This is a genomic window from Streptomyces sp. NPDC002577, from assembly GCF_053594815.1.
Genome location: NZ_JBSFWK010000010.1, coordinates 1 through 115,343 on the forward strand (window position 1 = coordinate 1; position 115,343 = coordinate 115,343).

General features: G+C 70.5%; 90 protein-coding genes and 2 pseudogenes (1 of these 92 running past the window's edge). 50 read left to right on the forward strand and 42 right to left on the reverse strand.

Translation table 11 applies throughout. The features are described 5' to 3' along the window. The first annotated feature begins 651 nt into the window (after positions 1-651). The 6 genes from ACWD4J_RS16105 (at position 652) to ACWD4J_RS16130 (ending at position 5,231) form a co-directional block, all read left to right on the forward strand. Positions 652-1,170, forward strand: coding sequence for a hypothetical protein (locus tag ACWD4J_RS16105; RefSeq protein WP_451395996.1), 519 nt, complete (start codon positions 652-654; stop codon positions 1,168-1,170). A 95-nt stretch (positions 1,171-1,265) separates the two neighbouring features. Beyond that, positions 1,266-2,108 (forward strand): DUF4097 family beta strand repeat-containing protein, encoded by an 843-nt coding sequence (locus ACWD4J_RS16110; protein ID WP_451395997.1) that lies wholly within the window; start codon positions 1,266-1,268, stop codon positions 2,106-2,108. A 73-nt stretch (positions 2,109-2,181) separates the two neighbouring features. Next, positions 2,182-3,207, forward strand: a complete 1,026-nt coding sequence (locus ACWD4J_RS16115; protein ID WP_451395998.1) for an ATP-binding cassette domain-containing protein — start codon at positions 2,182-2,184, stop codon at positions 3,205-3,207. Further along, complete coding sequence (locus ACWD4J_RS16120) at positions 3,204-3,995, forward strand: ABC transporter permease (RefSeq protein ID WP_451395999.1); 792 nt, start codon at positions 3,204-3,206, stop codon at positions 3,993-3,995. Before ACWD4J_RS16115 ends, ACWD4J_RS16120 begins: the two co-directional genes overlap by 4 nt. A gap of 182 nt (positions 3,996-4,177) precedes the next feature. After that, positions 4,178-4,570, forward strand: a complete 393-nt coding sequence (locus tag ACWD4J_RS16125; RefSeq protein ID WP_451396000.1) for an ABC transporter permease — start codon at positions 4,178-4,180, stop codon at positions 4,568-4,570. Positions 4,571-4,604: 34 nt separating this feature from the next. Then, positions 4,605-5,231, forward strand: coding sequence for a GyrI-like domain-containing protein (locus ACWD4J_RS16130; RefSeq protein ID WP_451396001.1), 627 nt, complete (start codon positions 4,605-4,607; stop codon positions 5,229-5,231). A gap of 232 nt (positions 5,232-5,463) precedes the next feature. On the opposite strand, the gene ACWD4J_RS16135 is transcribed toward ACWD4J_RS16130, so the two are convergent. Beyond that, complete coding sequence (locus tag ACWD4J_RS16135) at positions 5,464-6,465, reverse strand: glycoside hydrolase family 43 protein (RefSeq protein WP_451396183.1); 1,002 nt, start codon at positions 6,463-6,465, stop codon at positions 5,464-5,466. A 268-nt stretch (positions 6,466-6,733) separates the two neighbouring features. Between ACWD4J_RS16135 and ACWD4J_RS16140 the strand changes: the two are divergent. Then, positions 6,734-7,177: pseudogene (locus ACWD4J_RS16140) on the forward strand (TetR/AcrR family transcriptional regulator); the annotation flags it as partial. Between the two features lie 241 nt (positions 7,178-7,418). Here the strand turns inward: ACWD4J_RS16140 and ACWD4J_RS16145 are convergent. Next, positions 7,419-9,314, reverse strand: coding sequence for a CocE/NonD family hydrolase (locus tag ACWD4J_RS16145; protein ID WP_451396002.1), 1,896 nt, complete (start codon positions 9,312-9,314; stop codon positions 7,419-7,421). Between the two features lie 857 nt (positions 9,315-10,171). On the opposite strand from ACWD4J_RS16145, the gene ACWD4J_RS16150 reads away from it, so the two are divergent. Continuing rightward, positions 10,172-13,111, forward strand: a complete 2,940-nt coding sequence (locus ACWD4J_RS16150) for a SpoIIE family protein phosphatase (protein ID WP_451396003.1) — start codon at positions 10,172-10,174, stop codon at positions 13,109-13,111. Between the two features lie 82 nt (positions 13,112-13,193). Here ACWD4J_RS16150 and ACWD4J_RS16155 read toward each other — a convergent pair whose 3' ends face one another. From ACWD4J_RS16155 to ACWD4J_RS16170, 4 genes are all read right to left on the reverse strand, one after another. Continuing rightward, positions 13,194-15,599 (reverse strand): xanthine dehydrogenase family protein molybdopterin-binding subunit, encoded by a 2,406-nt coding sequence (locus tag ACWD4J_RS16155; protein WP_451396004.1) that lies wholly within the window; start codon positions 15,597-15,599, stop codon positions 13,194-13,196. Then, positions 15,596-16,135, reverse strand: a complete 540-nt coding sequence (locus tag ACWD4J_RS16160; protein ID WP_451396005.1) for a (2Fe-2S)-binding protein — start codon at positions 16,133-16,135, stop codon at positions 15,596-15,598. The genes ACWD4J_RS16155 and ACWD4J_RS16160 overlap by 4 nt, the downstream gene beginning before the upstream one ends. Beyond that, positions 16,132-17,016, reverse strand: coding sequence for an FAD binding domain-containing protein (locus tag ACWD4J_RS16165; RefSeq protein WP_451396006.1), 885 nt, complete (start codon positions 17,014-17,016; stop codon positions 16,132-16,134). Before ACWD4J_RS16165 ends, ACWD4J_RS16160 begins: the two co-directional genes overlap by 4 nt. A 548-nt stretch (positions 17,017-17,564) precedes the next feature. After that, positions 17,565-19,118, reverse strand: coding sequence for a pectate lyase family protein (locus tag ACWD4J_RS16170; protein WP_451396007.1), 1,554 nt, complete (start codon positions 19,116-19,118; stop codon positions 17,565-17,567). Positions 19,119-19,367: 249 nt separating this feature from the next. Between ACWD4J_RS16170 and ACWD4J_RS16175 the strand changes: the two are divergent. The 3 genes and pseudogenes from ACWD4J_RS16175 to ACWD4J_RS16185 all read left to right on the forward strand — a co-directional run. Further along, positions 19,368-19,562: pseudogene (locus ACWD4J_RS16175) on the forward strand (TetR/AcrR family transcriptional regulator); the annotation flags it as partial. Between the two features lie 22 nt (positions 19,563-19,584). After that, positions 19,585-20,028 (forward strand): hypothetical protein, encoded by a 444-nt coding sequence (locus tag ACWD4J_RS16180; protein ID WP_451396197.1) that lies wholly within the window; start codon positions 19,585-19,587, stop codon positions 20,026-20,028. Between the two features lie 380 nt (positions 20,029-20,408). Further along, the gene (locus ACWD4J_RS16185) at positions 20,409-21,479 is read left to right on the forward strand and encodes a sugar ABC transporter substrate-binding protein (protein WP_451396008.1); all 1,071 of its coding nucleotides are present in this window, start codon (positions 20,409-20,411) and stop codon (positions 21,477-21,479) included. Between the two features lie 50 nt (positions 21,480-21,529). Here the strand turns inward: ACWD4J_RS16185 and ACWD4J_RS16190 are convergent, their stop codons facing one another. Further along, on the reverse strand, positions 21,530-22,441 hold the full coding sequence (locus ACWD4J_RS16190) for a TIGR01777 family oxidoreductase (protein ID WP_451396009.1): 912 nt from the start codon (positions 22,439-22,441) through the stop codon (positions 21,530-21,532). Positions 22,442-22,635: 194 nt separating this feature from the next. Here ACWD4J_RS16190 and ACWD4J_RS16195 point away from each other — a divergent pair, with 194 nt between their 5' ends. After that, positions 22,636-23,049 (forward strand): DUF6069 family protein, encoded by a 414-nt coding sequence (locus ACWD4J_RS16195; protein WP_451396010.1) that lies wholly within the window; start codon positions 22,636-22,638, stop codon positions 23,047-23,049. Positions 23,050-23,116: 67 nt separating this feature from the next. On the opposite strand, the gene ACWD4J_RS16200 is transcribed toward ACWD4J_RS16195, so the two are convergent. From ACWD4J_RS16200 to ACWD4J_RS16240, 9 genes are all read right to left on the reverse strand, one after another. Then, a complete protein-coding gene (locus tag ACWD4J_RS16200; RefSeq protein ID WP_451396011.1) occupies positions 23,117-23,746 on the reverse strand; it encodes a CoA transferase subunit B in 630 nt (209 codons plus the stop codon). Further along, on the reverse strand, positions 23,743-24,525 hold the full coding sequence (locus ACWD4J_RS16205) for a CoA transferase subunit A (protein WP_451396184.1): 783 nt from the start codon (positions 24,523-24,525) through the stop codon (positions 23,743-23,745). The genes ACWD4J_RS16200 and ACWD4J_RS16205 overlap by 4 nt, the downstream gene beginning before the upstream one ends. A 51-nt stretch (positions 24,526-24,576) precedes the next feature. Further along, a complete protein-coding gene (locus tag ACWD4J_RS16210; protein WP_451396012.1) occupies positions 24,577-25,326 on the reverse strand; it encodes an SDR family NAD(P)-dependent oxidoreductase in 750 nt (249 codons plus the stop codon). Then, the gene (locus ACWD4J_RS16215; protein WP_451396013.1) at positions 25,323-26,294 is read right to left on the reverse strand and encodes a fumarylacetoacetate hydrolase family protein; all 972 of its coding nucleotides are present in this window, start codon (positions 26,292-26,294) and stop codon (positions 25,323-25,325) included. The genes ACWD4J_RS16210 and ACWD4J_RS16215 overlap by 4 nt, the downstream gene beginning before the upstream one ends. A gap of 116 nt (positions 26,295-26,410) precedes the next feature. Continuing rightward, positions 26,411-27,349: a VOC family protein gene (locus ACWD4J_RS16220; protein WP_451396014.1), complete on the reverse strand. Its 939-nt coding sequence runs from the start codon at positions 27,347-27,349 to the stop codon at positions 26,411-26,413. A 14-nt stretch (positions 27,350-27,363) separates the two neighbouring features. Further along, positions 27,364-28,389, reverse strand: coding sequence for an amidohydrolase family protein (locus ACWD4J_RS16225; protein WP_451396015.1), 1,026 nt, complete (start codon positions 28,387-28,389; stop codon positions 27,364-27,366). Further along, positions 28,386-29,549, reverse strand: a complete 1,164-nt coding sequence (locus tag ACWD4J_RS16230) for an FAD-dependent oxidoreductase (RefSeq protein WP_451396016.1) — start codon at positions 29,547-29,549, stop codon at positions 28,386-28,388. Before ACWD4J_RS16230 ends, ACWD4J_RS16225 begins: the two co-directional genes overlap by 4 nt. A gap of 146 nt (positions 29,550-29,695) precedes the next feature. Further along, positions 29,696-30,667: a cyclase family protein gene (locus ACWD4J_RS16235; RefSeq protein WP_451396017.1), complete on the reverse strand. Its 972-nt coding sequence runs from the start codon at positions 30,665-30,667 to the stop codon at positions 29,696-29,698. After that, a complete protein-coding gene (locus tag ACWD4J_RS16240) occupies positions 30,664-31,647 on the reverse strand; it encodes a fumarylacetoacetate hydrolase family protein (protein ID WP_451396018.1) in 984 nt (327 codons plus the stop codon). Before ACWD4J_RS16240 ends, ACWD4J_RS16235 begins: the two co-directional genes overlap by 4 nt. Before the next feature lie 120 nt (positions 31,648-31,767). Between ACWD4J_RS16240 and ACWD4J_RS16245 the strand changes: the two genes are divergently transcribed. Further along, positions 31,768-32,745: a LysR family transcriptional regulator gene (locus ACWD4J_RS16245; RefSeq protein ID WP_451396019.1), complete on the forward strand. Its 978-nt coding sequence runs from the start codon at positions 31,768-31,770 to the stop codon at positions 32,743-32,745. A gap of 99 nt (positions 32,746-32,844) precedes the next feature. On the opposite strand, the gene ACWD4J_RS16250 is transcribed toward ACWD4J_RS16245, so the two are convergent. Next, positions 32,845-34,116: an MFS transporter gene (locus tag ACWD4J_RS16250; RefSeq protein ID WP_451396020.1), complete on the reverse strand. Its 1,272-nt coding sequence runs from the start codon at positions 34,114-34,116 to the stop codon at positions 32,845-32,847. A gap of 312 nt (positions 34,117-34,428) precedes the next feature. On the opposite strand from ACWD4J_RS16250, the gene ACWD4J_RS16255 reads away from it, so the two are divergent. The 3 genes from ACWD4J_RS16255 (at position 34,429) to ACWD4J_RS16265 (ending at position 37,520) form a co-directional block, all read left to right on the forward strand. Continuing rightward, positions 34,429-34,935: a MarR family winged helix-turn-helix transcriptional regulator gene (locus tag ACWD4J_RS16255; RefSeq protein ID WP_451396021.1), complete on the forward strand. Its 507-nt coding sequence runs from the start codon at positions 34,429-34,431 to the stop codon at positions 34,933-34,935. A gap of 266 nt (positions 34,936-35,201) precedes the next feature. Then, entirely contained in the window at positions 35,202-37,094 is a 1,893-nt protein-coding gene (locus tag ACWD4J_RS16260; RefSeq protein ID WP_451396022.1) for a sensor histidine kinase, read from the forward strand. 9 nt (positions 37,095-37,103) lie between these two features. Beyond that, entirely contained in the window at positions 37,104-37,520 is a 417-nt protein-coding gene (locus ACWD4J_RS16265; protein WP_451396023.1) for a roadblock/LC7 domain-containing protein, read from the forward strand. Here the strand turns inward: ACWD4J_RS16265 and ACWD4J_RS16270 are convergent. Next, the gene (locus tag ACWD4J_RS16270) at positions 37,510-38,568 is read right to left on the reverse strand and encodes an Lrp/AsnC family transcriptional regulator (protein WP_451396024.1); all 1,059 of its coding nucleotides are present in this window, start codon (positions 38,566-38,568) and stop codon (positions 37,510-37,512) included. The two genes, ACWD4J_RS16265 and ACWD4J_RS16270, sit on opposite strands and share 11 nt — an antisense overlap. A gap of 135 nt (positions 38,569-38,703) precedes the next feature. Here ACWD4J_RS16270 and ACWD4J_RS16275 point away from each other — a divergent pair, with 135 nt between their 5' ends. The 4 genes from ACWD4J_RS16275 to ACWD4J_RS16290 all read left to right on the forward strand — a co-directional run bounded on the left by ACWD4J_RS16275 (position 38,704) and on the right by ACWD4J_RS16290 (position 44,000). Then, positions 38,704-40,140 carry a Na+/H+ antiporter NhaC family protein gene (locus tag ACWD4J_RS16275; protein WP_451396025.1) on the forward strand — a complete coding sequence of 479 codons (1,437 nt, stop codon included), beginning with the start codon at positions 38,704-38,706 and terminating at the stop codon, positions 40,138-40,140. 79 nt (positions 40,141-40,219) lie between these two features. Then, entirely contained in the window at positions 40,220-41,800 is a 1,581-nt protein-coding gene (locus ACWD4J_RS16280) for an N-acyl-D-amino-acid deacylase family protein (protein WP_451396026.1), read from the forward strand. Positions 41,801-41,897: 97 nt separating this feature from the next. Beyond that, on the forward strand, positions 41,898-42,482 hold the full coding sequence (locus ACWD4J_RS16285) for a GrpB family protein (protein ID WP_451396027.1): 585 nt from the start codon (positions 41,898-41,900) through the stop codon (positions 42,480-42,482). Between the two features lie 39 nt (positions 42,483-42,521). Continuing rightward, positions 42,522-44,000 (forward strand): glycoside hydrolase family 3 N-terminal domain-containing protein, encoded by a 1,479-nt coding sequence (locus ACWD4J_RS16290; RefSeq protein ID WP_451396028.1) that lies wholly within the window; start codon positions 42,522-42,524, stop codon positions 43,998-44,000. Between the two features lie 25 nt (positions 44,001-44,025). Here ACWD4J_RS16290 and ACWD4J_RS16295 read toward each other — a convergent pair whose 3' ends face one another. After that, entirely contained in the window at positions 44,026-45,279 is a 1,254-nt protein-coding gene (locus ACWD4J_RS16295) for a glycoside hydrolase 5 family protein (RefSeq protein WP_451396185.1), read from the reverse strand. Positions 45,280-45,402: 123 nt separating this feature from the next. Between ACWD4J_RS16295 and ACWD4J_RS16300 the strand changes: the two genes are divergently transcribed. Both ACWD4J_RS16300 and ACWD4J_RS16305 read left to right on the forward strand, forming a co-directional pair. Further along, on the forward strand, positions 45,403-46,404 hold the full coding sequence (locus tag ACWD4J_RS16300; protein WP_451396029.1) for an N-acetylglucosamine kinase: 1,002 nt from the start codon (positions 45,403-45,405) through the stop codon (positions 46,402-46,404). A 208-nt stretch (positions 46,405-46,612) separates the two neighbouring features. Beyond that, a complete protein-coding gene (locus ACWD4J_RS16305) occupies positions 46,613-48,835 on the forward strand; it encodes a glycoside hydrolase family 3 N-terminal domain-containing protein (RefSeq protein WP_451396186.1) in 2,223 nt (740 codons plus the stop codon). Positions 48,836-48,843: 8 nt separating this feature from the next. Here ACWD4J_RS16305 and ACWD4J_RS16310 read toward each other — a convergent pair whose 3' ends face one another. The 6 genes from ACWD4J_RS16310 to ACWD4J_RS16335 form a co-directional block, all read right to left on the reverse strand. Further along, entirely contained in the window at positions 48,844-49,722 is an 879-nt protein-coding gene (locus ACWD4J_RS16310) for a carbohydrate ABC transporter permease (RefSeq protein ID WP_451396030.1), read from the reverse strand. Then, positions 49,719-50,738: a carbohydrate ABC transporter permease gene (locus ACWD4J_RS16315; protein WP_451396031.1), complete on the reverse strand. Its 1,020-nt coding sequence runs from the start codon at positions 50,736-50,738 to the stop codon at positions 49,719-49,721. Before ACWD4J_RS16315 ends, ACWD4J_RS16310 begins: the two co-directional genes overlap by 4 nt. Positions 50,739-50,740: 2 nt before the next feature. Continuing rightward, positions 50,741-52,120, reverse strand: coding sequence for an extracellular solute-binding protein (locus ACWD4J_RS16320; RefSeq protein ID WP_451396032.1), 1,380 nt, complete (start codon positions 52,118-52,120; stop codon positions 50,741-50,743). A gap of 198 nt (positions 52,121-52,318) precedes the next feature. After that, positions 52,319-52,948 carry a peptidyl-prolyl cis-trans isomerase gene (locus tag ACWD4J_RS16325; RefSeq protein ID WP_451396187.1) on the reverse strand — a complete coding sequence of 210 codons (630 nt, stop codon included), beginning with the start codon at positions 52,946-52,948 and terminating at the stop codon, positions 52,319-52,321. A gap of 29 nt (positions 52,949-52,977) precedes the next feature. Continuing rightward, positions 52,978-57,282: a glycoside hydrolase family 38 N-terminal domain-containing protein gene (locus tag ACWD4J_RS16330; RefSeq protein WP_451396033.1), complete on the reverse strand. Its 4,305-nt coding sequence runs from the start codon at positions 57,280-57,282 to the stop codon at positions 52,978-52,980. Positions 57,283-57,526: 244 nt separating this feature from the next. Then, positions 57,527-58,411, reverse strand: a complete 885-nt coding sequence (locus tag ACWD4J_RS16335) for a MurR/RpiR family transcriptional regulator (RefSeq protein WP_451396034.1) — start codon at positions 58,409-58,411, stop codon at positions 57,527-57,529. A gap of 167 nt (positions 58,412-58,578) precedes the next feature. Between ACWD4J_RS16335 and ACWD4J_RS16340 the strand changes: the two genes are divergently transcribed. The 6 genes from ACWD4J_RS16340 (at position 58,579) to ACWD4J_RS16365 (ending at position 67,658) form a co-directional block, all read left to right on the forward strand. Next, on the forward strand, positions 58,579-59,343 hold the full coding sequence (locus ACWD4J_RS16340) for a sugar isomerase domain-containing protein (RefSeq protein WP_451396035.1): 765 nt from the start codon (positions 58,579-58,581) through the stop codon (positions 59,341-59,343). A 173-nt stretch (positions 59,344-59,516) separates the two neighbouring features. After that, on the forward strand, positions 59,517-61,478 hold the full coding sequence (locus tag ACWD4J_RS16345) for an ABC transporter ATP-binding protein (RefSeq protein WP_451396036.1): 1,962 nt from the start codon (positions 59,517-59,519) through the stop codon (positions 61,476-61,478). Further along, positions 61,475-63,298 carry an ATP-binding cassette domain-containing protein gene (locus ACWD4J_RS16350; protein WP_451396037.1) on the forward strand — a complete coding sequence of 608 codons (1,824 nt, stop codon included), beginning with the start codon at positions 61,475-61,477 and terminating at the stop codon, positions 63,296-63,298. Before ACWD4J_RS16345 ends, ACWD4J_RS16350 begins: the two co-directional genes overlap by 4 nt. 303 nt (positions 63,299-63,601) lie before the next feature. After that, positions 63,602-64,684 carry a type III polyketide synthase gene (locus ACWD4J_RS16355; protein ID WP_451396038.1) on the forward strand — a complete coding sequence of 361 codons (1,083 nt, stop codon included), beginning with the start codon at positions 63,602-63,604 and terminating at the stop codon, positions 64,682-64,684. A 24-nt stretch (positions 64,685-64,708) separates the two neighbouring features. Continuing rightward, positions 64,709-65,167: a nuclear transport factor 2 family protein gene (locus ACWD4J_RS16360; RefSeq protein WP_451396039.1), complete on the forward strand. Its 459-nt coding sequence runs from the start codon at positions 64,709-64,711 to the stop codon at positions 65,165-65,167. A 133-nt stretch (positions 65,168-65,300) separates the two neighbouring features. Then, the gene (locus tag ACWD4J_RS16365; RefSeq protein WP_451396040.1) at positions 65,301-67,658 is read left to right on the forward strand and encodes an MMPL family transporter; all 2,358 of its coding nucleotides are present in this window, start codon (positions 65,301-65,303) and stop codon (positions 67,656-67,658) included. Positions 67,659-67,736: 78 nt separating this feature from the next. On the opposite strand, the gene ACWD4J_RS16370 is transcribed toward ACWD4J_RS16365, so the two are convergent. The 8 genes from ACWD4J_RS16370 to ACWD4J_RS16405 all read right to left on the reverse strand — a co-directional run bounded on the left by ACWD4J_RS16370 (position 67,737) and on the right by ACWD4J_RS16405 (position 74,645). Then, entirely contained in the window at positions 67,737-68,255 is a 519-nt protein-coding gene (locus tag ACWD4J_RS16370; protein ID WP_451396041.1) for a VOC family protein, read from the reverse strand. Between the two features lie 239 nt (positions 68,256-68,494). Beyond that, positions 68,495-69,187 (reverse strand): ABC transporter ATP-binding protein, encoded by a 693-nt coding sequence (locus ACWD4J_RS16375; RefSeq protein ID WP_451396042.1) that lies wholly within the window; start codon positions 69,185-69,187, stop codon positions 68,495-68,497. Next, on the reverse strand, positions 69,187-70,077 hold the full coding sequence (locus tag ACWD4J_RS16380; protein ID WP_451396043.1) for an ABC transporter permease: 891 nt from the start codon (positions 70,075-70,077) through the stop codon (positions 69,187-69,189). Before ACWD4J_RS16380 ends, ACWD4J_RS16375 begins: the two co-directional genes overlap by 1 nt. Next, positions 70,070-71,056, reverse strand: a complete 987-nt coding sequence (locus tag ACWD4J_RS16385; RefSeq protein ID WP_451396044.1) for a TauD/TfdA dioxygenase family protein — start codon at positions 71,054-71,056, stop codon at positions 70,070-70,072. The genes ACWD4J_RS16380 and ACWD4J_RS16385 overlap by 8 nt, the downstream gene beginning before the upstream one ends. A gap of 5 nt (positions 71,057-71,061) precedes the next feature. Then, the gene (locus tag ACWD4J_RS16390) at positions 71,062-72,093 is read right to left on the reverse strand and encodes an ABC transporter substrate-binding protein (protein WP_451396045.1); all 1,032 of its coding nucleotides are present in this window, start codon (positions 72,091-72,093) and stop codon (positions 71,062-71,064) included. Further along, on the reverse strand, positions 72,090-73,031 hold the full coding sequence (locus ACWD4J_RS16395; RefSeq protein WP_451396046.1) for a TauD/TfdA dioxygenase family protein: 942 nt from the start codon (positions 73,029-73,031) through the stop codon (positions 72,090-72,092). Before ACWD4J_RS16395 ends, ACWD4J_RS16390 begins: the two co-directional genes overlap by 4 nt. A 171-nt stretch (positions 73,032-73,202) precedes the next feature. Beyond that, complete coding sequence (locus tag ACWD4J_RS16400) at positions 73,203-73,325, reverse strand: hypothetical protein (RefSeq protein WP_451396047.1); 123 nt, start codon at positions 73,323-73,325, stop codon at positions 73,203-73,205. Between the two features lie 87 nt (positions 73,326-73,412). Then, positions 73,413-74,645 (reverse strand): ROK family protein, encoded by a 1,233-nt coding sequence (locus ACWD4J_RS16405; protein WP_451396048.1) that lies wholly within the window; start codon positions 74,643-74,645, stop codon positions 73,413-73,415. A 349-nt stretch (positions 74,646-74,994) separates the two neighbouring features. Here ACWD4J_RS16405 and ACWD4J_RS16410 point away from each other — a divergent pair, with 349 nt between their 5' ends. From ACWD4J_RS16410 to ACWD4J_RS16450, 9 genes are all read left to right on the forward strand, one after another. Then, entirely contained in the window at positions 74,995-76,260 is a 1,266-nt protein-coding gene (locus tag ACWD4J_RS16410; RefSeq protein ID WP_451396049.1) for a CynX/NimT family MFS transporter, read from the forward strand. Between the two features lie 381 nt (positions 76,261-76,641). Beyond that, the gene (locus tag ACWD4J_RS16415; RefSeq protein WP_451396050.1) at positions 76,642-77,904 is read left to right on the forward strand and encodes an ROK family protein; all 1,263 of its coding nucleotides are present in this window, start codon (positions 76,642-76,644) and stop codon (positions 77,902-77,904) included. Positions 77,905-78,278: 374 nt separating this feature from the next. Further along, entirely contained in the window at positions 78,279-78,782 is a 504-nt protein-coding gene (locus ACWD4J_RS16420) for a flavin reductase family protein (protein ID WP_451396051.1), read from the forward strand. 40 nt (positions 78,783-78,822) lie between these two features. Beyond that, positions 78,823-79,890 (forward strand): ABC transporter substrate-binding protein, encoded by a 1,068-nt coding sequence (locus ACWD4J_RS16425; RefSeq protein ID WP_451396052.1) that lies wholly within the window; start codon positions 78,823-78,825, stop codon positions 79,888-79,890. After that, entirely contained in the window at positions 79,887-80,777 is an 891-nt protein-coding gene (locus ACWD4J_RS16430) for an ABC transporter permease (protein ID WP_451396053.1), read from the forward strand. The genes ACWD4J_RS16425 and ACWD4J_RS16430 overlap by 4 nt, the downstream gene beginning before the upstream one ends. Next, positions 80,753-81,574, forward strand: coding sequence for an ABC transporter ATP-binding protein (locus ACWD4J_RS16435; RefSeq protein ID WP_451396054.1), 822 nt, complete (start codon positions 80,753-80,755; stop codon positions 81,572-81,574). Before ACWD4J_RS16430 ends, ACWD4J_RS16435 begins: the two co-directional genes overlap by 25 nt. A gap of 13 nt (positions 81,575-81,587) precedes the next feature. Further along, positions 81,588-83,015 carry an LLM class flavin-dependent oxidoreductase gene (locus tag ACWD4J_RS16440; RefSeq protein WP_451396055.1) on the forward strand — a complete coding sequence of 476 codons (1,428 nt, stop codon included), beginning with the start codon at positions 81,588-81,590 and terminating at the stop codon, positions 83,013-83,015. Next, entirely contained in the window at positions 83,012-86,851 is a 3,840-nt protein-coding gene (locus ACWD4J_RS16445; RefSeq protein ID WP_451396056.1) for an ABC transporter ATP-binding protein, read from the forward strand. Before ACWD4J_RS16440 ends, ACWD4J_RS16445 begins: the two co-directional genes overlap by 4 nt. After that, on the forward strand, positions 86,848-87,885 hold the full coding sequence (locus ACWD4J_RS16450) for an aldo/keto reductase (RefSeq protein ID WP_451396057.1): 1,038 nt from the start codon (positions 86,848-86,850) through the stop codon (positions 87,883-87,885). Before ACWD4J_RS16445 ends, ACWD4J_RS16450 begins: the two co-directional genes overlap by 4 nt. A 74-nt stretch (positions 87,886-87,959) precedes the next feature. Here the strand turns inward: ACWD4J_RS16450 and ACWD4J_RS16455 are convergent, their stop codons facing one another. Further along, entirely contained in the window at positions 87,960-88,643 is a 684-nt protein-coding gene (locus ACWD4J_RS16455; RefSeq protein ID WP_451396058.1) for a DUF899 family protein, read from the reverse strand. A gap of 327 nt (positions 88,644-88,970) precedes the next feature. Here ACWD4J_RS16455 and ACWD4J_RS16460 point away from each other — a divergent pair, with 327 nt between their 5' ends. The 4 genes from ACWD4J_RS16460 to ACWD4J_RS16475 all read left to right on the forward strand — a co-directional run bounded on the left by ACWD4J_RS16460 (position 88,971) and on the right by ACWD4J_RS16475 (position 95,383). Beyond that, the gene (locus ACWD4J_RS16460) at positions 88,971-90,488 is read left to right on the forward strand and encodes an alpha-N-arabinofuranosidase (protein WP_451396059.1); all 1,518 of its coding nucleotides are present in this window, start codon (positions 88,971-88,973) and stop codon (positions 90,486-90,488) included. A gap of 18 nt (positions 90,489-90,506) precedes the next feature. Beyond that, positions 90,507-92,945: an alpha-L-arabinofuranosidase C-terminal domain-containing protein gene (locus tag ACWD4J_RS16465; protein WP_451396060.1), complete on the forward strand. Its 2,439-nt coding sequence runs from the start codon at positions 90,507-90,509 to the stop codon at positions 92,943-92,945. Continuing rightward, the gene (locus ACWD4J_RS16470) at positions 92,942-94,267 is read left to right on the forward strand and encodes a glycoside hydrolase family 27 protein (protein WP_451396061.1); all 1,326 of its coding nucleotides are present in this window, start codon (positions 92,942-92,944) and stop codon (positions 94,265-94,267) included. The genes ACWD4J_RS16465 and ACWD4J_RS16470 overlap by 4 nt, the downstream gene beginning before the upstream one ends. Before the next feature lie 108 nt (positions 94,268-94,375). After that, entirely contained in the window at positions 94,376-95,383 is a 1,008-nt protein-coding gene (locus ACWD4J_RS16475) for a LacI family DNA-binding transcriptional regulator (RefSeq protein WP_451396062.1), read from the forward strand. Positions 95,384-95,434: 51 nt separating this feature from the next. Here the strand turns inward: ACWD4J_RS16475 and ACWD4J_RS16480 are convergent, their stop codons facing one another. Next, positions 95,435-95,821 (reverse strand): hypothetical protein, encoded by a 387-nt coding sequence (locus ACWD4J_RS16480; RefSeq protein WP_451396063.1) that lies wholly within the window; start codon positions 95,819-95,821, stop codon positions 95,435-95,437. A 372-nt stretch (positions 95,822-96,193) separates the two neighbouring features. On the opposite strand from ACWD4J_RS16480, the gene ACWD4J_RS16485 reads away from it, so the two are divergent. Continuing rightward, positions 96,194-97,462 (forward strand): hypothetical protein, encoded by a 1,269-nt coding sequence (locus ACWD4J_RS16485; protein WP_451396064.1) that lies wholly within the window; start codon positions 96,194-96,196, stop codon positions 97,460-97,462. Between the two features lie 14 nt (positions 97,463-97,476). Here ACWD4J_RS16485 and ACWD4J_RS16490 read toward each other — a convergent pair whose 3' ends face one another. Continuing rightward, positions 97,477-97,764 (reverse strand): hypothetical protein, encoded by a 288-nt coding sequence (locus tag ACWD4J_RS16490; protein WP_451396065.1) that lies wholly within the window; start codon positions 97,762-97,764, stop codon positions 97,477-97,479. 146 nt (positions 97,765-97,910) lie between these two features. Here ACWD4J_RS16490 and ACWD4J_RS16495 point away from each other — a divergent pair, with 146 nt between their 5' ends. Next, a complete protein-coding gene (locus tag ACWD4J_RS16495; RefSeq protein WP_451396066.1) occupies positions 97,911-98,384 on the forward strand; it encodes a hypothetical protein in 474 nt (157 codons plus the stop codon). Between the two features lie 16 nt (positions 98,385-98,400). Here the strand turns inward: ACWD4J_RS16495 and ACWD4J_RS16500 are convergent, their stop codons facing one another. Then, positions 98,401-99,327: a DUF4231 domain-containing protein gene (locus tag ACWD4J_RS16500; RefSeq protein WP_451396067.1), complete on the reverse strand. Its 927-nt coding sequence runs from the start codon at positions 99,325-99,327 to the stop codon at positions 98,401-98,403. A gap of 135 nt (positions 99,328-99,462) precedes the next feature. Here ACWD4J_RS16500 and ACWD4J_RS16505 point away from each other — a divergent pair, with 135 nt between their 5' ends. The 5 genes from ACWD4J_RS16505 to fxsT all read left to right on the forward strand — a co-directional run bounded on the left by ACWD4J_RS16505 (position 99,463) and on the right by fxsT (position 108,084). Next, positions 99,463-99,630, forward strand: coding sequence for a hypothetical protein (locus tag ACWD4J_RS16505; RefSeq protein WP_451396068.1), 168 nt, complete (start codon positions 99,463-99,465; stop codon positions 99,628-99,630). Positions 99,631-99,770: 140 nt separating this feature from the next. After that, positions 99,771-101,972: an FxsB family cyclophane-forming radical SAM/SPASM peptide maturase gene (locus ACWD4J_RS16510; protein ID WP_451396069.1), complete on the forward strand. Its 2,202-nt coding sequence runs from the start codon at positions 99,771-99,773 to the stop codon at positions 101,970-101,972. After that, a complete protein-coding gene (locus ACWD4J_RS16515; protein WP_451396070.1) occupies positions 101,965-102,759 on the forward strand; it encodes an aminoglycoside N(3)-acetyltransferase in 795 nt (264 codons plus the stop codon). The genes ACWD4J_RS16510 and ACWD4J_RS16515 overlap by 8 nt, the downstream gene beginning before the upstream one ends. Before the next feature lie 94 nt (positions 102,760-102,853). Beyond that, positions 102,854-104,152 carry a TIR-like protein FxsC gene (locus ACWD4J_RS16520; RefSeq protein WP_451396071.1) on the forward strand — a complete coding sequence of 433 codons (1,299 nt, stop codon included), beginning with the start codon at positions 102,854-102,856 and terminating at the stop codon, positions 104,150-104,152. Further along, entirely contained in the window at positions 104,149-108,084 is a 3,936-nt protein-coding gene (gene fxsT / locus ACWD4J_RS16525) for an FxSxx-COOH system tetratricopeptide repeat protein (RefSeq protein ID WP_451396072.1), read from the forward strand. Before ACWD4J_RS16520 ends, fxsT begins: the two co-directional genes overlap by 4 nt. Positions 108,085-108,157: 73 nt before the next feature. Here fxsT and ACWD4J_RS16530 read toward each other — a convergent pair whose 3' ends face one another. Next, positions 108,158-109,027 carry an alpha/beta fold hydrolase gene (locus ACWD4J_RS16530; RefSeq protein ID WP_451396188.1) on the reverse strand — a complete coding sequence of 290 codons (870 nt, stop codon included), beginning with the start codon at positions 109,025-109,027 and terminating at the stop codon, positions 108,158-108,160. Positions 109,028-109,303: 276 nt separating this feature from the next. Between ACWD4J_RS16530 and ACWD4J_RS16535 the strand changes: the two genes are divergently transcribed. Continuing rightward, positions 109,304-111,229, forward strand: coding sequence for a protein kinase domain-containing protein (locus ACWD4J_RS16535; protein ID WP_451396073.1), 1,926 nt, complete (start codon positions 109,304-109,306; stop codon positions 111,227-111,229). Positions 111,230-111,281: 52 nt separating this feature from the next. Here the strand turns inward: ACWD4J_RS16535 and ACWD4J_RS16540 are convergent, their stop codons facing one another. Next, positions 111,282-112,049, reverse strand: a complete 768-nt coding sequence (locus ACWD4J_RS16540) for a sulfite exporter TauE/SafE family protein (protein WP_451396074.1) — start codon at positions 112,047-112,049, stop codon at positions 111,282-111,284. Positions 112,050-112,220: 171 nt separating this feature from the next. Between ACWD4J_RS16540 and ACWD4J_RS16545 the strand changes: the two genes are divergently transcribed. Beyond that, positions 112,221-112,763, forward strand: a complete 543-nt coding sequence (locus ACWD4J_RS16545; RefSeq protein WP_451396075.1) for a DUF488 domain-containing protein — start codon at positions 112,221-112,223, stop codon at positions 112,761-112,763. A 47-nt stretch (positions 112,764-112,810) separates the two neighbouring features. Here the strand turns inward: ACWD4J_RS16545 and ACWD4J_RS16550 are convergent, their stop codons facing one another. The 3 genes from ACWD4J_RS16550 to ACWD4J_RS16560 form a co-directional block, all read right to left on the reverse strand. Beyond that, positions 112,811-113,368: a TetR family transcriptional regulator gene (locus ACWD4J_RS16550; protein WP_451396076.1), complete on the reverse strand. Its 558-nt coding sequence runs from the start codon at positions 113,366-113,368 to the stop codon at positions 112,811-112,813. Continuing rightward, positions 113,365-114,795: an MFS transporter gene (locus ACWD4J_RS16555; protein ID WP_451396077.1), complete on the reverse strand. Its 1,431-nt coding sequence runs from the start codon at positions 114,793-114,795 to the stop codon at positions 113,365-113,367. Before ACWD4J_RS16555 ends, ACWD4J_RS16550 begins: the two co-directional genes overlap by 4 nt. Positions 114,796-114,984: 189 nt before the next feature. Next, positions 114,985-115,343, reverse strand: the final stretch of a protein-coding gene (locus tag ACWD4J_RS16560) for a DNA polymerase IV (protein WP_451396078.1). The gene runs 685 nt beyond the window's last position; the window shows 359 of its 1,044 coding nt (coding positions 686-1,044); the start codon falls outside the window, past its right edge; the stop codon is at positions 114,985-114,987.

Below are 115,343 nucleotides of genomic sequence, written 5' to 3' on the forward strand. Positions count from 1 at the left end.
GCAGGGCGCCTGCGGCGGCCAGGCCGGTCGAGGCGGTAAGCAGGGCGAGACGCTGAATCCGGGAGGTGCGAGGCATGGAAGATCTCCTTTGGTGGTGGGGGAAGGGGGCCGTCGAGCGGCCTTGCCCGTTCGAGGGCGCCTTTCGACGGCGGGACGCATGTCCCGTGAAAACCCGCCGCGGGGCTATCCCAGCGCTGCGGGTGGGCCACCCTGCTCTGCGTGACCCGGTGTGTCTCCAGTAAGCCCCGGACGAGCGCTGCGGGTCACGCCCCTGCAATTCGGGGCTTGACGGACGGTTGCGACCCGGATATCGGCGCCGGTGAGAATCGGCGCCTGCCAGGCCGAGCGCGCCGCTGCGGGGGCAACCGGAGGCAGCCGCGCAACGTCCGGGCCGACGATCAGGCAGGCACACATGGCGTCACATGACGTCGGGTGGCACCGCTTGGTGTCATCCGGTGCCAGGCGGTGCCAGGCGGTGCCAAGCGGTGCCGTTCCGCACCGCCAAAAGCGCATGAGCCTGCATGGCGCCACCATGACTCAGACCTCCTCCCTTCATGTTTCCCCAGCTCGGTGCGGCCGCTTTCGATCCCGCCCTCGATAAGGTGCCATCCGGGCTTGCCCATGGCGCCATAGTGGTGCCATCATGACGTCATGGACCTCACCCCGTATGTCGACACCCTCCGCCGCGAACTCGCGGTGGCCGCCGAAGCCGGTGGCGACGCAGCCCGCGAGCTGGCCGAGAGGCTCACCGCTCCCCTGGAGTCGGCGACCCGGCTGATCATGCTCAATGTGCTCTCCGCCGCGATGGACGAGATCACCCGCGAACTCGCCCCCGGCTCGGTCGACGTACGGCTGCGCGGGCTCGACCCCGACTTCGTGGTGACGCTGCCGCCCATCGACGGCGGCGCCCCCGCGGAGCCGGCCGCGCTCGCCGAACCGTTCAAGACCTCGGCCCCGGCCGACGGCGACGAGGGTGGCACCGCCCGCGTCAATCTGCGTCTGCCGGCCCACCTCAAGGCGCGCGCCGAGGAGGCCGCGAGCCGCGAGGGCCTGTCGGTCAACGCGTGGCTGGTGCGGGCTGTGTCGGCCGCGGTCGAGGGCGGTGGCACGCCACGTACGACGGGGAGGAGCCGCACCGTCGGACAGAGCTTCACAGGCTGGGTGCGCTAGCCGAGCCCGCACTCGCCCCCAAAAAAGAAAGCACAGCACCCACACCACGTCCCACCAGCGGGGACGACCCAAGGACTCATGAGGACGGTACAGCCATGCCTTCTTTCGACACTCCCGAACCGATTTCGGTTACCGCCTACCTGTACGCCGGTTCCATCCGGTTCATCGCAGGTGACCGCCTCGACACCGTCGTCGAGGTGCGGCCCCGCGCCCCGAAGAAGGACCTGGACGTGCGGTCGGCCGACCAGACCGATGTCGCCTACGCGAGCGGCGTCCTGACCGTCACCACGCCCAAGGCCAATCTGCTCGGGCGCGGCGGCACTGTCGACGTGACGGTGGAACTGCCCACGGGCTCGCGCATCGAAATGACCGGCGCCGGGGCCAATGTGCTCGGCGAGGGCCGGCTCGGCGAGGTCCGCGTGAAGACCTCGGCCGGCGACGTCCGCCTCGACACCACCGGCCCGCTGAACCTGACCGCGTCGCACGGCTCGATCACCGTGGACCGGGTCGAGGGCATGGCCGAGATCACCAGCAGCACCGGCAACGTGCGCGTCGGCACCGTCGACGGCCCCGCCGTGCTGAAGAACTCGCACGGCACCACGACCGTCGGCGCCGTCAGCGGCGAGCTGCGGGTGAGCGGCGCCAACGGCGGCATCGACATCGCGCGCGCCGAGGCGTCGGTCACCGGCACTACGACCAACGGCTACCTTCGCGTCGCCGAAGTCGCCTGCGGCAACGTCCAGTTGGAGACCTCCAACGGTCCCATCGAGGTCGGCATCCGCGAGGGCACCGCCGCCTGGCTCGACGTCAGCTCCAACAACGGACAGGTACGCAACACGCTCGCCGCATCCGAGGCCCCGGAGCAGACCGAGGACACCGTCAAGGTCCGCGCACGGACCAACTGGGGCAACATCGACGTCCTCCGCGCCAAAGCCTGAGCGCTCTCATCCCCCGCACCAGCCTCATCTCTTCCGACCCCGGTCACTTCACCCTTCGAACGGGAGGGGCTCCATGCCCTCATCTGTCATGCCCACACCCAGGCGAAGCGACGGTCACCCGTCGCCGGCTGCCGTCTCCACCGTCGGTCTGCGCAAGTCGTACGGCGACAAGACCGTGCTCGACGGTATCGATCTGCGTATCCCGGCCGGGTCCGTGTTCGCGCTGCTCGGGCCCAACGGCGCCGGCAAGACCACCGTCGTGAAGATCCTGTCCACGCTCATCACCGCTGACGGAGGGCAGGCCCAGGTCGCGGGCCACGACGTCGCCACGTCACCGGACGGGGTGCGTGCCGCGATCGGCGTCACCGGGCAGTTCTCCGCCGTCGACGGGTTAATCACCGGCGAGGAGAACATGCTCCTCATGGCGGACCTGCACCACCTGTCCAAGCGTGAGGGGCGACGGGTCGCCGCCGAGCTGCTGGAGCGGTTCGATCTGACCGAGGCCGCGAAGAAGCCCGCTTCCACCTACTCCGGCGGCATGAAGCGCCGCCTGGACATCGCCATGACCCTGGTCGGCAAACCGCGGATCATCTTCCTCGACGAGCCGACCACCGGCCTCGACCCGCGCTCCCGCCACAACATGTGGCGGATCATCCGGGAGCTGGTCACGGGCGGCGTCACCGTCTTCCTCACCACCCAGTACCTGGAGGAGGCCGACGAACTCGCCGACCGCATAGCGGTGCTGAACGACGGCAAGATCGTGGCCGAGGGGACCGCCGACGAGCTGAAGCGGCTGATTCCCGGCGGGCACGTCCGGCTCCGGTTCTCCGATCCGACGGCGTACCAGTCGGCAGTCTCCGCCCTGAGCGAGGCCTCCCGGGACGACGAGGCGCTGGCGCTGCAGATCCCCAGTGACGGCAGCCAGCGCGAACTGCGCTCCATCCTCGACCGGCTGGACTCGGCCGGCATCGAGGCGGACGAGCTCACCGTGCACACGCCCGACCTCGACGACGTCTTCTTCGCCCTGACCGGCTCCACCGTGCCGAGCCAGCCGAACCAGCCGAACCAGCCGAACCAGCCCAAGGAGGCTGTCCGATGAGCTCCGTCTCCCTCGCCGTACGCGACTCCTCCACGATGCTGCGCCGAAACCTCCTGCACGCGCGCCGCTACCCGTCCCTGACTCTGAACCTGCTGCTGACGCCGATCGTCCTGCTGCTGCTGTTCGTCTACATCTTCGGCGACGTGATGAGCGCGGGCATCGGCGGCGGCGGCGCCGATCGCTCCGAGTACATCGCGTATCTCGTCCCGGGCATCCTGCTGATGACCATCGGCGGCACCACGGTCGGCACCGCGGTGTCCGTCTCCAACGACATGACCGAGGGCATCATCGCCCGCTTCCGCACGATGGCGATCCACCGCGGCTCCGTGCTCATCGGACACGTCATCGGCAGCGTGCTGCAGGCGGTCGTCAGCGTGGTTCTCGTCGGTGCCGTCGGTGTGGCCATCGGCTTCCGCTCCACGGATGCCACCGTCCTGGAGTGGCTCGCGGCGTTCGGGCTGCTCGCGCTGTTCGCCCTGGCGCTCACCTGGATCGCGGTCGGGATGGGCATGGTCAGCCCGAACGCCGAGGCGGCCAGCAACAACGCGCTGCCGCTGATCTTCCTGCCGCTCATCTCCAGCGCCTTCGTCCCGGTCGACGCGATGCCGGGCTGGTTCCAGCCGATCGCCGAGTACCAGCCGTTCACGCCGGCCATCGAGACCCTGCGCGGCCTGCTGCTCGGCACCGAGATCGGCAACAACTGGTGGATCACCATCGTCTGGTGCCTGGGCCTGGCGGCGCTCGGCTACCGCTGGTCGAAGGCGGTGTTCAACCGCGACCCGAAATGACCGCGCGGGCCGTCTCCCGCAGCTCGTTTCGCCCGAGGGCGCCGTACCCCGACACCGCGTCGGCGTACGCCGCCCCGTCGGCGTAGGCCGGCAGGCCGACGAGCAACGCCTCGCCGAGAGCTCGCGCCTTCCACGCCGAACTCGACGCGACCCCCGCCTTCAAGCGGTTCGGCCCCATCGAAGTGCGGACCGACCAGACCGGCCAGGTGCTGCTCGCCGTCACGCTCGCGCTGGTGGCGCTGTCCACGCTCAACACCGTGCTCGTCGGCTGGAGCACCGCCGTGCAGGCCCGGCGCACCCTGACCATCACCCGTACTCTCGGCGCCACCCCCGGCCAGGTCGTCACGGCGCTCTGCACCGCGCAACTCCTGCCCGCCGTGGCCGGAGTGGCGGCAGGTATTCCGGCCGGGCTCGGCCTGTACTGGTTCTTCGGCACGCAGATCACGCCCCCTGGATCGTGGCTGTTCACCGCCGCCCTCGTCATCCTGCTGGCAGTCGGAGCGCTGACCGCCCTGCCCGCATGGGCCCACACTCGCAGCCCCGCCGGACGCGCCCTCAACGCCGAACCCGCCTGACGGACCCTTTACCAGGGCCGCCGATTATTCAGTCATGACTACCAAGTACGACGTGAAGCGCGAGTTCAAGAAGTGCTACTCGCCCAAGAACACCGACTGGGAGCTCGTCGACATCCCCGAACTCCATTTCCTCGCCATCGACGGGCACGGCGACCCGAACACCACCGCCGCGTACCGCCACGCGGCCGAGGCGCTCTACGCGGTCGCCTACACCGCTAAGTTCACGAGCAAAGGCGACCTCGGCAAGGACTTCGTCGTGGGCCCGCTTGAGGGACTGTGGTGGGCGGACGACATGGACGACTTCCTGGCCAGGCTCAAGGACAACTGGCGATGGAGACTGCTCATCAACGTCCCCGACTGGATCACTGGCGGCATGATCGAAGACGCCAAGCACACCGCCCTGACCAAGAAGAACCTTCCCGCTATTCCGGACGTTCGGTCAGAGACGCTGCACGAAGGCACCAGCGCCCAGGTCCTCCACATCGGCCCTTACGACGACGAGACACCGATCCTGACCAGGCTGCACCACGATTACCTCCCCGCTAACAACTTGCGGGAGGCGGGGTTGCACCACGAGATCTACCTCAGCGACCCACGCAGGACTGACCCCGCCAAGCTCAGGACCATTCTTCGGCAACCCGTCGAAGCGCAATCCGGTTGAGGACGTCGGCGTGTCAGCGGAGGGCGATGCCCGCGAGCGAGGTTGGAGAACAGTGCTCGTCAGCGGTCGGCGACGGGGAGCGTGCCGCCGGGATGCCGCGAACCGGCATTCTGGGGCACTGTGGCCCCCCGGCGGTCGGCCGGCAAGATGGGCGCGCTCCACATGATGGAGACTGCGGTGCGTGAGTAGCCCGACGTTCAGCCGGCGGTCGCCGGCGGTCACGTAGGGCTGCTTATTCGCCGCCGTCGAGGTCGGTGCGCCCGCGGAGTACCCGTAGCTCGTGACCGTGGAGCTGCATCTCGTACAGCTTTCCCCGCGCGTTTTCGAAGGGGTGGTGCAGGACCATCATCAATTGGCCGTCGAAGGTGTGGAACAGCATGCCGTGACCGCTGTCGTTCCGGACCAGCGGCCGGTGCTGGTGCCACGGCCCTGCGATGTCGCCGGATGTCGAGACGGCGTAGGTCTGCACATAGCCGCCGCCGATGGTGCCGTCCTGGCCGACCACGTTCTTTTCGTACGTCGACCACAGCATGAGCAACGACCCGTCAGGGGTGCGGTACAACTGGGGGCCGTCGGTGACGTAGGGCGGGAGTTGATGCGGTACGCCGCCGGGGATCTGGGCGCTGATCCAGGGCGCGTCCGAGGCCTTGAACAGGAAGACCGGAGCTCCGATCGTCCCGGTCAGGTCCGGAGTCAGCCGGATCGCTTCCATGGTTCCGTCGATGGTCTGCAGCCACTCGTGCGCGTACACCATCCAGGGCTGCCCGGACGGGTCGACGTAGAGCGTGCCGTCGAGGGTCATGAGGTTCTCGGGCGGGGTGGGGCGTGATGGATCGAGGACGGTGAAGGGGCCCAGCAGCGAGTCGGACACGGCCGTGATCGTGCCGCGCATGTAGTTCGGGATCTGGAACGGTGTGCCCCATTGGTCGGCGGGTGGTACCGGAAGCGGTTTGCCCTGGTTGTGCAGCGTGGTGAACAGGTAGTACTTGCCGCCCCATTCGTGCACCTCCGGCGCCCATCCGCCGTCGGTCGCCCAGATTCCCTGTTGCTCGACGGCCAGGAAAACAACGACGGGGCGCGTCCAGTCGCGCAGGTTGTGGCTGAGATAGACCATCGTGCCGATGCCGTCCACGCCTGATACGGACGGGTCGTTGGACGTGTAGAGGCAGTAGGTGCGGGTCTTGTCGTCGGCGACGATGAACGGATCGTGCAGCGGCATGTCGGGAAGCCGCATCAGTTCGGTCTCAGCCACGGTCGAAGAATACGTTGAGACAGTGTCGGCGGAAGCCGACGCGGATGACGGAGACCCTGCGCCGAGGAAGGCGGCGGCGATTTCTCGGTCTCCCTCAGCACCCCCCAGTGCGGGCGCACCCCGGATACGGCGTGCGCCGTCGACGCCGTCGCGGGCGGCAGCCCCGTTCGCGCGAAGAGTGCCGGCGGGCACCCGATCGCGGGGCCGCAACCGAGCATGCGTGCACGGTGGCATGTAGGCCACTACGGTCGACGACATCGCGACCGCGGCCGGCACCACACGAGTGACCTTCTACGCGCACTTCCCGTCCCGCAGCGAACTGATGAAGGCGCTCAACGACGAGCAGCTCAACGAGGCGCTGCCGCGCGTCCGCTTCCCCGAGCACGGCTCCACAGCGCAGGACCTCGTCGCCACCGTCGCCCAGGGGACGCCGGAGGCGATCATGGCGTGGCTGCGGCGAACCGCCGACAGTTGGCCGGCCATCCGGCCGATCATCCGCATCGGCCGCGATGCCGCGGTGGTCGATCCAGAACTCACCGACCTGGTCGAGCGATGGAACGAGGAGGCCATCAGCGACATCGAGGACGGACTGGCGAAGGCCGGGCGCTTCGAGCCCCATCAACGCCACTTCCGGGGCGTTCTTGCGATGGCCCAGCTCGACTACATCGCCCAGTACTGGGATCGTGCCGACTAGAAGCTCACACGTGACCAGATGCTTGACGAGCTCAGCACCAGTTGGGTTCGGCTACTGACCTGATCACGTCCGAGGGAGCGGTCGCGAGATCGAGGGCAAGGTCGCGTTGTTCGAGCTGTTCGGGAACATCGACGCGTGGCCGACTGCCCAGCGGATTGTTGATCGGCACCTGCATGGCCGGCGTCGGCCCGGCGTTCCGGGCCGTGCCCGGAACCCTTGGCGGCCGACGCCGGCCCGGGGGTCAGAGGTGGCCGCCCGGGGTCACCGTGAACGTCGCGGGACCGGCCGGCAGATCCACCGTGTACTGGCGCAGGTAGGTGTCCAGGAACGGTGAGCGGGCGCCGGGGGTGGCGGTGTCGTCGGCCGGGTCGTCCAGGGCCAGCTTGAGTTGCGCGCCCTTGACCTCGATCGTCTCGCCGGAGGGTGTGTCGCGCCACGAGCCGGTCTGGATGGAGCCGATCTCCACGGCCAGGACGTGCCCGGCTGCCAGGGTCCAGTCGGTCGCCTTGAGATCGACGGTCAGCCGGCCCGAGTCCAGCAGGGAGACCTGCTCGTCGAACATGGCGGCCGTGCCGTCCGGGGCGACGTCGTACAGCTTGAGCATGACGTTGCCCTCTCCCTTGGCGGTCAGGGAGACCTGCGGGGTGCCGGTGACGCGCACGGCCTGCTCGACCGGTTTCGACCACACGAAGAAGCTCGACGTGACCTCACCGGCTTCCTGCTGCTTCGCCAGTCCCTTGGCCAGGCCCTTCGGGGCGGCCTGCTCGGTCGCGGGCGCGTTCTCCATGTCCCACTCGCCGGACGGCTGTGCGGATGCCTGCGGCGTCGGCTCGCCGGACGCGGCCAGGGCCGCGCGGGCGGAGGCGCCGCCGTCGTCCACGTAACTGCCGCCGCCGAGCGGGAGGGTGACGGACCGCTCAACGACCGGCCACGTGTCCTGGGCGCGCCAGGCGCCGGTGGAGTCCTCGACGGCGTAGGCCGGGTAGTCGACCGTCGGCTCGATGCCCTTGAGGTACTCGTCGTAGAAGGAGAGGGTCTCGTCGTACCAGCCCTCGCGGCCCATGGACAGACGCCCGTCGCTGGTGCGGTCGCCGCCGCGCACGTGCTCCCACTGGCCGAGCCACCCGCGCTCGGGGCCCTCGTGGTTGTCGAGGTACTCCTGCATCTCCTCGGGCTTGGTGTTGTTCTCGATGAAGCCCTGGGTGACGAACAGCGGGGTGTCGGTGCCCTCGGCCATCTTCGCCAGGTCGCGGGAGGTCCAGTGCTCGTCCCCCTGGTCGGCGATCCGGTATCCGGCCGAATTCTCCGTGAGGCACTCCGGGTGGGTCTCCTCCCACCGGGCGTTGGCCTGGTAGTGCGCGTCGTCGTCTGCCAACGGGTCCATCGTGGCTATGGAGTTGTAGGCGTTGGCGGTGCCGGTGACGTTCGGGCGGGGCACGCCGTTGGAGTAGATGTACTGGTACATGTCCCACACGGGCTCCTGGGCGACGACGGCCTTGAGCGCGTCCTGGTCCAGGTCGTTGCCGATGAGGCCCGTGACGGCGTCGTACGACTTGCCGTACATGCCCACCGCGCCGGTGGACCACGGCTGGCTCGCGGCCCAGTCGATCGAGGCCTTGACGTCGGCCTGCTCGCCGGGGCCGGCCCAGTCGAGGCAGCCGGTGGAGCCGCCGAAGCCGCGCAGGTCCACCATGACGAAGGCGTAGCCGTGGGCGAACAGGTCGGTGCCCTCGATGAAGTCCTGGAAGCGGGACGAGGGGCCGGTGTGCGTCCAGCCCTCGGGTCCGGTCTGCCCGGAGTGCGCGAAGTACGGGCCGATCGACACGATGACGGGTACCTGCTGACCCTCGGTCAGTCCCTCGGGCAGCAGGACGTCGGCGTGCAGTTCGGTGCCGGAGTCGTCCGAGGACGGGAAGTACTGCTGCGTCCAGACCGAGCCCTCCGGGACACGGTCGTTCTCTTCGTGGGTGACGGGGTCGGTTGCGGTCGCGATCGCGCCTGTCCGGGCCTGCGCTGTGGCGGCGGGCTCGGACGCCGTGCCGGGCGCCGCGGTGGCGGGGCCGGCGAGCGCGCCGGTGAACGCGAGGGTGGTGACGAGCGCTGAGGCGGCCCAGGCAGCCGCGCGACGTCTTTTCACATGCGCCTCCCAGAGTGATGGGTACGGGATGGTGCAGGTGGTGCCGGTCGAGCAGCGGCGCCTGGCCCGCCGTCGACGGAGCGACGACGGGCTGCCGCACGCACGCGGGGAGCTGGACCGCGGGCGCGGAACGGAGCCGACGGCGAGGGAGCTTATGATCACCGTTGAAACGCGTCAACGCTGCGGTGTGTCAGGCGTGTTACCGGTGTGACCCGACCGGTGCCGTCAGCGACTTGCGTCCTTCAGCGCAGCGGCGTGGCAGCCCTGATGGGCCTGTATCCGTCCAACACGGGCGTGTCTGGGGCAGAGATGATCCGAGCGTCCATGTCCTGACAGGACTCGTCGCGCCGTCAGTCGGTGTGCACGGCGGCGGCCGACTCGGAGAATTCCCGTTCGCTGCCGTGCCCTTGATGAAGGTTCGCACGTCGTGAACGAGATTGTCGGGGAAGCGCTGACGCGGCGAAGACCCGGCACAGGAATTTCGGCCCTCAACGCGCGCGGCCGGCGAACCAGAACAGTGGCCACCCGGCTCGCTGACGGGCGGGTCACCGATCTGCCCCACCTGCAAGCCCGCACCCGCGGGCTCGACCAGGACCGCGACGCCGTGACCGCGTCTCTGACCTGTGCCTGTCACAACAGCGGCACGAAGCGAGCCGACATCAGACCAAGGTGAGCCGGATCTTGCTCGGCTGAAGTTGCGCTCCGCCACCAGCGAAAGAAAGTGAGTCAGAGCCGGCGATACAGTGTCAATACGGACTATAAGAGAATCTTCGATCTCTGACGGCAGTGTCACACGTGCATCCGATGGTGGGTCATCGCACGACCGGGGCTTGACACGCGATCTTTCAGGAGACGATGTGGCGGCTGGGAACGCGACGCCCGGGAGCCGCAGTGAGCAGCCGGAGGCGATGCGGCTACGGTGGCTGGCGGCCATCGACCACGGGCTGTCCATGGCCGAGACACTGAACGTGGCACTTCAGCGGGCGACCGCCGACCTGGGTGGCATAGGCGGTCTGGTGCACTGGTGCGACCCCGGTTCTGACCGGCTGCGCCTGGTGGCGGTCAGCGGGCTTGCGCCGGAGATCGCCGGGGCATGGGTGAACCTTCGCGAGGACGAGGACGTGGCCCCTGCGCGCGCCATGCGCAGTGGTGCCTTCGTCTGGGTGGCCGAGGACAGCATGGGGATCGGGGCGTCCGGCACTGCGGCGGTGCCTCTGCTCGGTGACGGCGGGCAGATCGGCGCGCTTTCCGTGCTCACGGCAGGGCCCGACGAGCCGGGTCCCGCCCAGCGGTCCTCTCTCTGCTCCGTGGCGGCGTGGGCGGCCCGGCACCTGGAACAACGTCATCCCGGCGCGCCGTCGGGCGGCGTCACGGCGCCAAGGGAGCCGCCCACGATCGACGCGGCCGGCGGGGAGGTGCCCCGCGTGGTCGCGATCAGGCACTGGGAGTACGACGCCGCGGCCGGTTCCGTGACGCTCACCCCACCGGTCATCGACATGTCCGGCGCGTCGCTGCAGGCCTTCGACGAGAGCGCGGACCTCGGCTGGTATCTCGCAGGCATCGAGGATCCGGCGACATTCACGGCCGACATCCGTAAGGCGTTCGACAGCGGCACGGAGTACGACACCGAATACCGGGTGCACCACAGCGACGGCACATTCGGGTGGGTGCGAGCGCGCGGCCACATCGTGCCGGGTGAGGACGGCACCTCCGCCCATATGGTCGGTACGCTGTGGGGCCCGGCTCACACACCAGCCGTGTGCGATCCGGTCGTCGCGACCATCCGCACCATGGGCGACGGATTCCTCGTGGTCGCCGACGACTGGCGGATCACCTTCGTCAACCAGGAGGCCGAGCGTCTCCTCGGCACTGGCCGGACGCTGCTGGGCAGCACTCTCTGGGATATTCCGGCAGGTCGCGCCCCCGGTCTCGAGGCCCAGTGCCGGCGCGCGTCCGCCGAGCGGAAGCCGATCAGTTTCGATCTCCACTGGCCGTCGGATCAGCGCGTCCACCGTGTCCGGCTGGTCCCCTTGCCGGGCGGCGGGCTGACGATCTACTTCGTCGACGTCACCGACGAGCGGCCGGGGGAAGCCGAGCGATCGGCCGGCGAGCGAAGCGAGGTGGGGGTCCCCCCGGCCGAAGGCTGGGGGAGGAGCGCGGTCGAGCGAACCGCCCGGATGAGCGAGCTGACCGCGGCGCTGGCCGAGGCCGTCACATCGAGCGACGTCGTGAAGGCCGTCGCGGAGCGTGTCCTGCCGCCCTTCGGCGCCGACGGGCTGCTGGTCCACGCGCTTGTGGGCGGCTGGCTGCATGTGGTCGGATCCGTCGGTTACTCCGAGGAATTCCTGCGCCAGATCGACGGGGTCGCGCTCACGACACATATGGCGGTCACCGAAACGCTCCGCAGCCGCACTCCCGGATTCCTCGAGTCCAAGGCCGATTACCTCCGGCTCTATCCGGGGTTCGAGAGCTTTGTGGCCAAGTCGGCCAAGCACGCCTGGGCGTTCCTTCCGCTCATCGCCTCCGGGTACTCGATCGGTTGCTGTGTCGTCTCCTTCTCCCGGCCGCGCTCCTTCAGCGAGGAGGAACGCACCCTGCTGATCGCTCTGAGCGGGCTGATCGCGCAGGCGCTGGAGCGGGCCCGGCTGTACGACATGGAGCACACCCGCGCCCAGGAACTCCAGCGCGGCCTGCTCCCCAGGACACTGCCCTCCCTGCCGGCGGTCTCCGCCGCCGCTCGCTACATGCCCGCGGGCAAGGGCGAAGAGGTGGGCGGTGACTGGTACGACCTGATCCCGCTGTCCGGTGATCGGGTCGCCATCGTCATCGGCGACGTCATGGGGCACGGCATCGCCGAAGCCGCCATCATGGGCCGGCTGCGCACGGCGGTCCGCACCCTCGCCGACCTCGACCTGGAACCGGACGAGCTGCTCCACCACCTCAGCGAACTCGTCGCCGACCTCGGCCACGACCAGTACGCCACCTGCTCGTATGCCGTGTTCGACCCCGTCACCCGGGTCTGCTCGTTCTCCTTGGCCGGTCATCTGCCGCCCGTCATCGTCCATCCGGATGGGACGGTGCACTGCCCGGATCTGGCCAGCGACCCGCCGCTGGGCGCCGCCGAACCTCCCTTCGAGACACACGAGCTGTGCCTGCCGGAGGAGAGCCTTCTCGTGTTCTGCACGGACGGCCTCATCGAATCCGCCACCCGGGACATCGACCAGGGACTGGCGCAGCTCAGGCAGACGCTGGCCTGGGCCGTGGCGCGGAACTCGTACTTCCCGGCCGGTACCCAGGATGCTGACACCAGGCGGCTCGACGACCTGTGCGATGTCGTCGTCTCGGCTTTGCTGCCCGATCGTGAGCACACCAACGACGACGCGGTCCTCCTCGTGGCCCACACCCGGGGCACACCCGTCGACAACGTCGCCTCATGCAGCCTTCCGGACGACCCGCGGGCAGCCGGCCAGGCCCGGGAGTACGTCCGCCATCAGCTGGCCGTCTGGGGCCTGGACGATCTCGCCATGACCACCGAACTCCTGGTGAGCGAGTTGGTGGGCAACGTGATCCGGCATGCCAAGGGCCCCATACACCTGCGCATGCTGCGCAGCCGGTCGCTGATCTGTGAGGTCTACGACGGCAGCCTCAGCAGCCCGCGCATCCGGCGCGCCGCGTTCACCGACGAAGGCGGCCGGGGCCTGCACCTGGTGGCCGCTCTCTCTCAGCGCTGGGGCACTCGCCACCTCGACGAGGGCAAATGCATCTGGACCGAGCAGGACATCCTCCTCGCGCAGTGATCTGGGCGCGCACAAGCGGCCGGGCCCCGGGCCGGCGACAGGACGAGGACCGCGCGGAGTTCGGCGGCGGCGGTGGCGGGCATCAGCCGGCCTCCGCCCGGACGGCACCGGCCTGTACCGCTGCCACGATGTCCGAGGGCTTGACCGGAAGCTCCCGGACCCGCATCCCGTACTCCCGCAGGGCGTCCTCGACGGCCGCCGACACGGCCGCCGGAGCCACCATGCGGCCGCCCTCGCCGCCGCCCTTGATGCCGTACTCGGTGAACGGGGAGGGCGTCTCGACATGCCCGATGCGGAACGCCGGGGCCTCGCCCGCGGTGGGGATCAGGTACTCCCTGAAGGACGAGGACCTGAACTGCCCCTGCTCGTCGTAGGCCAGTTCCTCGTAGAGCGTGGTCCCGATGCCCTGCGTGGCGCCGCCGGTGACGTGGCCGCCCAGGCTCCTGGGGTTCACGATCGTCCCGGCGTCGTGCACGGCCACGTAGTCGAGGAAGGAGGGGATCCCGGTGTCGGGGTCGACTTCCAGGACCGCGATGTGGCAGGCGTGGCCCATGATCGGGTAGAAGACGCCGAGGTCCGAGCCGTCCGGTGCCGGAAGCGTCGTGTACGGGTGGTCGTAGGTGTAGGACTCCTCCAGACCGCTCGTCATGCCCTCGGGCAGGCTGAGGGCGAAGAAGTAGGCGGTGCCCGCCAGTTCGGCCAGGGTGAGCCCCGTTTCCGGAGCGTCTCTGACCTGCACGCGCGCGTCGACGAGTTCGAGGTCCTCCGGGGACACTTCGAGGGTGTGTGCGGCGATGTCGATGAGCTTCTTCCGCAGCTTGCGCGACGCGCCCCGGATCGCACCGGCCACCATGACCGTGTAGCGGCTGCCGCCCGGGCCGGTGCCGGGGAGCGCGTGAGAGGAGTCGGCGTACCGGACGTTGACGCTCTCCGGCGGGATCCCGAACTCCTCGGCCAGCACGGTGGCGCCCACCGTCTCGGGGCTGTTGCCCCACATCGACTGGCAGTGCAGCAGGAGCTGGAACTGCCCGGTCGGGTCGATCGTCACCGTCGCGCTTTCGGGGCTGGAGGTGAGGGGGAGGGCGGGCTTCTCCACCAGGAACCAGAACTCGGTGGAACTGAAGACGCTGCGCTCCTGCGTGGTGGCCAGGCCGATGCCGATGCAGCGGCCCTCCTCCTCCCACAGCCGCCTCTGCTCGGCGCGCCACCTGTCCAGGTCGATCATCGACAGTGCCTTGTCCAGTACGGCGGGGTAGTCACCGCTGTCGTAGAGATTGCCGCCGGGGATCTTGTACGGGAACTGGTCGGGCTGGATGAAGTTGCGGCGGCGGATCTCCTCCGGGGCGAGCCCGAGCCGGGCCGCGCCCTGGTCGACCAGTCGTTCCAGCACCCAGTTGTGCACCTCGGAGCCGAAGCCGCGATAGGCGCCCTGCTGGCATTTGTTGGTGAGCACGGCCCGTATGCGGTACCTCACGTCCCGGAACCGGTACGGGCCGACGACCTGGGAGAAGGCGTTGCCGTGGTGGCCGACGCCGAACTGCATGTAGGCGCCGTAGTCGTCGACGACGTCGATGTCGAGCCCGGTGATCGTGCCGTCGGCGCGAAAGCCCATCCGGGCTTCGTAGAAGCGGTCGCACCCGTGGTGGTCGGAGTTCGTCAGGTGGTCGATCCGGTCCTCGATGTACGACACCGGGCGACCCGTCTGCAGGGCCAGGAAGCCGGCGAGGGTGGGCACCTTGTGGGCGGCGAGTTTGCTGCCGAAGCTGCCGCCCGCCGGGACCGGCTTCATCGTCAGCTTGTTCGACGGAATTCTCAGTGTGGCCGCGATCAGGAAGGAGAAGTAGCTGAAGTTGAGCGAGTTGCAGTAGATCTCCAGCACGCCGTTGAAGCCGGGCTGGGCCACCGCGCCCGTGGTCTCCATCGGCATTCCGGCGGAGCGGCCCCAGTGGAGGGTGTCCTCGACGACTAGGTAGGCCCCGGCGAACGCGGCGTTCACATCACCGAACTCGAAGGTGCGCTCGTAGCCGATGTTGCTGCCGTGCTCCTCGTGGACCAGGGCGGACTCGGGATCCATGGCCGCCATCGGATCGGTGACCGGCGGGAGGTCCTCGTAGTCGACCTCCAGCAGGTCCACACCGTCCTCGGCGAGGTACCTGCTCTCGGCGACGACGGCCGCCACGGCCTCGCCGACGTAGCGGACCTTGTCCACGGCCAACGGGTACTGCGTGATGGTGGCCGGGCCGAAGCTCATGCAGGGGTTCGTCTTCGCCTTGCAGTCCTCGCCGGTGACCACGGCGACGACCCCCGGCAGCTTCAGCGCCTCGGTGGCGTCGACGGACCTGATCCAGGCGTGCGGTACGGGGCTGCGCAGGATCGCGGCGTGCAGCATTCCCGGCAGTCTGAGGTCGGCGATGTACCCGCCGCGGCCGACCAGCAGCCGAGGGTCCTCGACCCGCCTGCGGTCCTTGCCGATGTACGTGTAGGTCATGTGTCACGACCTCCCGCAGTGCGGCCGCGGAGCTCGGCACCGGCGGACTGGACCGCACGGACGATGTTCTGGTAGCCGGTGCAGCGGCACAGGATCCCGGAGATCTCATGGCGCACCTCGGCATCGGTCAGCTCCAGGCCGCTCTCGATGATCTCCCTGGTGCGCAGCACCATCGCGGGCGTGCAGAAGCCGCACTGCAGCCCCTGCTCCTCGGCGAAGGACTCCTGGACGGGGTGCAGCTCCGCCGGGTTGGCGGACAGGCTTTCGACGGTCTCGACCGTGTGTCCGTCCGCCTGGACGGCCAGCATCAGGCAGGAGCGTACGGAGTGGCCGTCGAAGAGGACGGTGCAGCATCCGCACTCGCCGTGCTCGCATCCGAGATGCACGCTGACCAGGTCGAGTTCGTCGCGCAGGAAGTCGGCGAGTGTGGTGCGCGTCGACACCTCCCGGGTCACACCCCGCCCGTTGACGTGCACCGTCACGGTCCGGCGGGTGATCCCGTACTTGGCGGCGGTGGAGGTCTTGGAGGTCGTCACTGCCCGTCCCTCCTCTCGTGAGCGCGCGCCACGGCCGCGGTGATCGCGCGCCGCACCACGACGGAGGCGAGGTGCCGGCGGTAGGCGCGCGTGGCGTGCAGGTCGTCCCCCGAGGTCACCGATGGCACGATCTCCTCGGCGGCCCTGGCGATGTTCTCCCCGGTCGGGGCCTCACCGATCAGCGCGCTCTCCACCGCGGAGGCGCGGACTGGCGTGTCGGAGATGCTCGAGACGCCTACGGAGACGGAGGCGAAACGGCCGCCCCCGTTGAGGTTCACCACCGCGGCGGCGCCGGCGAGCGCGAAGTCGCCCACACGCCGGGCCACCTCCACGAAACCGTGGCCCGCGGTCCGCGGCGTCACCGGGTAGCGGACGGCGACGAGGACCTCCTCGGGCTCCAGGGCCGTGGTCAGCCGGCCCTGGAAGAAGTCCCGGGCGTCGATGGCGCGGGTGCCCGACGGCCCCTGCACAACCATCGTCGCGTCGAGCGCCACCGCCGTGCACGGCAGCTCGGCGGCGGAGTCGGCGTGCGCCAGGCTGCCGCCGACCGTGCCGCGGTGGCGGATCTCGATGTGGCCGATGTGGCCGGTGGCCTCCGGCAGCAGCGGGACCAGCTCGCCGACCAGCGGGTGCTCCTCCAGCTCGTACTGGCGAACCCCGGCGCCGACCTCCAGGACATCGTCCCGGCGCTCGATCTTCTGCAGGTCACCGATCCTGTTGATGTCGATCAGCGCCTCCGGCCTGGCGACCCGGCTGTTCAGCATGGGGAGAAGGCTCTGTCCTCCCGCGAGGACCAGGGAGCCGGTGCCGTACTCGCTCTTGAGCGCGACGGCCTCATCGACGGATTCGGGATCGCAGTACGTGAATACGGGCGGCTTCATAGCCTGTCCTTCGGTACGGCTCCTCAGGAAGGAGCAGGTGACCGTGGGCCCGGAGCCGAGGCCGGCTGGGGACGGTTGCACGCGGTCCTTCAACGCCATCCTCACCGACTCCGGCCTCAGACGCGACAACGACCCCGGCCAGGGGTAGGGGCCGGGGTCGTTGCCGGGGCTCCTGCTGCGGCCGGTGCGGTCGGCGGTTGCAGCAAGAGGGCTTCCGGGAAGGCGGGTCAGACCAGGACGCGCAGGCCGACCGGCAGGTCCGTCGTCGTACCGGCTGCTGATCGACTTCATGCGGGACCGCCTGTCCGCCGGTGACTTCAGCCACGGGTTCTGGCGGCTGCTGTTGCTGCTGTCCCTGGAGCGGCGCATGGCCGACTCTGCTGCGCAGCGTCGGCCCCGTCCGTGGAGCCGTGCGCTCGCCGCGCTTGGTGTGAGCATCCCGAGGCGGGTCGGTTTGTCATGAGCCGTGAAGCCGCCGGCGGCAGTGCGCGCGTCGGCGGCTTCACGGGGATGTTCGGAGGTCGTGGCCTTTCCGCCGTGACCGCCTGTTACTGCGCGTACGTCTCGAACTCCGCGACCCGTGGTGTGCCGGTCGAGCCGGTGATCTCGAAAGTGATCTTTTGCAGCGAGGTCTGGGGAACAGCGATGACCCCCGCTCCGCTACCGGAGGCCAGGACGGTGCCGGTGTCCGCGTTGAGGACCCTCCAGGAGCCGATGGTGCCCTCGGTGCCGGATGCCTCCCGGATGTTGATCTTGGAGACCGTGGTGGCGGAGCCCCACTTGATGGAGATGGAGCCGGTCGTGCCGGTGGGCGACCAGTAGGTGCTCATGTCGCCGTCCCGTACGTTGCCGTAGCTCGTACCGTCGGCCTTGCTGGAGCCGTCGGAGCCCGCCCCGATGCTGAGGTTGGTCCCGCTGGGCTGGGTCGACGTCGCGGTCGCGGTGGGTGTGGCGGTCGGCGTCGAGGTGGCGGTCGACGACGGGGACGGGGTCTGCGGTGTGCAGTTGCCGTCCGACACCTGCAGGCCCTTGCCGGCGCCGGCCGTCCGGCTGACGACGTCCGGTACACAGCTCGCCTGGTCGAGGGCGTAGGCGTACGGGATGGAGACGGTGGTGTTCGACTGCGGGTCGGGGCCGGCCGGGTTGTTCTCGTCGCCGGGCTCGGACCACGTCACGTTGTCAAAGATGTTGCCGCTGACCTGCCAGTACCCGGCGGCGTCGGTGTAGAAGGTGCCCAGGACGTCCTTGGAGTCCTTGAAGTAGTTGCTGTCCACCTTGGCCTTGGCTCCGGCACGGGAGTTGATGCCGGATTCGTTCAGGCTCACGTAGTAGTTGTTGTACATGTGGGCCGTACCGCCGCGCAGCAAGGGGGCGCGCGAGTCGATGTTCTCGTACAGGTTGTGGTGGTACGTGATGAAGCTGTTCGACAGGTCGCTCTCGCTGGAGCCGACCAGGCCGCCGCGGCCGGAGTTGCGCAACGTGCTGTAGGACAAGGTCACGTACTGGGTGTTGTCCTTGAGGTCGAAGAGACCGTCGTAGCCCTCGGACTCCCCGCCGGACGCCTCCAGGGAGACGTGATCCACCCAGACGTTGCGGACGTCCGACTCCATCCCGATGGCGTCACCGCCGTTGGACGTGGGCGAGCCGGACTTCTTGACGTTCCGGACCGTCACGTTCTGGATGATGATGTTGCTCGATTCGCGGACGTGGATGCCCAACTGGTCGAAGACGGCGCCGGCGCCGACGCCGATGAGCGTGACGTTGCTGATCTGCTTGAGCTCGATCACGTCGTCGGCGGTGTTGCAGCTGTCGCCGGACACCTTGCTGGTGTTGCCGTGGTTGATGGTGCCCTCGACCTCGATGGTGATCGGGGTGTCGCTCGCGGCGCGGTCGCACAGGGCCTGGTGGATCTCGGTGCCTGTGGTGGCACGCACGGTCGCCCCGCCGGCACCACCCGTCGTCCCGCCGTTCTGGGTCGCGTAGCCGGTGGCGCTGCCGACGGCCGCGGACGCCTCCGGCACCGACACCGCCACACCGATCCCACCGGCGAGGGCGATCGCGGCCAGCGCTGCGGAGAGCCGCAGCGCCATGGGTCGTCTCATCCTGGTCTCCCCAATTCGTCGTCGAATAACGGGTGTTGCAGGTTCACCCCCCTGTCGCCACTGCGGTGGAAAAGGTTTCCGGGTTCCGCGCCGGACCTTCTCACCGCAGAGAGGTTCTGTGTGGATCGTTCCAGAATGGCTAGGGTGTGCGAGCACGGTACGGCGTCTTTCCGACGGATAACGTGGTCTGGTCAGCGATTTCGCGACCGGGCGGACGGAGCGATCAAGCGCGGCGGGTACTGTGGGCCCATGGCAGGCACGGACACCCGCAAACTCAACAAGCGCCAGCAACTGGGCGAGCGCTCACGCGAGGAGATCCTCGACGCCGCGACCCGGCTGATGTCCGCCAAGGGCTACGACGGAACGAGCCTGTCCGCCATCGCCAAGGAGTCCGGCCTGCCCAACAGTTCCATCTACTGGCACTTCTCCTCCAAGGCCGGGATCTTGGAAGCCGTCATGAAGCGGGGTGCCGCGCGCTTCTTCCAGGACGTGGACGCCGCGCAGCCGCCCGCAGGACTCCCCCCCGCGCGAAGCTCTGCGCCAGTACCTCGAGGTGTCCGGCCGCGCCGCCGCCGCGCACCCGGAGTTCCTGCGCCTGTTCATCCTCCTGCTCCTCAGCGGGGGAGTGGACGACGAGCAGGACAGCGTCATCCGTAACGTCCGACGGCAGGGCTGGCAGCGGCTGCACGACTCCATCCGCCGCGCATACCTCCCCGCAGGCGAGCAAGCGGCCGACCGCGTGGCGGACCAACTCACCGACTTCGCCTTCGCCGCCTTCGACGGGGCCTTCCTCGCGGTCCAGGTGAACCCGGACGCCCCCTACTCGCAGCTCATGGACCAGATGACCCAGGCCCTCCTCGCCCTCGGTGACGCGATCCTCGCCACCTCGGACACCGAATCGCCGAGCTGAACCCCCGTTGCTGCCTGTGCAGCCTGCAATGCCATGCGATCCCAGCCTGCCGTGATCGCCAGGCGCGGAAATTTCCTGGTCAGAGGCGTTGCGTGACTCACAGCGCCGCCGCACGCACCCCGACGGCTTAGGGTGGAAAACGGAGGCAACCGCATGGGCGCGTCGGAGCCCGCTGGGCTGACGGCAGTAGTGACCAGTGGCGCATCAGGGATCGGACCGGCCACGGTGCGGCTGCTCGCGGCCCGCGGGGCCCGTCTCCTGTGTCTCAGCCTCAAGTCCGACGACGCGCCCGCGCCGCTGGTCCGCGCACCGGCGGGCCGACTTGAACACACCTCCGCGCCTGACCTCCTGCACGAAACCGTCCGCAGGAGGAACCAGCGATGAAGAGCAGACGCCTCAGGTATTCCTGCCTCGGCGCCGTCACCGCTCTCGCCGTCACCGCGCTCAGTGCCTGCGGCGGCTCCGGTGCCGACTCGGGGAACGTGGACGGTGCCCCGGTGGTGGGCGTCGACTATCCCCGCTCCGACACCGACTTCTGGAACTCGTACATCACGTACATCCCGCAGTTTGCGAAGGAGTTCGGCCTGCGGCTGAAGACCACCAACTCGGAGAACGACGTCGGCAAACTCGCCGCCAATGCACAGACGTTCATCAGCCACGGGGTGAAGGGCGTCGCGCTGGCCCCGCAGGACACCGCCGCGATCGCGCCCACCCTCCAGCAGATGGCCGCGCTGAAGATTCCCGTGGTCACGGTGGACACCCGTCCCGACACCGGCAAGGTCTACATGGTCGTACGCGCCGACAACCGCGCCTACGGCGAGAAGGCCTGCCGGTTCCTCGGGACCAAGCTCGGCGGCGAGGGCAAGGTCGTCATGCTCGAGGGCGACCTCGCCTCGATCAACGGCCGGGACCGCACCGAGGGGTTCAACGAGTGCATGAAGAAGAACTACCCCAAGATCCAGGTCTTCGGCGAGACGACCAACTGGGACGGGGCGGTCGCGGCGCAGAAGCTGCAGACGGATCTCACCGCCCATCCGGACATCAAGGGCGTCTACATGCAGGCCAGCTTCGCGCTGTCCGGCACCCTGCAGGTGCTGAAGCAGCAGGGTCTGCTGGTCGGCCCGGAGGACAAGAAGCACGTGTTCGTGGTCTCCAACGACGGCATCCCCGAGGAGCTCAAGAAGATCGCCGAGGGCAAGATCGACGCCACCGTCTCACAGCCGGCCGACCTCTACGCCAAGTACGCCCTCTACTACCTGAAGGCGGCGATCGAAGGCAAGACGTTCAAGCCCGGCAAGACCGACCACGACAGCACCATCGTCAAGGTCCGCGACGGTGTGCTGGAGGACCAGCTGTCCGCACCGCTGGTGACCGAGGACGGCGGGACCTACGGCGGGGTTCCCAGTCTCAAGAGCGACGACAAGTCCCTCTGGGGCAACAGCCTCGGCTGACCGGAAGGCGATACGCGAGATGGTCGCGGCTCCGCCCGTCGCCGACGCGGTCAGCTCGCCCGTAGGACGGAGTCGAGTGCCTCGTCGATCGTCGGGTGACGGAAATCGAAGCCGGCCTTGAGCAGCGCCGTCGGGACGGCGCGGCAACTGCAGGTGATGCTCGTGGCGAACTCGCCGAGCGCCGCCCTGAGGGCGAAGGCCGGGACGGCGGCGAGAGTCGGGCGACGGAGCTTGCGGCCGATCGCCCGGGTGATGTCCTGGTTGGTCAGTGGTTCGGGGGCCGTGAAGTTCACCGGTCCGGACAGGGCCGTGTCCTCGATCGCGAAGCGCAGCGCCGCGATGTGGTCGGTGAGCGAGATGAACGGCCAGTACTGCTCGCCGGAGCCGAGCCGGCCGCCCAAACCGAGACGGAAGAGCGGAAGAAGCCTGCCGAACGCGCCGCCCTCGGCGGAGACCACGAGGCCGGTACGTGGGTGCACCACCCGGATACCCGCCTCTCGGGCCGGGTCGGCAGCGGCCTCCCAGTCGGCGCAGACGCCCGCCAGGAAGTCGTCCCCGGCCGGAGCGTTCTCGTCCGTAGGGCGGTCGCCTGTGTCGCCGTAGTAGCCGGTCGCGGACGCGGAGATCAGGACCCGCGGTGGCGCCTCCAGCTCGGCGCAGGCCCGGGCGATGGTCCGGGTCCCGTGCACCCGGCTGTCGCGGATCTCCTGCTTGTACGCGGCGTTCCACCGCTTGTCCCCGATCCCGGCGCCGGCCAGGTGCACGACCGCGTCGACGCCGTCCAGCGCACCGGGCTGGAGCCTGCCGTTGACCGGGTCCCACTGTGCCGACTCGCTGCCGTCTCCCGGGGTGGGTGTCGAGTGGTGGCGGATGAGGCGGACGACCTGGTGGCCGTCGGCCAGGAGTGAGCGGGTGAGGGCGGATCCGATGAGTCCGGTGGATCCGGTGATCGCGACGCGCATGGCGTCCTCCCAGAAAGGTGTGCGTGACGCGCGGCTGCCGCGTCGTCGGCGACGTCTGACAGCGCGCATCTTCAAATTTGAACCTACCTTACGCGGTGGGCTTGAAACTTCAAACAGTTCCGTGACACTCTTGTTTGACTCTTCAAACGCTCCCCTCCGGAGCTCTTCTCGTAGCCGCTTCCCCAGGAGTTGCCATGTCTGTTGCCTCCGACGCAGTCACCGTCCGCCGTGGTCCGCTTGTTGTGGCGGGGGGTGTGCTTGCCGCGATCGTGGTGGCCTCTCTGGCCGACGCGGTGCTCGCTCTCATCGCCCTGGCCGCGGGTGCGCCCGGCGACTTCATGCCGCTGAAGGCGTCCTCGTACATCTTCCTGACGGCGGTCGGGGTGGTGGCCGGTGCCATCGGCTGGGCCATCGTGCGCAAGGTGTCGAAGGATCCCCAGGCGCTGGTGCGCTGGCTCGTGCCGACCCTCGTCGTGGTGTCGTTCGTCCCCGACTTCCTGCTCTTCGGTGCCGGCGGTGCGACCGGTGTCGGGGCGCTGCTCCTGATGCACGTCGTGGTCGCGGCGGTCGCGGTGTTCACCTACCGCAAGGTTATGCCGCTGTCGTAGCAGACCAGGCACAAAGCGCCGGGAGGGCAGGGACCACGGTCCCTGCCCTCCCTTACGCGTTCCTGGCTCATGACGTGAGCGGTGCATCCGTTCGCGCCACGATGTCCTCTGCGGTCACGCCTGACGCGCACTCCACCAGAACCAGGCCGTCCGGCGTGACGTCGAGGACGCCGAGGTCGGTGATGATCCGCTGCACGCAGCGTTCGCCGGTGAGCGGGAGGGTGCACTCCTTGAGGATCTTCGGCGCGCCGTCCTTGGCGGTGTGTTCCATCAGGACGATGACGCGGCGGGCGCCGTGGACGAGGTCCATCGCGCCGCCCATGCCCTTGACCATCTTGCCGGGGATCATCCAGTTGGCCAGGTCACCGGCTGCGGAGACCTGCATGGCGCCCAGCACCGCGGTGTCGATGTGGCCGCCGCGGATCATGCCGAAGGACAGGGCCGAGTCGAAGAAGGAGGCGCCGGGCAGGACGGTGACGGTCTCCTTGCCCGCGTTGATCAGGTCCGGATCGACCTCGTCCTCCGTGGGGTACGGGCCGGTGCCCAGGATGCCGTTCTCGGAGTGCAGGACCACGTGCACGCCGGGCGGGAGGTGGCCGGGAATGAGAGTGGGCAGGCCGATGCCGAGATTGACGTAGGAGCCGTCGGCGAGTTCGGCGGCGGCGCGGGCGGCCATCTGGTCGCGGGTCCAGCTCATGCTCGTGTGGTCCCTCGTGTCGAAGACGCGGAAATCAAAAGGTGTTCGATCTGCTTGCTAGCGGCTTGAGCCGGCGTCAGCTCCACCACCCTTTGAACGAAGACGCCCGGCAGATGGACCTCGTCAGGGCTCAACTCGCCCGGTTCCACGAGCTCCTCGACCTCGGCGATGGCGATCCGGCCCGCCATCGCGGCCAGCGGGTTGAAATTGGCGGCTGCCTTGCGGAAGACCAGGTTCCCGTGGCGGTCGCCGCGCCAGGCCCGTACGAGGGCGAAGTCGGTGGTGATGCCGTGCTCCAGGACGTACGTGCAGTCGGCGAATTCTCGGGTCTCCTTGGGCGGGGAGGCCACGGCGACGGTGCCGTCGCCCGCGTACCGCCACGGCAGTCCACCGCGGGCCACCTGGGTGCCCACCCCCGCGGGGGTGTAGAACGCGATGATGCCCGCTCCTCCGGCGCGCAGCCGCTCGGCGAGCGTGCCCTGCGGCACCAGCTCGACCTCCAGCTCGCCCGACAGGTACTGGCGGGCGAACTCCTTGTTCTCGCCCACGTAACTGCCCGTCACGCGGGTGATCCGGCCGTCGGCCAGCAGGACTCCCAGTCCGCGCCCGTCCACGCCGCAGTTGTTCGACACGACCTTCAGGCCGGTGGCGCCCTGGGCGTGAAGGGCCTGGATGAGTACGTCGGGGATGCCGCTGAGACCGAAGCCGCCGACGGCCAGCGACGCGCCGTCGGGGATGTCGGCGACCGCCTCCACGGCGCTCGCGCGGACCTTGTCCATGGGTGAGAGGGCCTTTCTGTCGTGCATCAGCTGCTCAGGTCGCGTTGCCGCTCAGGCGTCCGCGCGCAGGGCGTCCGAGATCGGCTTGGCGCCGCCGTGGGCGGTGAGGCCGCCGTCGACCGGGATCTCGGCGCCGGTGATGAAGGCGGCGTCGTCGGAGAGGAGGAAGGTGACGAGCGGGGTGATGTCGTCGACGGTGCCGGTGCGGCCGAGGGGTGTTCCGCGGAGGTTCTCCTCGCGGAACGCGGGCGCGGCGGAGGCGGTCATGTCCGTCTCGATGAAGCCGGGGTGGATCGTGTTCACGCGGATGCCGCGGGGCCCCAGTTCCATGGCGGCAGTCTTCGACAGGCCGCGCAGCGCCCACTTGCTGGCCGTGTACGCGACCGGGTAGTGGGCGGTGAGCGCCGCGGACGAACCCACGTTCACGATCGACGCCCCCGCGCGCATCAGTGGCACCAGGTACTGGATACCGAGGAGCGGCCCGGTGACGTTGACTGCGTGGACGCGGGCCATGTCCTCCGGTCGTACGTCGTCGATCCGGGCGCGCCAGGTGACGCCCGCGTTGTTGACCAGCCCGTGCACCTGCCCGTACGCCTCGCGCAGGTCGGCGGCGAGCTGCGCCCAGTCCTTCTCGCTGGTGACGTCGAGCCGGCGGCAGCCGGGTGCCTCCGTCACGTCGGTGGCGATCACCCGGGCGCCTTCGCGGGACAGTGCCTCGGCCTCCGCGGCGCCCTGGCCGCCGGCCGCGCCCGTGACCACGACGACCTTGCCGAGCAGCCTCTTGGGATGGAGATCGGTCACGGCCGCTCCCGCGGGCGGCGCCGGGCCACCGGGACCGGCAGGGGCTCGGAGCCGGTCACCACGGTGTTGGAGACGCTGCCGATGCCCTCGACGGTCAGCGTGACCGTGTCGCCGGGCTGCAGCGGCGCCGGGTCCTGCGTGCCCCGTACGCCCCACAGCTCCGCGAGGCACCCGCCGTTGCCGCAGGTGCCCGAGCCGAGGACGTCGCCAGGCCGCACCCACGTTCCGCGCGAGGCGTACGCGACCATCTCCTCGAACGTCCAGCTCATGTTGGACAGCAGGTCCTCGCCGACGACCTCGCCGTTGATCTCGGCGGTCAGCGCCAGCCGCAGGAAGCCGTCCTCGTCGCGGTACTTCTCCAGTTCGTCGGCGGTGACCAGGTACGGGCCGAGGGTGGTGGCGGTGTCCTTGCCCTTGCAGGGGCCGAGGCCCACCTTCATCTCGGCGGACTGCAGGTCGCGCGCGGACCAGTCGTTGAAGACGGTGTAGCCGACGATGTGGTCGCGGGCCTGTTCGAAGGTGAGGTCGCGGCCCTCCTTGCCGATGACGGCGGCGACTTCGAGCTCGAAGTCGAGCACGCTCGACCCCGGCGGCACGGGGATGTCGTCGTGCGGGCCGTACACCGCGTAGGGGTTGGTGAAGTAGAAGGTCGGGGCCGCGTACCACCGCTCCGGCACACCGGCAGCGCCGTCCACGGACCGTCGCACGCCCTCGACGTGTTCCTCGAAGGTGACGAAGTCCCGCACGGTGGGCGGCTGGAGCGGTGGCAGCAGCCGCACCTCGGAGACGTGGGGACCGGCCGGGACGTCGAGCATCACGGAGGCCGCGTCGAGCAGTTCGGGCAGGCCGCCTCCCTCGGTGAGCAGGCCGGTCAGTGAGCTGACACCGGGCAGGGGGCGGAGCGTGCCGTCCTCTTCGACGACGGCCACATGGCGTCGGTTGCGGTACTCGTACGTGGCGAAACGCATGGGAGGGGGTCCTGTCGGCGTGAGAGCGGGCACTGAGGCCCGGGAGCGCGGCGGGCACCAGGGCGACAGGGGATCGCCGCGCCCCCGGGTGTCTGGGGATCTTGCCGGTCAGGCGGTCACACCGGCGGGGCCACGAAGCAGCCGCGGTCGGGGTCGTTGAAGGACTCCTTGGCGACCAGTTCGTTCATCGGGTTGGCGGTGCCCCACTGGTCGGTGACCTCGGGCTTGGAGAAGTCGTAGACGTGGGGGTGCCAGGTGTCCTCGTCGAGGACCTCCAGCTCGGTGGTGTACTCGACGGTGTTGCCGTGCGGGTCGAGGAAGTACGTGAAGGTGTTGTCGCCCGCCATGTGCCGGCCCGGGCCCCAGACCTTCTTGAAGCCGGCCCGCATCACGCGGCCGGAGCCGCGCATGTACTCGTCCAGGCCGCGCATCTCGAAGGAGACGTGGTGCAGGGAGGTGTGCGGGCCCTTGGCGATGGCCATGGAGTGGTGCTGGTTGCTGATCCGCATGAAGTGCATGACCTCGCCCATGTGCGGCGAGCTGAGCGTGTCGGAGAGGCGGAAGCCGAGGTGCTGCTCGTACCACTCCCGGGTCCGGTCCAGATCGGGGGAGTTGAGCACCACGTGCGACAGCTTGACCGGGATCGACTCCTTCTCCTCGATCTTGCGGTGCTGCCGGACCTCGACGTCCGCGGAGACCTCGATGGTGCGGCCGTCGACGTCGAAGAAGCGGAAGCCGTAGCCGCCGCCGGGGGTGTCCACCTTGCCCGGCTGGGAGACCAACTGGACGCCTCCGGCGAGGAGTCGCTCGGCGAGCGTGTCCACGTCGGCCGCGCTCGCGGCCCCGTACGAGACCAGGTCGAGGCGCTTCTCGTCGGCCTTGCGCAGACGGACGACGTACTGCTCGGGGGAGCCCTCGGCGGCCAGGAAGGAGATGCCGGAGTCCTCGGCGACCTTGGTCAGGCCCCAGACGCCGGCGTAGAAGTCGAGCTGCTTGTCGTAGTCGGGCACGGCGAGGTCGACGTGCCGCAGATGGGTGAGCAGGCGGTTGCTCATGGGGGTGTTCCTCCTCAGGCGAGGTCGAGCAGGGCGGCGGCGCTTCCGCCGCGCACGGCGTGGAAGTCGGTGTCAGGCAGGTCCGCTGCGCGCAGCGCGCCCAGGGGGTCCTCGGTGCCCATGTCGAAGGGGAAGTCGGAGCCGAGCAGGACCCGGTCCGGCCCGGCGGCCCGGAGCAGCTCCCGCAGTACGCGGGGATCGTGGACGAGAGAGTCGAAGTACAGCTGCTTCAGATAGCTGCTGGGCTCCCGTGAGCAGCCGTGGGCGTCGGGACGGACCCGCCAGGCGTGGTCGGAGCGGCCGATGTGGGTGGGCAGGTAGCCGCCGCCGTGCGCCGCGATCAGCTTCAGGCCCGGATGGCGGTCCAGGACGCCGGAGAAGATCAGGTGGGAGAGGGCGACGGCGTTCTCGGTGGGCTGGCCGACGGTGTTGGACAGGTACCACTGGTCCAGGCGCTCGTCGAGCGTGCAGCCGAACGGATGCAGGAAGACCAGGGCGCCGGTCTCCTCCGCGCGTGCCCAGAAGGGCGCGAGCCGCGGGTCGGAGAGCTCCACCTCCCGGCTCCCGCCCGGGCCGGGGGCGTGCGAGGAGATCTCCACGCCCTTCAGTCCCTGGTCCAGCGCGTGGTCGAGCAGCGCCACCGCGAGCTCGGGGTGCTGGAGCGGGATCAGGCCCAGGCCGTGCAGCCGGTCGGGGGCCTTCGCGCAGTGCGCGGCGGTGCCCTCGTTGGCCAGCCGGCAGACCTGCTCGGCCAGTTGGGGCTCGGCCCAGTAGTGGTAGTGCGAAGGGGACGGGCTGACCAGCTGGATGTCCACGCCCTGCGCGTCCATGGCGGCCAGGCGCACGGCGGCGTCCGTTAGCTTCTGCACGCGGGCGCCGACCATAGGGCCGCTCACCGTCAGGGCCGCCGGGCCGTTGCGGCGGGCGTCGAGGTTACGGGCCTCGGCGAGGCCCGCCTGACCGGCGACGGCCTCCTCGACCTCCGGCAGCAGGAGATGGGCGTGGACGTCGATCGTCGGTATCGACACGGGCTCGGTCACGGGAGTTCCTTCAGCGCGCTCATGGTGCGGCCCATCAGTCCGGGCACATCCGCGTCGCGCACCCCGTCGAGCAGCCACTGGCCGAGCTGGACGGAGGCGTCGACGACCATGCGCACCCGGGGCAGCCGTCGGGCGTGGTAGTCGGTGAGGAGCTGGTCGTCCCAGTCGGCGCGGCTGGTCAGCAGCTCGGCGAGGACATGGACGTCCTCCAGGGACATCGCGGCGCCCTGGGCGAGGGTGGGCGGGCAGGCGTGGGCGGCGTCGCCGACGAGCACGACCCGGCCGCGGTGCCACGGGCCCTGAACCAGGTGCCGGTCGAAGCGGGTGTAGTTCACGGCCTTCGGGTCGGTGAACGCGGTGCGGATCTCCCCCCACGCGCCGCCGTAGCCCTCGCTGAGCGCCTGCATCTCGTCGGCATACGTGTCCGGGTCGAGCGAGGCCCTGTCGCGGAGCCGTTCGACGAGGTAGGCGTAGATGGTCCCCTCGCTGGTGGGGCAGTACCCGGCGATGAAACAGCGGCCGCCGTAGATCATCTCGGTGCGGCGGACACCGGCCGGGCGGGGCGCGGGGGCGCGCCAGATGCCCATGCCGGTGGGTCCGGGTTTGTCGGTGATGCCGATCATCTCGCGGGTGGCGGAGTGCAGGCCGTCGGCGCCGACCACCAGGTCGTAGCGGCGGCTTGTGCCGTCGGAGAAGGTGACGTCGACGCCCTCGCCGTCCTGCTCGAACGCGGTGGCCGTGGTGGCGAGGCGGACGTCGGCGCCCGAGGCGCGCACCTGGTCGATGAGGAGCTGTTGGAGCCTGGGACGCTGCATGCCGATGTGGGCGGGCAGGTCCTCGCCGCCGAGGCGGAATTCGTCGTGGGCGTGCAGCACGGTGCCGTCGGGGGCGAGTATGGCGACGGAGTCGACGGAGTATCCGTCTTTCTCGATGCCCTGCAGGACTCCCACCTCGCGCAGCACGCGCAGGGCGTTGCCCTGAAGCGTGATGCCGGAGCCGGCGGCGGCCTTCCAGTCGGGGCTCGCCTCGACGAGGTCGACGGCGATCCCGGCCCGGCGCAACAGGACGGTCAGGGCGTTTCCGGAGGTGCCTCCGCCGATGACGAGGACGACGGGGGTACCCCCGGCCGGAGGCTGGGGGAGGGCGAGGCTGTCAGTCATGTCGGGGATGTCTCCCGGGGTCGGGCCGCGCGGCTTCGGGCGGCGGGGGTGCTGGGCGCTCCGCTGTGAGTGCGGTAGAGAATCTGCGGGCCGTCTTTGGCTGGTCGCGCAGTTCCCCGCGCCCCTTTGGGGCGCGACTGTGCGGGCTACTTGACCGCGATCGGGTTGACTGGTGAGCCGACGGCCCCGGTGATGGGGAGAGGAGCGGCCGTCAGCCAGAACTCGTACACGCCGTCCGCCGCGCAGTCCGCGGCGAGTTCCTCGAGGTCCCACATCTCGCCGATCAGCAGGCCGACGTTGGGGATGACGACCTGGTGCAGCGGCTGGAAGGCGTTCTCGAACTCGTTCGGCCGGACCTCGAAACCCCAGGTGTCGGTCGCGATCGCGGCGATCTCGGTGCGGTGCAGCCAGCCGGCGGTGGTGAACGACAACCCCGGCGCCGGCCCTCCGGCGTAGTCGCCCCAGCCCTCGCGGCGGGCCCGGGCCAGCTGCCCGGTCCGTACGACGACGATGTCCCCCCGGCCGACGCTCACTCCGTGGGCCTCCGCGGTCGCGGTCAGGTGCTCCTCGGTGATCGCGAAACCGTCCGGCAGTTCCGGATCGCCGTCGTCGTCACCGATGACCCGGGCGACGTCCAGCAGCACCCCGCGCCCGGCCACGTACGGGGCCATGTGCTCGATGCCGGTGACGAGGTCGCCGTCGGAGGTGACGACCTTCTCGGCCGCGCGCCCGTTCCAGGCCTTGCCGTGGTCGAAGATGTGCCCGAGTCCGTCCCACTGCGTGGAGCACTGCAGCGGCATCGCGATGACGTCGTCCGCGCCGCCGATGCCGTGCGGGAAGCCCTGGTTGCCGAGGGCCGCGTCGGTGCCGGTGTCGAGCATGGTGTGCACCGGGTTGGTGCGCCGGCGCCAGCCCTTCTGCGGGCCGTTCATGTCGAACCGCTGCGAGAGCGAGAAGCTGACACCCCGGCGGACCAGTGCGGCTCCCTCGCGGCGCTTGGCCTCGTCGAGGAAGTTCAGCGTGCCGAGCACGTCGTCCTCGCCCCAGCGGCCCCAGTTGGAGTACGCCTTGGCGGCCTCGGCGATCGCGTCCTCGGGGTCGCGGCGGTCCGGGCTCATGCCGTTCCCTCCGCCGCACAGCGGGTGCGCTGCACGCCGAGACCGGTGATGGATCCCTCCATGACGTCGCCGTCGCGCAGCAGCCGTCCCCAGTGGATGCCGTTGCCGGCCGGACTGCCGGTCAGCACCAGGTCGCCGGGGAGGAGTTGAGAGGTCTGGGAGGCGTACGACACCAGCCGTGCCACGCCGAAGAGCATGTCCTTGGTGGACTCGTCCTGCATGGTCTCGCCGTTGAGCTTCAGTGTGACCTGCAGGTCGCCGGGGTCGGCGATCGACTCGGCCGGGACGAGCCACGGGCCGAGCGGGGTGAAGCCGGGGGCGTTCTTGCAGCGCAGCCAGTCGGTGCCGATGGCCGGCATGTCGCGGCGGAAGACGGTCGCGCGGTCGGTGAGGTCGTTGGCGATCGTGTACCCGGCGACGTGCTTCAGGGCCTCCTCGACGGATACCCGGTAGGCCGGTTTGGCGATGACGGCCGCCAACTCCAGCTCCCAGTCCGGCTTTGCGGCCCAGGAGGGCAGTACGACGTCGTCGTACGGGCCGGCGATGGTGCTGGGCAGGCCGATGAAGACGTAGGGCAGGTCCTCGGCGGCCCGCTTGTCCATGATGGCGGCGATCTCCGCGCGTGCCTCCTCGACGGTGCGCGGGTCGTCGGGGGAGCGGTGGGCGACCTCGAGGTCGATCACGTGCTGCCGGTAGTTGGCACCGGACTGGAAGATCTGGCGGGGCTCCAGCGGGGCGTGCACACGCAGGCCCTCCAGCGGCTGCCAGTCGAGGGCGTCGTCCTCCGCCAGGGCGCGCAGGACGGGGAGGGTCTCCTCCCACCGCTCCACCACGGCACGCACGCCGGACGGTGCCCAGTCCAGGGCTGTGCTCAGATCGAGTACGCGGTCCTTGGCCAGGAGGCCGGGGAACGGCTCCCCGTCCTGAGCGGAGAACGTGCCGAGCGCGAACGGGCCGGCAGGTTGCACGAGCGTTGCCATCAGATTTCCTCCTGCTGGGTTGCGGACTACTCTGGCCCCGATCCGTGAATCACGGAAATCAATCCTGTGGATGCGCCTAATCCATGACATGGATGGCTCTTGCTTGCTAGGTGGTGCCCGGTGAACCTGTCCCGACTCGACCTCAATCTGGTCGTCGCCCTGCGTGCCCTGCTGGAGGAGCGCAACGTGACCCGGGCCGGCGAGCGCATCGGACTGAGCCAGCCCGCGATGAGTGCGGCATTGGCCCGGCTGCGCCGACATTTCGGTGACGAATTGCTCGCCCGGACCGGGAACTCGTACGAGCTGACTCCGCTCGGGGTTGCTCTGCGCGACCGCAGCGTCACCGCATGTGACCTTCTGGAGCGCGTCTTCTCCAGCCAGGCCGACTTCGACCCGGCCGCCGAGACACGCGAGTTCACCCTGCTCGCCTCCGACTACGGAGCCGCCGTGTTCGGCGCCGCGCTCGCCCGTGCCCTGCATCAAGAGGCGCCCGGCATCCGGCTCACCTTCCAGCACCCGGCACCCTCCGTCGTGGAGAACACCGCCACCGTGCTGAGCACCGTCGACGGGCTGCTGATGCCGCACGGCGTCATCGACGGCTTCCCCGCCGTCGACCTCCACCAGGACCGTTGGCTGTGCCTGGTCGCCGACGACAATCCGGAGGTCGGCGACGAACTCACCCTCGACCAGCTGTCGCGCCTGCCCTGGGCCGTCTACCAGCGCCCCTACGACGCCCCGGCCGCCCGCCAGCTCAGCATGCTCGGCATCAGCCCCCGCGTTGAGGTCTCCGTGCAGACCTTCCAGTTGCTGCCCCACATGGTCGAGGGCACCCGCCGGGTCGCGATGCTCCAGGAGCGCCTGGCACGCAGAGCGGTCCGCTCCGCCGCGGTGCGCGTCCTGCCCTGCCCCTTCGAGGCCGTACCGGTCCAGGAGGCGATGTGGTGGCACCCGGTGCACACCCAGGACGCGGCACACATCTGGCTGCGGCAGATGGCCGCGGAGGTGGGCGCGACACTGATGGGCAACGGCACGGGCAACGGCCGGGAACAGGCCGTCTCGGGCGAGCAGGGCGCGGGTTCGTCACCGGGGCGGCACTGATCCCGGCCAGGCCGTCTCTGATTCCGGCCAGGCAGCAGCCCGCCCCCACGGGGTGACGTGGGGACGGGCTCGAGGGGCCTCCGGCGGAGGGCTTCCGCGTCAGGCCAGCTGCTCGGGCAACGGACGGGGGTCGACGGCGCCCGCGCGGCGGCGGGCCGCCAGCAGTCCCCCCGAGACGAGGGCGGCGGCCAGCCCCAGCACGCCCACCGCGCCGGCGAGGCTGCCGACCGCCGACTCGCCGGCGAGCAGGACGAGCGGGCAGACGAACTCGCCGCCGAAGAAGGCCGCCATCCAAAGACCCGTGCCGCGGCCGCGGTCCTCGAAGGCCAGTCGGGACATGGCGCTTGTGAGCAGGGCGGGCAGCAGCATGCCCGTGCCCACGCAGTTGATCACCGCTCCGACGACCAGCAGCGGGGCGTTGCCCGCGAGGAACATCACCGCGAAACCGACCGCACAGACAGCGAGAACGGCGGGCAGCATCGGGTCGGGGGAACGCTTCAGCCGGGCGAAGGTGATCGCTCCGCCCACGGTGGCGGCGCTCGCGACCGCGGTGGCCAGACCGATCACACCGGAGTTCTTCACCCCGAGGTCGTCGAGCAGGTACGACATCTCCACCGGGACGGTGTAGAAGACCATCGCCCCGAAGAAAGTGAGGGCGCAGATGCCCGCCAACTGCCGCCAGGGGAACGAACGGCGCGGCTCCGACTCCGCCTCGGCCGGGGCCTCGTCGGTGGTCGCGCGGGCCGCCGGGCTGGGCAGTGCGGAGGTCATCAGCGGGGCGAGCACCAGGCTCACGGCGTAGACCCAGAAGGGCACGCGCCAGCCCGCCGACCCGGCGGCGCCGCCGAGCACGAAGAAGACGGTGGCCGACGCGGAGGCGCACATGGTCTGCAGGGCGAGGTACTTCACCCGCCGCTGACCGGTGTAGTAGTCACCGATCAGAGTGGTGCAGCACGTCATGATCGCGGCCTCGGTGACACCGACCAGCGCGCGGCTGGCGATGATGGCGCCGAGGGACTGCAGCCAGAGCGGTGCCGTGCCGAACACGGCGTACAGGAGCGTCGCCACGACCAGCAGGCGCTTGCGGCCCAGCCGGTCCACGATCACCCCGGCGAACGGGGCAAGCAGCGCCAGCGCCAGCGCCGGAACGGTCAGCGCCAGCGGAACCAGCGCCTTGGCGCCGGGGACCGATGCGAAGTGGTCCTGCATCTTCGGCAGCACCGGGGCGATCAGCACCGCCCCCAGGATCGGCAGACAGCTGCCTGCCATCAGCAGGGTCACACGCAGCAGATGGGCCGGGCCCGAGACGGCGACGGGTGACGGAGCGGCGTCATCCACCGCCGTGGGGGACGGGGGCACGGAACCGGGCATGGCGACTCCAGATGGATGGTGTTACGGGAGCGGGCATGCCTTTCACGGGCGCCTACGGCGCACGGCATGCTGAGGACGGGGGCCGCACGTCGGCGGCTGGTCCGGACAGCGGCGTGCGGGTAGGGACGACTATGGGCGGTCGAGGTCCCCGCCGCCATCCTCCGCGCGATCCGAATCCCGTATCCGGGTCATCCATGCCGTGGATGTGCATGCCGTGGATGGGCTTCGCCGGCGCCTTCCGGCATGGCTTCCGGCATGGAGTGGACAAGCGCTCGTTTGAAGTTTCAAATCACCAGTCGATAGAGTGTGATCATGACCACTTCGCCACGCTGGCTCGACAGCGAGGAGCGGCGGGCCTGGCTGGCCTACATCGACTTCTCCACGCTGCTGGCCGACCATCTCAACCGGCAGCTCCGCAGGGACGCGGGGGTGACGCATGCGGACTACAGCCTGTTGGCCTACCTCTCCGCAGCCCCCGACAACACGCTGACCATGTCCGAGCTGGCCGAGCACCTGAAGATCACCCGCAGTCGGCTCACGCATGCCGTGAACCGCCTCCAGCAGGCCGGTTACGTGGACCGCCGCGAGGACCCTGGCAACCGCCGCAATCAGCTCGCCATCCTCACCGCGCAGGGGCAGCAACTCCTGGACCGGGCGGCCCCAGGTCACGTCGAGGCGGTACGCCGTGCCGTATTCGACGTGCTGACCCCTGAACAGGTGCGCCAGTTCGCGGAGATCGGCGAGGCGATCAGCGCCGCACTGCAGGGCGCGGACGGTGCCGGGGGCGACCGGGAGGTGCTGCCCTGGCGGCGACGGTAGGGGTGACGCCCGGAACGACTCCTCCCATGTGAGCCGAAGGCCGACGCCACTATCCATCGGGTGGATGAGCACGATCCACGACTTCGATGGTGCAAGTACTGGGCAATGAGAGCGGATTCACCCATAGTCGGGGCAGATCATGGCGCCTTGGGCGCAGAGGGCCTGGCGGCATGAAGGGGAGGAAGCCGCAGATGTTGTCCTTTGTCAGGGGCAGCTCAGCGCAGTCCATACGCAATGCGCTGAGCTGGCGTACCATCCGCGGGCGCATGGCGGTCATCCTCGCCGTACCCACATGCCTGCTGCTGGTGTTGGTCGGGACAGCCGTCGCCAACCAGCTCCAGGCGTACCAGGATGCCCGCGACACCAAGGCGCAGATCGATGTGACCCTGCGCATCCAGGGGCTGGTGCACCACCTGCAGCAGGAACGCACCTACACCAACGGCCTGATCGCCGGCGACAAGGGTTTCCGCCCGCAGGTCGCCGACAGCCGCGAGAAGGTCGACGCCTTCCGCCGTCAGCTTCGTGACGAGCCGGTCGTGGCCGTGGCGATGAAGCGCCTCGGCCAACTGGCCTCGGTCCGTGCCGCCGCGGACTCCGGCTCTGCCGATCGGAAGAAGACCCACGCGTACTACACCGGCGTCATCAGCATGCTCAACGGCGCGGACCCCACCGAGGACAAGGCCGCGCGCGGCGACCGGCCGTTGCGCGACGACCTGGCCGCGCTGGAGGCCCTCGGCGAGGCGAAGGAGGCCGGGAGCCAGGAAGGCAGCCTGCTCAGCGGCGTTCTCGCTGCGGGTTCATTCCGGGGAACGAACTACCTGGACTTCGTGGAGGCGCGGGCGACCCGTATCTCGGCCATGGCCCGCTTCTTCAGGATCGCCACCCCCTCCCAGCGCGATGACGTCATGAAGATGTTCTCCTCGCCGGTGACCAGACGCCTCGACACCATCGAGAACGCGGCACTCAAAGCTTCCGACGGGTCGAGGATCGACGGCGGCGCCTCAGAGTTCACCAACGACGTGATCCGCGCCGACAGCACCGTGTACGAAGCGCAGCGCAGGGTCGACGCCGACGCACAGGCCCGCGCCAAGGATCTCAGCGACGAGGCCGCTGCCGCCCTGGCCGGCTACCTCGCCCTCGGCATGCTGGTGGTCGCCGCCCTCGTCGCGGCGGCTCTCCTCGCCGGCCGCTCCATCACCAGCCCCCTCGACGCACTCGCCCGCGAGGCCGATGACGTCGCCCAGCACCGCCTGCCCGATGCCGTGGCGCGCGTCCAGGCCGGCGAACTCGTCCCGGACGAAGACGGAAAGCAACTGCACAGCGGCGCACAGGAGATCTCCCGTGTCGTCGGAGCTCTGCGCAACGTCGAGCGCACCGCCGTCGGCCTGGCAGCCGAACAAGCCGTGTTGCGCCGCAACACCGCCGAGTCCCTGGCCAGCCTCGGCCGCCGCAACCAGGGCCTCGTCCGCCGTCAGCTGACCCTCATCACCGCCCTCGAACAGCAGGAACTCGACCCCGACGCGCTCGCCGAACTCTTCGAACTCGACCACCTCGCCACCCGTATGCGCCGCAACGCCGAGAGCCTGCTCGTGCTGGTCGACGAACGCACTCCCCAGATCCGGAGCACAACGGCCACCAGTCTCGAACTCGTCCAGTCCGCCCTCGGAGAGGTCGAGCAGTACCGACGGGTCGCCATCGCCGAGATCGAGGCCCGCCGGATCAGCGGCCGCGCCGTCGCCGAACTCTCGCACCTGCTGGCCGAGCTCATCGAGAACGCCCTGACCTTCTCCCCGCCGGAACAGTTGGTGGACGTCTACGGCTGGGGAGAAGGCGACGAGTACAACATCGCCGTCGTCGACCACGGTGTCGGCCTGTCGCCCGACGACCTCGCCCGCGCCAACGCCCGCATCGCCGGGGAGGAAGCGTTTCTCGTCGCGCCCACCCGCTACCTCGGCCACTATGTCGTCGGCAGGCTCGCCCGCCGGCTCGGCGTGGAGGTTCTGCTCTCGGACACGCCGGGCGGGGGAGTGTCCGCTCTCGTCACCCTGCCTTCCCGGCTCCTCGCCCCGGCCGAAGCCCCGCCGCCGGACCCGCGCAAGTACGTATCCTCCATGCTCAACGGCTTCCGCGCGGGCGTCGCACGCGGCGAAGCCAGATAGGAGTCACCCGTGACCTCCGCACACCAGAACCTCGGATGGCTCGTCTCGGACTTCGTCCGCACCACCGACGGCGTCACCCGCGCGATCGCCGTCTCCTCCGACGGTCTGCTCATAGCCGCCTCCGACGGCCTCACCCGCGATCTCGCCGACCACCTGGCCGCCGTGGTGTCCGGCATCGCCTCCCTCTCCCAGAACGCCGCTGAGACGCACGGCTTCCGCGGTATGAAGCTCGTCATGATCGAAATGCTTGACGGCTTCATGATGGTCACCCACATGCGCGATGGTTCCTGCCTCGGCGTCCTTGCCGAGGAGGGCTGCGACATCGGCCTCATCGGGTACGAGATGGCCGTACTCGCGGACCGCGCCGGAGCACTTCTCACCCCTCAACTCATCGGTGAGATCCATCAGTCCCCGTTCACACGGTGACAGTACGGACCGGGTGGGCATCCCTTCCTCGTCCCAACACCTCCATGTTCGGAGCCACATGCCCGATGCTGCGCCCTTCGCCGCCCAGCAGCCGCCCCATCTGTTTGAAGGTGTGCAGGCAGGCGGCCCGGTCCACGACGGTGAGATGGCGGGAGCGTTCGCTGATCGCCGCCTCCAGGCGCGGCAGATCGCCGAGCGACCGCAACCATGCCATCAGCATCAGATTCCGCTGTCCCGCCAGACCGCAGCACAGCCGGACATCCGGCAGTGCGGCCAGCGTCCGCGCCGTGGACTCCAGGTGTCCCGGCGGCACGCTCGCCCAGAGCACCGCGGTGTACGGCCACCCCGAGATGGACTGCGCCATCTCGCAGCGGAGTCGCAGCAGCCGGTTCGCCAGTAGACGCTTCACGCGGCGGCGCGCCGTGGGCTCGCTGATCCCGGCGCGGTCGGCCAGCACGGCGTAGGACATGCGGCCGTCCTCGTGCAGCAGCTGGTACAGCTCCTGGTCGATGGCGTCCACTCGCACGGCGCCCGAGGTCGCGGACCGGGTGTCGGCCGACTCCAGCGCTCGCTGCTGCGATGGTTCGAGGCTGCGCAGCCGCCACCGGCTCGGCTCGCTGTAGCCCACGGTCCGCATTTCCGTACGGTACGCCCGGACACCGGGCAGCCGGCCGACCGTGTGGCGCAGGTAGGCGGACATCTCCGCGGGTGTCCGCAGGGCGATGGTGACCAGCAGCCCGTACGGCCCGGTGATGTGGTGGACGTAGCGGACGGGAGGCTCGGCGCTCAGTGCTGTGGCGACGTCGTCGAGTTGCGCGGGGTCGCACTCGATCTCGAGGTAGGCCATGCAGAACTCGCTGTGCAGCGCCGGGCCGACCACACAGGTCACCCACGCCAGTCCGGTATCGCTCAGCCGCTCCCAGCGGCGCGCGACTGTCACCGGGTCGAGTTCGAGGGCGCGTCCCAGCTGGACCCAGGACGCGCGCGGGGTGACCTGGAGCGCGTTGATCAGCTCCAGGTCCTTTTCATCGACGGAATCCTGCGGCATGCCCCTCTCTATCACGCGCCTGATCGGCAGATGAACCCTAATCGGCAGGCAAGTGTGACGGTTTGCTGCGCATCGGCGGCGTATCCGCGAAGGTCACCAATTCTTGTGGCCACACCCGCCGCGCAGAGGTCACCCATGACACAGACATCCATCACCACGGACGCCGGGACCGCCCCCGTGGCTCGCTGCCCGCACTTGCGAGGCCGGCTCCGCCTCGCCGCCTCACTCGCCGCCCTCGTCCTCAGCCTCGTCGTCGGCATGAGTGTCACCGCCCCCAGCATCTGGGGCCTCATGCCCATCGTCCTGTACGCGCTGCTCGCGCTGACCGGCATGAACCTGGTCCTCGCCACCGGTGTCGCCCTGCTCTCCGCCGTCCTGGTCGCCCTGCCGTCACCCGGCACCGGACTGCGCATGCTCGGCACGGCGACCCTCGACCCCGTCACCCTGATCGGCCTGATCATCGTCCTCGGCTCCGGCGTCGGCGAGGTCCTGCGGGTCACCGGTGTCGCCGACGCCATCGTCCGCGGGATCCTGCGCGCGGTCGGCGACCGCGGCCGCATCGCCGTCATGTACGGGATGATGGCCGCCTGCCTGATCCTCGCCGCCGGCCTCGGCACCCTTGCCGGCGCCCTCGCGATCGCCGCGCCCCTGCTCGTACCGGTCGCCGCACGCTCCGGCTTCACCCGCTCCGCGACGGCCGTCAGCATGTTCCTCGGCGGCTGCACCGGTCTGGCGCTCGCGCCCTTCGCCGGATCCAACATCGCCATCCTCGAGGCCGCCGACACGGGCTACCTCACCTATCTCGCCGTCGGCGCCGGTCCGTTGGCAGTGCTCACCCTGCTGCTCGCCGCAGTCATCGTGCCCTGGGTGCAGCGCCGCAGCGCCGCCCGCGGCGACTTCTACACTCCGGACGAGGGCGCCGACGAGGACGCCGGAGCGCCCGCGACGGCCCCCCGCACCCGCCACGCCACGCTCGCCTTCGCCGGCACGCTCGTCGCGGCCGTGGTGTACGCCACCGTCACGCAGGCCGGCGTCACGTTCCCGCTGGTGGCCCTTCCGCTGCTCGCGGTCGTCACCGGCCTGGCCGGCGGACTGAACCCGTGGCGCACCCTGCGGGCCGCGGCGACCGGAGCGCGCCGGCTGCTGCCCATGCTGCTGCTGTTCTGGATGCTCGCGGCGCTCTTCGCCTTCATCGACGCACTGCACCCGTACGACGTGGTGATGGAGCAGTTCGGCCCGGGGCTGCGAGAGATGCCCCCGCTGCCGTTCGCGCTCGCCGTCGCCTCGCTCGGCTGGGTCGGTGTCCCCGGCGCCACCGCCGCCCAGGTCGTCCTGCTCAGCGAGGTCTTCGGACCACTGGGGAACAGCCTCGGGATCGGTTCGGCCGCCTGGGTGGTCATTCTGCTGTGGGCCTCGAAGGCCGACACCTACGGGCCGCTGCCGAACGCCAACATGGTCGGCCCCATGGGGCTGGCGCGCGCCAGCCGGCTGCCCTACCTGCTGGGTGCCGGATGGGCTGTGCTGATCCCCGCATGCGCCCTCTACGCCGTGCTGCTCGCCGTACTGCTGTGACGCACCGGCCCCTCCCTCCTGCACCGCCCGGCCCGTCTTGGGCCGCACGCCCTGCTCGCACGAACCAGGAGCCAACACCGTGACCTCCTTCGACCTGCTCATCACCGGCGGAACCGTTGTCGACGGGACCGGCGGCCCCGCCCGGCGCGCCGATGTCGGCATCCGCGGCGACCGGATCGTCTTCCTCGGTGATGCCCCGGCCGGCGCCATCGCCCATGACGTACTGGACTGCACCGGCCAGGTCGTCGCTCCCGGCTTCATCGACCTGCACTCGCACGCCGACTTCACGCTGCGGGACGCACCGACTGCCGAAGCGTGCGTGCGGCAGGGTGTCACCACCGTCGTCACGGGCAACTGCGGCAGTTCTCCCTTCCCGACCGACCCCGGCGGGCGCCAAGGCGACAGCGGCAGTGACGAGATGCCCTGGGCGGACTTCGACGGCTTCGCCCGCGCGGTCGAGAAGGCCGAACCGTGCATCAATCTCGCGGCCCTCGTCGGCCACGGGACCCTGCGCGCTGCCGCGATCGGCAACGACCTGCGTCCCGCGACGGCCGAAGAGACCGCCACCATGCGCCGCCTGCTCGCCAAGGCCGCCGAGCAGGGCGTGTTCGGTCTGTCCACCGGACTGATCTACGCCCCCGGCTCCTTCGCCGACACCGACGAGGTCGTGGCGCTCGCCACCGAGGCCCGACGGGCCGGGCTGCTCTACAGCACCCACATGCGCGACGAGGGCGACCACCTCATCGATGCGGTGACCGAGGCCATCGAAACCGCTCGCCGCAGCGGTGTACGCCTCCAGATCTCGCACCTCAAGGCGATGGGACCGGCCAACCACGGCAAGGTGGGCGAGGCACTGGCCGCCATCGACTCCGCCGTCGCCGAGGGCCTGGACGTGGCCTGCGACGTCTACCCCTACGCCGCCTCCTCCACCCAACTCACCTCCCGCCTGCCCGACTGGGCGATGGACGGCGGTCCCGACGCGCTCCTGACTCGGCTGGAGGATCCGGAGACCCGCGCGGCCATCGCTGCGGAACTCCGCGCCAAGACCGGACGCACCTTCCTCCCCGAAGGCACCGTCATCGCCGCGATGCCGCCGGGCCGCTACTCGGACCGGGTGGGTTCATCCCTCCAGGACATCGCCACGGCCACCGGCCTCGACCCGGCCGAAGCGGCCCTCGACGTGCTGCACGCGCACAAGGCACAGGTCTGGATCATCAACCACGCCATGGCCGAGGCGGACGTCGACGCCGTACTGAGCCATCCTGGCAGCGCCGTCGTCAGCGACGGCTGGGAACTCGACACGGCCGGCGGCGGGCACCCCCACCCGCGCCACTTCGGCTCGTTCGCCCGGGTTCTCGCCGAGTACACCCGCACCCGCCGGCTCCTCACGCTGCCCGAGGCGGTCCGCAAGATGAGCGCGCTGCCGGCCGAGCGCCTCGGCCTCGCCGACCGCGGCGTACTGGCCGAGGGCCGGGCCGCCGACATCACGGTCTTCGACCCCACTACGGTCGCCGACACCGCCAGCTACGAGGCACCCCTCTCCTATGCCGTAGGCACCCGCCACGTCGTCGTCAATGGCCGCCCCGTACTGCGCGACGGAGCAGTCACGGCGAACCGACCGGGGAAGGTGCTCCGCAGAACGGGCTCGGTACCAGCCTGAGTCTCCTTGGGCACACCGCTTCCCGCAGGACTACGTAGGGACGTTTGAGTGGCCGGTCCATGCTGGTGGCATGCCTTTTCCCGATGAGTCGGCCCCCGTGGCCGTGCTGGACTACCAGCCCCGATGGGCAGTGGACTTCGAGCACTTGGCGGAGGCGCTGCATCGCGCCCTCGGCGACCAGGTCCGTGCGATCGACCACGTGGGATCGACCGCGGTGCCGGGTCTGGCTGCGAAGGACTGCGTGGACAGCCAGATCCTCGTCGACGCCATCGACGAGGATCGACAGGCCGCGCTCCTGGCTGCGATCGGCTTCCGCTGCCGGCCGGAGCCCTGGAACCGTACGGAGATCTCGTGCGGGCAGGAATGCCGGAAGCTGGTGTTCGCACCGCCGGCTGGAGCGCGGCGGTGCAACGTCCACCTGCGGCAGGTGGGCGGCCCGAACGCCCGCTTCGCGCTCCTGTTCCGTGACTACCTGCGCGCCGATGAAGCCGCTCGTGAGGCGTGGGGGGCGTTCAAGAAGCGCTTGGCTCTCAGCGTGCCGGACCTGCTCGACTACGGACAGATCAAGTCCCCTGCGACGGCAGTCCTGATGGCGGCGGCCGAACGCTGGGCCACCGAGACCGGCTGGCGGCCGGCTCCGAGCCGCTGGGTGTCAGTCCACCGAATCAAGCAATCCACTTAGTTGTTGACTTTCGGTTGATCGAGCCAGAGGATTCCGGGGGTGACCCACTCCGCGCACGGATCCGTCAGCCCCGCTCTCCCCGCCGACCTGGACGAGGCCGCACACCGCTGCCTCGTCGCGGGGTTCGAGGGCACCACTACCGTCCCCGACACCCTGAAGCGGCTCATCGACCGCGGCCTGGGCGGGGTCATCCTGTTCACCCGCAACGTGCGCGACGCGGAACAAGTCCGCGAACTCACCGACACACTGCGCACGATCCGGCCCGATCTGCTGGTGGCCATCGACAACGAGGGCGGGGGCATCGGCCACCTGGTGAGCGCGGGCGCGCCCGACGTCCCCGGCTCCTGGGCGCTTGGCGTCGTCGACGACCCCGGGCTCACCGCCCGCTGCGCCGACGCGCTGGCCGGGCATCTGGCGTCGCTCGGCATCACCGCCTCCTACGCCCCCGTCGCCGACCTCCAGCACCATCCCGACAACCCGATCGTGCGCACCCGCTCCTTCGGCGCCGACCCCGAGCTGGTCTCCCGCCATCTGCGCGCCTGGATCGCCGCCACCGAGGCGCGCGGCATCGCCTCCTGCGCCAAGCACTTCCCCGGCCACGGCGGCACCGTCACCGACAGCCACCACGAGACGGCGGTCGACCCGCGGCCGTACGGCGAACTCGACCTCGCCCCCTTCCGGGCCGCTGTGGCCGCGGGCGTGCCGATGCTGATGAGCGCCCACGTCGTCTTCCCGGCGCTGGACCCCGACCGTCCCGCGACACTGAGCCCGCGCATTCTGAGCGGCCTGCTCCGTGACGAACTCGGCTTCGACGGCGTCCTGGTCAGCGACGCCCTGGAGATGAAGGCGATCGCCGACCGCTACGGCGAGGCCGCGGGCGCGCGGATCGCGCTGGCCGCGGGCGCAGACCAGGTCATCGTCGCCGTACCGGACCTGGAGACGACGCTGGCGTGCCGGAACGCGCTGCTCGACGCGCTGGGCACCGGCGACCTGTCGGCGGAGCGCCTGGCGGAGGCCGCGGGACGGGTGCGGCGGCTGGCCGAGCGCTACGCCACTCCGGCGGCGGCCGTCGCCGGGTGGGACGACCGAGCCGGGCTGGACGCGGCGCGCCGGGCCGTACGGAGCCGCCCAGGGCCGGCGCCCGCGCGGGGTGCCCACGTCGTCGACCTGTTCCCGCTCCCGCATCCCGCGCTCAACTGGGGCGGCGAGGACCTGCTGAGCGAGCTGGGTGCCGTCGACCCCACGGCGACCGGTACGGCGGTCGCCGGGCGGCCCGCCGACCCCGCGGCCCTTGTCGCCGCCGTCCTGCGCCGTGCCGCGGGCGTGCCGCTGGTCGTCGCCACGAACGACGCCGGGCTCCACCCCTGGCAGGCGGCGGTGCGGGACGCCCTGCTTGCCGAACGCCCCGATGCGGTAAGCGTTTCCACCGGGATGCCGGAAGAGGGCGACGCGCTCTGTTCGTACGGACGCGGCCGGGTGAACCTGCGGGCGCTGGCGGAGGTACTGGCCGGGGCGTGAACCCCCTGAATCCCCCTCATTTCGGTCAGGACACTCGTACGGCGTCCGTGATGCCCCGTGCCGTCAGGTAAGCGGTGTCCTCGGCCCGTTCCGCCAGGACGACGGCCGGGCGTACGCCCTCGGTGCGCAGCCGCATCCAGGCCTCGAAGAAGTGGCCGCCCGGCCCGGAGACGGACCGCGTGGCCGGTGTGCACTCCAGCACCAGGGCGGTGTCCCGGGGAGGGACGGGGCGCGTCTCGGTGCGCAGCTTGGCGACGGTGTCGGCGAGAGCGTCCGCGATCGGCTTGGCGTGGCCGGCGGAGTCGAACAGCCCCAGGGTGTACTCGAGTTCGGGGAAGTCGGCCAGAGCGCGGTCCACGTCGTGGGAGCACCACCAGGTCACGCCCCACAGCCCCGTGCACCCGGCCGCGTTGAGCAGGGTCGCGCGGGCGAACTCCGGGGCGTCGGCCGCGGGGATGTGCGGCTCGGGCGCTCCGGTCTCCTGCACCCAGACCGGCCGTACCGGATCGTCGGCGTACGCCTTGGCGAGCTCTACGCCGTACTCGGCGAGATGCAGCACCTGCGGGGAGCGCGGGCCGTAAAGGCGGGCGCAGCCGCCCGAGAACACCCACGGGTGGACGGTGGTCAGGTCGCCCTTGCGGGCACAGGCCTCCGGGGTGAACGGGTGGTCGTCGCCGTACCAGGCGGCATCGAAGGCGGAGTGCGTGACCACGCCGCCCGTTCCGAGGCCCTTCCGTGCGGCGGCGAGCAGCGTGTCGAGGTAGTAGTCGACCTCCTGCACCGTCGCCGGGTTGTGCTCGACCAGGTTGTTGAGCTCGTTGCCGAGCTGGAGCCCGATGAGATTGGGGCGGTCGGCCAGGGCGCTGCCGAGGGTGTGCAGCAGATCCGCCTGGGCGTCGATCGTCTCCGGGTCCGTGAAGACGTTGCGGTGGTGCCAGCTGCGGGTCCACTCCGGATAGAAGTCGAAGCTGGACAGGTGGCCCTGCACGCCGTCCACGAGGACGTCGAGACCGGCCTCGGCCGCCAGGTCGACCAGATGCACGAGCTGGTCGACGGCCGCGGTGCGGATGAGGGTGCGGTTGGGCTGGAGGAGCGGCCAGAGGTGGAAGATCCGGACGTGGTCGAGACCGAGCCCGGCTATCTGTGCCAGATCCTCACGGGCATGCGCCGGGTCGAAGTCGTGCCATGAGTGGAACCAGCCGCGGCGCGGTGTGTAGTTGACACCGAACCGGAGCGGCGGTGGGGGCGTGGACGCGGTGGACGCGGGGGAAGTGCTGATGGGGTCCTCCTCGGAGCGTGCGCGATCTCGGCGCCAGGACGTAGCGGCGTGCGCGACCGCGCGCCGCCCCCGTGACCGGTCGGGCCTTGTCTCGGGCGAATGTATCAACCACCATGGCCGCTGATGAACAATGAATTGAACCAGGATTTCGTGGTCGGCCTGGACGCCGGCGGCACCCGCACGCGGGCCGTCCTGGCGACCGTGAGCGATGGCCGCCCACGGGGTGAGGGCAGCGCGGGCCCCGGCAACGCCCTGACCGTCCCGGTGCCCCAGCTCACCGACCACCTCGCCGAGGCCGTCGCCCAGGCCGTGCCGGAACGGCTGCGCGGCCGAGTGGTGGCGGTCGCGGGCGGATTCGCCGGAGCCTCGCGGGCCGCCGCGGACGAGCCGGGCCGGCTCAGGGCGCACTCCGCCCTCTCCGCCGCGCTGCGGCGGCTGGGCATTCCCGCCGTGCCGGTCGAGATCTGGAGCGACATCGAGGCGGCGTTCGCCTCCGCGCCAGGCCACCCCGCCGACGGCCTCGCGCTGGTGGCCGGCACAGGCGCGGTCGCGGCCCGTATCACCGGACGCGTGTGCACGGCGATCGCGGACGGCGACGGCTGGCTGCTCGGCGACGACGGCAGCGGCTTCTGGATCGGACGCGGCGCCGTCCGGGCGGCTCTGCGCATGGCGGACGGGCGCGGCGGGCCGACGGTGCTGGCCGTCTCGGTCGGGAGGGCGCTGGGCCTGCCGGGCGACGTCCTGCCGTACGAGGGTGAGGTCGCCGCCCCCGAGTGGTCCCGCGCGCAGCGCGAGGCCTACCGCATGCACCTGCTGCCCGCCGTCATGGCCCAGCCCCCGGTCCGCCTTGCCCGCTTCGCCCCACTGGTGGCCGAGGCCGCCCGGGACAAGGACGCCGTCGCACAGGCGATCCTCGACGAGGCGGCCGACCGACTGGCCGACACCGTAAGCGCGTTGGAGCCACGTCCGGGCGAGCGTGTCGTCGCCACCGGAGGACTGCTCGGCCCCGACGGTCCGCTGACCGCACCCCTCACCACCCGTCTGCACCCCCTCGGCCTGACGCTCGACTGGGTGGCCGACGGCTCGCGGGGTGCCGTGGCGCTCGCCCGCCTGAGTATCGCTTGAGTACCTGAACGACCAGCATTCCCGCAGAAACGAACGCAGAGCCGCACAGACGACCCGCAGACCCGTACGTACGAAAGGGACCGGCCGCATGCCGACTCCGGAACAGGTGGCCGCCCCGGCCGAGCAGCACGAGCAGGGCGGTAGCCCCGTCCTCTACCGGGACCCCACCGCCCCCGTCGACGCCCGCGTCCGCGACCTGCTCTCCCGCATGACCCTGCGGGAGAAGGCCGGCCAGCTCAACCAGCGGATGTACGGCTGGGACGCCTACCGCCGCACCCCCGGCGGTGGCTTCGAACTGACCGAGGCCCTTTACGCCGAGACCGAGCGCTTCGCCGGACTCGGCGCCCTCTACGGGCTGATGCGCGCCGACGCCTGGTCCGGCGTCGACCACTCGGGCGGGCCCGGCGCGCGCGACAGCGCGGAACTCGCCGACCTCGTCCAACGCCATGTCGTCGAGCGCAGTCGCCTCGGCATCCCGGCCCTGTTCGTCGAGGAGGTTCCGCACGGCCACATGGCCATCGACGGCACGGTCCTCCCGGTCAATCTGGCCGTCGGTGCCACCTGGGACCCCGAGCTGTACGAGCGCGCCGCAGCACACGCCGCCGCCGAACTGCGCGCCCGCGGCGGCCATGTCGCCCTCGTCTCCGCGCTGGACATCGTCCGCGACCCGCGCTGGGGCCGGACCGAGGAGTGCTTCGGGGAGGATCCGTATCTCGCCGCCCGCCTGACGGAGGCACTGGTCAGAGGAGCGCAGGGCCAAGGCGAGAGGTTCGCCGACGACAAGGCCCCCGTGGTCCTCAAGCACTTCGCCGGCCAGGGTGCCACCGTCGGCGGCCGCAACTCCTCCGAGTCCGAACTCGGCCCGCGCGAGCTCCACGAGATCCACCTGCCCGCCGCCCGCGCCGGAATCCGCGCCGGAGCCGCCGCCGTCATGGCCGCGTACAACGAGGTCGACGGCCTGCCCTGCTCCGGCAACCGCGCGCTGCTCGACGAACTGCTGCGGCGCCGCTGGGGCTTCGACGGCCTGGTCGTGGCGGACGGCCTGGCCGTGGACCGGCTGGCCCGCATCACCGGCGACAAGGTCTCCGCCGGGGCCCTCGCGCTCAACTCTGGTGTCGACCTCAGCTTGTGGGACGAGGGCTTCGCACACCTGGAGGAGGCCGTCGAGCGGGGCCTGGTGAGCGAGGAGACCCTCGACGCCGCCGTCGCCCGCGTACTGCGCCTGAAATTCCGCCTCGGTCTGTTCGAACGGCCGTATGTCGCGGACCGGTCCATGCCGGAGCCGGAGCCGGAGCCGGAGCCACAGCCACAGCCGGACCGCGGCCGCGACCTGAGCACCGCCCTCGCCCGCGCCGCCGTCACCCTCCTCCACAACGACCGCGGGACCCTGCCCATAGCGCCGGCCGTCTCCCGCATCGCCGTCCTGGGCCCGCACGCCGCCACCACCGCCCACCAACTCGGCGACTACACGGCCCCGCAACGCCCCGGCACGGGCACCAGCGTGCTCGACGGACTGCGGCGCCTGGCTCCGAACAGTGTCGACATACGCCACGCCCGCGGCTGTGCCCTCACCGGGGACGACCTCTCCGGCATCCCCGAGGCGGTCGCCGCAGCCGCCGACTCCGACCTGGCCGTCCTGGTACTGGGCGGCAGCAGCGCCCGTACGCCCGGCACGGACTTCGCCGCCAACGGCGCGGCACTGACCGCCGTCTCCGAGATGACCTGCGGCGAGGGCGTCGATCTCGCCGGACTGCGCCTGGGCGACGCCCAATACGCCCTGCTCGACGCCGTCACCGCCACCGGCACACCCACGGTGGTCGTCCTGATCCAGGGCCGCCCGCACGCCGTCCCCGAGGCGGCGGAGCGTGCCGCCGCGCTGGTCACCGCCTGGTACCCGGGCCCCTGGGGCGGCGACGCGATCGCGGAGATCCTGCTCGGCCGCGCGGAACCGGCCGGCCGCCTCCCCGTGTCGATCCCGCGCTCGGCGGGCCAGCTCCCCGTGTACTACAACCACAAGGACACCGAGTACGGCGCCTACGTGGACGACAGCGCCGAGCCGCTCTACTCCTTCGGACACGGTCTGTCGTACACCGATTTCGCGTACGGCCCGCCGCGCCTGGACGGGCGCACTGCCGAGGTCGACATCACCAACACCGGGCGACGGCAGGGCCGTACCGTCGCCCAGCTGTACATCCGCCGCCTCATGACCTCTGTGTGGCCGCGGACCCTCGAACTGCGCGCCTTCCAGAGCGTCGACCTGGCGCCGGGGGAGCGCCGCACGGTCACCTTCCACCTCGGATCCGGCCAACTCGAGCAGGTCGGCCCCGACCTGGAGACGGCCGTGCTGCCCGGAACGCTGGAGATCCGTGTCGCCGAGTCGTCCCGGGCCGCGCTGAGCGCCGTACCGGCCGTGCTCCGTGTGGACGTCTGAATTGGGGCTCAGAGCTTCACGGCCCCCGCCGACACACCCTTGTAGAACCACCGCTGCGTGATGACGAACAGCACCAGCACGGGGACGACGGAGATCACCGCCCCGGCCATCACCACCCGCTGGTCGTATCCGAAGGACGAGCTCTGCAGCCGGGACAGACCCAGCGTCAGCGTGAAGTGGCTCTCCGAACGCAGCACGATCAGGGGCCACAAGAAGTCGTCCCAGGCACTGATGAAGGTGTTGATGGCGACCACCGAGATGGCCCCGTACGCCGACGGCAGGTACAGATGGCGGAAGCGCTGCCACTCGTTCGCACCGTCGATCATCGCGGAGTCCTCGATCTCGCGCGGCACGGCGAGGAACGCGCCGCGCATCAGCAAGACGTTGATCGCGCCGACGAACCCGGGCAGCCACACGCCGACGACGTTGTCGACCAGGCCCATGTCACGGATGCTCAGGAACAGCGACACCATGATCGACTCGAACGGGAACATCATCGAGGCGGCCAGCAGCACCCACACCAGCCGGCGGCCCTTCCAGCCCGGCTTGGAGAGCATGTAGCCCGCCGTCGTGGAGAACAGCAGCTGGCTGACGAGGGACAGCACCACCACGATCAGGCTGTTCCGGATGTACGTGGCCACCGGCACCTGCGAGAAGACCTCGCGATACGCCCGCAGCGTCGGATGCTGAGGCAGCAGTGAGGCGCCCGCGCCGAAGACGTCCTCGCTGGTGCCCTTCAGCGAGGCCAGGAGCTGCCACAGCAGCGGCCCGACGGTGATCACCAGCACGAACAGCAACAGCAGGTACCGGACCACCAGTTCGCGTGGACGGCCGTAGTCCCGCCAGCGCGGGCGCGCCCGGCCCCGGACGGTGTCAAGAGACGTCACGACTCGTCCTCCTTCGTCAGGCGCTGTGCCAGCAGGGTCAGTCCCAGAGTCATCGCGAACAGCGCCACGCTGACCGCCGATCCGTATCCCGCGTTGCCGCTCAGGGGGTCCAGGCCCACGTCACGGATGTAGAAGGGCAGAGTGCGGTCGGCGCCGCCGGGGCCGCCGGTCGGGCCGCCGAGCATGTAGATCTCGGTGAACACCCGCAGCGAGCCGATGCCGGTGAGCGTGCCGACCAGCATCATGGCCTGCCGCACCCCGGGCACGGTGATGTACCAGAAGCGGCGGATGGCGCCCGCGCCGTCCATGGCCGCCGCCTCGTGCAGCTCCTGGGGCACGTTTCCGAGCGCGGCGAGGTAGAAGACCATGTACCAGCCGAGGCCCTTCCACAGCGTCAGACCCATCGCGGACAGCAGGATCAGCCAGGAGTCGGACAGGAACGGGATGGCCTCTTTGATGAGATGGGCCTTCATCAGCCAGGTGTTGACCAGGCCGTCGTCGGTCAGCAGCCACTGCCAGCTCAGGCCCACGACCACGCTCGAGGCGAGTACCGGCGTATAGAAGGCGGACCGGAAGAACCCGATGCCGGGCAGCTTCTTCTCCACCAGCACGGCGAGTATCAGCGGCAGCAGCACCATCAGCGGCACCACGATCAGCGCGTACAGCAGGCTGTTGCGGGTCGCCAGCCAGAAGTCGGAGTCGTCCAGCATCCGGGTGTAGTTGGAGAGCCCGACGAAGCCGGCCGCGCCGCCCAGCGGCTTGGCGTCGGTGAACGACAGCAGCACGGTGTTGAAGAAGGGGTACACACCGAAGACCACCGCGCAGAGGACCGCGGGGGCGGTCCACAACCAGGGCAGCCACCAACGGCGGTACAGCGCCGCGCCGTTGGCGCCCGCCGAGGGACCGAGCCGCAACGCCCGGCCCAGCCGCTGGAAGGGGCCAGGGCCCGTGCCCGGTACGGCGGTGTTCTTCGCCGTACCGGACACGGGCACCGGCTTCGCGGTCTGCGTCGCCACGGTCAGCTGCCCTGCTTCAGCAGCTCGTTCGCCTTGGCCTCGGCGTCCTTCACCGCCTGTTCCGGGCTCTTCTTGCCCTGCATGGCCAGCTGCACCTGGGCCACGATGGCGTTCTGCACGGCCGGCGAGAGGGTGACCTCGTAGGCGGTGGCCGTCTTGAGCTGCTCGGCGACCAGCTTGCGGGCCTGCCCGAACGGGTCGTCACCGGTCGGGTTCTGGAAGAACGGGTCGTCCAGCGAGGCCGCAGTCGTCGGGAAGATCACCACGTTGGGGTCCTTGCACCAGGCCAGCTGGTTCTCCGCGTTGGTCAGGAACTTCGCGAACGCCAGCGCGGTGGGTGCATTCTTGCTGGTCGAGGCGGCCGCGATGTACTGCGGGGCGCCGGAGGTGTGGCCGAGGGCGTCGAAGGGATACTGGCCGACACCGGTCTTGGCGTAGATCGACGGGCTGTTCTGCTTCACGAAGCGCACATAGCTCGGGTTCGTCGAGCCGTAGGCGATCTTGCCCTGGGTGTATGGCGTCGAGGCGTCGTTGTTCGAGGACAGCGAGTCCTTCGGCATCGCGCCCGACTGGTAGAGCTTCTTCATCCAGGCGACCCACTCGATGGTCTTCGGGTCGTCGGCGAAGGTGTACGACTTGCCGTCGGACGAGTACACCTTGATGTCCATCTGCTGCCAGTCGGCCGGTATCCGCCAGATCGGGTTGGCCACCGTCGCATAGAACTTGCCCTTCCCCGCCTTCGCGACCTTCTCGTAGTCGGCGAACAGGCCGAAGAGGGTCGTCGGCGGCTTCGCCGGGTCGACCCCGGCCTTCTTCAGCAGGTCGGTGTTGTAGCTGAGCATGATGCCGCCGGTGTACCAGGGCAGTACGGAGTGCACCGTGGCACCCGAGGCGTCCGTCATGGTGCTGGACTTCCAGAACGCCGGGGCGAAGGGCTTGCCGGCGTCGGGGTCCTTCTTGTCGAGGTCGAGCAGGTATCCGGCCTTGGTGAGGGACTTGGCGGTGACGGCGTTGATGTTGATGACGTCGGGCATCGTGCAGGCCTGGGCGTCGGCGACGGTCCGCTGCGTGAAGGTGTTGTCGCCGGGGTCGTCGATCCACTTGACCGAGGTGCCGGGGTGGGCCTTCTCGAAGTCCTTGATCACTCCGTTGAAGAACCCGCCGAAGTCTTTCTTCAGGTTGGTGGTCTGGAAGGTGATCTTGCCCTTGATGTCGCCGGAGAGCTTGCCGGACCCGACGTTGCCCTTGTCGACCTTGCAGTTGCCCACGGTGGCGTCCCCGCCGCCGGAGTCGTCGGAGCCGCCCGACAGGCCGCAGCCCGCGGTGGTCAACGACAGGACGACGAGACAGGTCAGTGATCCGGTCAGTCTTCTTGCGCGCATAGCTGCCCCTCCTGCGACCAGTCGGTGCTGGATCGGATGGTGGATCGGATGCTCGATCGGATGCTGGTTCAAATCACCAACTTGGACTTCGATTGATGAAAAGGTGGACCAGAACTCATCGGAGGTCAATGGGTTGCCGTGTTGCTTTTCGGTTCCGGACGTGAGTCCCGTACGGGCGTCACGCGCGGGCGCACGGGATCAGTGCCGGTGCTCGTGGTCCGGGTGTGAGGGGTCGCCGGGGTGCTCGTGACCGACGGCGTACACCACGTCGGCACGGGCCCCGTCGAGCCAGTCGAAGAAGGCCCGCCGGCCCGCCGCCCGCCGCAACTCGTCTGCGATGCCCTCGCGGACCCGCTCGTACGGCACGAAGTCCTCCGGTGCCGCCCCGCCGAAGGGGTCGACGCCGCGCCGCAGCGCCTCCGGGGTGAGGAAGCGGTCCGGGTTGCGGTCGTAGTAGTCCCGTACCGCCTGATCGGGGACGTTCTGCTCGGCCTCCAGCCCGGCGAGGAGGAGGCGCGCGGCCGGTGAGTGGGCGAGCGCCACCGCGACGATGCTGCCGAGGTCGGCGACGTCGGTCCCGTCCACGGCGAGCAGCCGGGACGGCGACACCTCCTCCGGGGGCTTCAGTCCCCGGTCCGCGCAGGCCCGGCGGGCGAGTTCATCGGTGACCACCACCTGCGTCGCCCACCGCCGCCGCTGCCGCTCGGCGCGTGCGAGGGAATCGGGCCGGGTTTCGCGGTCGCGGGGTGGGACGGCCTCCAGGAGGGCGTCCACGCGGTCCTTCCCGACCGCTTTACCGTCCACTACAGCCGCGTGGAGCACAGCCATGTGCGCGTGCACCCCAGTCGCGTGGTCCGTCACGGCGTCACCTCCAGAGCGACGGCCTCCGTGTAGGCGACGCAGCCGTGCCAGGCGACCTTCGCCATCAGCCAGTACGACCCGGGCGGCACCGCCGCGCCGTCCACCTCGATCCCGCACTCCAGCTGCTCCCCGGCGCCCACCGTGAAGCCCTGGCAGCCCGGCCCGACTCCCGGCCAGGTGCCCCAGGACGACACGGCCCACAGCGTCCCGGCGACCGGCCCGCGCGTGGTGTTGTGCACGGTCACCGGAACCCGCACCCGCTCGCCCCTGTGCACGGTGACCCGCTGAACTCCCAGCCGGGACACCAGCGTCGGTCCGGTGCGCCCGTCCGGCTCACCCTCGGGTACGGCACCCGGCACGTCCAGGGCGACGACATCCTCGTACACCTGACCGCCGTACGGCAGCCGAGCCGAGAGCCAGTGGCGGCCGGCGACGGGGTCGGGCGGCGGCACCACGGTGACCTCGGCGAGCGTGAATCCGCCGGGGCCCAGCGCGTACGGAAGTACGGCGGGCTCGGCGGACCAGCCCGGCGGCACCTGGACGGTCACGCTGCCCGACACCGGGGCGTCGGTGAGCTCCGAGCTGACCCGGACGGTCGCGGTGACGGGGCCGGAGGCGGTGAGCGCGGTGGGCGAGACATACACCGCGATGGGCATGTTGCCGCGCGGGGCGGGGCCGGAGTTGTGCAGCCAGTAGCGGGTGTGCACGGGCTGCGCGGGCTCGTGGGCGGCGATGCCGGGACCGGGTGCGGTCGGCGTGGCGTCGGGTGCGGCCAGGACGGTGGCCACCTCGAAGCCGGTCAGGGGTACGCCGAGGCCCCCCTTCTCATCGGGGGTCAGGGGCTCCCCGGGTGTTTCCAGTACGTCGGCGCGGGTGCCCTCCGTCCAGTCCCGCGGTGCGTGCACGCGCGCGTGCACCGGCCGTCCGTGCACCTCGTGCATCCGTACGACGACTCCGCGGCCGGGATCCGCCGGTGCCACGCTGCCCCGGGCGAGCGGGGAGCCGGCCGGCTTGAGCGCGTCGAGCAGGACCTCGCCCGGGGGCTCGAGTGCCAGCAGGGTCGCCTTCCTCGGCAGGACGGTGGCGTCCCGTGGCAGCACGGCGTCCCGGTCCTCCGACGACTGCCTGAGCCGCGCGGTGAGCGGGTGGTTGAACGCGTGTCCGGCCTGCGGCAGCCGCAGCGCCCGCCAGTCGCCCGCGCCCGCCACGACGGCGTACTCGAACGTGTGGGACCAGCGCTGGAGCTGGAACGCCGACCCGTCGGGGGCCGTACGGCGCGGCGGGTCGACCCAGATGCCGGACGGCCAGCCGGTGCAGGAGCGCATCAGCGACATATAGAGGTCGCCGGAGGCGGTGACCACGCAGCCGGGCGTACCGCGGTTGAGGACGGCGAAGCTGCGCCCGTCCCAGGCGTCGCCCGGCGGCAGGGCCTCGCCGCGGCCCGCCGCCGTGGCCTGCAGGGTCGCCGTCTCGTCGAGGCCGGCGACGAGTGCGTCGACGGCCTTCGCGTCGTCCTCGGGGCGGGCGCCCGCCACCACGAGCAGCGGCAGCCGTTCGAGGTCGCGCAGGTCGGCCCCGGGCACCCACTCCTCGCGCAGTCCCGCTCGCGGCGCGACCCAGACGGCCGCCACGCCGGACTCGGCCAGCTGCCGGCGCAGCTCGCGCCCGGCGGCCGGGTCCCAGCCGAGCGCCTCGGCGACCAGGGAGTTGCGGTCGGGGGTGCCGACGGCGATACGGATGTCGGGGAGGTTGGAGTCGACTTCGAGGTCGCCGTAGCGGGGGCCGCCGGCGACGGTCGAGGTCGAGGTGACGCCCGCGCGGACGAGGGCCGCCGCGAGCGGGGTGCCGAGTCCACCGGCGTCGTCCCAGGAGGCGAACACGAGCTCGGCGACGCCGATCGACCGGTGACCGAGGAGCACGCCGGAGGCGTCGTGGACCTCGACCCGCGCGGTGGATCCCAGCCCGAACCACGTGTTGGCCGGGTTGTCCAGCGTCCACGGGAACCGCTCGCTGTCCACCTCCACGAACCCGAATCCGCGTCCGATCACCGCGTCGGCCACCTCGTGCACCGGCAGCCCGCCCCGCACGTCCGACGGCCAGCGCACCCGGATGAGCCGGTCGGCGCCGTCGTACCCGTCGATGGTGGTGGACACGTCGAGGCGGTCGACGCCCGTCCACAGGGTCAGCCGCTGCGTGTAGCGGAAGAGGCCGAGGTCGGCGCTGACGGTGATGCGGGATCCCGCGGGGGACTGCTCGACCCGCACGTCGGCGGTCACGTCGCGGCTGCGGGCGGCGGTGGTGCCGGTCGGGGTGAGGTGCCAGGGGCCCTCGCCGAAGCGGGGGTGCCTCGGGTACTCCTCCTGTACGACGAGTTCGTTGCCGATGTCGCCGGGGCGCAGCAGCTCCCGGCCGCCTTCCGTGAGCGCACGCAGACCGCTCACCGCGCCGCCGCGCGCCGGGTCGACCGTCACTTCGTAGAACTCGTTGCGGATGGTGGTGCCGTCGCCGGGCGTCCACTCGGGGACGGTGCCCTCCGCGACCGGGAACGCCTTGAGCCCCATACCGGGCACGTCCGTCGCAACGACATGGAGTTCGCCGTTCTCGCGCACGGCGGGCAGCGGGAGGCCGGTGCTGTCGTCGAGCGGGACGAGACCGCCGGGATCGGCGACGGTGAGCACGTCCCGGCGGTCGCAGGTGACGGAGTTGAAGACGATGAGGTCGAGCCCTCCGCCGGGCAGCGGGGTCACGCGGTCGGTGAGGGCCTGGGTCGCGTCGGCGTGTACGGCCTCGGCGAGGTCGTACAGCTCGCGCCAGCCGGTGAGCAGGTCGATGTAGACCTGGTCGGACTCGGAGCCGGTGATGGCGTCGTGGTGGGCTCCGTAGATCAGCTGCCGCCAGGCCTTGTCGAGCGCCGCGTCCGGATACGGATGCCCGGTGACCAGCGAGGCCAGCGTCGCCCACGCCTCGGCGTCGGCGAGCAGCGTCTCGCCGTACCGCTGGGCCTGCTTGGTGTCGATGTAGGAGACGTCCTTGCCGGTGTAGACCGGGTTCATGTCCCGCGTCTGCGGCGACGCCTTACGCCCCTCGGCCGCCAACTGCGTGCGCACGGCGGCGAAGAAGTCCCTGGGCACCGCGCTGATGAACCGCGGCCACACATAACGCGCGTTCCAGTCGCGGTGGATGGCCATCACCCAGCGGCACGGCGGGGCGTAGTCGCCGCCGACGGGGAGGAGCACGTTGCGGGTGAGCGCGACCTGTTTCAGGCCCTTGAACAGCTTGAACGCGGCCGCCTCCGCCTCCGGCAGGGTCGGCGCGTTGTCGATTGCCCAGCCGGCGCCGTAGTGGTTGACCATGTACGCGGTCAGCAGCCCGCGCCCCGAGGGCGCGATCCAGCTGAACTCGGCCGGGAACTGCATCCGCTTGGGGTCCCTCGGCTCCTCACCGAACACGGAGAGCGTCGGCCCCCACTGGTGGAACGGCCCGCGCGCCCACGAACTGGAGGTGACTCCCGCGTCCGCCATCAGCCCCGGGAACTGCGGATCGTGCCCGAAGGCGTCCAGCTGCCAGGCGGTTTCGGGCTTCGCCCCCATGATTCCGCGCTGGAAACCATCGCCGTACAGGGCGTTGCGCACTGTGGCCTCGGCGCCGGTGAGGTTGGTGTTGGGCTCGTTGTAGGTGCCGCCCATGATCTCGACGCGGCCGGTGCGGATCAGCTCCCGCAGAAAGGCGCGCTCCTCCGGGAAGGCGTCCCAGTACGGCTTGAGGTAGTCGACCTCCGCGAGCACGAAGGTGTACGCCGGGTCGCGGCGCGCCAGGTCGCAGTGGGCGCGCACCAGGCTCATGCCGGACTGGCCGCGCGAGTCGAAGGTGCGGGCGGGCAGCCCGGTGGCGGCCGGGTCGTCGGCGACGTCCCAGGTCTCGGTGTACGCGGCCTGGGTGTTCCACCACACGGGGTCGTAGTGGAAGTGGCTGACCATGAACATGGTCCAGCCCGGCTCGGCCGCCGTGAACGCGGCGGTCTGCCGGGCCACGTGGGCCGGGTCCTCGACGTCCTGGGCGGTGACGGTGACGTGGGTGATGTCGCCGGGGGCGAGGTCGCCGGTCACGGGTATCTCGGCGCGTACCGTGCCGTCGTCGCCTGCGGCGGCGAGGACGTCCCCGACGCCGCGGACGCCCGGGCCCTCGACGGTGAGGCGGACCGTCCGGCCGGGGACATGGCTGATCTCGGCGACCACCACCTGGTGCGGCTGCTCCTCGGTACCGGCGAAGAGCTCGGTCGACTCGACAGAGGTGACGCGCATGGGTCTCCTACGAGGGGCTCGGCGGGGCCCCATCGTGGCACCACAGGGATGGTTCAAACAACCATCTGGATGTTTCGTTGGTGGTTCAATCATGCATTTTTGGCCGTGCCGGGCTTGTTGCCGATGTGTACGACGCGCTCGTTACGGCAGGCGCGAGGCGCATGCGAAAAGCCGCCCTGGCCGGGAGCCGGGGGCGGCTTGCGCGCGGGAGGCGGCTTGCTTGCGCGGGAATCGTGTGCGGAGCTCAGCGACTGCGGCGGGACTTCACCGCGTGCTGCCCAGCGATGTGGTCTGTCAGCGCCAGCGAGGCGCTCGCGCGCTGGTAGGTGAGCTGGGCGACCCGGACGTACAGGCAGTCGACGAGCATCAGGACGGAGTGCCGACTGCTGATGCTTTCGGCGCGGAAGCTGGTCTCCGAGGACGACGAGATGAGCCGGATGTCTGCGGCCCTGGAGAGCGGCGAGCGCGGGTCGGTGGTGAGGGCGATGGTGGTGGCGCCGCGCTCCTTGGCCATCTCGAACGGTTCGAGTGTCTCGCGGGTCGCCCCGGAGTGGGAGATGCCGATGGCGACGTCGGCCGGGGTGAGCAGGGCCGCGGAGGTCGCGGCGGCGTGCACCTCGGTCCAGCCGCGGACCGCGCAGCCGATGCGGAAGAGCCGGGTCTCCGTCTCCTGGGCAACCGCGCCACTGCCGCCGACGCCGTACACGTCGATGCGCCGGGCGCGGGCGACGGCCTGGGCAGCGCGTTCGACGGCGTCGAGGTCGATCCGGTCGATGGTCTGCTGGACCGCGCGCAGGTCCGCGCTGCCGACGACCTGGACGACCCGTTCGAGGCTGTCGTCGGGGGAGATGTCGGGGCCGATCTCGGCGGTGCCCCAGTCGGAGACCTCACCGCGGCCGCGCTCCTGGGCCAGCTCGATCAGCAGGTGCTGATAGGAGTCGAGTCCTATGGCGCGGCAGAAGCGGGTCACCGTGGCCTGGGAGGTGCCGGTGCGGCGGCCCAGTTCGGCGGCCGAGCAGTGGGTGACGGCGGCTGGATCCTCGAGGATCAGCTCGCCCACCTTTCGCAGGGAGCCTGCCAGGCGGGGGAGTTCGGTGCGGATCAGAGTGGTGACGTCCGTCGGGGGCATATGAAGAAGGTATCAGCCACCGTTCAGTGTGCGGATTGAATACCTGGACCGAGGCGGCAGCGGTGGAGCGCATTGCTCGCCGCGCGGCGTATGTGATTTATTGATTCATCGATGAAGTCGTAGATGGTGGTTCAATCCATCATCGCTTGATCAGTGGGGAGTGTCGCGTGTCCGTAGAGTCCCTGAGCGCCGAGGGTTTCGCGCGCGAGAGCCTGGCCGTCCTCCACCGCATCACCGAGTCCGCCCGCGACGAGGTGACACGCGCCGCCGAACTGATCGCGGAGTGCGTGCGATCGGACGGCGTCATCCACGCCTTCGGCACCGGCCACTCCCAGGCCATGGTCCTCGAACTCGCCGGCCGGGCAGGGGGCCTGGTGCCCACCAACCGGCTGAGCATGGCCGACCTCGTCCTCTACGGCGGCGACGACCCGAGCGTCCTCGACGACCCCCTCCTGGAGCGCGAGTCCGGGGTCGCCGCCCGTCTCTACGACCTTGCCGCACCGAACCCTCAGGACCTGTTCGTCGTCATCTCCAACTCCGGCGTCAACAACGTGATCGTGGAGATGGCCCTGCACACCAAGGAACACGGCCACCGCCTCCTCGCCATCACCTCGCTGACCCACACCCGGGCCGTCCCCGCCGGCCACCCGAGCGGCAAGAAGCTCGCCGACCTCGCCGACGTCGTCCTCGACAACGCGGCGCCACGGGGCGACGCCCTCCTCGAACTCCCCGGCGGCGGCTCGGTCTGCGCGCTGTCCACACTCACCGGCGTGATGCTGGTCCAGATGACGGTCGCCGAGGCGGCCTCGCTCCTCCTCGCCTCCGGCGACCGCCCGCCGGTCTACGTGTCGGCCAACGTGCCCGGCGGCTTCGAGGGCAACCTGGAGCTCGAGAAGCGGTACGCCGGACGGATCCGCCGTACGGCGAGCTGAGCCGTATTGAGGGGCGCTCGTCGGCGCGCCCCTCTCACACGAGCGGCGGGACCGGGGCGGAGCGAGCTCCTCTGCAAAAGGCATTGAATTGTTTCAAGTTCGCGTGTTGAGTGACGGGCCGGGTCGCCTCACCACCCCTGCCACCTCGCCAACTCGTCCTGGAGCCGCCGCAGATGCCGACAGCGCCGCCCGTCCCTGATCCCCGTCTCACCCTCGGCGCCCTCCACCCCCGCGAGCTACGGGCCTTGCTGGCGGAGCGACTGCGTCTGCTCGCTCTGCTGCGTCACGCCGGGAGCGGTGCACTGTCCGGCCTGGCGGGCCTCACCCTCGGCTCCGCTCTCGCGATGCCCGCGCTCGCCCTGCTCACCGCCGGCATTGTGGACCGGGCGGCGGAGGGCGCCGAGGTGGTGGCGCTGCTGCCGTACCTGGCCGCGCTCGGTCTCGCCCTCCTGGTCCAGCAGTTGGTCTGGTCGCTCACCGAACTCGTGAAGGTGGCGGTCTCCCGCCCGATCGACGGCGCCCTGCGCTCCCGCCTGCGCGCCCTCGCCCTCACTCCCCGCACCATCGGCCACCTCGAGGAGGGGGCCTTCCAGGACGACGCCCAGCGCGCCAGCGAGATCGGTGAGGGCTGGTGGGTGCGGTCCGCGGGCACCGCCGCCTTCAGCGCCGTCGTCGTTCTCGCACGTCTGATCGGCGCGGTGGCCTCCGCCGCCGTCCTCGCCGCGCACTTCCCCCTCCTCGCCGTACTGCTCCTGGCCGCCACGCTGCTCAACCGCTCCGCGCAGCGCCGCCAGTGGACCCACCTCGTCGCCGTCGGCGACCAACTGGCCGGGGGCCAGCGCCGGATCGACTACTACGACGAGCTGGCGGCCGGTCTCGGCGCCGCCAAGGAGATCCGCCTCTTCGGCCTCGCCGACTGGCTGATCGGCCGACGCGCCGACGCCCACTGGGAGCTGCGCTCGCCGTACTGGGCGCTGCGCCGCAGCATCCTGCGCCGGCAAGGCCTGACCACAGCCCTGTCCGTCGCCTGCGGCGCCGCGGCCTTCCTCGTCCCCGGCCTCGCCGCGACCCGAGGCGACCTCGGCGCGGGCGCCCTCGCTGGCTGTCTCACAGCCGCCTTCGGGATCTTCAGCGTCACCCAGACCGGCATGGAGACCTTCGACATCGAGTACGGAAAGGGGGCGCTCGCGGCCGTCGAGCGCCTGGAGCGGCGATTCGGGGCCGACGACGGCTCCGGCGGTCGGCAGGGCGGCGGTGAGGCGATCACCCCCGCCGGCCGGCCCGCCCCTGCCGCGCCGCCGAACACCGGCAAGGCCCCCGAAGTACGGCTGGAAAACGTTTCATTCACCTACGCCTCGGGCGTGCGTCCCGTCCTCGACGGCCTCGACCTCGTCATCCGGCCCGGGGAGGTACTCGCCGTGGTCGGCGTCAACGGTGCCGGCAAGACCACCCTCACCAAGCTCATCGCAGGCTTGTACCGGCCCACCGCCGGGCGGGTCACCGCCGACGGGCAGGACGTCGTAGAGCTGGACGTCGAGGCCTGGCGGCGCCGCCTCGGCACGGTCTACCAGGACTTCGTCCGCTACCCGGCCACCGCCCGGGACAACATCGCACTCGGCGCGCCGGAGACCGTCGACCACCCCGAACTGGACTCCCTGATACGCGAGTCGGCCGGCCCGACCGGCGTCGTGGATCTTCTCGACTCCCTGCCCGAGGGCCCCGGCACCCTCCTATGGCGCACCGGCAAGGACGGCCGTGACCTGTCGGGAGGCCAGTGGCAGAAGATCGCCGTCGCCCGCACCCTGCACGCCACCGCCCACGGCCGTGATCTCGTCATCCTCGACGAGCCCACCGCCAACATGGACGTCAAGGCGGAACTGGAGTTCTTCCGCACAGTCGTCGCGGGATGCCGCGAGCGGGGCGTGTCCGTGGTGCTCATCTCGCACCGCCTGTCCACCATCCGCGACGCCGACCGCATCGTCGTCCTCGACGGCGGCCGCATCACGGAGTCCGGCAACCACGAGCAACTCCTCGCCGCGGACGGTGCGTACGCACGTCTGTGGCGCCTGCAGGCCGCCCGCTTCGAGGAAGCCGCTGCCGCTACCACCGACCAGACCCCGGAGACCGCCGCATGAGAGGCCTCGCCGACCGCCTCAGCCGCCTCGTCCACCGCTACGAGAACCTGCGTCTGGCCCGCCACATGCTGGCGCTGTCCTTCCGCGCCGCCCCGCTCGTGGCCGTGGTCAACATCGTGCTCATCCTGCTGCTCGCCGGCGGCACCGCGCTCACGGCCCTCGCGCAGCGGCAACTCGTCGACGCGGCGGGCCGCCACGCCATGACCGCCGTCCTCGTCGCCGCGCTGCTCGGCGTCCTCGCGCACGCCGGGTCCTTCGCACTCAGCCATGTGCAGGGCGAGGTCCGCCAGGACCTCACCGTGCGCGTGGCCCGCGAGCTCGACCACGAAGTGCTCGGCCTCACCGCCCGTATCTCCACTGTCGAGCACCTGGAGCGGCCGGAGTTCCTCGACCGGCTCACCGCGCTGCGCCGCGGCACACAGGCCTTGGCAGCCTCGGTGTGGCGGGCCGCGCTCGGTGCCGCCTCGCTGCTCAGCCTCGTCCTCAGCGTGGTGCTCCTGGCCGGAATCCACCCCGCTCTCGTGCTGCTCGTGCCCTGTGCCCTGCCCACCGTCGTCCTGGCGGGCCGTGGCCGCGCCTACTACCGCTCCGTCCTGGACGACTGCACCCAACACGACCGCCTCGAACGGGAATTGCATGCCCTGTGCCTGAAGCCCGAGCCCGCCAAGGAAGTGCGCATCGCCGGCTCGGGCCCCGTCCTCGACCGGCGTGCCCGCGTCCTGTGGGACGGCACCAGCCGCCGCCTGGTCCGCGCCCGCGCGCGAGCCGTGGCGTATGAGGCGGCGGGCTGGCTGGTGTTCGTCGCCGCCGTCATCGCCGCCCTCGCGTACGCCCTTCATCTGCACGCCCGGGACCGGGTCTCGCTCGGCGACCTCGTCCTGCTGCTGTCCCTCGCGATCGCCCTCAGCAACCAGATCGCCAACGTGCTGTTCAACCTGGGCAGCGTCGCCGACGCCGGCCACGTCACCCGCCACTACCTCTGGCTGCACACCTATGCCCGGACGGCCGCCGCCCGCACCGACGGCCACCCCGCGCCCGAACGGCTGGAACAGGGCATCCGACTGCGCGGCCTCACCTTCGCCTACCCCGGGGCCGAAGACACCCCGATCCTGAAGGACGTCGACCTCGATCTGCCCGCCGGCTCCACCCTCGGCCTCGTGGGCATCAACGGCGCCGGAAAGTCCACCCTCGTCAAGCTGCTCACCGGGATGTACGAGCCGACGGCGGGGGAGATCCGCGTCGACGGCACACCCCTGAGCTCCCTCGCACCGGCCTCCTGGCCGGCCCGCTGCTCCGGCACCCTGCAGGACTTCGCCAAGCTGGAGTTCCTCGCGCGTGAGAGCGTCGGCGTCGGCTACCTGCCGCGGATCGACGACCGCGAGGCGGTGGCCGGGGCCGTCGAGCGCGCAGGCGCGCGCCCCCTCGTCGACGGCCTCCCCCACGGCCTCGACTCCCAGCTCGGCACCGTCTTCGAGGGCGCCGACCTGTCCCACGGCCAGTGGCAGAAGCTCGCCCTCGCCCGCGGCCTGCTCCGGACCTCCCCGCTTCTGCTCGTGCTCGACGAGCCCACCTCCGCCCTCGACCCGGCGGCCGAACACGAGCTGTTCGAGCAGTTCATCGCCCATGCCCGCGAAGCCGCCCGGGAGCGCGGTGCGATCACCGTCCTGGTCTCACACCGCTTCTCGACCGTCCACATGACCGACCACATCGCGGTCATCGACGAAGGCCGCGTCATCGAGCACGGCACACACGCCGAACTCCTCGCCGCGGGTGGCGCCTACGCCGAGCTCTACAGCGCCCAGGCCCGCGCGTACGCGTGAGCCCCCCGGCCCCGGATGAACCGGCTCGGTATCTGATGGTGCGTACGTCCTGCGGTTGATGGCGGAGGCGCTCCCATCGGCGCGCGGAGAGGGCTGCTTCCTCCCGGTCGCACAACCCCTGACCTGCACCGATCACACGCCGGAGTCAGCCCCCCGGACTCCGGCGCACGTCCGGTTCCTGCGCATGCCGATCGACCCTGCGCGCTCTGCACCACCGTCGGACGGTAGCCATACGCTTACAACTGACCACAGAGAGTGGCGGAGACCAGCTGGTGTATCGCACCGGTCCGTCATCCTCTCTCAGTGAACAGGGGGATGCGTATGCAGGCGTACGGCTCATCGGTCATCACCGGTTTCGGTGTGGCCCTACCGGCGGTCGCCTACCGCCAGGAAGAGCTCGTCGACCATCTGCGGGGCAGTGACTCGAACCTTCGGGTCGCGGAGCGGATCGCCGCGAACTCCGGCATCTCGCGCCGCCACCTGGCGGTGAGCCCGCAGCTCGAGGATGTAGCGCACTGGTCCACGGCAGCGCGCATGCGCCGCTACCTGGAGGAGGCACTGCCGCTGGGCAAGGACGCCGTAGCCTCGGCCCTGGACCGCACCGGCATAGACGCGGCCGACGTGGGACTGCTGTGCGTGGTGTCCTCGACGGGCTACGCGGCGCCCGGCCTGGACACCCATGTGGCCCGGGACGTGGGCATCTCACCCGGCGTGGAGCGGCTTCTCGTGGGGCACATGGGGTGCTTCGCGGCGCTGCCGGCCCTGGCCGCCTGCTCCAACTACGTACGCAGCCACCAGCGGCCCGCCGTGCTGGTGAACGCGGAACTGTCGTCACTGCACCTGCAGCCTCCGCCATGGGAGGGGGACCAGCTCGTGGTACACGCGCTGTTCGGCGACGCGGTCACGGCCACCGTCATCCAGCCGGGCCCGGCGGCAGCGCGCGGCCGCGGCCTGCAGGTCGTGGACATCGTCGCCCATACGGACACCGAGCACGAGGACTACATGCTGTGGAATGTGGGCGACCACGGGTTCCAGATGAGCCTGTCGCCTCAGGTGCCCGAAGTCCTCGAACGCCTGGTGCCGGACGCGGTGAGCGCTCTCCTGGCGCGGCACTCGCTCGGCCTCGCCGACGTGAACTGGTGGGCGGTGCACCCTGGCGGGCGGCGCATCATCGACGCCGTCGAGAGCAGCCTCGGCCTCACCCCCGACGACGTCGCTGCTTCCCGGTACGTGCTGCGCCGGCACGGCAACTGCGCCTCCGCCAGCCTGCCCCTGGTGATGGAGGAACTGCAGCGCCGCACACCGCTGGCCGCCGGCCAGTACGGCCTGGCCATGGCTTTCGGACCGGGCCTGACCTTCTACGCCGCATTGCTCCTTGGCGTCTGACCCTCCACGAAAGGCCTCACGACGATGCCCCCCGACACGGACGTGCAGCTGCTGATCGACCGCATGGCCATCAGCGACCTGCTGTTCTCCTTCGCCCGATGCCTCGACGAGAAGGACTTCACCGGCTACGCGGCCCTGTTCGCCGAGAAGGGGACCTTGGAACTCCCCGGAGCCGTACACCACGGACGCGCGGGCCTGGCCGCATTCGTGGCCGACGACCTCGGCCGCTACCACCGCACGCACCACATCAGCACGAACCACCAGATCACCGTCCGCGATGAAGAGGCATCCTCCTGCTCGTACCTCCACGCCGTCCACCTGCCCGATCAGGCCGATCCCACCCACTGGTGGGCGGTCGGAGGCTGGTACGACAACGCCTACATCCGAGAGGACGGGCAGTGGCGCATCAGCAGCGTCCAGGTGACTCCGGTGTGGCTGGGCGGCACCGCCTTTCCCGCCCCGATACCGAACGAGTCGGCCTGATTTCCGGCCCGTTCCCGGCCGCGTGAACCCGTAGGCAAGGACAGGCAGACACCACGGGGGCACCGCCGCTCGACGCGGTGGCGCCCCCGCACACGCCGTGGCGGAATCCGAGTGAGGAGCCCAGAGAGCCGTCATGTCCGACCCCATCACCGCCCCCCTGACCGACCTCCCGACCGCCGAACCTCCCCCCGGCCAACGGGCCCGCCGCTCCCGGCTTGCCGCCTTCGCCCGGGTTCTGGTCCGCCATCGCATCCCCGTGCTGCTGGCCGCGCTCGTCGTGGCGGTGCTCGCCGTCCCCTTCGCCGACGGCGTCGCCGACCGGCTGTCCAGCGGCGGCTTCACCGACCCGGCAGCCCAGTCCGCCAAGGCCGAGGAGTTCCTCGCCGACCGCTTCGGGGCCGGTGTCCCCAACCTGGTGCTCGTCGCCAGCGCCCCCGGGTCGGTCGACGAGCCGGCAGCGGCGGCCGCCGGCCGGGACCTCACCCGGCAGGTGGCCCGGATGCCCGGAGTGCTGTCGGCCGGGTCGTACTGGACGACACCGGACGCCACGCCGCTGAGAGCCCGCGACGGACGCTCGGCGCTGGTACTCGTCAGGCTGGGCGGCGGCGAGGACGAGATACGGAAGACCGCCCAGCGCCTCGTCCCGCGGTTCACGGGCCGTCAGGGGACCCTGACGGTCTCGGCCACCGGGCCCGCACAGGTGGCCGTCGAGGTCCAGCAGCACAGCGAGGAGGACCTCGTCCAAGCCGAGGCCTTCGCCGCCCCCCTCGTACTGCTCATCCTGCTGCTCGTGTTCGGCAGCGCGGTGGCCGCGGCCCTGCCCCTGCTCGTCGGACTGCTGGCCGTCCTCGGCACCTTCCTCGTCCTGCGAGTGCTGTCCACCCTGACCTCGGTGTCCGTCTTCGCCACCAACATCACCACCGCGCTCGGGCTCGGACTGGCCATCGACTACAGCCTGTTCATCGTCACCCGCTACCGTGAGGAAGTCGCCCGTGGCAGCGGCACCACCGAGGCGGTCGCCGAGAGTGTCCGGACCGCCGGGCGTACCGTGCTGTTCTCGGCGCTGACGGTCGCGCTGTCGCTCACTGCCCTGCTGGTCTTCCCGCTGTACTTCCTGCGTTCCTTCGCCTACGCCGGTGTGGCGGTGGTCGCGCTGGCGGCACTGTCCGCCCTCGTGGTGCTGCCCGCCGCTCTCGCTGTGCTCGGCCCGCGCATCGATGCCCTCGACATCCGGCCGCTGCTGCGGCGGCTGCTCCCACGGAGGGCAGGGCGTGATCGGCACACGGGCCCACATCCCAGGAGTGAGGAGAGCGGGTTCTGGCACCGCCTCGCCACCCAGGTCATGCGGCGTCCGGTCCTGTCCGCCGTCGGCGCGGTCGCCGTGCTCGTCACGCTCGGCCTGCCCTTCGGCCGGGCGTCGTTCGGCCTGGCCGACGACCGGGTGCTGCCCGCGGACGCGGCGGCGCACCGCACGGCACAACTGCTCCGGGAGGAGTTCGGCAGCCGCGAAACCGGGGCGCTGTCCGTCGTACTGCGGTCCGTCGACGCCACCGAGCCCGCACAACGGATCGACTCCTACGCCGCCCGCCTGTCGGCCCTGCCCGACGTCACCCGCGTCGACGCCTCCACCGGCACCTATCAGCACGGACAGCGAGTCGCAGCCGCCGGACCGGCCTCCACCCGGTACGCCGCCCGCGGTGCCGCCTGGCTGTCGGTGGTGCCGTCCGTCGAGCCGTACTCCTCCGCTGGAATGAGGCTGGTGCAGCGGGTGCGGACGGCCGAAGGGGTCCCGGGGAAGGTGCTGGTCGGCGGGGAGGCCGCGCAGCTCGCCGACACCCGCGACGCCCTCGCCTCACGGATTCCCGAGGCATCGCTGATCATCGGCGGGACGATCCTCCTGCTGCTCCTGCTGTTCACCGGCAGCCTGCTGATCCCGGTCAAGGCGATCCTGCTCAACCTGCTGAGCCTGACGGCGACCTTCGGCGCCATGGTGTACGTCTTCCAGGAGGGACATCTGCAGGCGCTCGTAGGCGACTTCACAGTGACCGGCATGGTGGACATCACCATCCCCGTGCTGATGTTCTGCGTCGCCTTCGGCCTGTCCATGGACTACGAAGTCTTTCTGCTCTCCCGGATCAAGGAGGTCTATGCCGAGACCGGGGACAACACCCGCGCCGTCGCCATGGGGCTGGAGCGCACCGGACGCCTGGTCAGCGCGGCGGCCGCACTCGTCGCCGCCGTCATGATCGCCCTGGCCACTTCCGGGATCACCGTCCTGAAGCTGCTGGGCGTGGGCCTCGCGCTCGCCGTCCTCATGGACGCCACTCTGGTACGCGGCATCCTCGTTCCGGCCGTGATGCGGCTCGCGGGCCGGGCCAACTGGTGGGCGCCCGCCCCGCTGCACCGTCTGCACGCCCGGCTGGAGCCGCCACCAGCAGATTCGGTGCGGGCGGAGCCGAACTCGCGACGTGACGCGGGAGGCTCGCCCTGAGCTGTTCCGCGTGCCGACGCCGTGAGAGGCGCTCTCCGGGGCGCCCCTCACGGCGTCACGCCGGCTGTGGACCGGTCGTCACAGCACCTCGTTGCCGTACATCTCGCCGAGCGGATCGGCGATGAGTTCGATGCGGGCGCCATCGGGGTCCCGGAAGTACACCGACACCTCGCTGTGCACCGCATGGTCGACGCCGGCCTTGGCGAGCTTGCCGACCAGGTGGCGCCAGCGTTCCGGCTCCACGGAGATCGCCACGTGGTGCAGGCCGCCCAGCACCTCGGCGTACGGGCCCACGTCGAGTCCGGGGAAGTCGAAGAAGGCGAGCAGGTTGCCGTTGCCGATGTCGAAGAAGAAGTGCGAGGAGCCGGGGTAGTCGCGGTTCTCGATCAGCTCCGTCAGCGGAAACTCCAGCACGTCCTGGTAGAAACGGATCGTCCGCTCGACGTCGCTGCTGATCAGCGCGGTGTGGTGCAGCCCCCGGGCGGACGAGGCGGGCCGTTGACCGCTCGGCCGCAGGTGCTGGTCTCGCATGCGCTGCCGCTCTGCCTCGAGGGCCGACCGGCGGTCCGGCTCTGCATCCCTGTGCGTCTCGGTCATCGTTCTCCCTGGTGGAGGTGGGGTGTACTGCCGGCTGCTGCCGTAGTGGCCCGGTTCGGGCCGCGGCGGTGGCGGGCGTTTCCCCTACAGGATCCCGGCCCCTGCCGTGACAGTCACCTTGTGGACGCGACCGCCGGGCAGCACACCCTCGACGGCCAGGAGCTGCGGGCTGACGATTCCGCCATCGACGGCGAGGCGCTGAGGCCGACGACTGCACCCTTGCCCACGCTCCCCGGACATCAGCTGCCGTCCGCCACTCCCAGCTCGGCAAGCAGATCCGCGCGCAGCTCCGCGAACGCGGGGTCCGTACGCTGCCGGGCGCCCTCGAGGCGCACCTCGCGGGCCAGTCCGATGCGGCCGTCCGTGAGGACCAGCACGCGGTCGGCGAGGAGTATCGCCTCGTCGACGTCATGGGTGACCAGGAGAACGGCAGGCCGGTGCTTCGCGCACAGCTCTCGCAGAAGAGCGTGCATACGGATACGGGTCAGCGCGTCCAGGGCTCCGAACGGCTCGTCGAGGAGAAGGAGTTCCGGCTCGCGGACGAGCGCGCGAGCCAGTGCGGCGCGCTGTGCCTCGCCTCCGGAGAGGGTCGCGGGCCAGGCACGTTCGTGCTCGGCCAGGCCGACCTCGGCGAGGGCGGCGCGGCCGCGCTCCCGGGCGCCCTGGCGGGGGAGGCCGATCACGACGTTGTCGAGGACCCGTTTCCAGGGCTGGAGCCGTGGGTCCTGGAAGACCACGGAACGGCGCCGCGGCACCAGCAGCCGGCCGCCGATCTCCGGGTCGAGCCCCGCCATGGCGCGCAGCAGCGTGGACTTGCCGGAGCCGCTGCGGCCGAGCAGGGCCACGAACTCGCCCTCGCGGATGGTGAGATCGATCCCGGCCAGCACCTCGCGGCCGTCGAAGGAGCGGCGTACCCCTTGTGCGACGGTCATCACCGACCTCCCTCGAAGCCGCGCCGCCAGACCAGCAGGCGCCGCTCAAGCAGTCGCACGATGCCGTCGGCGGCCAGCCCGAGCGCCCCGTAGATCAGCAGGCCGAGCACGATGATGTCGGTGCGGTACCAGCTCTGGGCCTGGTTCATCAGATAGCCGATGCCGTCGGTGGCGTTGAGCTGCTCAGCGATGATCATCACCAGCCAGGCGCCGGTGAGGGCGAAGCGCAGTCCCACGAGGAACCCCGGAACGGCGCCGGGCAGGATCACATGGCGTACGAGACCGAGCCGGCCGAGGCCGAAGACCCGGCCCGCCTCGACGAGCCGGCTCTCGACGCCGCGGATGGCCGAGTACGTGTTCACGTATACCGGGAACAGTGTCGCGAAGGAGACCAGCGCGATCTTCGGTGCCTCGCCCACTCCGAACCAGATGATGACCAGCGGCAGCAGGCCGAGTACGGGCAGCGCGCGCAGCACCTGCAGCGTCGAGTCGAGGAATTCGTCGCCGAGCCGGAAGAGCCCGGCGACGACGGCCAGCGCGACACCGGCCGAGACGCCGATCGCGAGCCCCGAGGTGACCCGGGCGAGGGATGCGAGCAGGTGGTCGCCGAGTTCGCCGGTACGGGTCAGCTCCCAGCCGGCGGAGAGTACGGCGCTGGGCGGGGCCAGCACGCGGTCGCTGAGGATGCCGAGGGTGCCCAGTAGCTGCCAGACGACGAGGACGGACACGGGCCCCGCCAGGCGGCGAACCGGGCGGGGGAGGGGGACCAGGGTGCGGCGCGGCTTGCTCAGCGCGGCCGCGTCGACCAGACCCGACGGATGCGTCTGCGGCGCCGCGCCGCCCTCTGCGGAGGACGGCGCGACAACCTCGGTCGTCAGTGCCTCAGGCATTGACGACCACGCGATGGTCGGCGGTGAACGGCTTGCCGGAGACCAGCTCGGACTCCCGTCCGTCCGGGCCGACCGGGAGCTCACCGATCAGCGTGACCCGGTGCAGCCGCCGCTCGACGTTCAGGTGCTCGATGTCGCGCGGGGCGAGGTGGGCGGTGGCCCGGTTGTCCCAGAAGGCGACGCTGCCCGGCTCCCAGCGGAAGCGGACGGTGTACTCGGGGCGCGTGATCTCCTCGTAGAGCAGATTGAGGATGGCGCGGCTCTCGCTCGGGGTCACGTCCACGATGTGGCTGGTGAAGCCGGGATTGACGAAGAGCGCGCGCTCCCCGGTCTCGGGGTGGACGCGGACCACCGGGTGAACGGAGACCAGCAGGTTGTCGTTGACGCGCCGGGCGTAGGCGCTGTCGCCGGTCGGCCTTTCGGAGCCGCCGTAGCGGTGCTCGGCGCGCAGCGTGTCGACGAAGGCGCGCACCGGGGCGGACAGGCCCTCGTAGGCGGCGACCAGGTTGGTCCACTGGGTGTCGCCGCCGAACTCGGGAACCGTCTCGGCGCGCAGGATCGATCCGGCGGGCGGGTTGACGGCCGCGGTGACATCGGTGTGCCAGCCGGAGAAGTAGCTGTAGCGGCGCTTCTTAGTGGCCTCGCGAAACTCCTTGCCGTAGCGCTCCTCGTAGCGACGCGGGTCGATGGTGAAGATCTCCGGGTGGTCCTCAGGCGGGGTGTCGTCGTGCGGGTGGGCATAGGTCAGCTCGCCGAACTGCCGGGCGAAGGCGATCTGCGAGGCGTGGTCGAGGTTCTGGCCGCGGAAGAAGACGACCTTCCAGCGGTGCAGCGCCTCCTTGATGACGGCCAGGTCGCCGTCGGAGAGAGGCTTGGAGAGGTCGACGCCGGAGATGTCGGCGCCGGTGTGGCCGGAGGCAGGGCGTGCGGTCGCGGTGGATGCCGATGTCGTCGGGTTCGACGAGATGGTCGAGGTCATGGTGGTCAGCCCTTCTCTGCTGCGGCGACGGCCGCGTTGAAGTCCTTGGTGACGGACGGGTCGAACTGCTTTGACAGGTCGACCTTCTGCGGAATCTGGCCGTTCTCCGTGAAGAGGTCGGCCTGCTTCTGCTGGGACGCGATGACGGTGTCGTCGATGGGGACGTAGGCGGTCTTGCCCGTGGCCTGGAAGACCTGCTTGCCCAGGGCGGCCGTCTGCTTGCGGATCTTGACGTAGTAGGCGTCGACCCAGGCGTCCGGATGGGAGCGGATCCAGGCGTTGGCCTTCACCAGACGTGCGGTGAAGTCCAGCAGTGCCTTGCGCTTGGCCGGGTCGGCGAGCGCCTTTTCGGTGGCCAGCCGGAATGCGTAACCGGGCGTCACGGAACGGCCGTTGATGACCTGAAGCGCGTCGGGGTGCTCCTGCAGGTACTTGGCGCGGGTCTCCTCGCTGGCCGTCGCGGCGTCGACCGTCCCGGACTCCAGGACGTTGCCGATGTTCTGCAGCGGCACGTCGACGACGGTGACGTCCTTCTGCTTCAGCCCCGCCTTGTCCAAGACGCGCAGCAGGAAGCCGTGATTCGCGGTGTTCTTGGAGATCGCGATCTTCTTGCCCTTGAGGTCCGCGATCGTCTTGATACCGGTGCCCGCCCGCGCGACCAGCGTGTAGCCGGGCCCGACGGTCTTCGACACCGCGATGACCTTCACCGGAATCCCGCTCGCCTGCGCGAACACCGCCGGAGTGTCACCCATGACGCCGAAGTCGATCGCCCCTGCCTGGAGCCCCTGGTTGACCAGCGGCCCGCTGTCGAACTGGTTGAACTGCACCTTGTACGGCAGGTTCTTGAGCTGCCCCGACACCTTGAGGGTGGTCAGCAGACTCTGCCCCTGGTCGCCGATCCGCAGTGTCACCTTTCCCTCGCTGCCGCCGCCGTCCGACGACGTGGCCGCGGAGGACTCCCCACCGCAGGCCGTCGCGACCGGCAGCAACAGCCCGAGCAGCAGCGGAGCGACCAGCGCTCTGATACGCCTTTTCATGACCGCCTCCCGTCACCGGGCTGGGCGAGGGCGGTGTTGTACGTCGTGTCGTCACCGGTGACGGCCCTGCTGTGGGCGCCGTCGACGGACACCGGGGCATCACCCGCGAGCGTGATGCGCTGCACGCGGCGGGGGAGCGTGCCGTAGTCGGCGACCGCGTAGTGCTGCGTGGCGCGGTTGTCCCAGAAGGCGACGTCGCCCGGGGCCCAGCGCCACCGTACGGTGTTCTCCAGCTCGGTCACGTACGACTGGAACAGGCGTAGCAGCTCGCGCGAGTCCTCCGCGGACCAGCCGACGAACCGGCGCGCGAAACCGCCCAGCACCAGGACCCGTTCACCGCTCTCCGGGTGCACCCGCACCACCGGGTGCTCGGTCTCGTACTCGACCGAGGTGAAGACGGCACGGTGGCGCTTGGCCGCCTCGGTGTCGTCCGCCGGCTTGTAGGCCGCGTAGTCGTACTGGTTGGAGTGCACCACCCACAGCTGGTCGGCGAGCGCGCGCAGCTCCTCCGGCAGATTCGCATACGAGGTGGCCGTGTTGGCCCACACGGTGTCGCCGCCGTAGGGCGGGATCGTCACCGCGCGCAGGATGGATCCCAGCGGCGGGCGCTGTACGAACGTGACGTCCGTGTGCCAGTTGTTGGCCCGGGATGTGGTCTTGCCGTAGTCCAGGTCGAGAACGGCCGGGGCACCCTCCAAGGCGGGAACGGTCGGGTGGGCGGTGGTGGGGGTGCCGAAGCGGCGGGCGAAGCGCTCGTGGCTCGCCTCGTCGAGGTCCTGGCCGCGGAAGAAGACGACCTTGTGCTCCAGCAGGGCGGCACGGATCGCCGCGACGGTGTCGTCCGACAGGTCGGAGGCGAGATCGGCGCCGCGTATCTCGGCGCCGATGTTCCCGGCGACCTTGACGACGTCGAGGACGGTCTGGGCGGGTGCGGACATGGCAGGGCAGCTCCAATGCGGGCATGCGGGGATGCGCTGACTCGGGAAGGCGTACGAAGGGGTACGAATACGTGCGGAATGCGCACTAAGACGTACAGAGAGGCGACCCTCTACCGGGCCGGACAAGAAATCAGGAACCATGAGACGGGCAACGCGCGGGCGGCACTCGGCTCAGCGCGCGCGGCTGCCGGCGGGGCGACGACAGCCCAGACCGGCGAAGTGGTGGGCGCGGAAGGCGTTGACCGCCTCCCGCCCGGCGGCGTCACGCGCCGCGGCCCTCCACGTCGTATCCATAAGGCGATTCTCTGCGCTGCCTGACGGGCCGACAATGATTTGCGACGCCGTGGAAGAAATGGAATCGGTGCGCCGCACCTTCCCGTACTACGCGGAACGCGCCGTGCGCAGCTCCATCGGCCGCCGGTACACCGCGTCGAGCACGACCGATCCGGCCGCGACCGCCAGCACGTGCGGCCCGAAACTACTTGGCACGACGGCCTGTTCGGGATCGACGCACAGGTGCGAGTGTGCGGCAACCTCCTCGTACAGGTCCGGCAGGAGTTCGGGGAAGGTCAGCGCCGTGCGCTCGACGACCACGAGTACCTCCGGATTGAGGACGTCGAGCAGCAGCGCTGCCGCACGCCCGACGGTCCGCAGCCTCTCGCGCAGCACCCGCAGTGCTGCGTGGTCGCCTTGGCGGGCCCGGTCGATGAGCAGAGGGAAGTCCGGTGCTGGGATGGTCCCCGCCTCGAAGGCGCGCTTCGCCACGGCACCTTCCGACACGGCGGTCTGAAGGCAGCCGGTACGGCCGCACCCACATACCTGGCCGATCTCGCCCAGCGGCAGATGGGCCACATCGCCCGCCCCCGACCGGCGCCCGCGCAGCACGCTGCCGCCCGCCGCGATCGCCGCGTCCACCACGTTGCCGACGAACAGCTGCACAAGGTCGGAATGCCCCGCCCCGGCGCCGAAGAGCAATTCCGCGTGCGCCAGCGCCCGCGCGTGCCCGTCCACATGCACCGGCAGCCGGGTCGCGGTGCTCAGCACGCGCCGAACCGGCACATCCCGCCAGCCGAGCGGAACATGCTCGATCACCGTGCCCTGCTCGGCGTCGACCCAGCCACCGGTCACGACGCCGAGGCCGAGCACCGAACGCCCCGCCGCGTGCCGGCCGAGGAAGCCCGGCAGGCGCCTGCCGATCTCTTCCAGCACCCGCCGCGGACCGCCCTGATGCGGCAGCCGCTGCTGCGCCGTGACCCTGCCACGCAGATCCACCACAGCGAAGGTCACGTGCTCAAGAGCGATGTGGACTCCGCAGGCGACGTGGTGGCCGGGGTCGATGTCCACCGGCACCTGCGGTCGCCCGGCACGCGGCGAGCCGAGGCGCGGCGGCAGTTCGCGCAGCAGCCCGAGCCCGATCAGCTCGGCCGTGTGCCGCGACACAGCGGCCGGGCTGAGCCCGGTTCCGGCCACGAGTTCGGTGCGGGCCATGGGCCCGTCGCGCAGCAGCGCCCGCAGTACGGCGCCCGGGCCGCCGCCCTCGACGGACAGCGGTTCGGGCCGCGCGGGCAGTGCGACCAGCAGCGGCGGCCGGGCATGATCGGATACGGCGGTCATGGGCTCCTCGCTCAACGACAGGACGGCGTAAGGCCGCCGAGTGAGGCGGCTCAGCGGCGGCGGGAGCCCGTACAGCCTGGGAGCGGGAGCGGAGAGAGCATGCGCCGATGCTCGCAAGCCAGCCCCCGGCGGTCAACGGCGTTCCGTTACGGGCGTACAGCAGTCCTGTGAAGCCGGTGGGCCGTCATGAGCACGCGGCGTGATGCCGAGTTCGGGGTCTTCGGGACACTTCGGAGCGTCCCCCGGCTCCCGGACGGTGTTGAGGGCCACCCCGAGCTGCCGAACCAGCTCCGGTTCGCGAACAGTCAGGTGGGGCGCGGGACTCGGCGTAGCGTCATACGCTCCGTGGATGGCCGACGACGAAGCGGTAGCCCCGCGCCACACACCAGCGCACCAGGACGTACCACGGCCCGTCGTCTGGGTGCGTCGCCTTGCGCCCCTCGCACTGATGCTGGCCGCTGTGAACCTTCGGCCCGCGGTCACCAGCGTCGGCCCGGTGCTCGAGGAGGCCCGAGCCGGTCTGGGCATGAGCGCCACCACCGCGGGGCTGCTCACCTCCATGCCGGCGGTGTGCTTCGCGCTGGTCGGCTTCACCGCACCACGCCTCGCCCGCCGCTTCGGGTCCGACACCGTCCTTGTGACCGGCATGGCGGCGATCGCGGCCGGCCTGGTCCTGCGGCCCCTCTCGACGAACAGCGCCCTGTTCGTCGTACTGAGTGCTCTCGCCCTTGCCGGTATCGCGGTGGCCAACGTCCTGCTGCCCGTCGTGGTCAAGCAGCGCTTCCCGCATCGGGTCGGCGTGATGACCGGCTTCTACTCCATGGCCCTCAACCTCGGTGCCTCCACGGCCGCCGCCGTCACCGTTCCGCTGGCCCGGGCCTTCGGCGGCGACTGGCGGGTCGGCCTGGGCGCCTGGGCGCTGCTCGCCGCGGCCGCCGTACCGCCCTGGCTCGTCCTGGCCCGTGAAAAGGCTGGTCGTGAGCGGGCCGGCACAGCCAACTGGACCCCTGAGACGGAACCTTCCGTACCGGGCTCCGCCATCCGCCCGCACCTCGCTCGCAGCCCGACCGCCTGGGCACTCGCCGTCTACTTCGGCCTGCAGGCCACCGCCGCATACGTCGTCATCGGCTGGCTGCCGCAGATCTTCCGCGATGCCGGACTGCCCGCCGAAACCGCCGGCCTGCTGTTCGCCGTCACTTCGGTGCTCGGCATACCCCTGTCCTTCGCGCTGGCCGCCGTCGCCGGACGCCTCCGCGACCAGAGCGGCGTCGCCGTCACGATCGGGCTGTTCGGCCTCGCCGGATACGCCGGACTGTGGGCCGACCCGGCGGCGGCACCATGGCTGTGGGCCTGCCTGCTCGGTGTCGCCAACTGTTCCTTCCCGCTGGCGCTCACGATGATCGGAATGCGTGGCCGCGACAGCGCGACCGTGGTCCGGCTGTCAGCGTTCGCGCAGAGCACCGGATACCTGCTGTCGATCCCCGGCCCCGTCCTGGTCGGCGCTCTCTACGAGCACAGCGGCGGGTGGCGAGTACCGCTGGTCCTCATGGCCCTGCTGATGGTGCCTCAGCTGGCGGCCGGTCTCGTGGCGGGCCGCGACCGTCAGATCGGCTGACAGTTCTCTGCCTCTGTCCATGATGCGGTCAGCGGTTTGACCGGTAATGGCGGTTCAACTACGTTGCGGAGCATGCAGCGATCCGCACACCTGACGACTCGAGGTCATGTCGACCTGAAGCGTGTGTGCTCCGCGGCGTGTTACCGGGCCTGAACGTACCTGCCCGCCCGAGCCTGCGACCGGGACATCTCCCGCTCGGGTCTTCGCGGGGAGCCCTTTTCACCGGGGGAAGCACCCCGTGTTTGGGCCCGCCCACCGTGCGTACTGCAGGTTCTGTCTTGAGGCTTCGTAGAGGACCTGAGGCCTTGTAGAGGACCCTGAGGCTTCGTATGAGGAGCACGCACCGCATCGCCCGCTGCCATCGAGCCTGGAAGACATCCGTTGATGAGTCTCACTGCGCCTGCGCCCCCGCGTCGTGGTCCCACCCCGTTGCGCCGCTCGGACATCCCTGCCTCAGGGCCGGCCCGCCGTGTCTCCGCCGCGGGATCCGTCCTGAGCGCAATCCTCGACCACGGCCCCGTCGCCCGCTCGACCGTCGCCCGGCTCACCGGCCTCTCACCCGCGTCCGTGACCGGACACACCGGCAGGCTCCTGGCCCGCGGTCTCGTCCGCGAGAGTGCGCAGACCACCGGGCCGAAGGGACTGGGGCGGCCCCACATACCGGTGGAGATCGACACCAGCCGCTACGTGGTGGCCGGCGCACACATCGCCGTCGCCCACTCGACCGTCTCCCTCATGGACCTGCGCGGCCGACTACTGGCCGTGGACCGCAAGCCGCACCGGGGTATCGACGCGGAGCGGATACTCGGTGACCTGGCCACTCGTCTTCCCCGATTGGTGGCGGCCCACGCGGCTGAGCAGGACGTGCTCGCCCTGGGTGTGGCGACCGGAAACCGGGTGGACCCGGAGGCCGGAGTGGTCATCGAGCATCAGCAACTCGGCTGGCGCAATGTGCCGGTACGCGATGTCCTGGCTGCGGCGACCGGGCTGCAGGTCCAGGTAGACAGCCACGCACGGGCGTTGGCGCGGGCCGAGCAGATGCTGGGCGAGGCCACCACCCGGGCCAGCGCGGTGCTCCTGTTCGTCGGTGCGGTCGTGGACGCGGCGTTCGCCACCGCGGGGGCCATACACCTCGGACCGCGCTCCGGGGCGGGCAGTGTGGCTCATCTGCCGCTCGGGTGGGCCGGCTCCAGGGGCGCCGAGCCGTGCTCGTGCGGGCGGTCCGGGTGCCTGCAGTCCGAGGTGTCGGAGCACGCCATGGTGCGGCAGGCGGCCGAACAGGGCCTGTCAGCCGGGTCGTTCGCCGAGCTGCTGGAGCAGGCGCTGGCCGGCGAGGCGCGGGCGGTGGCGCTCTTCCGCCGTCGGGCGCGGCTCGTCGGCAGGGCAGCGGCACTGCTCCTGGACATGTTCGACCCCGAGGTCCTGGTGGTCGTCGAGCCCGGTGCGGGCCGGCTGCCGCAGTGCCTCGCCGATCTACGGGCGGAAGTGGCCGAGCGCTCCTGGGTCTGCGACGACCCCGAACGAGCCGTGGTGCCGAGCAGTTTCACCGGCTCGGTGTTGGCCACCGCCGGTGGCGCGGTGGCGTTGGGCGCGCTGTACGGGGACCCGCTCGGCCCCTGGCCCGCGCTGCCCGCCGTCTCCTGAGCGTCATTTCCGATCTCGACTTAATTCAGGAAGTTGCTTTGTTGACCGGCTCCCGGCCGGAACGGGAAAATGGATTCATGACCGGCCGACAGACGAATCCCCAGCACCTGCCCTCGGTGGCAGACCGCTGCCGGGTGTCTGCGCCGGTCGGCGTCTTCTCCCGGCGTTTCTGTCGTCGCTCCTGTCGTCGCTCCTGTCCGGGGCATCGATAAACCAGCGACTGATTTAGCGAGTGCGTCGCACATGAGTGCGTACATCTCTACGCCTGCGCGCCTCGTCTCCTCGGCCTGCCCGTTCTGAGTTTCTCGTTCGCGCGCCGACTCTGCCTTTTGCATGCTCAATACTCCATCCCAGGAGAGAAGTTGACTGTCACCGTGTCTTCGTATTCCGCGGCATCCTCCGCCACAGGTATCCCGCCGAAGCGTTTCAAACAGGCATTCCGCAGGTATCCCGCCGGCGTCGTTGTCGTCACCGCGGACGCCGGCCCCGGGCCGGTCGGCTTCACCGCCACCTCGCTCACCTCCCTGTCGCTCGAACCGCCACTGGTCTCCTTCGCCATCGGGACCACCACCTCCTCCTGGCCTCATATCGAGCGGGCCGCCACCGCAGTGGTCAACTTCCTCGGTGCCGACCAGCAGGCACTGGCCACCACGTTCGCCACCAGGGGCATCGACCGTTTCGCGGAGCCGACCAACTGGCGGCGACTGCCGGAGGGTGAGCCGGTCCTCCACGATGTGGCCGGCTGGCTGCGGCTGGACATACAGCAACTCGTCCCGGCGGGCGACCACCGGATCGTCATCGCCCGGGTCGTGGACTCCTGGCTCGACGAGGGGCGCAGCCCGCTCCTCTTCCTCGACGGCGCCTACTACTCCATCTGACCACCCGGCACACAGCCGACCATCGATCAGGAAATTCACCATGTCACGTCATGTTGCGCAGAAAACCGTCGGTCGCAGGGCATTCATCGCCCTCGCCGGTGGGACGATACTCAGCCTCGCCGCCTGCGCTCCGCAGACCAGAACGGCCGCCACCGCTGCGGAACCTTCCGGAACTCTGCCGACCGGGTCACCTCCGCCCGGTACCAAACTGTCGATCGCAGTCCGTTCCACACGTCTTCAGTTGGGACCCGCCGGGCTGCAGAAGGATTTGACGTTCACGGTATCGGAGTGGCCCAATCTGAGCGCCGGCCCCGACATCATCCAGGGGTTCCGCGCGCATTCCATCGACCTGGCCACCAATGCCGGAATACCCCCGATCCAGGCCCACGCCATCGGTGTCGACGCCAAAATCGTCGCGGTGCAGGTGCGGCCCAACCCCTCATACGTCTTCGCCACCGCCCCGGGCTCCGACATCAAGAAGATCGAGGACTTCCGCAGCAAGAAGATCGGCTTCTCCCAGGGCCAGGCGCAGGGTGTCGTCGTACTGCGGGCCCTGAAGGAGGCAGGCCTCAGCAACAGCGATGTCGAACTGGTCGCCCTGCCCAGCACGCAGTTCCTGACCGCTCTTCAGTCCAAGCAGGTCGATGTGGCCCCGCTCGGTGAGCCGACGCTCACGAAGTACCTCGGCCAGTACGAAAAGGACGGCGCCCGCGGTGTGAAAACGGATGTCGTGGACCTGCTGACGGTGTTGTGGGCCCCCACCGAGGTGCTGAACGACGAGGCGAAGGCCGCGGCCGTCCGCGACTTCATCCCGCTGTGGTCCCGCGGGCTGGTGTGGGCGTGGGAGCACACCGACGAATGGATCGACACGTATTACGTGAAGGACCAGGGCGTCACCAAGGAGGACGGCAAGCGCATCGTCGCATCCCTCCACAAGCCGCAGTTCCCGGTGAGCTGGGACAAGGCGATCAAGTGGGAGCAGGAGACCGCCGATCTGCTGGCCGACGGCGGCTTCGTGCCCAAGCAGGACGCCTCCGAGCTGTTCGATCGCCGCTTCGAGGGGCTGGCGGCGAAGGCCGTACCGGCCAAGTACCGGGAGACGTCATGACGGAAGTGTTGTCGAACGCACGCCCGGAGAAACTGGTGGCAGCGACCGCCGGAGCGACGACTCTCCGGAAACCGGCAGGAGACGCGGCCCCCCGAGCCGCCCGAGGTCCCCGCAGGCGGCTCGGCCCTGGCCGGTCGCTGCCCTTCGGCCGGCTGATCGGCCCGGCACTGTTGATCGCCGTATGGTGGGCCGCCTCGGCCTTCGGCTATCTCGACCCTCGCATCCTGTCCGGCCCGGGCAGCGTGCTGTCCACCGCGGCGGACCTGGTCTCCACGGGCCGGCTCCAGGACAACATGCTCATCTCGCTGCAACGCGCCGGACTCGGCCTGTTCTTCGGCGTGGCGGCCGGGGTGATCCTGGCCGTGGCGGCGGGGCTGAGCCGCTCCGGGGAGTACCTCTTCGACGGCACGCTCCAGGTCAAGAGGGCCATTCCGTCCCTGGCGATGCTTCCCCTGCTCATCCTCTGGCTGGGCATCGGCGAGCAGATGAAGGTCACCGTGATCGCGCTCGGCGTCGCGGTGAGCATGTACATCAACACCTACGCGTCGCTGACCAGCATCGACAGCCGGTATGTGGAGCTCGCCGAGGGACTCGACCTGGGCCGATGGCAGTTCATCCGCAAGGTCGTCGTCCCGGGCTCGCTGCCGGGCTTCTTCGTCGGCCTCCGCCTCGGCGTCACATCGTCCTGGCTCGGCCTGATCGTCGTCGAGCAGATCAACGCCACCCGGGGCATCGGCTACATGATGTTCCAGGCCCAGCAGTACGCCCAGTCCGACGTCATCATCGTGGGGCTGGTGGCCTACGGGATCTTCGGCTTCGCCTCGGATGCGGCAGTACGCGCGATCGAGAGGAGGGTCCTGTCATGGCGACGCACCCTGGCGGGCTGACCGAGGCGACCGAAGTCCGGTCCGAGACCGGTGCCGGCCCTGCGCGCAAGGAACACGGCAGCGAGGAACACGGCAGGGACAGGCCCGCGCTGCGGACGACCCGGCTGGTGCGGAAGTTCGGCGACCGGATCGTACTGAAGGAACTCGATCTGACCCTGGCCCCGGGGGAGTTCACGGCGCTCCTCGGCCGCAGCGGCTCGGGCAAGTCCACGCTGCTGCGCGCTGTCGCCCGCCTCGACCACACGGTGGAAGGCTCGGGCGAACTGATCGTCCCCGAGCGGGTCTCGCTCTCCTTTCAGGACTCCAGGCTGCTGCCCTGGCTCCGTGTACTGGACAACGTCGTCCTCGGCCTGCGCGGTCCCCGGTCCCGGGAACGCGGTCTGACCGCCCTGGCCGAGGTCGGCCTCGAGGGTCGCGAGCGCTCCTGGCCCCATGAACTGTCCGGTGGCGAGCAGCAGCGCGCCGCGTTGGCCCGCGCCCTGGTCCGCGATCCCCAACTTCTCCTGGCTGACGAGCCGTTCGGCGCGCTGGACGCCCTCACACGGATCAAGATGCACGGACTGCTGCGCGAGCTGTACGAGCGCCACCGCCCCGCCGTACTGCTTGTCACCCACGACGTCGACGAAGCCGTGGAACTCGCCGACCGGGTGCTCGTACTGGACGAGGGCCGCATCTCCGTGGATCTCGCCATCGACCTGCCGACGCCGCGTTCCCCGCGCGACCCGCGCTTCCAGGAACACCGCGACACGCTGCTCGCCGCCCTCGGTGTGGCGCAGCACCAGCCCACCGCTTCTTGAGGAGACGACAGCCATGTCACGAAAGACCGAAACACACACCGAGGTCAAGACCCACACGGGACGCAACGCCGGCCGCAAGCCGCTGCACCTGAACGCGTTCCTCATGTCCACCGGTCACCACGAGGCCTCCTGGCGGCTCCCCGAGAGCCCAGCAGAGGCGAACGCGGACATCGAGCACTACAAGAACCTCGCCCGGATCGCCGAACGCGGCAAGCTGGACTCGGTGTTCCTGGCCGACAGCCCCGTCCAGATGGGCGACCCCGGCCGACGGCCGTCGGCCAAGCTCGAGCCGACCATCCTGCTGACCGCGCTGGCCGGGGCCACGCAGCACATCGGCCTCATCGCCACCGCCTCCACCAGCTACAACGAGCCCTACAACCTGGCCCGTCGGTTCGCCTCGCTGGATCATGTCTCCGGCGGCCGGGCGGGCTGGAACATCGTCACCACGGCGGGCGCCGACGCGGCCCGCAACTTCGGCCTCGACGACACACCGCTGCACAAGGAGCGCTACCGTCGGGCCGCTGAGTTCGTCGAGGTCTCCACCAAGCTGTGGGACAGCTGGGCGGACGACGCGGTGATCGCCGACAAGGAGCGCGGCGTCCACGCCCTGGCCGAGCGCGTCCGCCGCATCGACCACGTCGGTGAGTTCTTCCGGGTCGACGGACCGCTGAACGTCCAGCGTCCGCCGCAGGGCCATCCGCTGCTCGTACAGGCAGGCTCCAGTGAGGACGGCAAGGACTTCGCCGCCCGGTACGCGGAAGCGGTGTTCACCGCGCAGCAGACCCTGGAGGAGGGCACGGCCTTCTACAAGGACGTCAAACAGCGAGCGCAGCTGCTCGGCCGCGACCCGGACGGCATCAAGATCCTGCCCGGCATCGTCCCCGTCATCGGCGACACGGAGGCGGAGGCGCTGGAGCTGGACGCCGAACTTGATCGTCTGATCGTCCCCGAGTACGCCAAGCGGCAGCTCGCCAAGACGCTGAAGGTCTCCCCCGACGAGCTGGACCTCGATGCGGAGCTCCCCGAGAACCTCCCCACCGAGGACGAGATCGAGGGCGCGAAGAGCCGCTACACGCTCATCGTGGAGCTCGCTCGGCGCGACCGACTGACAGTGCGTCAGCTCATCGGGCGGCTCGGCGGCGGCCGCGGCCACCGCACCTTCGCCGGTACGGCGGAGCAGGTCGCCGACACCATCGAGCACTGGTACGACAGCGGCGCGGCCGACGGCTTCAACATCATGCCCGCCGTGCTCCCCTCGGGCCTGGAGCTCTTCGTGGACCGGGTGGTGCCGATCCTCCAGGAACGCGGCCTGTTCCGCACCGAGTACACCGGCTCCACGCTGCGCGAGCACTACGGGCTCCCGCGCCCCGCCAACCGGCTGTTCGACATCGTCGAGGCCGGCGAGGGCCACACCGGCATCGCCCTGGCGGCGGCCCGGTGACGGACTGTCCGCCTTCCCAGGTGATCAGTGCGCCCCAGCAGCTGTCGGCCCGGTGGGCCCGGCGGCTGCTGGGGTACTGCCTGCGCCACCGCGCCGACCTCCTGCTCGCCTTCGGTGCCGCCGTCGTGGCCGCCGTCGCCACCGCCGTACTGCCCCTCGTCCTGCGCCATGTCGTGGACGGGATCGCGGCGGGCACCACCGCCTCGCTCGTCCCCTGGACCGTCCTGCTCGCCGGACTCGGCGCGGTCCGCTTCGCGGGCGGGTTCACTCGCCGCTACCACTCAGGCCGGCTCTCCCTCGGTGTGCAGTACGACCTCCGCAACGACGCCTTCGCGGCTCTGCTGCGGCTCGGCGGTGCACAGCAGGACGACCTGCGCACCGGACAGGTGGTGAGCCGGTCGATCTCCGACATCACCTTGATCCAGACGCTGCTGCAGTTCCTGCCCAACCTCACGGGCAACGTCCTGATGTTCTTCTTCTCGCTGGTCTGCATGGCGTTGCTGTCGCCGCTGCTGACCGTGGTGGCCCTGATCGTCGGCCCGCTGCTGTGGCTGATCGCCCTGCGCAGCCGCCGCACCCTCTTCCCCGCCAACTGGCACGCCCAGCAGGAGGCCGCCGAGGTCGCCTCCACCGTCGAGGCGGCCGTGACCGGCGTCCGCGTGGTGAAGGGCTTCGGCCAGGAGTCGCGGGAACTGGCCGGGCTGGAGGAACGCGCCCGCAAGCTGTTCTCATCCCGACTGCGCGCGGTCCGCGTCACCAGCCGCTACAACCCCGCCCTCCAGGCGGTCCCCGCCCTCGGCCAGGTCGCCGTACTGGCCCTCGGCGGCTGGATGGCCCTGCACGGCCGGGTCTCCCTCGGCACGTTCCTCGCCTTCACCACGTATCTCGGCTCCTTCGTCTCGCCCGTACGCCAGGTGGCGACCGTGCTCACCGTCTGGCAACAGGCCCGGGCCGGGGCCGAACGGGTCCTGGAGATCGTCGACGAGGCCCCGGTGATCAACGACGCGCCGGACGCGCGGGAACTGCCCGACCGCTCTCCGGCGCTCTCCTGGCAGGACGTCACCTTCGGATATGGGGACGGCGAACCGCTGCTGCGCGGCTTCACCCTCGATGTGCGCCCCGGCGAGACGGTCGCTCTGATCGGTCCGGCCGGCTCCGGGAAGTCGACCGCCGCGGCCCTGCTGCCCCGCTTCTACGACGTGCCATCAGGGTCGGTACGGGTCGGAGGTATCGACGTACGCGACCTCACGCTGGCCTCGCTCCGCTCCCGAATCGGCTTCGTCTTCGAGCAGAGCCTGCTGCTCTCGGACACGGTGCGGGCCAACATCGCCTACGGCGTCCCGGACGCCACCGATGAGCAGATACGGGCCGCCGCCAGGATCGCCAGGGCCGACGAGTTCATCGAGCGGCTGCCCGACGGATACGACACCGTCGTCGGCGAACAGGGCCTGACGCTCTCCGGCGGTCAGCGGCAGCGGCTGGCGCTCGCCCGCGCCCTGGTCGGCGACCCCGCCGTGCTCGTCCTCGACGACGCCACATCGGCCATCGACGCCCGTGTGGAGGCCGAGATCCACGCGGGGCTGCGCGAGGCGACCCGCCGCCGCACCACCCTGATCGTCGCGCACCGCAGATCGACCCTGGAGCTCGCCGACCGGATCGCCGTCCTGGACGGCGGAAGGATCACGGACACCGGCACGCTGGACGAACTCCTTCACAGGTCGCCCCTGTTCCGCAACCTGCTATCGAACGGCGCGGCGACGGATGCCACAGATGCAGCGGAGGCAGCACTCGCCGCGCCGCCGCCCGGCCGCGTCACCTCCCACCTGTGGGAGCGGCCTGCGCACTCAGGCCGCGACACAGACGAGGGCAGAGCGGTCCGGGCCGCACAGGCCCTCGCCGAGGCAGCGGCCACCTCGGGCCCGGGACGGTCGGGACCCGGTGGCGGAGTGCTCGGCTCCGCGCCGCCCAGCCCGGAACTGATCGCCGGTCTCGCCCGGCTCCCACTGCCCGCGGCCGAACCTAAGGTCCCCCTCGAGCAGGCCGTTGCCGCCGACCCGGCCTTCCACCTCGGCACCCTGCTGCGGCCGTTCCGCCTCTCGCTGCTCCTTGGCCTGCTCCTGGTCGCCCTGGACGCGGTCGCGCAGATCGCGGTGCCCTTCCTCGTACGCCACGGGGTGGACCACGGCGTCGCCCGGCACTCCGGGACCGTGCTGATGGCCGCAGCCGCGTCAGCCGGTCTCGTCGTCGCCGGGAACTGGCTGATCGGAGTGGCCCAGGTCCGTACGACGGGACGCACCGGCGAACGGCTGCTGTACACCCTGCGCGTGAAGACCTTCGCGCAGCTCCAGCGCCTCGGCCTCGACTACTACGAGCGCGAACTCGGCGGCCGCATCATGACCCGGATGACCACCGATGTGGACGCCCTGTCGAACTTCCTGCAGACAGGGCTGATCACCGCCGTCGTCAGCCTGCTGACCATCGGCGGTGTCCTGGTCACCCTGCTGGTCATCGACGCGGGCCTCGCCGTGGTCCTGGTCGCTGCCCTGCCCCTGCTGGCCGGCGCGACCGCCCTCTTCCGCCACTACTCGGTGCCGGCCTACCGGGAGGCCCGCGAGCGCGTCAGCGCCGTCAACGCCTGCCTCCAGGAGAACGTCACCGCCATCCGCGTCACCCAGGCCTTCCGCCGTGAGGAGCGCAACGCCCGCGACTTCGCCCGACTTGCCTGGGCCTTCCGGGACTCACGGCTGCGCGCCCAGCGCTACATGGGCACGTTCTTCCCGTTCGTGGAGTTCCTGGGCACCCTGTCGACCGCCGCCGTGCTGGCCATCGGAGCCGGTCAGGTCCGGTCGGGAGAGCTGAGCGGGGGCACCCTGATCGCCTTCCTGCTCTACGTCGAGCTTTTCTTCTCACCGATCCAGCAGCTCTCCCAGGTGTTCGACGGCTACCAGCAGGCCGCCGTCGGCCTCGGCCGGCTCCGGGCGCTGATGCAGACCCCGGTCGGCACCCCTCCCACCGAACACCCGCTGCCGGTGAAGAAGTTGCGCGGGGATGTCGAGTTCGACGGAGTGTCCTTCGGCTACCCGGGAAACGGCGGCCGGGAAGTGGTACGCGGCCTGCATCTGCGCATCGCACCGGGCGAAACCGTCGCCCTGGTCGGTGCCACCGGCGCGGGCAAGTCGACCGTCGTCAAGCTGCTCGCCCGGTTCTACGACCCGACAGCGGGCGCGGTCAGGGTGGACGGCCACGATCTGCGCGACCTCGACCTGCCCGGTCTGCGCCACAGGCTGGGGCTGGTGCCGCAGGAGCCGCACCTGTTCAGCGGCACGGTCCGGGACGCCATCGCCTACGGGCGGCCGGCGGCGACCGACGCCGAGGTGGAAGCCGCGGCGCGCGCCGTCGGTGCCCACGAGATGGTCGCCGGGCTGCCGCTGGGCTACCTCCAGCCCGTGGGGGAGCGGGGCCGCAACCTGTCAGCCGGGCAACGCCAGCTCCTGGCGCTGGCCAGGGCCGAACTCGTCGATCCGGACATCCTGCTGCTCGACGAGGCGACCGCGTCGCTCGACCTGGCCACGGAACGCCGGGTCGCCGCGGCGACCGAGGCCCTGGCCCGTCGGCGTACGACCGTCGTCGTCGCTCACCGGCTGACCACCGCCGCCCGCGCCGACCGGGTGGTGGTTCTCGACGCGGGAGCCGTCGTGGAGACCGGCACCCATACCGGACTCCTCGCCGCGCGAGGCCCGTACCACCGTCTGTGGCAGGCCTTCGAACAGGGCGGCCGACCGGCCACGGCGGACCACCTGAAGATCAACGAACTCGTCAAGGAGAACGCGCGATGACGGAGTACCGCAACCTCGGACGCACCGGCGTCAAGGTCAGCCCGCTGTGCCTGGGCACCATGATGTTCGGAGCCCGCGGCAACACGGACCATGCCGACAGCGTCCGGATCATCCACCACGCCCTGGACTCGGGCATCAACTTCGTCGACACCGCGGACGTGTACTCCGCGGGTGAGTCCGAGACGATCGTCGGCAAGGCCCTGTCCGGCGGGCGGCGCGACAACGTCGTGCTCGCCACCAAGTTCCACGGAAGCCTCGGAGGCGACCCCAACGAGCAGGGAAACAGCCGACGTTGGATCATCCGTGAGGTGGAGAACAGCCTGCGGCGCCTCGGCACCGACTGGATCGACCTCTACCAGGTGCACCGCCCCGAGCCGGGCACCGACTTCGACGAGACGCTCGGCGCGCTCACCCACCTGGTGCAGCAGGGCAAGATCCGCTACATCGGCACCTCCACCTTCGAACCCTCCGCCATAGTGGAGGGCCAGTGGATCGCGGAGCGCCGCAGCCGGGAACGCGTCGTGGCCGAGCAGCCCCCCTACTCCCTCCTGGCGCGTGGCATCGAACGCGAGGTCCTGCCCGTGGCGCAGCGCTACGGTCTCGGCGTGCTCTCCTGGAGCCCCCTCGCGGGAGGCTGGCTCTCCGGGCGCTACCGGAAGGGCGCCGAGCAGCCCGTCTCCAGCCGTGCCGAACGCCAGGCGGCACGCTTCGACATCACCTCACCGGAGAACGCCGCCAAGCTGGAGGCCGCCGAGGCCTTCGCCCAGCTGGCCGAGGAGGCCGGCCTCACCCTCGTACAACTGGCCCTCGCCTTCGTCCTGGAGCACCCCGCGATCACCTCGGCGATCACCGGCCCGCGTACCTTCGAACAGCTGGAGAGCCAGCTGGGAGCGGACAAGATCCGGCTGAGCCGGGACGTACTCGACCGGATCGACGAGATCGTCCCGCCGGGCACCAACCTTTCGTCCCGCGACGCCGGTTACACCCCGCCCTCGCTCACGGATTCCGCGCTGCGCCGCCGTTCGTCGAACTGAGGCATACCGACGCAGCCTCGGCGCGAGACCGTCCGTCGGCCCTCCGGGGCCGGCGGACCATTGCCATCTCGGGGTCAGTACTCCAGGTTCGGATACCAGTCGCCGCGGCCCTGCGGGGTCAGGTCGAGGAGGTGCCAGACGGGGGCCAGGAGGTCGATGCCGCGCTGGTCGATGTCGTCGGCCATGCGCGGGTGGGTGGAGTAGAAATGGCGCACCGTGCCGTCGCCGTCGCGGGTGAAGACGGAGAGAGTGGAGTCCTGTTCGCCGTCCTTGTCCTCGCTGCCGAGGTCGTACTTGAACGTGCTGTCGCCGCAGCTCAGGAGCCGTAGCCGGTCCCAGCCCCGGTTGCGGGCGTGCTGCCGCAGGGTGGGCGGGTCGGCGGCCGCGGCGATGGCGAAGTCGATATTGCGGGCGATGTGGTGGGCGACGCCGTTGTAGCCGTCGATCCACATCGTGCACATCGGGCAGGGGGCGGTCTGCAGCTTGCCGTACATCAGGTGGTACACGACCAGTGGGCGGTCCGGCGCGGTGAACAGCTCGCTCAGGGCGACCTCGCGGACCGGTGTGTCGCCGGCGTCGAGATCGGCGGGGCCCTCGAGGAAGACGTAGTCGTCGACGGGCGGCCCCTGCGGGAGTGCCCGTCGCTGCGCCGCGACCTTCTCACGGTGGCGCATGAGGTCGACCTCGGCCTGGCGCAGCTCTTCGCGGGCGGCGAGGTAGTCCGCCGATTCCGCCGCCAGTCTGGTGTGCCGCAACATCGCGTCCTCCTGGGGTGGCCATCCCCCCGGGTTCCCGGTCCGGATTCCGAGACCCAGGCCCGCAGGCCCCACTCCCCGAACCGGCCCTTCGAGTCTAGGGCGGCTCCAAGGCGCGCCGACAGCTGAGCCCGACAGCTGAGCTGGAGTCCGGCGCACCTCTCTTGACACCTGCGCCCACACGATGGGACTTTTTTATCGATACAAACAACCGAGCAACCGGTTTCCCTGGGAAAGAAGCCCCGACGGACGTAAACCCACTGGTCCGCCGACCGGCAACCCGAAATCCCGTACAGCTCACGCACGCACCACGCCGACCTGGAGTACTCCATGCCCAACGCCACCGCGATCATCAACCTGGACATCGAGGGTCCGAAGATCAGCCGCCATCTCTACGGGCACTTCGCCGAGCACCTCGGCCGCTGCATCTACGACGGCTTCTGGGTCGGGGAGGACTCGCCCATCCCCAACGAGGGCGGCATCCGACTCGACATCGTGCAGGCCCTGCGCGCTCTCAACATCCCGAACCTGCGCTGGCCGGGCGGCTGTTTCGCCGACGAGTACCACTGGAAGGACGGCATCGGCCCCCGGGAGCAGCGGCCTCGGATGGTCAACACCCACTGGGGCAACGTGGAGGAGAACAACCACTTCGGCACCCACGAGTTCATGGCCCTGTGTGAGCTGCTCGGTGCCGAGCCGTACATCAGCGGCAACGTAGGCTCGGGCACGGTGCAGGAGATGAGCGAGTGGGTCGAGTACCTGACCCGCGAGGGCGACAGCCCCATGGTGCGGCTGCGTAAGGCCAACGGGCGTGACGAGCCGTGGCGGGTGAAGTTCTGGGGCATCGGCAACGAGACGTGGGGTTGCGGCGGCAACATGCGTGCCGAGTACTCGGCCGACCTGGCACGCCAGTACGCCACGTACTGCCGTGACCACGGCGACAACAAGCTGTACCGCATCGCCTCGGGCGCGTCCGACGCGGACTACAAGTGGACCGAGACGCTGATGCAGCAGATCAGCTGCTTCGGTTGCGACGCCACGCCGAAGAACTTCTTCCAGGGTCTGTCCGTCCACTACTACACGCTGGCCGGTCCCTGGGAGGCGAAGGGCAGCGCCACCGGCTTCGACATCGACGACTACTACCGGACGATGATCTCGGCCCGGAAGATCGACCGGATCCTCACCGGCCACTCCTCGGTCATGGACTGCTACGACCCCGGCCGCACGGTGGGCCTGGTCCTGGACGAGTGGGGCACGTGGTGGGACGTCGAGCCGGGCACCAACCCCGGGTTCCTGTTCCAGCAGAACACCCTGCGCGACGCGCTCGTGGCGAGCACCCACTTCGACATCTTCCACAAGCACGCCGAGCGCCTGTACATGGCCAACATCGCCCAGACCGTCAACGTCCTGCAGGCCATGGTCCTCACCGACGGCGACGCACTGGTCCTGACCCCGACCTACCACGTGTTCGAGATGAACAAGGGTCACCAGGACGCCGCCTCAATCGCCGTCCACCTGCGCACGGACGACGCGCGCCGCACGGTGGGCGACACCGAGCTGGACACCGTCTCCGCCTCGGCCAGCGTCAAGGACGGCACGGTCCTCATCTCGCTGTCCAACCTCGACGCGGAAGAGGCCGCCGAGGTGACCCTCGACCTGCGCGGCCGCTCCATCGGCGAGCCGACCGCCCGCCTCCTGACGGCAGACAAGCTCCAGGCCCACAACACCGCGGACGCACCGGGAGCGGTCAGCCCGCGCCCCTTCGACGGCCTGAAGACCACCGACCAGGGCCTGACCCTGACCCTGCCGCCCCACTCGTTCCTCACCGTCCAGGCCCCGCTGGCCTGACCTGAAAGGACGAGCGCGATGAGTGAATCGGCGAGACGCATCGAGACGGTCGTCGAGGTGGGCACGGCGGCGGCGGGCACCGCCATCTCGCCCGACCTGTTCGGGGTGTTCTTCGAGGACCTCAATCACGCGGCGGACGGCGGTCTCTACGCCGAGCTGGTGCAGAACCGGTCCTTCGAGTACACCCCCGCCCACCGGCCGGAATGGCATGCCCTGACCGCCTGGGAGCTCCTTGAGAGGGACGGCGCCACCGGGTCGGTCACGGTGGCCGCCGAGGCGCCGCTGCACCTCGCCAACCCGCACTACGCGGTGCTGCGCACCACCGCCGCAGGTGCGGCGGGCCTTGGGGCGGGGCTGCGCAACGAGGGCTTCGACGGCATCCCCGTCCGGGCGGGCGAGGCTTACGACGTCAGCCTCTTCGCCCGCCTGGCCGACGGCACCGCGGACCGTCTGGTGGCCCAGGTCGAGAGCCGGGACGGCAGTCGCGTCCACGGCCGGGCGGAGCTGGGTCCCGTACACGGGTCCTGGCAGCGCCACTCAGCGGTGATCACGTGCGACGCGACCGACCCCGACGCCAGGTTCGCCGTGGTGGCGGCCGGGGTCGGCACCGTCCATCTGGACCTGGTCTCGCTCTTTCCGCAGGCCACGTTCCGCGGCCGGCCGGGCGGCCTGCGCGCCGACCTCGCGCAGGCGATCGCGGACCTGAAGCCGAAGTTCGTGCGATTCCCGGGCGGCTGCCTCGCGCACGGGCTGGGGCTCGGCAACATGTACCGCTGGCCCGAGACCATCGGGCCGCTGCACGAGCGCAGGCAGCAGCGCAACCTGTGGGGCTACCACCAGTCGATGGGCCTCGGCTACTTCGAGTACTTCCAGTTCTGCGAGGACATCGGCGCCAAGCCCCTGCCCGTCGTACCGGCCGGGGTCTGCTGCCAGAACACGCGGGTCACCGGCCAGGTCGGCATCCCCGACGAGGAGATGCCCGCCTACATCGCCGAGGTGCTGGCCCTGGTGGAGTGGGCCAACGGTCCCGCCGACTCGCACTGGGGCGCCCTGCGCGCCGCCGCCGGGCACCCCGAGCCGTTCGGCCTCGAATACCTGGGCGTCGGCAACGAGGACACCATCACCGACACCTTCCGCGACCGCTTCTCCCGTATCCACGACGCTCTGCGCGAGCACCACCCCGAGATCACGGTCGTCGGCACCGTCGGCCCTTCCCCCACCGGCGACGACTGGGAGAAGGGCTGGGCGTTCGCCAGCGAGAGAGACGTCCCGGTCGTCGACGAGCACTCCTACAAATCCCCGCGCTGGTTCCTGGAGAACACCGGCCGCTTCGAGGCGATGGACCGCGAGGGCCCGCACCTGTACGTCGGCGAGTACGCGGCCCGGGACAACGAGATGCGCAACGCCATCGCCGAGGCGGCCTACATGATCGCCATGGAGCGCAACGGCGATGTCGTCCGGTTGGCCTCCTACGCCCCGCTGCTCGCCAAACGCGGCCACACCCAGTGGCTGCCCGACCTGATCTACTTCGACAACACGAACGTCTGGCCCACCCTCAACTACCACGTCCAGCAGATGCACTCGGTGAACTCGGGCGACACCGCCCTGCCCGTCACCGTTGCAGGAGCGCCCCAGGCGCGGCCCGTGCCGCACGCCGCCCGGCACGGTGTCCACATCGGTACGACTTCCGATACCCGCGCCGAGTTCACCGACGCGCGCATCGGCCCGCTGGGCGCCGAGGGGGTACCGGCCCCGGGCTTCGCCGACTGGCATACCGAGTCGGGCAGTTGGGAGCCGGGCGGTGACGGCCGCATCCGGCAGACGGCGAACGGACCGGGCGGCAGGCTGGTACTGGCGGACGCCGTGGACGGCCCGTCCTACGCCTTCTCAGTTCGGGCCAGGAGGAACGGCGGCGACGAGGGTTTCACCATCGGGTTCGCCGCGACGTCACCCGGCAACTGGTACCAGTGGACGGTCGGCGGCTGGCTCAATCGTTTCACGCGGCTCCAACGCGTGGACGACGGCGTGGACCACGACCTCAACGACCCTCTGGCCGTCCCGATCGAGACCGGCCGCTGGTACGACCTGCGGGTCGAGGTGGACGGCCGGCGCATCCGCTGTTACTGCGACGGTGAGCTGATCCACGACCTGGAGGACGCCGAGGCGACCCCAGAGGTCTTCGCCGTCTCGGCCGTACGCGACAGCTCAGCCGGTGACGTGATCATCAAGATCGCCAACTCGGCGCCCGAGCCCGTCACCGTCCGCCTGCGGCTGGCCGGCGCGGACGCAGGCGGACGTTTCGAGCGGTCCGTCCTCGCCGCGCCACCACACGCCACCAGCCGGTTCGGGCCCGCCCCGGCCGCCCCCGTCGAGGACCGGCTGAAAGGGCCGGTCTGCGACATCCCGCCCCACTCCTTCACCGTCCTCCGCACCCGTCCAGGAATCGATCAGCCATGACCCGACCCGCACGTCCGATCCCCGAACGACACCTGCGTCCGCCGATGGGCTGGAACAGCTGGGACTGCTACGGCACCACCGTCACCGAGGAAGAGGTCCTCGCCAACGCGACCTTCATGCGCGACCACATGCTCGCGCACGGCTGGGACACGGTGGTCGTGGACATCCAGTGGTACGAGCCCACGGCCCGCGCCCACGGCTACAACCCGGACGCCCCTCTGATCCTCGACGACCACGGCCGTCAACTGCCCGCGCCGAACCGGTTCCCCTCGGCGGCGGACGGTGCGGGATTCAAGCCGCTGGCCGACCGCGTACACCAACTCGGCCTGCGTTTCGGCCTGCACATCATGCGCGGCATCCCGCGCCGCGCCGTCGCCGCCCGCCTGCCCGTGGCGGGCACCGGCTTCACCGCCGACGAGATCGCCGACACCGGCTCCGTCTGCCCGTGGAACAGCGACAACTACGGTCTGAACCACGACCACCCGGGCGCCCAGGCGTACTACGACGCGCAGGTCGCCCAGTTCGCCGAGTGGGGCGTGGACTTCATCAAGGCCGACGACATGCTCTTCCCGTACCACGAGCGGGAGATCGCCGCATACGCCCGGGCCATCGCCCGCAGCGGCCGGCCCATCGAGCTGAGCCTGTCCCCGGGCACCGACGTCTCCCTCGCCCACCTCGGCCATCTGCGGGACAACGCCACCATGTGGCGCGTCTGCGACGACCTGTGGGACCGGTGGGAGGACGTGGAGCCCCAGTTCGCCCGGATGGCCCGCTGGGCCCCGTGGCAGAGCACAGCGTCGACATGCGGCTCCGCCGCGGGCGGCTGGGCGGACGCCGACATGCTGCCCCTCGGCCACATCGGCATCCGGGCCGAGAGGGGCGACGACCGTCTCTGCTCCCTCACCCGCCCCGAGCAGATCAGCCTGCTGACGCTGTGGCTGATCTCCCGCTCCCCGCTGATGATGGGCGGCGACCTGCCCACCAGCCCGAAGGAGACGATCGAGTTGCTGACGAACGACGAAGCACTCGAGGTCCTGTGGCACAGCAGGGACAACCGCGAGGTCCTCCGCGAGCACGACCTCGTCCTGTGGACCGCAGGCGACGCCGACGGGCGCACCCGCTACGCTGCCGTGTTCTCCCTGGCCGACACCCCCGAGCGCGTCACCGTGCCCCTCGGCTCCATCGGCGCGCGCTCCGACGACCGCGTACGGGAGCTGTGGACCCACACCGCCACCCCGCACGACGGCCGCGAGCTGCACGTCGACCTGCCCGCTCATGGCGCGGCTCTCTACCGCCTGACCGGGCCCGGCACCACCGTCTGAGCACGAGGCCCGTGTGCGCCCGCCGGCCTGCGGGCGCACACCGCGGGTGAAGACGACAGGGCCTAGCATGGCGGCGGGCGAGTCCCAAGACGCAGACCGGGGGCGAACGTGGCAACCATCCAGGACGTGGCGAAGGCGGCCGGGGTCTCCCCGATGACCGTCTCGAACGTCATCAACGACCATCCCAACGTGCGCAGGTCGACACGCGAGAAGGTCCTCGAAGCGATGGCCCGGCTCGACTACCGCGTCAACGTCGCGGCCCGCAATCTGCGCACGGGCCGGACCGGCACCGTGGGGCTCGCGGTCCCCGAGGTCAACAGCCCCTACTACGGCCGACTGGGCGCCGCCATCATCGCCGCCGCCCAGCGGCACCACCTCCGGGTGAGCATCGAGCAGACCGGCGCGTCGCGGGAGAACGAGCTGGACGCGCTGTCCCTGTCGCGCAACCGGCTCTACGACGGGCTCATCCTCAGCACCGTGGGCATGGGTCCGGCCGATGTCGAGCTGCTCAAGGTCGACTACCCGGTCGTCATCCTGGGCGAGCGGATCTTCGGCGGCCCCGTCGACCACGTCGCCATGCCCAATGTCGACGCGTCACAGGCCGCCACCCGCCATCTGATCGAGCGGGGCTGCCGACGTATCGCGATCCTGTGTGGCGTGGTGGGGGAGGAGGCCGACGTGTCCAGCCTCCGCCTCGCGGGCTACCGGCAGGCGCTGCAGAGCGCCGGCCTGCCCGAGGACCCGCGCCTCGTACAGCACGTGGAGGCGCTCACCATGCATGACGGTGCGCGACGTGCCCGGGACATGGTGGAGAGCGGTCTCGACTTCGACGGCGTGTTCTGCGTGACTGACACCGTGGGCATCGGCGTGCTGCGCGGCCTGGCCGACGCCGGGGTACGCGTGCCGGACCAGGTCAAGGTGATCGGCTTCGACAACGTCCAGGAGAGCGAGTTCCTCATCCCCTCGCTGTCCACCATCGATCCGGACCACGACATGATGGCGCAGCGGGCGGTCGACCTGCTGGCCAGGCGGATCCAGCAGACCGAGCCGGGAGCGGACCGCGAAGAGTTCGTCAGCCACTTCTCCGTGGTGACCCGGGAGTCCACGGGCGGCTGAACCGCGCTCCAGGCGTGTTCGGCGGGCGGCGGAACCCGCTGCGGGCGCAGCTCAGGGTGTTGCGTCCGCGACATGCTTCATGCGGCTCGCGATGAGGCCGCCGGCCGCGCCCAGCGAGACCAGGCCCATGGCAGCGGACGCGATGATCCCCTTCACGCCGTCCATGGTGACGTACATGGCCGCGGCCGTGGCGCCGTTGAACAGGAACAGGAACCACAGCGTCGACGGCTTCGACAAGAACGCCTTGATCTTCGGTTTCTTCGCGATGCGCGAGCCGGCGAAGAGCGCTATGGCGCTGCCGGCGTAGGTGGCCACGTCCTTCTGTGTGCCGTCAAGGACGGCACCGGCGGCCCCGCCGGCGGCGAGGCCGCCGACAAAGAACGCCCAGAGCAGCAGGTTGGCGATGAACGACTTCACTGTGGCGAGCGGCGATGCCATGTGGGTTTCCTTCCAGAGGGGGACACGTCGGTCTCTCGCCGACGTGCACCAGGTTCTCCGGCCGGCTCCGCTCCCGTCGTCGTGCGCCTGCATACAGCGGGGATACGGGGATCGCAGTACGGTGCGGTGCTCAGGCCGTACGTCCGCAGGCACAGCACCCCCGTTCCGCAGGTCCCGGCCCGCCCGCGCGGGCGGGCCGGTCGTTCCCCGTTGCAGGGCACCCGCGACGGCGTGACACTGGTGATGAGTGGGACTGCTGGTGGCGCGCCGGGCCGGTATCCGGTGAAGGGGCGCGCCGACCGAGCATCCACAGGCTCATGGGCGCATTGCTCTCCGTCATCTGTTGTCGCAACTCGCGGATGGAGCGGCTCCATGCACTCCCTCAAACGAACAGTGGGAGCCTCTGCCCTGGCGATGCTCGGATTCCTGGTCACGGCGGCCGCTCCGCCGGGTGCCGCGGTCCCGGCACGTAACGGGCAGGCGGCCCTGCCGGAGGTCTCCTGCGGATGGCCCGCCGTCGTGCGGCCAGGCAGGCTGAACATCGCCTTCCCCGAGACGAACGCCACCTACTGGATCATGCCCTACCGCCTCGGGCAGGGAGAAAGCCTGGTGGCGCAGGGAACCTACCCGTCGGCCCGGTTCATGTCGCTGACGTCGTACAACATCAAGGCCTCTCCCATCGACTCGCTCGCCGACCACCAGATATCCCCGAGCTCCGGCAGCAAGAACCCGTTCGCCGTGGCCGATGCCGGTACCGACGCCGCCCAGCACCGGTTCAGCGTCACCCTCAAGCCCGGCGCGGCGGCCGGCTCCGGCACCAACACGCTGGCTGCCAGCACCGGCAATGCCGCTTCCGGCGCCGGTTTCCTCGTACTGAGGATCTACGTGCCGGACAACGCGTCCGACCCGACGGGCGGTGTCCCCCTGCCCGCGCTGTCGAAGCAGCACAAGGACGGCAGCACCAGCACCATCGACACCTGCGCCGACGCCGGTTCGGCCCAGGGCCCGGCCGGCCCGCTGGCCGGTTACCTGAGGCAGCTGGTCAAGGACAACGCACCTCCCGGAGGCTTCGAAGGCTGCGGCAAGTCGAGCCCGAACGCCCCCGCATTCGCAGTCCCCAACAAGGCCACGGGGTACTTCCCCAACCCGTACAACAAATACCTGTGCACCCCGATCGGCTACGAGCCCGGCCGTATCGCCGTCATCCGGGGCAAGGCGCCCACGTTCCCCAACACCAGCGCGGGCCAGTCGGTGCTCACCGAGACGCAACTGCGGTACTGGTCGCTCTGCCAGAACGAGTGGCAGGTGCCCTACCCGGTGAATTCCTGCGCCGCCGACTACCAGACGGCCCTGGACAAGGACGGGCGCTACACCTTCGTGGTCTCCACGCCGGAGGACCGTCCCGCCAACGCGACCACGGACAACAAGGTGACCTGGATCTCCTGGGGCCCCACCGATGTCAACGGGATCCTGCTCTTCCGGAACATGCTCCCGGCCGCGGACTTCCCGGGCGCCGTCCAGAGCGTTCCCGTCGGCGGGAACCCGGCTGCGACCATGGGCTCCTACTTCCCGACCATCACCTACTGCTCCAAGGACCAGTTCGCCAAGGGCGGCCCGGACGCCTGCCCGACGCCCGGATGAACGGCACCTCCCCGTCAGACGAGCTCGACGGGGTAGATGTCGGTACGGGCGACCGCCGCGTCGCGCTCGCCGGCCAGGCTGGTGCGACGCTCGTCGGCCATGAAGCCGTCATATCCGGCCTGCGAGGCGAACCCGATCAACTGGATCTCGGTCGGGGCACCGTCCGAGCCGTCGGTACGCGCACGCTGCAGCACCCGGCCACCGTGCTCGCCGAGCAGAGCCAGGACCTTGTCCTCGTACGCGATCAATGCCTCGGCGGCACCCGGCCGGGCCCACAACAGAACACACAGCTGAACCGTCATGGGGCCCGACCCTATAGAGCCGTTGAAAGCCGGTGCCAGGTACTTCGCGCTGCGCTCGGCAGGTCTGGAACCGGCGGAACCGTGGGGGCGTCCTGGTATGAAGCGGGGCGAGGCGCCCGGCCGTGCGGACCGAGGGAGGAGACGCCATGGCGCGGATCGGCATCACCGGGCACCGGAACATTCCCGAGGTCGCACTGCCCGAGATCGTGTACCGCCTCGCGATCGAGCTGAAGGCACCGGCGGACGAGGCGATCAGCTGCCTCGCCGACGGTGCCGACCAGATCTTCGCCGAGCTCGCCCTGGCAGCGCACATCCCGCTCACCGCCGTGATTCCCGCCGACGACTACGAGGACCACCTGGGCAGCGCCGAAGCCGTCGACCGCTTCCACAGGCTCCTCGGCGCCTGCACGCGTACGGTGCCCATGCCGTACCGCACCTGCAGCCCTGAGGCGTACGAGGCGGCCGGGCTCTGGATCGTCGAGAACGTCGACCATCTCATCGCGGTGTGGGACGGGTGCCCCTCGCGTGGCCGCGGCGGCACCGGCCAGATCGTCGAGTACGCGCGCGCCGCGAACATCCCGGTCACAGTGGTCTGGCCGCCGGGTCTCGACCGCCCCTGACGAGCGCCGCGCGGCGCTACGTTCCGCCGAAGCGGGCCAGCCAGTCCGTGTGCTGGGGTGACACCAGCCGCTCCACCTCCGCGACCGCCTGTGCCCACCTCATTTCGCCGTGCTCCCCCTCGCTCACCGGCAGTTCGTCCATGGCGATCCTGACCAGCCCGAGCTCCTGCCAGACCAGCCGGTGCGCATACGTGAGCGGCTGCTGCCGCCGCATCTCGTTCCACGCGACCGCGGCCGCCGCGCCCGCGGAGCACAGTCCGGTCAGGTCGTCACCGAGCACACCCGCCGCCCTGATGAGCGTGGCGACGAAAGCCAGGAAGGTCAGCACGGCGATGACACCGTGCCACACCGCGGCGGACCGCTGGGACCGTTCGGACTTACCGCCGTACCAGGCGAGTTGCTCCTGCACCCGGTCCCGCAGATAGATGTCGCGCCGGGTCACGAACGACTTGCTCCGCACCGCCCGCATCACATCCGTGATCTGCCCCTCCCCGGCCGGCTGCGGCCCGCAGCGCTCGGCGTCCCAGCCCGCCCTGCGCAGTTCGCGCATCCCGTCCTCGAGACGAGTGGCGAACAACGCCTCCGGATTGGGGGCCCCGACCCTGAACTCTCCGCCGCCGGCCATGTAGAGCCAGCACAGGCTCTTGACCATCTCGGCCGCCGCGCGATGTGCGTGGTAATGGACGCGAGCCCGCCTCCGGCCGGTGTACAGGCCGAACGCCAGCGCCAGCGCGTACACAGCGGCCGCCACCCATGCCCCGGACCCCCAGTCGGCCCACCGCGCCACCGAGGAGATGAAAGTCGCCAGGAGCAGGAGGGACAGCTGCGACCGGACAGCCTTCACGGCCTCGCCCTGGCGGCTCAAGGCGAGCCGGTCGTTGGCCAGGAACAGCGGCGCGAGGTCCCGCACGCCAACGGTCGTGCTCGGCGCTATGTGGGTCAAGAAAAGACCCTCCCCTTCCCTGTCGGTCTCCTTCCGGGTGACCTGCGGCCCCGTTGCGGCTGCGCGACCCCCCGTGTGGCCCTAGGATGCAAATCAAGACTCTTTTCGGCATAAGACAACAGGAGCAGCGAAACCATGAAGTCATCTGTGGTCGCGAACACCGTGAGCGCCGCGACCAAGCGGCCGGTGGCACTCACCGCGATCGACCCTCGCACTGCCGCCGCCCGCCGGATCACCGGTCGGCTGCTCCAGGTTTCCGGGTCGGTGCACGTCAAGTCCGCCACCTTCAACTCGGCTCTCTGAGCCGCCTGTTGAGACAAGATCGGCAGATCGGCGACTGCTCCGGGCCCGCACGTCCGGAGCGGCACGTCTAGTGTTCGATCGAAGAGATTCTCGATCTTTCCCGCGTAGCTTCGCCTTGAAACCTGCCATAAGGTGAGCAGGTGACAATTGCGCTTCGGCAACTGGTGCTCAAGGTCCATAGCAGATGCGACCTTTCATGTGATCACTGCTATGTCTATGAGCACGGTGACTCCACCTGGACTTCTCTGCCGAAGGTTATTTCCGAGGAGACCGCGGATCAAGTAGCGCGGCGTTTCGCCGAGTACGCGAAAGATCAGAAACTCGAGGAAGTCCTGGTCATCCTCCATGGTGGTGAACCACTCCTCGCCGGACCCAAGCGCCTGCGCGCCATCTGTGAGCGCCTGACCGCGCATCTCTCGCCGGTCGCATCCCTCGATCTGCGCATCCACACCAACGGCGTCCAGTTGAACCGCACGCACCTGCGGCTCTTCGACGAGTTCGGCGTCAGGGTCGGAATCTCCCTCGACGGCGACCGCGCCGCGAACGACCGGCATCGCCTGGACCGCCGCGGCCGCAGTAGCTACGACCGGGTGCTGCGTGCCGTGGACCTGCTCCGCGAGGACGAGTTCCGCCATCTGTACCTGGGTCTGCTGTGCACGATCGACATCGCCAACGACCCGCGGGCCGTGCACGACGCGCTGACCGCCCTAGATCCTCCGCGGATCGACTACCTGCTTCCGCACGCGACCTGGGACCACCCTCCCGATCGTTCCGGGGACGCCGCGCATGCCGAAACCCCCTACGCCGACTGGCTGCTGGCCGTCTTCGACCGCTGGGACGAACAGGGGCAGGCCGTCCCCGTCCGCTTCTTCGAATCCGTCCTGTCGACCTTGCGGGGCGGCCCGAGCCTCACCGAGTCGCTCGGGCTCGCGCCGTCCGATCTGGCCGTAGTGGAGACGGACGGCAGCTTCGAGCAGGCCGATTCACTGAAGACCGCGTACGACGGCGCCGCCACCACCGGATACGACGTCTTCCGGCACGGCTTCGAGACGCTCGCCGCACATCCCGGTGTGCTGGCCCGGCAGTCGGGCATCGAAGGGCTTGCCACCGAGTGCCGTTCCTGCCCGGTGGTGGCCTCCTGCGGAGGCGGCCTGTACGCCCACCGCTACCGCACTGGCTCCGGCTTCGACAACCCGTCCGTCTACTGCGCGGACCTGAAGGCCTTCATCGAAGGCGTGGCCGAGCGCATCACCCGGTGGGAGCAGTCACCGGTGGTGCGGAGCGATATCGAACTCGCTTACGAGCAGGCGGTGCTGAACCGCACCCTGCTCGCCGGACTCGACCGCGAGCAGTCGGTGTGGGAGGCGTTCACGACGCTGGACGCCTCGCCGGCAGCCGCGGAACTGGACGCCCTGCTCCGCTACCCCTATGTCCGCACCGCTCTGCTCGCTGCCGCCGCCGGACGTGCCGACGACCCGGCGCGGCTCGGTGCGACCGCCGTGGCGGCGGCCCTGCGGTCCCAGACCGAGGTGCGAGTGTCCTGGGCGGGGCAAGGGTCCCGGTTACATCTGCCGTCGCTCGGCACCTTGTGCACCGACGACGCCGAGGGTGCAGGGGAGACCGGACAGGTCGGAGACGCCGGAGACGCTGGAGGCACCGGGGAAGCGGCCGCGGGCCGCATCGAAGTGGTCACCCACCAGGACGGTCGTACGCTCGACCTCTGGTACGTGACGTCCGGCGTGAAGACGACCGTCACCCTCGCCCCGGACGAGGGCGCCTGGCGTCCGCTGCCCGTGCTCGACGACGGCGTGCTCCTCGACGACGCCGATCCGTACCGCGACTGCTTCCCCGTCCCGGACGCGGGACGCCTCGACACGGAGCCGGAGCGGGAGAGATTCGCCGCGCTCTGGCGGGAGGCGCGGAGCATCCTTGACGCGCGCGTGCCCGGGCAGGCCGGCCGTATCAACGTGGTCACCCCGCTCCGGCCGGGCGCGGGAGTGCGCCTAGGACGCCATGGGGAAGGGGCGCTCGGCGTCGGAATCGACACGAACCCCGAGGAGCTGGCGCTCGGCATGCTCCTTGCCTGCCGTCAGGCCCGCCTGCGCGCCCTGCGTGAGTGCACGGACCTGTCGCTCGCCGGAAGCCCGGCCGGACAACTCCTGGACGAGGCCGACCGCTGGGCCGGTGAGGCCGCGTTCGCAGGGCCGTCCGCCGACGGCGATCGTGCCCGGGCCGCCGCCCGCGCGGCCCTCGACGCGATCGTGCCCGGCCATCTCACCGGCAGCGGTCACATGATCGCCGCACGTCTGCGTGCCGAGCTCGGCGAGCCGCGTCATGGGTGACGACACCATCACCGTAACCGTCCAGGAACTCGCGGAATTCATGGCCGAGTTGGGGGTAACTCCCGGCTCCACTCTGCTGGTCCACGCCTCCCTCGGCGGAACAGGACTGGCCCCCGCCGTCGTTCGCCGCGCCCTTCAGGAGGTCCTCGGATCCGCCGGGACTCTCGTCGTTCCCGCGTTCACGCCCGAGAACTCCGACACATCGGACGCGTACCACAAGCGCACCGCCCATATGTCGCCCGAGGAACGGGAGGCCGACCGGGCAGCGATGAAGCCGTACGATCCGCGGCGGACGCCCTGCCCGACCATGGGCGTGCTGGCCGAGCACGTGCGACGCACCCCCGGGGCGTACCGCAGCGCACATCCGCAGACGTCGTTCGCGGCCGTCGGGCGGCGGGCGGCCCGGCTCATGGACGGCCACGACCCGCACTGCCACCTGGGAGAGCGGTCGCCGCTCGCGAAGCTGTACTCGGAAAGCGCCCACGTGCTCCTGCTGCGGACGGGGTTCGGGGAGTGCAGCGCCTTCCATCTGGCCGAGTACCGGGCGTGGCCGGAACCCCCGCTGCGTACCTACCGCTGCGTCATGGGACGAACGCCCGGGAACTGGATCGCGTACCAGGACGTCGTCCTCGATGACAGCGATTTCGCGGCGATCGGCTCACGGATGCCCGAGCACCTCATCACCCGTCGTGTACTGCACGGCAGAACTGTGTCACTGCTCGCGCTCCGTGACGCTGTCGACCATGCGTGCAGGGATATGGCCGAACATCGCCCGCGAATGTCTTGATTTGGGCGGCGCGCGACCAGAGCGCATCGGGCACATTAGGAATCCGATCAGGGCAGGGGGGTGCATGGAGTCGGCGGGCCAGGATGCGCGACGCATGCAGCAACAGGGAATGCAGGGGCCGTACTTCTTTCTTAGCTACGCGCATACACCGGCCGACCCCGACGGTCCCGATCCCGATCACTGGGTCCATGTCCTGTTCAAGGACCTGTGCCGGGACATTCTGCAACTGACCACGCTGCCGGGCGCAGCGCACGCCGGGTTCATGGACCGGCAGCTGCGTGCCGGGGACGGCTGGCCGGACAAACTCAGCGAGAACCTCGCCAGCTGCAAGGTTTTCGTTCCGCTGTACGCGCCCCGGTACTTCAGCAGCATGGAGTGCGGGCGGGAGTGGTACGCGTTCAATGACCGGGTGCTGCGCGCCCGGCGGACCGGACTGGGCGATTTCTCGGCCATCGTGCCCGCCCTGTGGACCCCCGTGCCGCTCGACGACCTGCCCGAACCCGCCCGGCACATACACGTCGACCACACGGAATACGGCAGCGAGTACGCGCGTGACGGGTTCTACGGGCTGATCAAGGTCAAGCGCCTCCACGACGCCTACGAGGAAGCCGTCTTCCGGCTCGCGCGGCGCATCGTCGATGTCGCCCGCACGTCCTCGCCGCCGTCGTGCGAGCCCCTCGACTACGTGTCGACGCCGAGCGCCTTCAAGCCGCATGGCACCGGCGCCCGCTCGATCCACCTCACCGTCGCCGCACCCAGCCGCTACACACTGCCCGAGCACCGCACGGCCGACGCGTACGGGACCACGGCACAGGACTGGGGCCCGTACCACCACGAGACCACGCGCTCGCTCGCCAAGGTCGCCGGCGAGCAGATTCGTTCACTCGACTACCAGTTGAGCGTCTCCGACTTCGACGAGGACACCGTGGCCGATGCGCCGGGGGCCGCGCCGGCGGGCGCCGACAGGCCGCACATCCTCCTGCTCGACTTCTGGGCGCTCAGCGATCAGGAGCGGCGGCAGCGGCTCGCCGCCTACGACGCGGCCGCCCAGCCGTGGACCAGCATGGTCGTGCCGCGCAGTCGCGTCGACGCGCAGAGCTACAGCGAGGAGGGCGAACGACTGTTCGGGCGTGTCGCCGACACCCTGCCCGCGCTCACCGAGCGGGGCAGGCTCTCCGGATGCCGTACCGCCGTCGACGGAGTGCCCACCCTGGACGCCTTCACCCATGTGCTGCCGAAGGTCGTCGCCGAGACCACCAACCGTTTCTTCAGCCACGCCAAGGCCCACCCGCCGGCCGGGGAGCGCATTCCGCGCCCCCGTCTCACCGGACCACCGCTGTGGCAGCCGGCAGCCGAGACGCCACCACCACTTGCGCCTGGAGGATCCGCATGAACGCGGCCCGCGACGGACGGATCATCACCTTCTACTCGTACAAGGGCGGCACCGGGCGGACGATGGCGCTGGCCAACACCGCCTGGATCCTCGCCGCGAGCGGCAAGCGGGTCCTCACCGTGGACTGGGACCTGGAGGCGCCGGGCCTGCACCGCTTCTTCCACCCTTTTCTCGACCCGAACGTCCTCGGCGCGACGAGCGGCGTCATCGACATCATCACCGAGTACTGCTGGCAGGCCACCACCAAAGGGCCCCGTAACGGGCCCTGGCACGAGGAGTACGCACGCGTCGAACCGCACGTCGTCTCCCTCACACCCGAGAGGCTCGGCTGGCGGTTCCCACCGCACGCCACGCTCGACTTCCTCTCGGCAGGCCGGCAGAACCGCGAGTACTCCGCGAGCGTGTCGTCGTTCGAGTGGGACAACTTCTACGAGCGGCTCGGCGGCGGACTGTTCCTCGACGCGCTGCGCGCCGACATGAAGGCCCACTACGACTACGTCCTCATCGATTCGCGCACCGGCCTGTCCGACAACGCCGACATCTGCACCATCCACATGCCCGACCTGCTCGTCGACTGCTTCACCCTCTCCGACCAGGCCCTGGACGGGGCCGCCGCGATCGCCCGCAGCGTGGAGGCCGGCTACCGGGGCCGCCCCATCCGCGTTCTGCCGGTGCCGATGCGGATCGACGAGGGGGAGAAGGAGAAGGTCGATGCGGGACGCGCCCTCGCCCGGCTGAAGTTCGACGGGATGCCCAGGGGCCTGACGGGGGAGGAGCTCACCGCCTACTGGGGCGCCGTCGAGATCCCGTACCGGCCGTACTACGCCTACGAGGAGACCCTCGCCACCGTCGGCGACGAACCGGGCCTCGCCAACTCGCTCCTTTCGTCCTTCGAGCGGTTGACCGCCGTCCTCACCGACCACGAGGTGACGGCACTGCCACCGGTCGCCGAGCAGGTACGGCTGCGGTGCCGGGACGCCTTCCTGCGGCGCCGCCCGCACACTCCCACCACCGAGGTCACGCTGGTCTATGTCGCCGAGAACCGCATGTGGGCCGACTGGATCGAGTCCGTCCTCATCCGGGCCGGATGCCGGGTCACGCTGCGCGACCTCTCCCATGAGGCGGCCGCGGACGTACCGGCCGCTTCCGGGGTCGACGCCCGGACGCTGGTGCTGCTCTCGCCGTCCTTCCTCAAGTCCCGGCGGGCCGAGGCCACCTGGCACTCCCTGGCACAGAGCACCGGCCTCGGTAACCACGACCACCAGCTGTACCCGCTGCGCATCGAGGATGCCCGGCTCACCGCCGCGTACCTGGAGTACAACCCCGTCGACCTGAACCGCGTCGACGAGCAGCAGTGCCTGGCCGCACTGTTGCGCTGCGTCGACCTGACACCGCAGGCTCTGGACGGGACCGAACCCGGGCCCCGCTTCCCCGGCAAGGTGCCGGGCATCTGGAACGCGCCGTTGCGCAACACCACCTTCACCGGGCGCGACCCGGTCCTCGACCAGCTCCGCGACCAGCTCTCCGGCGGCGTTTCGGCCGTGCTGCCGCAGCCGCAGGCGCTGTACGGACTCGGAGGCGTCGGCAAGACGCAGGTCGCCATCGAGTACGTGCACCGGTTCCTCGCCGACTACGACCTCGTGTGGTGGATCTCGGCCGAGGAGACGGAGCAGGTCGTCGCCTCGCTCGCCGAACTCGCCGGCCGGCTCGGGGCTCCCGCGGACGACATGGCCCTCGCCTGCTCGGAGGCCATCCGTCTCCTCAGCCGGGGCACCCCCACCGACCGGTGGCTGCTCGTCTTCGACAACGCCGACGACCCCGCCCAGCTCACCCGTTACTTCCCTTCCGCGGGAAGCGGGCACATCCTCGTCACCTCACGCAACCAGGCCTGGGCCCAGCACGGCGCCTCTCTCGCCGTCGACGTGTTCCTGCGCGAGGAGAGCGTCGAGCACCTCACCCGGCGGGCACCCGCGCTGAGCCCCGCCGAGGCCGAGCAGGTCGCCGCAACCCTCGGCGACCTGCCGCTCGCCGTGGAGCAGGCCGCGGCGTGGCTCGCCGAGACCGCGACGCCGGTCGACGAGTACCTCGCCCAGCTCGCCGCCCAGACCGCCGACGTCCTCGCCCTGATGAACAAGGCGCCCGGGTACCCCGAGTCGGTCGCCGCCACCTGGAACGTCTCCATCGCCCGGCTCAAGGAGCGCTCACCCGCCTCCGTGCGCCTGCTGCAGTTATGCGCCTTCCTCGCCCCGGAACCCATCTCCAACCAGCTGCTCTACAGCCGCGAGATGATCGAGGCGCTCAAGCCGTACGACCCTGCGCTGCAGGAGAAGCTCGTCCTCGGGCGCGTCATCCGGGAGATCGGCAGGTTCGCCCTCGCCAAGATCGACCAGGTGGGCAACAGCATCCAGGTGCACCGCCTCGTCCAGGTCATCATCCGCTCCCAGCTCACCGAGGAGGAGCAGCGCGAGGCCCGGCACGTGGTGCACACCGTCCTGGCCGGTGCCAGGCCCGATGACGACGAACCGATCGACGACCCCGGAACCTGGCCGCGCTTCGACCTGATCTGGCCCCACCTCAGCGCGTCCGACGCCCGGCACTGCACCGAACCCGAGACGCGCAGGCTCCTCATCGACCGCGTCCGCTACCTGTGGAAGCGCGGCGACTTCCCCAGCGCCCACAAGCTCGCCGAGGATCTCCTCGAGGACTGGCGCGAGCCGCTCGGCGAGGGCGACGTGCAGTACCTCTACCTGCGCGGTCAGCTCGCCAACATCCAGCGCTCCCAGGGGCGTTACATCGAGGCACGCGACATCGACAGCGAGCTGCTCGCGCGCCAGAAGGCCGTCCTCGGCGACAGCCACCCGCACACCTACGTCACGACGTCCAGCCTCGCCAGCGACCTCGCCGCGCTCGGCGCCTACCAGTCGGCTGTCGAGCTGGCCCGCGAGGCGCACCAGGGCTTCAACCAGATCTTCCACGACTCCCACCCCCGCACCCTGTCCGCCGCCAACAACCTCGCCCTCGCCCTGCGGATGGTCGGCCGCTACGGCGAGGCGCGCGCCCTCGACCAGGACGTGCTGGACCGCCGCATGGAAGTCCTCGGCCCGGACCACCCCTACACCCTCGCCTCCGCCGCCGCCCTCGGTCGCGACCTGCGCGAAGTCGGCCGCTACGGCGATTCGGTGGCGCTGCTCTCCCGGACGTACGACTCGCACAAGCGGATACTCAGCAAGTCCTTCCCGGGCACCCTCGCCTGCGCCAAGTCGCTCGCGGTGTCGCTGCGCCGCGACGGGCAGTTCGAGGACGCGCGACGCCTGACCATGGCCACCCAGGCCGAGTACCACGCTCAGTACGCCGCTGCCACGCCCGACAGCCTGGCCTGCGATCTCAACCTGGCCGCCGACCTCTTCGCCGCCGACGAACGCGAGTCGGCGCGTCGCGTCGCCGAGGAGGCACTGGCCGAGTACATGAAGGTGCCGGGCGAGATGCACCCGTACACCCAGGCCGCCCTCAACAATCTCGGGGTGTTCCACTGGGGGTGCGGGGACCCGGAGAAGGCGGCTCAGGTGCTGCGGCGTGCGCATGAGCGGATGACCGAGGTGCTCGGGGCGCAGCATCCGCACACACTGTTCTGCGGCGTGAACCACGCCAACGCCCTCGCGGATCTCGGACAGCTGGAAGAGGCGCACGACCTCGAGGCGGCCGCGGTGGCCGCGCTGCGGACCGGGCTGGGCCCGCACCATCCGGAGACGCTCGGCGTGATCACCAACCATGCGCTCACGCTGGTCGCCCTGGGCCGCAAGGGCGAGGCGCACCGGATGCGCGACGACTCGCTCGCCGAACTGCGGGTGCTGCTCGGCGAGGACAACGGCATCGTGCGGGTCGCGTCGGACCAGCGCCGGATCTACCGGGATCTGGAGCCGCTGGCCGTGTGAGGCCCGGGGCGCCCGACATCGGGCTCGCGGCCGGGCGTCGCCCCACACGGGTGGCGCCGGCCGCGGGCTCGTCTCATGCGGGAGCGCCGTCGTCCACCAGCCAGCGCAGCACCTTGGGCAGCGCCCGGTGGGCGGCGAAGTGCGCGGCGGCCGGGTCGAGGACCGTCTGCGCGCTGGGGATCCGGGCCGCCAGCCATGCCGCGTGCGAGGCGGGCGAGAACACGTCCCGCCGCCCGTGCCACAGCAGCACCGGCACCCTGATGTCGGCCGGGTCGAACCCCCACGGCCGGCACAGCGCCAGCACGTCGTCGATCCAGCCGTACGGGGAGCGCCGTACCGCCTCCACGTAGGTGCGCAGCAGCATCGACCTGAGCCCCGCGTCCGACAGGATGCGCAGATCGTCGTCGGTCAACTCGTCTCGCAACGCCTCGATGAGCTGGGCCGGGTCGGCGCGGATCGCCTCCGAACGCGGGATGAGCCTTTGGGCGAGGCCCTCCGGGTCCGCCGCGGCCGTACGGAAGTCGTCGATGTTCGACCAGGCCATGCCCGCGAACCAGTCGAGGCCCTCCGCGTCCACGGGGGCGAGGCCCACGAGCGCCGCCGCGCGCGTCACCCGTTCCGGCAGCATCGCCGCGCAGGCCAGCGCGTGGGGAGCCCCGGCCGACCGGCCCACGACCGCGAACCGGTCGAGTCCGAGCGCGTCCGCGACCGCCACCACGTCGCGGACGCCGTCGCAGACGCGCCGGCCCGGCTGCCGGTCGGAACCGCCGTAGCCCGGGCGGTCGAACGAGATCAGGCGGGTGCGGCGTTGGTACAGGACCATGCCGCGCGGCCGCGGTCCCACGCGGCTGCCCGGCATGCCGTGCAGCAGGAACACCGGCCGCCCGTGCGGATCCCCCGTCCACTCCACCCTGAGCATGCGCCCGTCCCCGGTCCGCACCATCTCACGCACGCGCCCTCCCCGGTCTTCGCCCTCGGTGCACCCGTCGTCTTCCCCCATCGTCTTCCTTACCCGCGATGACAGTGGCGGATCAGTGCGGGAGCCAATGGGAGGAGCGTTCCGGTGTAGCGGCCAGTGACCTGGTGAGAGCTCAGGCGCCGACCGGGCACGCATGGGTGCCGCTGCGGAGCCCCCGTCCGTCACTGCCGTCCCCCGAACACCGGTAGGGTTCCGGACCAGTTGTGTGACAGTCGGCAGAGCGCTACGGGAGTTGGGCACGTGCAGACGGGGACGGGTGCGGAGAAGTTCCAGCCGCTTCAGGACGACGATCCGCGCACTGCAGGGGAGTACCGCCTGGTGGCGCGGCTCGGCGCCGGGGGCATGGGGTGCGTCTACCTGTCCCACACACCCGGCGGGAGACCTGTCGCCGTGAAGGTGATCCGTCCCGAACTCGCCGACGACGCCGATTTCCGTGAGCGGTTCCGGCAGGAGGTCGCCAACGCCCGCCGCGTCCAGGGCGTGTGCACCGTGCCCGTCCTGGACAGCGACACCGAAGGGCCCATGCCGTGGCTCGCCACCGCCTACGTATCCGGCCCTTCCCTCGCGGAGGCCGTCAAGGAGCACGGGCCGCTGCCCAGGGAGACGGTGCTGCTGCTGACGGCGGGTGTGGCCGAGGCTCTCCAGGACATCCACCGCGCCGGGGTCGTGCACCGCGACCTCAAGCCGTCGAATGTGCTGCTCGCCGGCGACGGCCCCCGCGTCATCGACTTCGGCGTGGCGCGCGCCGCGGACGCCGCCGCCCTCACCCACAGCGGTTCCGCGATCGGCACGCCGGCCTTCATGGCGCCCGAACAGGCACTCGGCGGCGAAATCACGGGCGCGGCCGACGTGTTCGCACTCGGCCAGATCGCAGCCTTCGCCGCAACCGGCTCGGGCGCTTTCGGCGACGGGCCCTCGCACGGGGTGCTGTACCGCATCGTGCACGAGGAGCCGCGGCTGAGCGAACTCCCCGACTGGCTGGCCGGGTTGGTGGGGGGCTGCCTGCAGAAGGTGCCGGCGCGGCGACTGACCCCGGCCGATGTCATACGCGTGTGCGCCGCCGCCAATCCGGGGGGAGGACTGCGCCGCGGCGAGAGCTGGCTGCCGGCGTCGGTGGCGGGGCAGCTCGCGGAGCACGTGGCGCGCGAGCCGCAGCCGCTGCCGCCACGGGCGGACACCATGGCACTGCGTATCCCCCGGCAGGGCGCAGTGAGGCAGGGCGGCGCAACACCCGCCCAGGGGGCGACCGGCGGTGCCTTCGGTGCGGCCGGTCCCGGCACCGCGGGGCCTGGCCAGGGCGCATCCGGTGGCGCCTTCGGGGCACCGGCCGCCTTCGGCGCGGCGGCCCCGGGCGGGGATGCATCCGTGGCGCCGCACTCTGCGCCGACCAGTGCCGCCGTCGTGGGGCCCGGGCCGCGTGGCGGTACCAGGCGGCGGGGGCTGGTCATCGGCGGGGCGGTCGTGCTGACCGCGGCCACGGTGACCGGAGCCCTGTTCCTGTCCGGCGTCCTGGGCCCCGGCGAGCGCGTGGATGACGCCGGGGGACAGGCGGGGCAGTCCTCGAGTCCCACGGCACAACAGCAGGCGACCGGTTCCGCTCATCCGTCCGCGTCGCCGTCGAAGAAGCCCAAGGCGAAGAAGACGGCGGACCCGTCCCCGTCCCCGACCCGCACTGCCCCGCCCAGCCCTGCCGATCCGGCCACTTCACCGACGCCGGCCGCATCCCGCAAGCCGACCGCGACGGCCGCCGCCCAGCCGGTGCCCGTCACCTACACCGGAATTCGCATGACGGCCAGCCATGACCTGTACCTGGCCGACAATCCCGTACATTCCAAGGCCGACACGGGCACGAGCGACGAGGACCTCACTTACGCCGTGTACTCCTCGGGTGCCGTCGTGGCCCCCGGCTCCACCAGTCAGAGCCAGATGACCCGCCTGGCGCCCCGCGCCGCGGGGACGCTGGACTCGTGCCTCGCACAGACCGGCAGCGAGAGTTATGTCTGGGTGAAGGACCTTGCCGCCGGCGACCGGCTGTGCGTGATCAGCGGAACCGGTGACGTGGGCCTCATCACCTTCCGTGGCACGGCACCTTCGCCGGACACCGCGGACTACATCACGGTGGACGTCAAGGTGTGGCGTAACGCGGTGGATCCTGTGGGCGGCTGACGGGCCGTCCGCGGTACGGGGGCGAACCGGCGCGGACACGGACCATCGTGGGTCAGCGGAGCAGCAACTGGACGACGGCGACGGTGCCGACCCCCACGACGAGGCTGCGCAAGACTCCGGGACTGAGACGGCGGCCCGCTGCGGCCCCGATCTGGCCCCCGAGGGCGGAACCGACCGCGAGGAGCAGCACCGCCGTCCAGTCGAAGTCCGCGACGGCGAGGAAGAACACGGCGGCAATAGCGTTCACGACGGCGACAAGCACGTTCTTGATGGCGTTGAGGCGTTGCACGCTGTCGTCGAGGAGTATGCCCATCAGGGACATGTAGATGATTCCTTGGGCGGCGGCGAAATAGCCGCCGTAGACACTGGCCAGCGTCAGTCCGGTGAACAGCAGCGGGCCGCCGTCGGGGCGAACGGATCTGCCGGTCGGTTCGCGGCGACGCCGCACCTTTGCGCTGATCCGGGGCTGGAGCACGACCAGAACGAGAGCCAGGCCCACCAGGACCGGCACGATCTTCTCGAATGCCGTGGCGGGCAGGGTCAGCAGGAGCGTGGCGCCGGTGAGACCGCCGAGCAGGGCGCCGGCACTGAACCTCAGGATCCGCCGGCTCTGGCCCCTGAGCTCCCTTCGGAAGCCGATGGCACCGCTGACCGAGCCGGGGATCAGGCCGAGTGCGTTGGAGACCGTGGCGGTGACGGGCGGCAGGCCGGTCGCAAGCAGAACGGGAAAGGTGATCAGCGTCCCGGAGCCGACGACCGTGTTCACGGCGCCGGCGATGACGCCCGCCCCGAAGACGGCGAGCATGTCCGCCGTCGTCATGCTGCGCCTGATTTCACCGGACCGCTGACCATGGGAGTGTCGGCCGCCGCAGCGGGCGGGATGCCGAGATATGCGGTGTTCATGATGCGGAGCATAGAAAGCGAATACTTCGGCGGTAGCCGAAGTGTCACGGGCGATGATCAAGCCGACACGCGGCTGCATCCAGCTGAGATGACGCTGCTGACTTTCGGCCACGGCACCGCTGACGCGGTGGAGATGACACGGCTCCTGCATGGCGCCGCGGTGCGCCGACTCGTCGATGTGCGGACGGCGCCCGGCAGCCGGCACAACCCCGACGCCGGCCGCGATGCGATGTCGCGATGGCTGCCGGGGGCCGATATCGCCTACCGGTGGGAGAAGCGGCTCGGCGGCTGGCGCAAGGCACGGCCGGACACACCTGACACCGCGCTGCGCAACCGCGCCTTCTGCGGGTACGCCGCCCACATGCGATCCCCGGCGTTTCTCTCCGCCATCGCCGACGTGCTCGCCGAGGCGGCCGGCGAACGCACCGCGGTGATGTGCGCGGAGTCGGTGTGGTGGCGCTGCCACCGCAGGATGATCGCGGACTTCCTGGTCCTCGCCCGCGGGGTCCGGGTTCTGCACCTCATGCACGACGGCACGCTGCACCCGCACCTGCCGACTCCCGAGGCGCGTCTGCTGCCCGAACGCCGCCTGCTCGTCTACGACGCGGGCCAACCTCTCCTCCCGGAGTGAGCGGAGCTGTCCGCGGGTCGGCCGACGCCCGTGAGGCCGGGGGCTGATCAGGTCTCGCCGGTGAGCGAGTCCCGCAGCAGCGTGATCAGGTCATCGGGCCCGGCCTGGCCGAGCTCGTCGAATGCGCCTGATCGGCGTCCCAGCAGGACTCCGATCAGGGCCGCCACCACGATCTCGGCCCGCAGCCGCGGCCGGTCCAGCCCTTCGCGGGTGAAACGCTCGAGCAACGGCTCGACCATCCGGGCGTGCAGCGCCGCACGGGCGGCGTCCTGGGCCGCGGGGTCGCTGTACGGCTGGACGGCGACCTGAGTGATCGGGCCGGGCCCGCGGTCGACCCGCTCGAACACTTCGAGCAGCCGGGCCGGGTCCAGCAGGTCGGCCGGAGCCGCGTCGTCCGTGGGGTGCTGCAGCGTGGCGACGTACAGGTGGGTCTTGTTGCCGAAGTAGCGCGCGATGAGTGCCGGGTCCACTCCCGCGCGCTCTCCGATGTCGCGGGTCGTGGTGCGGTCGAAGCCGCGCTCGGCGAACAGCTCGCGCGCCGCCTGGAGCAGCAGTTCACGACTGCGCGCCGCGTCGCGGCGGCGCGCCGGCGGACCGTCGCTCACCGGTCGACCGAGGTGTGTCGCGTGCCGCCCGTCTGGGGCGGCACCGGGCCCGCGTCCGCCTGCTCCGCAGCCCTCTGCGCCGCGGCCAGCACGGTCCGCGTACCGCCGCGATGCGACCGGATCAGGACGTAGCTCAGCAGGGCCATGGCCACCCATACGGCGCAGGCCAGCAGTCCGGCCGTTCCGTAGCCGTCGTTCGAGGGCAGGGCCTGGCCCGCGGCGGTGTGCGCCTGGAGCACCACTGCGCTGAGCGCGCTGCCGGTCGAGTAGCCGATGTACTTCACAACGTGATTGAAACTCATCGCGCTGCCGGTTTCCTGCGCCGGCACCGCGCCGACGATCAGTGCCGGCATGACCGAGACCGTGATCCCGATGCCCAGCCCGGCCAGTGCCATCGTGACGAACACCTGCCACAGGCTGCCGCGGGCGAACACGAAGGACAGCACGGCCACGAGGGAGATCAGGCAGCCCAGCGGCAGAAGCCGGGCGAGCGGGAGGGTGCGGCTCAGGACGCGCACCAGCCGGCCCGCCACCAGGCTGCCGGCCGAGAAGGGAACCAGCACCAGGCCGGTGACGACGACGGAGGCACCGAAGCCGTACCCGGCGCTCGTCGGCGTCTGCACGAAGCGGGTCACCAGCGACATCAGCAGGTACATCCCGACGCCGCCCACCACCGCGGTGAGGTTGGCTGCGAGCACCACCCGGTCCCGGACCAGCCGTACGTCCACCAGCGGATGCGGCGTACGCAGCTCATGGAGGACCCACCAGACCAGCAGCAGGACCGACACGACGGCCAGTACGAGCAGGGGGGCCGACGTCCAGCCCCAGTGGCCGCCCTGGGTGAGGGCGAACAGCAGCCCGGCCATGCCGGCGGCGAGCAGCACGGCGCCGAGCGTGTCCAGCCGGTGCGCCGGGCGCTGCGGCGACGGAGGCAGGACGGCGACCGCGGCAGCGAGGGCCACGGCTGAGGCGATCGCCGCGAACCAGAACCCGGCATGCAGGCCGAGGTACTCCGAGAGCAACCCGGTCACGGGGTAGCCGAGACCGATGCCCGCGGCGGCCGTGAGCGACAGCGTGGCCACCGCCGACCGAGACCGCTCGGGCGGCAGGGCGTCACGCGCGGTGGCCATGGCCAGCGGTGTGAGCCCGATCCCGAGACCCTGCAGCGCCCGGCCCGCGATCAGGGCGCCGAAGCCCAGCGGCAGAGCCGCCAGCACGCTGCCCACCAGCACCGCGACCAGACCGGTGAGGATCACCGTCCGGCGGTGCGGCCCGTCCCCCAGACGCCCCATCGTGGGAGTCGCGACGGCACCCACCAGCATCGTCACCGTCAGCGACCACTGCGCACTCGACATGGAGACGTGGTCCACGGCTGCGATCGTCGGGATCAGCGGAGCGCCGAGGCTGCTGACGATCGCGACCAGCATGCCGAGGGAGATCAGTACCGGGACCAGTGCTCGTTGGGGGTGGGGGGAAGGGGTGCGCGTGGGTTGCACAGAGGGGCCAATCTTGTCATCGAGTGATGTCATCGCTTGATGACATTTTACGCCGCCGTCTCGGCGTTCCGGTTCCGCGAGTGGTTCAGCGCTCGCGGACGACCTGTCTTACGTCGCGTCTCACGTCGGCTCTGACGTCGCGCGGAACTCCGCGCGCACGCCGAGGAGACGTACCGGGCGGTCGTACTCGAACTGCTCCAGCACCGCCAGCGCCGCGCGCTCGATCTCGGCGAGGTCGCTGGTGGGCGTGGGCAGGGTGACGCTGTGTGTCTGCGTGAAAAAGGGGGCGTACCGCACCTTCACCGCGACGCGTTGTGCCGGGCGGCCGTCGTCGGCCACGTCCCGCGCCACGCGTCCGGCCAGGGCGGCGACGTGTTCGGTGATCTCCGAGCGGTCGGTCAGGTCATGCTGGAAAGTGATCTCGCGGCTGCGTGAGCGCGCAACGTAGGGAGCGCCGCTGACTTCGGTCTCACCCGCAC

What these genes read in the sequence shown, in the direction of transcription:
- ACWD4J_RS16105 (WP_451395996.1), top strand. Translation starts at nt 652, where the DNA reads ATGGACCTCACCCCGTATGTCGACACCCTCCGCCGCGAACTCGCGGTG.
- ACWD4J_RS16110 (WP_451395997.1), top strand. Translation starts at nt 1,266, where the DNA reads ATGCCTTCTTTCGACACTCCCGAACCGATTTCGGTTACCGCCTACCTG.
- ACWD4J_RS16115 (WP_451395998.1), top strand. Translation starts at nt 2,182, where the DNA reads ATGCCCTCATCTGTCATGCCCACACCCAGGCGAAGCGACGGTCACCCG.
- ACWD4J_RS16120 (WP_451395999.1), top strand. Translation starts at nt 3,204, where the DNA reads ATGAGCTCCGTCTCCCTCGCCGTACGCGACTCCTCCACGATGCTGCGC.
- ACWD4J_RS16130 (WP_451396001.1), top strand. Translation starts at nt 4,605, where the DNA reads ATGACTACCAAGTACGACGTGAAGCGCGAGTTCAAGAAGTGCTACTCG.
- ACWD4J_RS16135 (WP_451396183.1), bottom strand. Translation starts at nt 6,465, where the DNA reads ATGCGGCTTCCCGACATGCCGCTGCACGATCCGTTCATCGTCGCCGAC.
- ACWD4J_RS16155 (WP_451396004.1), bottom strand. Translation starts at nt 15,599, where the DNA reads ATGACCTACACGTACATCGGCAAGGACCGCAGGCGGGTCGAGGACCCT.
- ACWD4J_RS16165 (WP_451396006.1), bottom strand. Translation starts at nt 17,016, where the DNA reads ATGAAGCCGCCCGTATTCACGTACTGCGATCCCGAATCCGTCGATGAG.
- ACWD4J_RS16170 (WP_451396007.1), bottom strand. Translation starts at nt 19,118, where the DNA reads ATGAGACGACCCATGGCGCTGCGGCTCTCCGCAGCGCTGGCCGCGATC.
- ACWD4J_RS16185 (WP_451396008.1), top strand. Translation starts at nt 20,409, where the DNA reads ATGAAGAGCAGACGCCTCAGGTATTCCTGCCTCGGCGCCGTCACCGCT.
- ACWD4J_RS16190 (WP_451396009.1), bottom strand. Translation starts at nt 22,441, where the DNA reads ATGCGCGTCGCGATCACCGGATCCACCGGACTCATCGGATCCGCCCTC.
- ACWD4J_RS16195 (WP_451396010.1), top strand. Translation starts at nt 22,636, where the DNA reads ATGTCTGTTGCCTCCGACGCAGTCACCGTCCGCCGTGGTCCGCTTGTT.
- ACWD4J_RS16200 (WP_451396011.1), bottom strand. Translation starts at nt 23,746, where the DNA reads ATGAGCTGGACCCGCGACCAGATGGCCGCCCGCGCCGCCGCCGAACTC.
- ACWD4J_RS16205 (WP_451396184.1), bottom strand. Translation starts at nt 24,525, where the DNA reads ATGGACAAGGTCCGCGCGAGCGCCGTGGAGGCGGTCGCCGACATCCCC.
- ACWD4J_RS16215 (WP_451396013.1), bottom strand. Translation starts at nt 26,294, where the DNA reads ATGCGTTTCGCCACGTACGAGTACCGCAACCGACGCCATGTGGCCGTC.
- ACWD4J_RS16220 (WP_451396014.1), bottom strand. Translation starts at nt 27,349, where the DNA reads ATGAGCAACCGCCTGCTCACCCATCTGCGGCACGTCGACCTCGCCGTG.
- ACWD4J_RS16230 (WP_451396016.1), bottom strand. Translation starts at nt 29,549, where the DNA reads ATGACTGACAGCCTCGCCCTCCCCCAGCCTCCGGCCGGGGGTACCCCC.
- ACWD4J_RS16235 (WP_451396017.1), bottom strand. Translation starts at nt 30,667, where the DNA reads ATGAGCCCGGACCGCCGCGACCCCGAGGACGCGATCGCCGAGGCCGCC.
- ACWD4J_RS16240 (WP_451396018.1), bottom strand. Translation starts at nt 31,647, where the DNA reads ATGGCAACGCTCGTGCAACCTGCCGGCCCGTTCGCGCTCGGCACGTTC.
- ACWD4J_RS16250 (WP_451396020.1), bottom strand. Translation starts at nt 34,116, where the DNA reads ATGCCCGGTTCCGTGCCCCCGTCCCCCACGGCGGTGGATGACGCCGCT.
- ACWD4J_RS16255 (WP_451396021.1), top strand. Translation starts at nt 34,429, where the DNA reads ATGACCACTTCGCCACGCTGGCTCGACAGCGAGGAGCGGCGGGCCTGG.
- ACWD4J_RS16260 (WP_451396022.1), top strand. Translation starts at nt 35,202, where the DNA reads ATGGCGGTCATCCTCGCCGTACCCACATGCCTGCTGCTGGTGTTGGTC.
- ACWD4J_RS16270 (WP_451396024.1), bottom strand. Translation starts at nt 38,568, where the DNA reads ATGCCGCAGGATTCCGTCGATGAAAAGGACCTGGAGCTGATCAACGCG.
- ACWD4J_RS16275 (WP_451396025.1), top strand. Translation starts at nt 38,704, where the DNA reads ATGACACAGACATCCATCACCACGGACGCCGGGACCGCCCCCGTGGCT.
- ACWD4J_RS16300 (WP_451396029.1), top strand. Translation starts at nt 45,403, where the DNA reads ATGAACAATGAATTGAACCAGGATTTCGTGGTCGGCCTGGACGCCGGC.
- ACWD4J_RS16305 (WP_451396186.1), top strand. Translation starts at nt 46,613, where the DNA reads ATGACCCTGCGGGAGAAGGCCGGCCAGCTCAACCAGCGGATGTACGGC.
- ACWD4J_RS16320 (WP_451396032.1), bottom strand. Translation starts at nt 52,120, where the DNA reads ATGCGCGCAAGAAGACTGACCGGATCACTGACCTGTCTCGTCGTCCTG.
- ACWD4J_RS16325 (WP_451396187.1), bottom strand. Translation starts at nt 52,948, where the DNA reads ATGGCTGTGCTCCACGCGGCTGTAGTGGACGGTAAAGCGGTCGGGAAG.
- ACWD4J_RS16330 (WP_451396033.1), bottom strand. Translation starts at nt 57,282, where the DNA reads ATGCGCGTCACCTCTGTCGAGTCGACCGAGCTCTTCGCCGGTACCGAG.
- ACWD4J_RS16335 (WP_451396034.1), bottom strand. Translation starts at nt 58,411, where the DNA reads ATGCCCCCGACGGACGTCACCACTCTGATCCGCACCGAACTCCCCCGC.
- ACWD4J_RS16345 (WP_451396036.1), top strand. Translation starts at nt 59,517, where the DNA reads ATGCCGACAGCGCCGCCCGTCCCTGATCCCCGTCTCACCCTCGGCGCC.
- ACWD4J_RS16350 (WP_451396037.1), top strand. Translation starts at nt 61,475, where the DNA reads ATGAGAGGCCTCGCCGACCGCCTCAGCCGCCTCGTCCACCGCTACGAG.
- ACWD4J_RS16360 (WP_451396039.1), top strand. Translation starts at nt 64,709, where the DNA reads ATGCCCCCCGACACGGACGTGCAGCTGCTGATCGACCGCATGGCCATC.
- ACWD4J_RS16365 (WP_451396040.1), top strand. Translation starts at nt 65,301, where the DNA reads ATGTCCGACCCCATCACCGCCCCCCTGACCGACCTCCCGACCGCCGAA.
- ACWD4J_RS16370 (WP_451396041.1), bottom strand. Translation starts at nt 68,255, where the DNA reads ATGACCGAGACGCACAGGGATGCAGAGCCGGACCGCCGGTCGGCCCTC.
- ACWD4J_RS16375 (WP_451396042.1), bottom strand. Translation starts at nt 69,187, where the DNA reads ATGACCGTCGCACAAGGGGTACGCCGCTCCTTCGACGGCCGCGAGGTG.
- ACWD4J_RS16380 (WP_451396043.1), bottom strand. Translation starts at nt 70,077, where the DNA reads ATGCCTGAGGCACTGACGACCGAGGTTGTCGCGCCGTCCTCCGCAGAG.
- ACWD4J_RS16385 (WP_451396044.1), bottom strand. Translation starts at nt 71,056, where the DNA reads ATGACCTCGACCATCTCGTCGAACCCGACGACATCGGCATCCACCGCG.
- ACWD4J_RS16390 (WP_451396045.1), bottom strand. Translation starts at nt 72,093, where the DNA reads ATGAAAAGGCGTATCAGAGCGCTGGTCGCTCCGCTGCTGCTCGGGCTG.
- ACWD4J_RS16395 (WP_451396046.1), bottom strand. Translation starts at nt 73,031, where the DNA reads ATGTCCGCACCCGCCCAGACCGTCCTCGACGTCGTCAAGGTCGCCGGG.
- ACWD4J_RS16400 (WP_451396047.1), bottom strand. Translation starts at nt 73,325, where the DNA reads ATGGATACGACGTGGAGGGCCGCGGCGCGTGACGCCGCCGGGCGGGAG.
- ACWD4J_RS16405 (WP_451396048.1), bottom strand. Translation starts at nt 74,645, where the DNA reads ATGACCGCCGTATCCGATCATGCCCGGCCGCCGCTGCTGGTCGCACTG.
- ACWD4J_RS16410 (WP_451396049.1), top strand. Translation starts at nt 74,995, where the DNA reads ATGGCCGACGACGAAGCGGTAGCCCCGCGCCACACACCAGCGCACCAG.
- ACWD4J_RS16425 (WP_451396052.1), top strand. Translation starts at nt 78,823, where the DNA reads ATGTCACGTCATGTTGCGCAGAAAACCGTCGGTCGCAGGGCATTCATC.
- ACWD4J_RS16430 (WP_451396053.1), top strand. Translation starts at nt 79,887, where the DNA reads ATGACGGAAGTGTTGTCGAACGCACGCCCGGAGAAACTGGTGGCAGCG.
- ACWD4J_RS16435 (WP_451396054.1), top strand. Translation starts at nt 80,753, where the DNA reads ATGGCGACGCACCCTGGCGGGCTGACCGAGGCGACCGAAGTCCGGTCC.
- ACWD4J_RS16440 (WP_451396055.1), top strand. Translation starts at nt 81,588, where the DNA reads ATGTCACGAAAGACCGAAACACACACCGAGGTCAAGACCCACACGGGA.
- ACWD4J_RS16450 (WP_451396057.1), top strand. Translation starts at nt 86,848, where the DNA reads ATGACGGAGTACCGCAACCTCGGACGCACCGGCGTCAAGGTCAGCCCG.
- ACWD4J_RS16455 (WP_451396058.1), bottom strand. Translation starts at nt 88,643, where the DNA reads ATGTTGCGGCACACCAGACTGGCGGCGGAATCGGCGGACTACCTCGCC.
- ACWD4J_RS16460 (WP_451396059.1), top strand. Translation starts at nt 88,971, where the DNA reads ATGCCCAACGCCACCGCGATCATCAACCTGGACATCGAGGGTCCGAAG.
- ACWD4J_RS16465 (WP_451396060.1), top strand. Translation starts at nt 90,507, where the DNA reads ATGAGTGAATCGGCGAGACGCATCGAGACGGTCGTCGAGGTGGGCACG.
- ACWD4J_RS16470 (WP_451396061.1), top strand. Translation starts at nt 92,942, where the DNA reads ATGACCCGACCCGCACGTCCGATCCCCGAACGACACCTGCGTCCGCCG.
- ACWD4J_RS16480 (WP_451396063.1), bottom strand. Translation starts at nt 95,821, where the DNA reads ATGGCATCGCCGCTCGCCACAGTGAAGTCGTTCATCGCCAACCTGCTG.
- ACWD4J_RS16485 (WP_451396064.1), top strand. Translation starts at nt 96,194, where the DNA reads ATGCACTCCCTCAAACGAACAGTGGGAGCCTCTGCCCTGGCGATGCTC.
- ACWD4J_RS16490 (WP_451396065.1), bottom strand. Translation starts at nt 97,764, where the DNA reads ATGACGGTTCAGCTGTGTGTTCTGTTGTGGGCCCGGCCGGGTGCCGCC.
- ACWD4J_RS16495 (WP_451396066.1), top strand. Translation starts at nt 97,911, where the DNA reads ATGGCGCGGATCGGCATCACCGGGCACCGGAACATTCCCGAGGTCGCA.
- ACWD4J_RS16505 (WP_451396068.1), top strand. Translation starts at nt 99,463, where the DNA reads ATGAAGTCATCTGTGGTCGCGAACACCGTGAGCGCCGCGACCAAGCGG.
- ACWD4J_RS16515 (WP_451396070.1), top strand. Translation starts at nt 101,965, where the DNA reads ATGGGTGACGACACCATCACCGTAACCGTCCAGGAACTCGCGGAATTC.
- ACWD4J_RS16520 (WP_451396071.1), top strand. Translation starts at nt 102,854, where the DNA reads ATGCAGCAACAGGGAATGCAGGGGCCGTACTTCTTTCTTAGCTACGCG.
- fxsT (WP_451396072.1), top strand. Translation starts at nt 104,149, where the DNA reads ATGAACGCGGCCCGCGACGGACGGATCATCACCTTCTACTCGTACAAG.
- ACWD4J_RS16530 (WP_451396188.1), bottom strand. Translation starts at nt 109,027, where the DNA reads ATGGTGCGGACCGGGGACGGGCGCATGCTCAGGGTGGAGTGGACGGGG.
- ACWD4J_RS16540 (WP_451396074.1), bottom strand. Translation starts at nt 112,049, where the DNA reads ATGACGACGGCGGACATGCTCGCCGTCTTCGGGGCGGGCGTCATCGCC.
- ACWD4J_RS16545 (WP_451396075.1), top strand. Translation starts at nt 112,221, where the DNA reads ATGACGCTGCTGACTTTCGGCCACGGCACCGCTGACGCGGTGGAGATG.
- ACWD4J_RS16555 (WP_451396077.1), bottom strand. Translation starts at nt 114,795, where the DNA reads ATGCTGGTCGCGATCGTCAGCAGCCTCGGCGCTCCGCTGATCCCGACG.